At 45.8% G+C, this 115,343-nt stretch carries 116 protein-coding genes and 1 pseudogene (1 of these 117 running past the window's edge); 38 read left to right on the top strand and 79 right to left on the bottom strand.

The genetic code is table 11. The features are described 5' to 3' along the window. Window positions 1-49: 49 nt before the first annotated feature. From FKN16_RS16755 to FKN16_RS16935, 37 genes and pseudogenes are all read right to left on the bottom strand, one after another. Window positions 50-337 (bottom strand): annotated as a pseudogene (locus FKN16_RS16755) (chemotaxis protein CheW); the annotation flags it as partial. Beyond that, window positions 327-1,106, bottom strand: a complete 780-nt coding sequence (locus FKN16_RS16760; RefSeq protein ID WP_006741712.1) for a ParA family protein — start codon at window positions 1,104-1,106, stop codon at window positions 327-329. The gene FKN16_RS16760 and the pseudogene FKN16_RS16755, both read right to left, overlap by 11 nt. An 8-nt stretch (window positions 1,107-1,114) precedes the next feature. Continuing rightward, the gene (locus FKN16_RS16765) at window positions 1,115-2,227 is read right to left on the bottom strand and encodes a chemotaxis response regulator protein-glutamate methylesterase (protein WP_170903147.1); all 1,113 of its coding nucleotides are present in this window, start codon (window positions 2,225-2,227) and stop codon (window positions 1,115-1,117) included. A gap of 29 nt (window positions 2,228-2,256) precedes the next feature. Further along, window positions 2,257-4,491 (bottom strand): chemotaxis protein CheA, encoded by a 2,235-nt coding sequence (locus tag FKN16_RS16770; protein WP_170903149.1) that lies wholly within the window; start codon window positions 4,489-4,491, stop codon window positions 2,257-2,259. Between the two features lie 9 nt (window positions 4,492-4,500). Next, complete coding sequence (locus FKN16_RS16775; protein ID WP_006741709.1) at window positions 4,501-5,241, bottom strand: protein phosphatase CheZ; 741 nt, start codon at window positions 5,239-5,241, stop codon at window positions 4,501-4,503. Between the two features lie 120 nt (window positions 5,242-5,361). Beyond that, window positions 5,362-5,730 carry a chemotaxis response regulator CheY gene (cheY, locus tag FKN16_RS16780; RefSeq protein ID WP_017635949.1) on the bottom strand — a complete coding sequence of 123 codons (369 nt, stop codon included), beginning with the start codon at window positions 5,728-5,730 and terminating at the stop codon, window positions 5,362-5,364. A gap of 45 nt (window positions 5,731-5,775) precedes the next feature. Further along, window positions 5,776-6,510, bottom strand: a complete 735-nt coding sequence (locus tag FKN16_RS16785; protein ID WP_170903154.1) for an RNA polymerase sigma factor FliA — start codon at window positions 6,508-6,510, stop codon at window positions 5,776-5,778. Continuing rightward, window positions 6,503-7,390, bottom strand: coding sequence for a MinD/ParA family protein (locus FKN16_RS16790; protein WP_005380498.1), 888 nt, complete (start codon window positions 7,388-7,390; stop codon window positions 6,503-6,505). Before FKN16_RS16790 ends, FKN16_RS16785 begins: the two co-directional genes overlap by 8 nt. A 14-nt stretch (window positions 7,391-7,404) precedes the next feature. After that, window positions 7,405-8,922 (bottom strand): flagellar biosynthesis protein FlhF, encoded by a 1,518-nt coding sequence (gene flhF, locus FKN16_RS16795; protein WP_012841533.1) that lies wholly within the window; start codon window positions 8,920-8,922, stop codon window positions 7,405-7,407. Between the two features lie 28 nt (window positions 8,923-8,950). Next, window positions 8,951-11,050, bottom strand: coding sequence for a flagellar biosynthesis protein FlhA (gene flhA / locus FKN16_RS16800; RefSeq protein WP_041853026.1), 2,100 nt, complete (start codon window positions 11,048-11,050; stop codon window positions 8,951-8,953). Between the two features lie 210 nt (window positions 11,051-11,260). Next, window positions 11,261-12,391 carry a flagellar biosynthesis protein FlhB gene (gene flhB / locus FKN16_RS16805; protein ID WP_006741705.1) on the bottom strand — a complete coding sequence of 377 codons (1,131 nt, stop codon included), beginning with the start codon at window positions 12,389-12,391 and terminating at the stop codon, window positions 11,261-11,263. A gap of 3 nt (window positions 12,392-12,394) precedes the next feature. Next, complete coding sequence (gene fliR / locus FKN16_RS16810; RefSeq protein ID WP_005384463.1) at window positions 12,395-13,177, bottom strand: flagellar biosynthetic protein FliR; 783 nt, start codon at window positions 13,175-13,177, stop codon at window positions 12,395-12,397. A gap of 8 nt (window positions 13,178-13,185) precedes the next feature. After that, window positions 13,186-13,455 (bottom strand): flagellar biosynthesis protein FliQ, encoded by a 270-nt coding sequence (gene fliQ, locus FKN16_RS16815; protein ID WP_012841532.1) that lies wholly within the window; start codon window positions 13,453-13,455, stop codon window positions 13,186-13,188. 24 nt (window positions 13,456-13,479) lie between these two features. Next, window positions 13,480-14,349, bottom strand: coding sequence for a flagellar type III secretion system pore protein FliP (fliP, locus tag FKN16_RS16820; protein ID WP_170903156.1), 870 nt, complete (start codon window positions 14,347-14,349; stop codon window positions 13,480-13,482). Further along, window positions 14,336-14,749 (bottom strand): flagellar biosynthetic protein FliO, encoded by a 414-nt coding sequence (gene fliO, locus FKN16_RS16825; protein ID WP_065645193.1) that lies wholly within the window; start codon window positions 14,747-14,749, stop codon window positions 14,336-14,338. Before fliO ends, fliP begins: the two co-directional genes overlap by 14 nt. A gap of 1 nt (window position 14,750) precedes the next feature. Beyond that, window positions 14,751-15,161 carry a flagellar motor switch protein FliN gene (fliN, locus tag FKN16_RS16830; RefSeq protein WP_012841530.1) on the bottom strand — a complete coding sequence of 137 codons (411 nt, stop codon included), beginning with the start codon at window positions 15,159-15,161 and terminating at the stop codon, window positions 14,751-14,753. A 59-nt stretch (window positions 15,162-15,220) separates the two neighbouring features. Then, complete coding sequence (gene fliM, locus FKN16_RS16835; protein WP_006741703.1) at window positions 15,221-16,267, bottom strand: flagellar motor switch protein FliM; 1,047 nt, start codon at window positions 16,265-16,267, stop codon at window positions 15,221-15,223. A 7-nt stretch (window positions 16,268-16,274) separates the two neighbouring features. Continuing rightward, window positions 16,275-16,778 (bottom strand): flagellar basal body-associated protein FliL, encoded by a 504-nt coding sequence (fliL, locus tag FKN16_RS16840; RefSeq protein WP_170903158.1) that lies wholly within the window; start codon window positions 16,776-16,778, stop codon window positions 16,275-16,277. Window positions 16,779-16,863: 85 nt separating this feature from the next. Next, window positions 16,864-18,735, bottom strand: a complete 1,872-nt coding sequence (locus tag FKN16_RS16845; protein WP_170903160.1) for a flagellar hook-length control protein FliK — start codon at window positions 18,733-18,735, stop codon at window positions 16,864-16,866. A 183-nt stretch (window positions 18,736-18,918) separates the two neighbouring features. Continuing rightward, window positions 18,919-19,362, bottom strand: a complete 444-nt coding sequence (fliJ, locus tag FKN16_RS16850; RefSeq protein WP_124008403.1) for a flagellar export protein FliJ — start codon at window positions 19,360-19,362, stop codon at window positions 18,919-18,921. Between the two features lie 6 nt (window positions 19,363-19,368). Further along, window positions 19,369-20,688: a flagellar protein export ATPase FliI gene (gene fliI, locus FKN16_RS16855; RefSeq protein WP_046875538.1), complete on the bottom strand. Its 1,320-nt coding sequence runs from the start codon at window positions 20,686-20,688 to the stop codon at window positions 19,369-19,371. Between the two features lie 3 nt (window positions 20,689-20,691). Then, window positions 20,692-21,492, bottom strand: a complete 801-nt coding sequence (gene fliH, locus FKN16_RS16860) for a flagellar assembly protein FliH (protein WP_006741700.1) — start codon at window positions 21,490-21,492, stop codon at window positions 20,692-20,694. Window positions 21,493-21,563: 71 nt separating this feature from the next. Further along, window positions 21,564-22,619, bottom strand: a complete 1,056-nt coding sequence (fliG, locus tag FKN16_RS16865) for a flagellar motor switch protein FliG (protein ID WP_012841526.1) — start codon at window positions 22,617-22,619, stop codon at window positions 21,564-21,566. After that, complete coding sequence (fliF, locus tag FKN16_RS16870; RefSeq protein ID WP_006741698.1) at window positions 22,612-24,354, bottom strand: flagellar basal-body MS-ring/collar protein FliF; 1,743 nt, start codon at window positions 24,352-24,354, stop codon at window positions 22,612-22,614. Before fliF ends, fliG begins: the two co-directional genes overlap by 8 nt. 14 nt (window positions 24,355-24,368) lie before the next feature. After that, window positions 24,369-24,680 (bottom strand): flagellar hook-basal body complex protein FliE, encoded by a 312-nt coding sequence (gene fliE / locus FKN16_RS16875; RefSeq protein WP_012841525.1) that lies wholly within the window; start codon window positions 24,678-24,680, stop codon window positions 24,369-24,371. Window positions 24,681-24,802: 122 nt separating this feature from the next. Continuing rightward, a complete protein-coding gene (locus FKN16_RS16880) occupies window positions 24,803-26,212 on the bottom strand; it encodes a sigma-54 dependent transcriptional regulator (protein ID WP_046875536.1) in 1,410 nt (469 codons plus the stop codon). 36 nt (window positions 26,213-26,248) lie between these two features. Next, window positions 26,249-27,280 (bottom strand): ATP-binding protein, encoded by a 1,032-nt coding sequence (locus FKN16_RS16885; protein ID WP_006741696.1) that lies wholly within the window; start codon window positions 27,278-27,280, stop codon window positions 26,249-26,251. 196 nt (window positions 27,281-27,476) lie between these two features. Further along, the gene (locus FKN16_RS16890; protein WP_006741695.1) at window positions 27,477-28,943 is read right to left on the bottom strand and encodes a sigma-54 dependent transcriptional regulator; all 1,467 of its coding nucleotides are present in this window, start codon (window positions 28,941-28,943) and stop codon (window positions 27,477-27,479) included. Between the two features lie 289 nt (window positions 28,944-29,232). Beyond that, window positions 29,233-29,643, bottom strand: coding sequence for a flagellar export chaperone FliS (fliS, locus tag FKN16_RS16895; protein WP_012841524.1), 411 nt, complete (start codon window positions 29,641-29,643; stop codon window positions 29,233-29,235). A 12-nt stretch (window positions 29,644-29,655) separates the two neighbouring features. Continuing rightward, window positions 29,656-29,961 carry a flagellar protein FliT gene (locus FKN16_RS16900; RefSeq protein ID WP_170903162.1) on the bottom strand — a complete coding sequence of 102 codons (306 nt, stop codon included), beginning with the start codon at window positions 29,959-29,961 and terminating at the stop codon, window positions 29,656-29,658. Between the two features lie 3 nt (window positions 29,962-29,964). Then, window positions 29,965-31,956 (bottom strand): flagellar filament capping protein FliD, encoded by a 1,992-nt coding sequence (fliD, locus tag FKN16_RS16905; RefSeq protein ID WP_170903164.1) that lies wholly within the window; start codon window positions 31,954-31,956, stop codon window positions 29,965-29,967. A 21-nt stretch (window positions 31,957-31,977) separates the two neighbouring features. Next, window positions 31,978-32,412: a flagellar protein FlaG gene (gene flaG / locus FKN16_RS16910; protein WP_170903166.1), complete on the bottom strand. Its 435-nt coding sequence runs from the start codon at window positions 32,410-32,412 to the stop codon at window positions 31,978-31,980. 92 nt (window positions 32,413-32,504) lie between these two features. Beyond that, on the bottom strand, window positions 32,505-33,635 hold the full coding sequence (locus tag FKN16_RS16915) for a flagellin (RefSeq protein WP_006741693.1): 1,131 nt from the start codon (window positions 33,633-33,635) through the stop codon (window positions 32,505-32,507). Between the two features lie 288 nt (window positions 33,636-33,923). Further along, a complete protein-coding gene (locus FKN16_RS16920; protein WP_005393103.1) occupies window positions 33,924-35,057 on the bottom strand; it encodes a flagellin in 1,134 nt (377 codons plus the stop codon). A 263-nt stretch (window positions 35,058-35,320) separates the two neighbouring features. Beyond that, window positions 35,321-36,454, bottom strand: coding sequence for a flagellin (locus tag FKN16_RS16925; RefSeq protein ID WP_046875529.1), 1,134 nt, complete (start codon window positions 36,452-36,454; stop codon window positions 35,321-35,323). Between the two features lie 143 nt (window positions 36,455-36,597). Further along, window positions 36,598-37,500 carry a Dyp-type peroxidase gene (locus FKN16_RS16930; protein WP_048625862.1) on the bottom strand — a complete coding sequence of 301 codons (903 nt, stop codon included), beginning with the start codon at window positions 37,498-37,500 and terminating at the stop codon, window positions 36,598-36,600. A 45-nt stretch (window positions 37,501-37,545) separates the two neighbouring features. Further along, window positions 37,546-38,031, bottom strand: a complete 486-nt coding sequence (locus FKN16_RS16935) for a DUF2919 domain-containing protein (protein WP_012841521.1) — start codon at window positions 38,029-38,031, stop codon at window positions 37,546-37,548. A 143-nt stretch (window positions 38,032-38,174) separates the two neighbouring features. On the opposite strand from FKN16_RS16935, the gene FKN16_RS16940 reads away from it, so the two are divergent. After that, entirely contained in the window at window positions 38,175-38,528 is a 354-nt protein-coding gene (locus FKN16_RS16940) for a DUF2956 domain-containing protein (RefSeq protein WP_170903167.1), read from the top strand. Window positions 38,529-38,531: 3 nt separating this feature from the next. After that, the gene (locus FKN16_RS16945) at window positions 38,532-38,864 is read left to right on the top strand and encodes a DUF4156 domain-containing protein (protein WP_170903169.1); all 333 of its coding nucleotides are present in this window, start codon (window positions 38,532-38,534) and stop codon (window positions 38,862-38,864) included. A gap of 34 nt (window positions 38,865-38,898) precedes the next feature. Here the strand turns inward: FKN16_RS16945 and FKN16_RS16950 are convergent, their stop codons facing one another. Next, the gene (locus tag FKN16_RS16950) at window positions 38,899-39,186 is read right to left on the bottom strand and encodes a helix-turn-helix domain-containing protein (RefSeq protein ID WP_005380433.1); all 288 of its coding nucleotides are present in this window, start codon (window positions 39,184-39,186) and stop codon (window positions 38,899-38,901) included. A 292-nt stretch (window positions 39,187-39,478) separates the two neighbouring features. Here FKN16_RS16950 and FKN16_RS16955 point away from each other — a divergent pair, with 292 nt between their 5' ends. The 4 genes from FKN16_RS16955 to FKN16_RS16970 are packed head-to-tail and all read left to right on the top strand — an operon-like array spanning window position 39,479 to window position 41,897. Beyond that, entirely contained in the window at window positions 39,479-39,829 is a 351-nt protein-coding gene (locus FKN16_RS16955) for an ArsC family reductase (protein ID WP_047008853.1), read from the top strand. Window positions 39,830-39,847: 18 nt separating this feature from the next. Beyond that, window positions 39,848-40,984 carry a succinyl-diaminopimelate desuccinylase gene (gene dapE / locus FKN16_RS16960; RefSeq protein WP_170903170.1) on the top strand — a complete coding sequence of 379 codons (1,137 nt, stop codon included), beginning with the start codon at window positions 39,848-39,850 and terminating at the stop codon, window positions 40,982-40,984. Between the two features lie 14 nt (window positions 40,985-40,998). Further along, window positions 40,999-41,697: a M15 family metallopeptidase gene (locus FKN16_RS16965; protein WP_170903172.1), complete on the top strand. Its 699-nt coding sequence runs from the start codon at window positions 40,999-41,001 to the stop codon at window positions 41,695-41,697. After that, window positions 41,694-41,897: a DUF2897 family protein gene (locus FKN16_RS16970; protein WP_012841517.1), complete on the top strand. Its 204-nt coding sequence runs from the start codon at window positions 41,694-41,696 to the stop codon at window positions 41,895-41,897. The genes FKN16_RS16965 and FKN16_RS16970 overlap by 4 nt, the downstream gene beginning before the upstream one ends. 106 nt (window positions 41,898-42,003) lie before the next feature. Here the strand turns inward: FKN16_RS16970 and bamC are convergent, their stop codons facing one another. Together bamC and dapA are read right to left on the bottom strand one after the other, a co-directional pair. Continuing rightward, window positions 42,004-43,023 (bottom strand): outer membrane protein assembly factor BamC, encoded by a 1,020-nt coding sequence (gene bamC, locus FKN16_RS16975; RefSeq protein WP_006741687.1) that lies wholly within the window; start codon window positions 43,021-43,023, stop codon window positions 42,004-42,006. Between the two features lie 80 nt (window positions 43,024-43,103). After that, the gene (dapA, locus tag FKN16_RS16980; RefSeq protein ID WP_054867202.1) at window positions 43,104-43,982 is read right to left on the bottom strand and encodes a 4-hydroxy-tetrahydrodipicolinate synthase; all 879 of its coding nucleotides are present in this window, start codon (window positions 43,980-43,982) and stop codon (window positions 43,104-43,106) included. 477 nt (window positions 43,983-44,459) lie between these two features. Between dapA and FKN16_RS16985 the strand changes: the two genes are divergently transcribed. Together FKN16_RS16985 and bcp are read left to right on the top strand one after the other, a co-directional pair. Further along, a complete protein-coding gene (locus tag FKN16_RS16985) occupies window positions 44,460-45,002 on the top strand; it encodes a glycine cleavage system protein R (RefSeq protein ID WP_012841515.1) in 543 nt (180 codons plus the stop codon). A 16-nt stretch (window positions 45,003-45,018) separates the two neighbouring features. Continuing rightward, entirely contained in the window at window positions 45,019-45,489 is a 471-nt protein-coding gene (bcp, locus tag FKN16_RS16990) for a thioredoxin-dependent thiol peroxidase (RefSeq protein ID WP_005380418.1), read from the top strand. A gap of 77 nt (window positions 45,490-45,566) precedes the next feature. On the opposite strand, the gene FKN16_RS16995 is transcribed toward bcp, so the two are convergent. Both FKN16_RS16995 and FKN16_RS17000 read right to left on the bottom strand, forming a co-directional pair. Next, on the bottom strand, window positions 45,567-46,640 hold the full coding sequence (locus FKN16_RS16995) for an AI-2E family transporter (RefSeq protein ID WP_006741685.1): 1,074 nt from the start codon (window positions 46,638-46,640) through the stop codon (window positions 45,567-45,569). A gap of 1 nt (window position 46,641) precedes the next feature. Beyond that, complete coding sequence (locus FKN16_RS17000) at window positions 46,642-46,878, bottom strand: sulfurtransferase TusA family protein (protein WP_046875522.1); 237 nt, start codon at window positions 46,876-46,878, stop codon at window positions 46,642-46,644. A gap of 257 nt (window positions 46,879-47,135) precedes the next feature. On the opposite strand from FKN16_RS17000, the gene FKN16_RS17005 reads away from it, so the two are divergent. From FKN16_RS17005 to FKN16_RS17020, 4 genes are read left to right on the top strand one after another with little or no spacing between them, the layout of a single operon-like run. Next, window positions 47,136-48,587, top strand: coding sequence for a M48 family metallopeptidase (locus FKN16_RS17005; RefSeq protein ID WP_046875521.1), 1,452 nt, complete (start codon window positions 47,136-47,138; stop codon window positions 48,585-48,587). Between the two features lie 16 nt (window positions 48,588-48,603). Further along, entirely contained in the window at window positions 48,604-48,954 is a 351-nt protein-coding gene (gene arsC, locus FKN16_RS17010) for an arsenate reductase (glutaredoxin) (RefSeq protein WP_005380410.1), read from the top strand. Continuing rightward, window positions 48,955-49,524, top strand: coding sequence for an NAD(P)H:quinone oxidoreductase (gene wrbA, locus FKN16_RS17015; protein ID WP_012841512.1), 570 nt, complete (start codon window positions 48,955-48,957; stop codon window positions 49,522-49,524). It begins immediately after the preceding gene. Window positions 49,525-49,546: 22 nt separating this feature from the next. Beyond that, window positions 49,547-49,987: a DUF2069 domain-containing protein gene (locus tag FKN16_RS17020; RefSeq protein WP_012841511.1), complete on the top strand. Its 441-nt coding sequence runs from the start codon at window positions 49,547-49,549 to the stop codon at window positions 49,985-49,987. Window positions 49,988-50,127: 140 nt separating this feature from the next. Here the strand turns inward: FKN16_RS17020 and FKN16_RS17025 are convergent, their stop codons facing one another. After that, on the bottom strand, window positions 50,128-51,336 hold the full coding sequence (locus FKN16_RS17025) for a DUF2066 domain-containing protein (protein ID WP_170903174.1): 1,209 nt from the start codon (window positions 51,334-51,336) through the stop codon (window positions 50,128-50,130). A 365-nt stretch (window positions 51,337-51,701) separates the two neighbouring features. On the opposite strand from FKN16_RS17025, the gene FKN16_RS17030 reads away from it, so the two are divergent. Beyond that, on the top strand, window positions 51,702-52,955 hold the full coding sequence (locus FKN16_RS17030) for a uracil-xanthine permease family protein (RefSeq protein WP_053809782.1): 1,254 nt from the start codon (window positions 51,702-51,704) through the stop codon (window positions 52,953-52,955). A 121-nt stretch (window positions 52,956-53,076) separates the two neighbouring features. On the opposite strand, the gene upp is transcribed toward FKN16_RS17030, so the two are convergent. Next, window positions 53,077-53,703 (bottom strand): uracil phosphoribosyltransferase, encoded by a 627-nt coding sequence (gene upp / locus FKN16_RS17035; protein ID WP_041852906.1) that lies wholly within the window; start codon window positions 53,701-53,703, stop codon window positions 53,077-53,079. 179 nt (window positions 53,704-53,882) lie between these two features. Between upp and purM the strand changes: the two genes are divergently transcribed. Continuing rightward, on the top strand, window positions 53,883-54,923 hold the full coding sequence (gene purM / locus FKN16_RS17040; protein ID WP_046875517.1) for a phosphoribosylformylglycinamidine cyclo-ligase: 1,041 nt from the start codon (window positions 53,883-53,885) through the stop codon (window positions 54,921-54,923). Between the two features lie 151 nt (window positions 54,924-55,074). After that, window positions 55,075-55,731: a phosphoribosylglycinamide formyltransferase gene (purN, locus tag FKN16_RS17045; protein ID WP_170903176.1), complete on the top strand. Its 657-nt coding sequence runs from the start codon at window positions 55,075-55,077 to the stop codon at window positions 55,729-55,731. Between the two features lie 426 nt (window positions 55,732-56,157). Here the strand turns inward: purN and FKN16_RS17050 are convergent, their stop codons facing one another. Both FKN16_RS17050 and lpcA read right to left on the bottom strand, forming a co-directional pair. Further along, window positions 56,158-57,003, bottom strand: a complete 846-nt coding sequence (locus FKN16_RS17050; protein ID WP_006741678.1) for a class II glutamine amidotransferase — start codon at window positions 57,001-57,003, stop codon at window positions 56,158-56,160. 51 nt (window positions 57,004-57,054) lie between these two features. Beyond that, window positions 57,055-57,630: a D-sedoheptulose 7-phosphate isomerase gene (lpcA, locus tag FKN16_RS17055; protein WP_005380392.1), complete on the bottom strand. Its 576-nt coding sequence runs from the start codon at window positions 57,628-57,630 to the stop codon at window positions 57,055-57,057. A gap of 376 nt (window positions 57,631-58,006) precedes the next feature. On the opposite strand from lpcA, the gene fadE reads away from it, so the two are divergent. Both fadE and FKN16_RS17065 read left to right on the top strand, forming a co-directional pair. Next, the gene (gene fadE, locus FKN16_RS17060) at window positions 58,007-60,451 is read left to right on the top strand and encodes an acyl-CoA dehydrogenase FadE (RefSeq protein ID WP_170903178.1); all 2,445 of its coding nucleotides are present in this window, start codon (window positions 58,007-58,009) and stop codon (window positions 60,449-60,451) included. A gap of 211 nt (window positions 60,452-60,662) precedes the next feature. Beyond that, window positions 60,663-62,438, top strand: a complete 1,776-nt coding sequence (locus tag FKN16_RS17065) for a SulP family inorganic anion transporter (protein ID WP_170903179.1) — start codon at window positions 60,663-60,665, stop codon at window positions 62,436-62,438. Window positions 62,439-62,511: 73 nt separating this feature from the next. Here the strand turns inward: FKN16_RS17065 and FKN16_RS17070 are convergent, their stop codons facing one another. From FKN16_RS17070 to dnaQ, 5 genes are all read right to left on the bottom strand, one after another. Next, complete coding sequence (locus FKN16_RS17070; RefSeq protein WP_005391824.1) at window positions 62,512-62,922, bottom strand: GNAT family N-acetyltransferase; 411 nt, start codon at window positions 62,920-62,922, stop codon at window positions 62,512-62,514. A gap of 83 nt (window positions 62,923-63,005) precedes the next feature. Next, on the bottom strand, window positions 63,006-63,398 hold the full coding sequence (locus FKN16_RS17075) for a DUF1353 domain-containing protein (RefSeq protein WP_170903181.1): 393 nt from the start codon (window positions 63,396-63,398) through the stop codon (window positions 63,006-63,008). A 51-nt stretch (window positions 63,399-63,449) separates the two neighbouring features. Then, the gene (locus FKN16_RS17080) at window positions 63,450-64,007 is read right to left on the bottom strand and encodes a hypothetical protein (RefSeq protein WP_047102599.1); all 558 of its coding nucleotides are present in this window, start codon (window positions 64,005-64,007) and stop codon (window positions 63,450-63,452) included. Window positions 64,008-64,211: 204 nt separating this feature from the next. Next, window positions 64,212-65,471 (bottom strand): TIGR03503 family protein, encoded by a 1,260-nt coding sequence (locus FKN16_RS17085; RefSeq protein WP_170903183.1) that lies wholly within the window; start codon window positions 65,469-65,471, stop codon window positions 64,212-64,214. 8 nt (window positions 65,472-65,479) lie between these two features. Continuing rightward, entirely contained in the window at window positions 65,480-66,202 is a 723-nt protein-coding gene (gene dnaQ, locus FKN16_RS17090) for a DNA polymerase III subunit epsilon (protein WP_005380385.1), read from the bottom strand. A gap of 59 nt (window positions 66,203-66,261) precedes the next feature. Here dnaQ and rnhA point away from each other — a divergent pair, with 59 nt between their 5' ends. Then, entirely contained in the window at window positions 66,262-66,726 is a 465-nt protein-coding gene (gene rnhA / locus FKN16_RS17095) for a ribonuclease HI (RefSeq protein ID WP_170903185.1), read from the top strand. Here the strand turns inward: rnhA and FKN16_RS17100 are convergent. After that, window positions 66,723-67,469 (bottom strand): class I SAM-dependent methyltransferase, encoded by a 747-nt coding sequence (locus FKN16_RS17100; RefSeq protein WP_012841508.1) that lies wholly within the window; start codon window positions 67,467-67,469, stop codon window positions 66,723-66,725. The two genes, rnhA and FKN16_RS17100, sit on opposite strands and share 4 nt — an antisense overlap. A gap of 37 nt (window positions 67,470-67,506) precedes the next feature. On the opposite strand from FKN16_RS17100, the gene gloB reads away from it, so the two are divergent. The 3 genes from gloB to FKN16_RS17115 all read left to right on the top strand — a co-directional run bounded on the left by gloB (window position 67,507) and on the right by FKN16_RS17115 (window position 70,787). Next, window positions 67,507-68,265, top strand: a complete 759-nt coding sequence (gene gloB / locus FKN16_RS17105) for a hydroxyacylglutathione hydrolase (protein WP_006741673.1) — start codon at window positions 67,507-67,509, stop codon at window positions 68,263-68,265. A gap of 255 nt (window positions 68,266-68,520) precedes the next feature. Beyond that, a complete protein-coding gene (locus FKN16_RS17110; protein ID WP_170903187.1) occupies window positions 68,521-70,104 on the top strand; it encodes a LysM peptidoglycan-binding domain-containing protein in 1,584 nt (527 codons plus the stop codon). Continuing rightward, window positions 70,101-70,787: a YIP1 family protein gene (locus FKN16_RS17115; protein WP_170903189.1), complete on the top strand. Its 687-nt coding sequence runs from the start codon at window positions 70,101-70,103 to the stop codon at window positions 70,785-70,787. Before FKN16_RS17110 ends, FKN16_RS17115 begins: the two co-directional genes overlap by 4 nt. A gap of 1 nt (window position 70,788) precedes the next feature. Here the strand turns inward: FKN16_RS17115 and FKN16_RS17120 are convergent, their stop codons facing one another. From FKN16_RS17120 to rpsB, 21 genes are all read right to left on the bottom strand, one after another. Then, window positions 70,789-71,634: an endonuclease/exonuclease/phosphatase family protein gene (locus FKN16_RS17120; protein ID WP_170903191.1), complete on the bottom strand. Its 846-nt coding sequence runs from the start codon at window positions 71,632-71,634 to the stop codon at window positions 70,789-70,791. Between the two features lie 139 nt (window positions 71,635-71,773). Continuing rightward, window positions 71,774-72,112: a nitrogen regulatory protein P-II gene (gene glnB / locus FKN16_RS17125; RefSeq protein ID WP_005436810.1), complete on the bottom strand. Its 339-nt coding sequence runs from the start codon at window positions 72,110-72,112 to the stop codon at window positions 71,774-71,776. 187 nt (window positions 72,113-72,299) lie between these two features. After that, on the bottom strand, window positions 72,300-72,614 hold the full coding sequence (locus tag FKN16_RS17130; RefSeq protein WP_170903192.1) for a cytochrome c: 315 nt from the start codon (window positions 72,612-72,614) through the stop codon (window positions 72,300-72,302). A 70-nt stretch (window positions 72,615-72,684) separates the two neighbouring features. Next, window positions 72,685-73,995 carry a tRNA lysidine(34) synthetase TilS gene (gene tilS / locus FKN16_RS17135; protein ID WP_170903194.1) on the bottom strand — a complete coding sequence of 437 codons (1,311 nt, stop codon included), beginning with the start codon at window positions 73,993-73,995 and terminating at the stop codon, window positions 72,685-72,687. 106 nt (window positions 73,996-74,101) lie between these two features. Continuing rightward, complete coding sequence (accA, locus tag FKN16_RS17140) at window positions 74,102-75,061, bottom strand: acetyl-CoA carboxylase carboxyl transferase subunit alpha (protein WP_005380365.1); 960 nt, start codon at window positions 75,059-75,061, stop codon at window positions 74,102-74,104. 46 nt (window positions 75,062-75,107) lie between these two features. Then, complete coding sequence (gene dnaE / locus FKN16_RS17145; RefSeq protein ID WP_005385364.1) at window positions 75,108-78,587, bottom strand: DNA polymerase III subunit alpha; 3,480 nt, start codon at window positions 78,585-78,587, stop codon at window positions 75,108-75,110. A gap of 81 nt (window positions 78,588-78,668) precedes the next feature. After that, window positions 78,669-79,304 carry a ribonuclease HII gene (gene rnhB, locus FKN16_RS17150; RefSeq protein WP_170903196.1) on the bottom strand — a complete coding sequence of 212 codons (636 nt, stop codon included), beginning with the start codon at window positions 79,302-79,304 and terminating at the stop codon, window positions 78,669-78,671. A 9-nt stretch (window positions 79,305-79,313) separates the two neighbouring features. Continuing rightward, on the bottom strand, window positions 79,314-80,453 hold the full coding sequence (gene lpxB, locus FKN16_RS17155; RefSeq protein WP_170903198.1) for a lipid-A-disaccharide synthase: 1,140 nt from the start codon (window positions 80,451-80,453) through the stop codon (window positions 79,314-79,316). 119 nt (window positions 80,454-80,572) lie between these two features. Continuing rightward, window positions 80,573-81,361: an acyl-ACP--UDP-N-acetylglucosamine O-acyltransferase gene (gene lpxA, locus FKN16_RS17160; protein WP_167426314.1), complete on the bottom strand. Its 789-nt coding sequence runs from the start codon at window positions 81,359-81,361 to the stop codon at window positions 80,573-80,575. Between the two features lies 1 nt (window position 81,362). Next, window positions 81,363-81,815 (bottom strand): 3-hydroxyacyl-ACP dehydratase FabZ, encoded by a 453-nt coding sequence (gene fabZ, locus FKN16_RS17165; RefSeq protein WP_005380349.1) that lies wholly within the window; start codon window positions 81,813-81,815, stop codon window positions 81,363-81,365. A gap of 232 nt (window positions 81,816-82,047) precedes the next feature. After that, window positions 82,048-83,079, bottom strand: coding sequence for a UDP-3-O-(3-hydroxymyristoyl)glucosamine N-acyltransferase (lpxD, locus tag FKN16_RS17170; protein WP_065645509.1), 1,032 nt, complete (start codon window positions 83,077-83,079; stop codon window positions 82,048-82,050). A 6-nt stretch (window positions 83,080-83,085) separates the two neighbouring features. After that, window positions 83,086-83,595, bottom strand: a complete 510-nt coding sequence (locus FKN16_RS17175; protein WP_005391804.1) for an OmpH family outer membrane protein — start codon at window positions 83,593-83,595, stop codon at window positions 83,086-83,088. Window positions 83,596-83,608: 13 nt separating this feature from the next. After that, window positions 83,609-86,023 carry an outer membrane protein assembly factor BamA gene (bamA, locus tag FKN16_RS17180; protein ID WP_006741664.1) on the bottom strand — a complete coding sequence of 805 codons (2,415 nt, stop codon included), beginning with the start codon at window positions 86,021-86,023 and terminating at the stop codon, window positions 83,609-83,611. Between the two features lie 44 nt (window positions 86,024-86,067). Further along, window positions 86,068-87,426: a sigma E protease regulator RseP gene (gene rseP / locus FKN16_RS17185; protein WP_124008424.1), complete on the bottom strand. Its 1,359-nt coding sequence runs from the start codon at window positions 87,424-87,426 to the stop codon at window positions 86,068-86,070. After that, window positions 87,426-88,631 (bottom strand): 1-deoxy-D-xylulose-5-phosphate reductoisomerase, encoded by a 1,206-nt coding sequence (gene ispC / locus FKN16_RS17190; protein WP_170903199.1) that lies wholly within the window; start codon window positions 88,629-88,631, stop codon window positions 87,426-87,428. The genes rseP and ispC overlap by 1 nt, the downstream gene beginning before the upstream one ends. Before the next feature lie 50 nt (window positions 88,632-88,681). Next, window positions 88,682-89,524, bottom strand: a complete 843-nt coding sequence (locus FKN16_RS17195; protein WP_046875500.1) for a phosphatidate cytidylyltransferase — start codon at window positions 89,522-89,524, stop codon at window positions 88,682-88,684. Between the two features lie 12 nt (window positions 89,525-89,536). Continuing rightward, entirely contained in the window at window positions 89,537-90,292 is a 756-nt protein-coding gene (locus FKN16_RS17200) for an isoprenyl transferase (RefSeq protein ID WP_006741661.1), read from the bottom strand. A gap of 96 nt (window positions 90,293-90,388) precedes the next feature. Next, window positions 90,389-90,946: a ribosome recycling factor gene (frr, locus tag FKN16_RS17205; protein WP_005380330.1), complete on the bottom strand. Its 558-nt coding sequence runs from the start codon at window positions 90,944-90,946 to the stop codon at window positions 90,389-90,391. A gap of 99 nt (window positions 90,947-91,045) precedes the next feature. After that, the gene (gene pyrH, locus FKN16_RS17210) at window positions 91,046-91,771 is read right to left on the bottom strand and encodes a UMP kinase (protein ID WP_005380329.1); all 726 of its coding nucleotides are present in this window, start codon (window positions 91,769-91,771) and stop codon (window positions 91,046-91,048) included. Window positions 91,772-91,918: 147 nt separating this feature from the next. Continuing rightward, a complete protein-coding gene (tsf, locus tag FKN16_RS17215; protein ID WP_012841502.1) occupies window positions 91,919-92,764 on the bottom strand; it encodes a translation elongation factor Ts in 846 nt (281 codons plus the stop codon). A 132-nt stretch (window positions 92,765-92,896) separates the two neighbouring features. Beyond that, window positions 92,897-93,625: a 30S ribosomal protein S2 gene (gene rpsB, locus FKN16_RS17220; protein ID WP_012841501.1), complete on the bottom strand. Its 729-nt coding sequence runs from the start codon at window positions 93,623-93,625 to the stop codon at window positions 92,897-92,899. Window positions 93,626-94,009: 384 nt separating this feature from the next. Between rpsB and map the strand changes: the two genes are divergently transcribed. The 3 genes from map (at window position 94,010) to FKN16_RS17235 (ending at window position 98,147) form a co-directional block, all read left to right on the top strand. Beyond that, window positions 94,010-94,888: a type I methionyl aminopeptidase gene (gene map / locus FKN16_RS17225; RefSeq protein WP_005380326.1), complete on the top strand. Its 879-nt coding sequence runs from the start codon at window positions 94,010-94,012 to the stop codon at window positions 94,886-94,888. Window positions 94,889-94,996: 108 nt separating this feature from the next. Further along, entirely contained in the window at window positions 94,997-97,621 is a 2,625-nt protein-coding gene (glnD, locus tag FKN16_RS17230; protein ID WP_170903201.1) for a bifunctional uridylyltransferase/uridylyl-removing protein GlnD, read from the top strand. A gap of 142 nt (window positions 97,622-97,763) precedes the next feature. Then, window positions 97,764-98,147, top strand: coding sequence for a DUF3461 family protein (locus tag FKN16_RS17235; RefSeq protein WP_005380322.1), 384 nt, complete (start codon window positions 97,764-97,766; stop codon window positions 98,145-98,147). A gap of 131 nt (window positions 98,148-98,278) precedes the next feature. Here the strand turns inward: FKN16_RS17235 and truC are convergent, their stop codons facing one another. Then, the gene (gene truC, locus FKN16_RS17240) at window positions 98,279-99,049 is read right to left on the bottom strand and encodes a tRNA pseudouridine(65) synthase TruC (protein WP_170903202.1); all 771 of its coding nucleotides are present in this window, start codon (window positions 99,047-99,049) and stop codon (window positions 98,279-98,281) included. A 4-nt stretch (window positions 99,050-99,053) separates the two neighbouring features. After that, window positions 99,054-99,368, bottom strand: coding sequence for a YqcC family protein (locus tag FKN16_RS17245; RefSeq protein ID WP_005391784.1), 315 nt, complete (start codon window positions 99,366-99,368; stop codon window positions 99,054-99,056). A 76-nt stretch (window positions 99,369-99,444) separates the two neighbouring features. Between FKN16_RS17245 and FKN16_RS17250 the strand changes: the two genes are divergently transcribed. Together FKN16_RS17250 and FKN16_RS17255 are read left to right on the top strand one after the other, a co-directional pair. After that, window positions 99,445-100,482 carry a DUF3549 family protein gene (locus FKN16_RS17250; protein ID WP_170903204.1) on the top strand — a complete coding sequence of 346 codons (1,038 nt, stop codon included), beginning with the start codon at window positions 99,445-99,447 and terminating at the stop codon, window positions 100,480-100,482. 13 nt (window positions 100,483-100,495) lie between these two features. Then, window positions 100,496-100,795 carry a DUF3301 domain-containing protein gene (locus tag FKN16_RS17255; RefSeq protein ID WP_012841498.1) on the top strand — a complete coding sequence of 100 codons (300 nt, stop codon included), beginning with the start codon at window positions 100,496-100,498 and terminating at the stop codon, window positions 100,793-100,795. Here FKN16_RS17255 and FKN16_RS17260 read toward each other — a convergent pair. Then, the gene (locus FKN16_RS17260) at window positions 100,755-101,240 is read right to left on the bottom strand and encodes a GNAT family N-acetyltransferase (protein ID WP_170903321.1); all 486 of its coding nucleotides are present in this window, start codon (window positions 101,238-101,240) and stop codon (window positions 100,755-100,757) included. The genes FKN16_RS17255 and FKN16_RS17260 overlap by 41 nt on opposite strands. 933 nt (window positions 101,241-102,173) lie before the next feature. Here FKN16_RS17260 and FKN16_RS17265 point away from each other — a divergent pair. From FKN16_RS17265 to FKN16_RS17300, 8 genes are all read left to right on the top strand, one after another. Then, a complete protein-coding gene (locus FKN16_RS17265) occupies window positions 102,174-102,467 on the top strand; it encodes a hypothetical protein (RefSeq protein WP_012841496.1) in 294 nt (97 codons plus the stop codon). Next, window positions 102,464-102,913 carry a YaiI/YqxD family protein gene (locus FKN16_RS17270; RefSeq protein ID WP_005380310.1) on the top strand — a complete coding sequence of 150 codons (450 nt, stop codon included), beginning with the start codon at window positions 102,464-102,466 and terminating at the stop codon, window positions 102,911-102,913. The genes FKN16_RS17265 and FKN16_RS17270 overlap by 4 nt, the downstream gene beginning before the upstream one ends. A gap of 194 nt (window positions 102,914-103,107) precedes the next feature. Then, a complete protein-coding gene (locus FKN16_RS17275) occupies window positions 103,108-104,097 on the top strand; it encodes a ketoacyl-ACP synthase III (RefSeq protein WP_170903206.1) in 990 nt (329 codons plus the stop codon). Continuing rightward, the gene (locus tag FKN16_RS17280; protein ID WP_170903208.1) at window positions 104,094-105,080 is read left to right on the top strand and encodes an NAD(P)-dependent oxidoreductase; all 987 of its coding nucleotides are present in this window, start codon (window positions 104,094-104,096) and stop codon (window positions 105,078-105,080) included. Before FKN16_RS17275 ends, FKN16_RS17280 begins: the two co-directional genes overlap by 4 nt. After that, the gene (locus FKN16_RS17285; RefSeq protein ID WP_012841494.1) at window positions 105,049-105,912 is read left to right on the top strand and encodes an MBL fold metallo-hydrolase; all 864 of its coding nucleotides are present in this window, start codon (window positions 105,049-105,051) and stop codon (window positions 105,910-105,912) included. Before FKN16_RS17280 ends, FKN16_RS17285 begins: the two co-directional genes overlap by 32 nt. Further along, on the top strand, window positions 105,900-107,168 hold the full coding sequence (locus tag FKN16_RS17290) for a F390 synthetase-related protein (RefSeq protein ID WP_170903210.1): 1,269 nt from the start codon (window positions 105,900-105,902) through the stop codon (window positions 107,166-107,168). The genes FKN16_RS17285 and FKN16_RS17290 overlap by 13 nt, the downstream gene beginning before the upstream one ends. Further along, the gene (locus FKN16_RS17295) at window positions 107,156-108,268 is read left to right on the top strand and encodes an ATP-grasp domain-containing protein (protein WP_104970860.1); all 1,113 of its coding nucleotides are present in this window, start codon (window positions 107,156-107,158) and stop codon (window positions 108,266-108,268) included. Before FKN16_RS17290 ends, FKN16_RS17295 begins: the two co-directional genes overlap by 13 nt. Beyond that, entirely contained in the window at window positions 108,265-109,338 is a 1,074-nt protein-coding gene (locus tag FKN16_RS17300) for a hypothetical protein (RefSeq protein WP_170903212.1), read from the top strand. Before FKN16_RS17295 ends, FKN16_RS17300 begins: the two co-directional genes overlap by 4 nt. 106 nt (window positions 109,339-109,444) lie before the next feature. On the opposite strand, the gene FKN16_RS17305 is transcribed toward FKN16_RS17300, so the two are convergent. From FKN16_RS17305 to FKN16_RS17315, 3 genes are all read right to left on the bottom strand, one after another. Beyond that, the gene (locus FKN16_RS17305) at window positions 109,445-111,031 is read right to left on the bottom strand and encodes an AbgT family transporter (protein ID WP_006742541.1); all 1,587 of its coding nucleotides are present in this window, start codon (window positions 111,029-111,031) and stop codon (window positions 109,445-109,447) included. 230 nt (window positions 111,032-111,261) lie between these two features. Beyond that, on the bottom strand, window positions 111,262-111,387 hold the full coding sequence (gene ykgO / locus FKN16_RS17310) for a type B 50S ribosomal protein L36 (RefSeq protein ID WP_009844388.1): 126 nt from the start codon (window positions 111,385-111,387) through the stop codon (window positions 111,262-111,264). A 3-nt stretch (window positions 111,388-111,390) separates the two neighbouring features. After that, on the bottom strand, window positions 111,391-111,651 hold the full coding sequence (locus FKN16_RS17315; RefSeq protein WP_012841491.1) for a type B 50S ribosomal protein L31: 261 nt from the start codon (window positions 111,649-111,651) through the stop codon (window positions 111,391-111,393). 123 nt (window positions 111,652-111,774) lie between these two features. Here FKN16_RS17315 and tsaA point away from each other — a divergent pair, with 123 nt between their 5' ends. From tsaA to FKN16_RS17335, 4 genes are all read left to right on the top strand, one after another. After that, a complete protein-coding gene (gene tsaA, locus FKN16_RS17320) occupies window positions 111,775-112,470 on the top strand; it encodes a tRNA (N6-threonylcarbamoyladenosine(37)-N6)-methyltransferase TrmO (protein ID WP_170903214.1) in 696 nt (231 codons plus the stop codon). Window positions 112,471-112,581: 111 nt separating this feature from the next. Beyond that, window positions 112,582-114,297, top strand: a complete 1,716-nt coding sequence (locus FKN16_RS17325; RefSeq protein ID WP_046874977.1) for a proline--tRNA ligase — start codon at window positions 112,582-112,584, stop codon at window positions 114,295-114,297. Window positions 114,298-114,473: 176 nt separating this feature from the next. After that, window positions 114,474-115,142, top strand: coding sequence for a tellurite resistance TerB family protein (locus FKN16_RS17330; protein WP_046874978.1), 669 nt, complete (start codon window positions 114,474-114,476; stop codon window positions 115,140-115,142). A gap of 111 nt (window positions 115,143-115,253) precedes the next feature. Beyond that, window positions 115,254-115,343, top strand: the 5' end (the start) of a protein-coding gene (locus FKN16_RS17335) for a YaeP family protein (RefSeq protein WP_005391765.1). The gene runs 117 nt beyond the window's last position; 90 of the gene's 207 nt are visible here — the first part of the coding sequence; it begins with the start codon at window positions 115,254-115,256; the stop codon falls past the right edge of the window.

The following is a 115,343-nucleotide window of genomic DNA, read 5'->3' on the forward strand; positions in this document are numbered from 1 at the left end:
CTATTTCGGCAGGATCAGTTTGTTTATGCTGGTAAGTTTCAGGTTCCTAGGATTGAAATTGGAATTCTGGCTCTTGTTCCGGCTCTGGCTCTGGCTCTGGCTCTGGCTCTGGCTCTGGCTCTGGCTCTGGCTCTGGCTCTGGCTCTGGCTCTGGCTCTGGCTCTGGCTCTGGCTCTGGCTCTGGCTCTGGCTCTGGCTCTGGCTCTGCAGATGATATCTCTTGAGCCAGCAAGTCAAGCTCTTCCTCAAGAGTCGTTGCTTCAGCCTCATCACCCAATAGCGCATTAAAGTAGTCATCAAGCGCTTGTTCACTGGAAAGCACGTCGTTACTGCTCATCGAACGCTAACCTCTCCAGGTAAATCAGTAACTGTTTATACGCAAACACACCACGACTACCAGATGCAAAATGCGATGCTGGCAAATGCTTTAAACTAGCATCACGGAACTTGGTATCAATCGGCACCGCAGAGGTCCATACTTGATTTGGGTAATCTTTCTTCAGTTGCATCAATGTCTGCAAAGACGCTTTGGTGCGCTTGTCATACATCGTTGGAACGATAGTCACTTTGAAACCACCCGGACGAGACTTTTGCATAATGGTTAACGTGCGCATCATGCGTTCCAAGCCTTTCATCGCCAAAAACTCGGTTTGAACGGGAATCAAAATTCGGTCACTGGCGGCCAGTGCGTTCACCATCATCACACCAAGAATTGGCGGGCAGTCAATCAACACATAATCATAGTCTTGTGAGACCGCTTGTAGAGCTCGTTTTAAGATCAATCCCATCCCACTGCGATTCCCCATGACACGATCAAGCGTCGCAAGGGACATATGCGCGGGAATGATATCCATCCCTTCCAGTTTTGTCTCTAGGATTAACGGCCTCACCGTTTCACGAGAGAATGTCTTCAACTGGAATAAATCAAACAGGCTCGAAGTTACTGCGTCAGGATCATAACCAAGATAGGTAGTCAGTGATGCGTGAGGGTCAGTATCGACCATCAGTACGCGATGGCCTTTTTGACTCAGCAAACCCGCTAATGTCACTGTTGAGGTGGTTTTACCCACGCCACCTTTCTGGTTAGCTACACTCCAAACAATCATGATGAATCCTACGCTAGGCCAACTTCCACCAACATGCGTTCTGCAATGCGGTCAAGCGGTAAATCTTCTGAAGAAATGCCTGCTTTAGCAACAGCTTGGGGCATACCATAAACAACACAACTTTCTTCATCTTGAGCCCAAATAGTTGAGCCTGCAGCCTTCAACATACGAGCGCCTTCACGACCGTCTGCACCCATGCCAGTCAGCACTAAAGAGAGTACTTTGTCACCGTATACTTTGGCTGCAGAACCAAAAGTCACATCCACACATGGTTTGTAGTTCATGCGGTCGCCGCCATCAATGATACGAATACGAGCAGCCCCCGCTCGACCATCCACCATCATTTGCTTACCACCTGGAGCAAGGTATGCCACACCAGGCTGTAAGACATCGCCGTCTTGGGCTTCTTTCACTTGAATCTTACACAAGGTATTCAAACGGCTGGCAAATGCAGCAGTAAAGGTTGCTGGCATATGTTGGATCAATACGATCGGATGCGGGTAGTTCATCGGTAAACGCGTCAGAATTTTTTGCAAAGCAACCGGACCACCAGTCGACGTGCCAATTGCGGTCAGTTGATACTTCTTACCGGAGGCTCGGAACTTTGCCGCAGCCGGTCGAGCTGGAGCTGGAGTCGCTGGCGAAGCCGTTCTTGAACCTAGTGGACGAGATGCCGCATTGGTACTCGCAGCAACGCGAGTGATTGGTCGACGCATAAAAGCGCGCTTCGAAGCAATCTGAATAACTCGTTGCTGAAGCAGTGACACCGCTTCTTCGCGGTTACGTGCGATGTCTTCAAACTTTTTCGGTAAGAAATCCAATGCGCCCGCATCAAGCGCATCAAGCGTGGCTTTCGCCCCGTCATGAGTCAGGGACGAAAACATTAGGATTGGCGTTGGAGCCGCTGCCATGATTTCACGTACAGCGGTAATGCCATCCATCACTGGCATTTCAATATCCATCGTGATGACGTCCGGTTTAAGAGATTTGGCTTTCTCAACCGCCTCTCTGCCATTTACCGCAACGTCAATCACTTCTAGGCGCGATTCTGAGTTGATGATTTCGCTCACGCGACGTCGAAAAAAACTCGAATCATCAACGACTAGTACTTTAATCGCCATCTTATTCCTTTTAATAACGTCAGCTTTGCTTAAAGGCGTGAAGCCGCAGCATATCGCTTAAGTAAATCAGGCACATCTAGAATTAATGCAATATGGCCATCGCTAGTGATTGTTGCACCAGCCATGCCCGGAGTGCCTTGCAATAGATTATCGAGTGGCTTAATAACCACTTCTTCTTGACCAATAAGCGTATCCACAACAAAACCAACGCGCTGGTTACCGATCTGTACAATAACCACATGACCGTGACCAGTACGCTCTTCGACGCTTTGTGATTTGGATGCTAACCAGTTCTGTAAGTAAAATAGCGGGATAGATTTTTCACGCACAATGATCGTCAACTGACCATCTACCACGTTTGTGCGACTCAGATCCAAGTGGAAAATTTCGCTCACAGATGCCAGTGGCAGCGCAAACGGATGACCGCCAACACCAACCATCAGTGTTGGTAGGATCGCAAGCGTCAGTGGTACTTTGATCGTGATCTTAGTGCCCTTACCTAGCTCAGAATCGATATCGATTGAACCATTTAAGGTGTTGATCGCCGTCTTAACCACATCCATGCCAACGCCACGGCCAGAGATGTCAGAAATTTTATCTTTACTTGAGAAACCTGGCGCAAAGATAAGGTTGAAGCACTCTTTGTCTGTTAAACGGGCCGCTGCATCTTCGTCCATCATGCCGCGCTTAACCGCGATACCACGCAGTTTGTTCGGGTCCATACCGCCGCCATCATCTACGATGGATAGCTCAATGTGATCCCCTTCTTGCGATGCAGACAAAATCACTTTACCTGTGCGTGATTTACCTGCTTTCGCGCGATCGTCTGGCATTTCAATACCGTGGTCAACCGAGTTACGAACCAAGTGAATCAATGGATCAGCCAATGCTTCTACAAGGTTTTTATCGAGATCGGTTTCTTCACCGCGCATTTCCAGCACGATGTCTTTATTTAAGTTGCGCGCCAAGTCACGGACAACGCGTGGGAAACGGCCAAATACTTTCTTGATTGGCTGCATACGCGTTTTCATTACCGCGCCTTGCAGATCCGCCGTTACGACATCAAGGTTGGCGACCGCTTTGGACATTTCTTCATTGTCGCTGTTCAAACCAAGGCTTAATAGACGGTTTCGGACCAATACAAGCTCACCTACCATGTTCATGATGGTATCAAGCGTCGAGGTATCGACACGAACAGTTGCCTCGGCCTGAGGCTTTTTAACCGCTGGCGCTTTCGCCTCTTCTTTCACCGCGACAGGTTTAGATTCTGGTTTTGGTGCTGGAGCCGGAGTTGGAGCTGCTGGTGCTGGCTTAACCGCAGGCTCAGGTTTCGCAGGGCTTTCCTCTACGTTTGCTGATGCCGGCTTCGTTGCCATATCCAGTTCTTCCAGCGTGGGACCTTTGCCCGCACCATGTAGCTCGTCGAGTAACTTTTCGAACTCTTCGTCCGTCATTAAGTCACTATCTTGATTTGCTGACGATGCAACTGGCGCAACTGGTTCTGCCGCTTTAGGAGGTTCTGCTGGTGCAGATGCTGCAGCCTCTGCCGCTGATGGACTTTTGCCAACGCCGTGAAGTTCGTCAAGTAGACGTTCAAATTCATCGTCAGTGATATCGCCACTTTCAACTGATGGCGCACTTGATTGAGGGGGCTCTGATGGCGCTGTTGGTGTCGCAGGTTCTGAAGAGCCTGGAGCTGAGCCTTTACCATGAAGTTCATCCAGCAGCTTTTCGAATTCGTCTTGGGTAATTTCATCGACAGAGCCGACACTTGACGCTGGCGCGGCAGGTTCTTCAATAACAGGCTCAGGAATGACAGGTTCAGGAGTAACCACTGGTTCTTCAACCACGGTTACAGCGACTTCATCTTCTGATTCAGGTTTACATAGACGATGAAGTTCTTCAAGAAGGGCAGGATCCGCAGCTTCCAATGGCTCACGATCTTGAACAGCTTGGAACTGGGTATTGACCGTATCCAACGCTTTTAGCATCGTATCCATTAAGTTTTGCGTGACCGTGCGTTGGCCGTTTCGTAAAACGTCGAACACGTTCTCCGCACCATGACAAGTATCGACTAGCTCTGCCAAAGACAGGAAGCCAGCACCGCCTTTTACGGTGTGAAACCCGCGGAAAATTGCATTAAGTAAGTCTTTGTCTTCTGGGTTATTTTCCAATTCAACCAACTGCTCAGAAAGCAGTTCGAGAATTTCCCCAGCCTCAATGAGAAAGTCCTGAAGAATATCTTCGTCTAAATCGTAGCTCATACGTTACCTTTAAAATCCAAGACTGGACAACAAGTCATCGACTTCGTCCTGCGATGAAACCGCATCTTCTCTCAGTTCTGGATGAAGAATCGGGCCTTCGGCTTCGCTTGTTTGTGTATTCTTTTTATCTGCCGGTTCTGACAAAACTTGAATGTGTTCTTCAGGTTTATTTCCAGAGAATACGGTTAGGATTTCCACTAAGCGGCCTTCTACTTCATTTACCAACGTAATTACGCGGCGAATAATTTGGCCAGTTAGGTCTTGGAAGTCTTGCGCCATGAGAATTTCGGTCAATTGACCACGCAACTCAGTACTGTCACCTTCGACTTGAACTAATAGCTCGTCGATTCGGTGACAAAGTGCTTTGAATTCGCTTAATTCGATGCGCCCGTGCATGAGTTCATTCCATTGAGGACGAACTTTCTGAAGGCAATCATGCAGGTTGTCAGCGATAGGAAGGCAGCAGTCGACTGCATCCATCGTTTTGTTGGCTGCTAGCTCTGTCTTCTCGATCACATAATTAAGACGATCCCTTGCGTTAGGGATTTCGTCTTTCGCAATTTCGGTCATGCGCTGATCGAGACTGAACTGCTTGAGTGATTCGTGAAGGTCTCGAGTTAAGGCTCCAATTTCTTGCAGCATTGGATTCTCGGCACCTTCGTAGATCGAGGCAACAAGCATATTGGCTTGGTCTTGTTCCCCGTTTTCTAGCATTTGAACGAGTGACTTCGCCTGCTCTAGTGAGATCATTCTGAATAGACCCTTTTACGTTTAGTTCTTCTTATCACTTTAAAAACGCTAAACGAGTCATTTAATAGGTATTTAATAATTGGTATGAATGACTCGAATAACAAAGAGAAAAAGAGAGAGTTATAAACGCTCGAAAATTTTATCTAATTTTTCTTTTAATGTTGCAGCAGTAAATGGCTTAACAATGTAGCCGTTTACGCCTGCTTGAGCAGCTTCAATGATCTGCTCACGCTTCGCTTCAGCCGTGATCATTAGAACTGGCAAATGCTTAAGTTCTGCATCCGCGCGGATGTGTTTAAGCAAATCGATGCCTTGCATACCTGGCATGTTCCAGTCAGTTACAACAAAATCGAAGTCACCTTTTTTCAGCATTGGTAATGCGGTTAAACCATCGTCCGCTTCTTGAGTGTTATTGAAACCCAAGTCACGAAGCAGGTTTTTAACAATACGGCGCATTGTTGAGAAATCATCAACAATAAGGATCTTCATGTTTTTATTCAAAATTGCCTCCACTGAATCGTAAAATCAGTGTTTTTAGTCATTTTGTGTCCACGCACTGAGCTTGGTGCGCAAACGTTGCATCGCTTGACTCAGTATTTGACTTACGCGAGATTCGCTTACGCCTAACACATCGCCAATTTCTTTCAAATTGAGTTCTTCATCATAATAAAGCGAAAGTACCAAAGCTTCACGCTCTGGAAGCTGTTTTATTGATTCAACCAGTGCTTTTCGAAATGATTCATCGGCAACCCCTTTGAACGGGTTACTGTCATCAGTTTCATCTGCAGGTGAAATCACATCATCAGAAACGCCTAAATCTTCAATACCGACTAATTTTGAGCAGTTGATATCGGTCAGAGCACTATGATATTGATCCAGTGTCATACCGAGATGCATGGCTACTTCAGAATCAGTAGGATCTCGATTTAATTCGCCTTCCAGCTCCGCAATCGCTTGGTTAATCTCTCGATTATTTTTATGAACAGAACGCGGTACCCAATCGCCTTTGCGCATGTCATCTAACATTGCGCCACGAATACGGATACCTGCATAAGTTTCAAAGCTCGCACCTTTAGAACCATCATAATTCTGCTGAGCTTCGATAAGACCGATCATGCCGGCCTGAATTAAATCCTCTACCTGAACACTCGGCGGTAAACGGCCTAATAGGTGGTGAGCAATGCGCTTAACCAACACTGAGTAGCGCTCTATAAACGCTTGCTGGCTATTAAACTTGCCATGTTGGTCATAGGTTATCGCTTTATTCACCAAAAGGGTCCTCTGCGAATTCGGTACGATTTAGCAACCTTTCCACAAAAAATTCCAAGTGTCCACTTGGTGTTTTCGGTAGTGGCCACGTTAACGCTTTGTTTGCTAGTGAGCTAATAGCTAAAGCAGCAGGAGAGCGAGGGAACGCATCAACGACAATTTTTTGTCTTTTTACAGCCTGTCGTACTTTATCATCTAATGGAATACATGCTACGAGTTCAAGGCTGACATTCAAGAATCGCTCTGTGACTAGCGTCAACTTTGCAAACAATTCTCGCCCTTCACGGTAGCTTCTGACCATATTTGCTACAACTTTAAAGCGTTGGACCTGGTGTTCTTTACTTAACAGCTTAATTAACGCATATGCATCTGTGATTGAAGTTGGTTCATCACACACAACCACAACGACATCTTGAGCTGCTCGCGAAAAACTGATTACCATGTCAGAAATGCCTGCGGCGGTATCTATCAGCAGGACGTCCATTTCGTCTTCAAGACTACCAAATGCTCGAATGAGTCCAGCATGTTGAGCGTGAGAAAGCTCAGTCATGCTCTGTGTGCCAGAAGTTGCAGGGATTATCTTTATACCATAAGGCCCTTCGACAATCGCATCTTTTAGCTCACATTCACCCGCTAAGACATGTCCTAGATTACGTTTTGCACGAATTCCGAGCATCACGTCCACATTGGCCAGACCTAAATCAGCGTCGAGAACCATCACCTTCTTGCCTTGGCGAGCCATACAAATCGCCAGACCCAGTGTTACGTTTGATTTCCCCACACCACCTTTGCCGCCAGTAACAGCAATCACTTTGGTCAACGATGGTTGTGTTAAGCGACGGAGGCCGCTTGCTTGATCGTGTATCATATTCTCAGTCATAGTAGTCCGCCGCCTTAGAGTCCTTCACTGTCACTGTTCCAAAAGTGAGGTTCGTTCTCTGTCGACTTCTCTAACAGTTCATTTGCTTTCGCAAGCATATATTTTGGTTGCGCTATCACAATGTCTTCTGGCACGCGCTGGCCATTAGCTATGTAAGCCACTGGCATTGCGTTTTGAATCACTACACTGATGAATTCGCCTAGACTTAATGACTCATCAAGCTTCGTCATAATACAACCCGAAAGTGGTATGCGTCGGAAGTGATCCAGCGTTTCTTGTAGAACGCGACGTTGTGCGGTAGCTGGCAAAACAAGGTAGCTGTGAATCACTTCTCCGCTCTCTTGCATTAGAGTATCGAGCTGCTCAGAAAGCCTGACATCTCGTTGCCCCATCCCTGCCGTATCGACCAAAATCAGTCTTCTGTTTCTTAGCTGATATATAACATCGGCTAACTCGTTAGAATCTTTAGCAACTCTTACGGGACAACCCATGATTCTTCCGTAAATTGAGAGCTGCTCATGTGCACCTATGCGATATGTATCTGTTGTCACAAGGGCCACATTGTCGGCACCGTATTCCATGGCGGCACGTGCTGCGAGCTTCGCAACGGTGGTTGTTTTTCCCACCCCCGTCGGACCTAACAGTGCGACCACACCACCACGTTTTAAAATGTCCTGTTTAGGAATATTGATTTGATCCGCCACCAGCGACAACAGCGCTTTCCACGCTCGCGCTGGTTTTGTATCTTCCGGGATATAGCAAGCCATTTGGTCTGCTAACTCCGGAGAAACGCCCATACGCTCTAAGCGCTTAATCAGCATTGCTCTGAGCGGCTCACGACGTTCCACTTCCTGCCACATTAGGCCAGAGACTTGATGCTCTAGAAGACGACGAATTGACGTCATCTCTTCGCGCATACTCTCCAGCTCATCAGCAGACTCTTCTCGCTCATCACTTGGACGGCGGCGATCATAGCGTGTCGGATCCAACTTCGGCGTTGGACGCTCAAATCGATTATCTTGTGCGATTAACTTCGCCAAAGGTGAATCTGGTTGATATGGCGCTGGCTTTTCTTGGTTGTAGCCGTCGCGATGCTTATTCTGGCGTTGCAATAAAGCAGAAAGCGAATCTTCATTTTCCGCTACATGATCGTCAGCATCTGCTGCACCACCACTATATTGCTTAAGCATGTTAGCGAATCGCTGCGTCATCGAGCCTGTTTTTTCGTTGTTACTGTTATTACTGTTCAGGCTAATTTTATCTTCATCTAAATGACGATCTTGATAACGATCAGCAGAAGACGATGACATTTGACGATGTTCGTTATAGCGATTCGATTGAGAAGCACCGCGATTTTGTTGTGACGCTGCGCTTGCTTGAGACGGGTTAGATTCACTATCTATCGCCGCAACAATCGCCACCCCACCAGCCACTTTCTTGTTTGACATGATCACCGCTTCCGCGCCTAACTCCTCTTTCACTTGGAGCAGCGCCGTTCTCATGTCTTTGGCAAAAAATCGCTTTATTTTCAAACTATGAATCCATTAATGATGCGTGAGATCAGTTACCCACGGCTTGCACAATTCTGATCTGTTTTTCATCCGGGATTTCTTGGTAAGACAGTACCCGGAGATTAGGTATTGTGTTCTTCACAAATTTCGCCAACGTCGAGCGTAATACACCGGAAGTAAGCAGAACGGCTGGCTCGCCTTTCAATTCTTGTTCCTGTGTCGCTTGGCTTAGTGAAGACTGCAATCGTTCAGCGAGCCCCGGTTCAATCCCCGCAGATTCGCCTCCTGATGCTTGCATAGTTTGATGCAATATTTGTTCCAGTTCAGGTATCAAAGTAATCACTGGCAGCTCAGGCTCTATACCATTGATTTCTTGAACAATTAGACGTTTTAGACTAATTCGAACTGCTGCCGTCAATATGTCAGCTTCTTGACTCTTACTTGAGTACTCAGCCAAAGTTTGAACAATCGTGCGAATATCGCGGATTGGAATGGCCTCGTTTAACAAGTTTTGTAGGACTTTCACCACCACACCTAATGGTAATTGGTCAGGAACAAAGTTCTCAACCAACTTAGGCGCGCTGCGTCCTAACATTTCTAATAAATTCTCTACTTCTTCATGACCAATCAACTGCGATGCGTTGTTAGTCAATAACTGGCTCAGGTGCGTCGCTAATACCGTTGATGAATCAACAACCGTATAACCTAACGCCTGAGCATGCTCACGCTGATCTTCGCGAATCCATACGGCTTCCAGTCCAAATGCAGGGTCAATGGTTGGCTCGCCATCAATCATGCCATACACCTGACCTGGGTTAATCGCTAGCTCTTGATCCGGACGAATCTCAGCTTCGCCCACCGCAACCCCCATTAACGTAATTCGATAGCTGTTTGGCGTCAGTTCAAGGTTGTCACGTATGTGAACCGCAGGGATTAAGAACCCAAAATCTTGCGATAGCTTTTTACGCACACCTTTTACGCGCTCTAACAGCTCTCCGCCTTGGTCTCGGTCCACTAATGGAATCAAGCGGTAACCCACTTCTAGGCCAATAATATCGACTGGCTGGACGTCGTCCCAAGACAGTTCGCGTTGTGATGAAGGCTCTGCACCTTCGTCGGCTTTCGCTGGTAAAGCCGGTTCTTTCGCTTTCTGCTTTTGGCGTTTATCGATGAAATACGCCGCCGCGCCAGCCGCTACCGCCAGACTCAAAAACGCAAAGTGTGGCATGCCCGGTACGATACCCATCACACCGAGAATAGCTGCGGTAATCATCAGTGCTTTTGGGTTGTCGAACATCTGGAAGACCAGCTGTTCACCCATATCTTCATCGGTGTTTTGACGCGTCACCATCATCGCCGCAGCAATCGACAGCAATAGCGATGGAATCTGTGCAACTAGGCCGTCACCAATCGTCAGCAAAGTATAGATTTCAATTGCCTCACCGAAACCCAATCCATACTGCGCCATACCGATCGACAGACCGCCGATGATGTTGATAAACAGAATCAAAATACCGGCAATCGCGTCACCTTTTACGAACTTCGAGGCACCATCCATCGAGCCGTAGAAATCCGCTTCTTTGGTCACTTCAAAACGACGAACTCTTGCTTGTTCTTGGTCTATCAATCCGGCATTTAAGTCCGCATCAATCGCCATCTGCTTACCTGGCAACGCATCAAGGGTGAAGCGAGCACTTACCTCAGAGATACGACCCGCACCTTTGGTCACCACCATAAAGTTGATGATCATTAAGATAAGGAAAACCACTAAGCCGACCGCGTAGTTACCACCAATAACGACATTACCAAACGCTTCAATTACGTTACCTGCCGCGTTGCCGCCTTCGTGACCATGCAGTAAGACGACACGTGTCGAGGCAACGTTCAGCGCCAAACGCAACAAAGTCGCGATCAGCAGTACCGTCGGAAAAGCGGCGAAGTCCAACGGACGACGTGTGTAAACGGTCACTAACAACACCACCATCGACAACGCGATGTTAAAGGTGAAGAACATATCCAGCAAAAAGGCTGGAATAGGCAGCACCACCATCGCTAAGGTGGCCAAAACCATCACCGGTGCGCCAATAGCTGGCATTTCACGCTGAGGGATTCGTGGCAATTTATCTGCAAATGGCAGGCTTAACTTCATACTACGAGAGATCTCAATCGATTGAAGCGTCACGTTAGCTCTTACTATTAATACGCGACCGCTTTGGCCTAAAAGTTTAGGTATGGTTGATAATTAAGGCGTTTTAAGCAAGCTATGTACCATAATTAACGCCAAAATAATGACTAAACACTCAAGTAGAGTTTAATATCTGATTCAATTAGCCTTTTTAGAATTAGGCTTCTTTTAGCATTAGTGCCGGTGTTCTGGCGGGATTGGCAAATCGTAATCCTGAATTTTGGGGCGCTGACCACCTCGCTTTCGGTATTGCTTCAACTGGAATACAAATGCCAAAACCTGAGCCACCGCAGTAAATAATCCATCGGGGATCTCTTGTTCTAGCTCAGTAGTATGGTACAGCGCACGAGCAAGTGGCGGAGCAGGTACAATTGTGATGTCATGCTCTCGGGCGACTTCTCGAATCTTCATTGCCATGTGATCAGTACCTTTAGCGATCACTACCGGCGCACGGTCTGTCTTCTGTTTATAACGAAGCGCAACCGAAAAGTGCTCTGGGTTGGTAACAATAACATCAGCCTGAGGAACGTCTGCCATCATACGACGTTGAGCCGCTTCCCTTTGCAACATACGAATACGGCCTTTAACTTCCGGCTTACCCTCGGTTTCTTTATATTCGTCTTTGACTTCTTGCTTGGTCATTTTTAACTGATCGGCGTGCTGCCAGATTTGAAATGGAATATCGATGGCAACCACAATCAATAGCGAGCAACTGATCAGCAAAATAAAGTTCAGCAGAATATCTAAAGCATGGAAGATGTTTTGCGGATACACATCCATACTTAATTGAATCAGATCCGCCTGCGATGCTTGGATCAAATAGATCGCGACACCAGTAACCAAAACCACTTTAAGAATTGATTTGATCAACTCTACCCAGCTTTGCATTCCCACCATCCGCTTTAAACCGCTAAGCGGATTCATTTTCGACAGCTTTGGCATAGCCGCTTGAGCAGAAAAACTGATTCCTCCCACACCCGCAGCACCAATCATGGCGGCAGTAAACAACGTAGCTAGCACCAAAAATAGAGGGAACAACAAATCGGTCATCGCCCCTAAAGCAATGTCAAATAGCTTTGCCGTATCGAAAATCTCTTCTCGTTGAAGATCAAATAAACGGCTCATGATGGAAAACAGTGAGCGTGCTAACGCCTCGCCAAACCACATCAGTGAAATGGCACCAACGATCAGTACAGATGCTGATGCGAGTTCTTTAGATCGAGCGACCTGCCCCTTTTCTCTGGCTTGTTGTAACCGTCGGGGCGTAGCTTCTTCGGTGCGTTCCTGACCGTCTGATTCTGCCAAATCTTAGCACTCCAAGCGAATAAGCCGACAAATCTGCGCCTCACCCACTGTCCAGAACATTTCATAATGACTGTAAAGGCCAGCCAGTATGTACCAACACAGTAATAGACCCACCATCAACGCAAATGCAAAACCAAGCGAAAAGATGTTTAACTGTGGTGCAGCACGGGTCATTACACCAAACGACAAGTTAATGGTAAGTAGCGCAATAATGCCAGATAGCGACATACTCAGTGCCGTTTGGAACATAATACCAAGCCAGCCAGCCATTTCACGGAAATCAACCGCGTTGAGCGAGCCGGAACCAATCGGCAAGGTTTTAAAGCTGAACACTACCAGTTGCAGCATTTTCAAGTGCCCATCGGTGGCAAGGAAAAACATTGTCGTCAAAAACATGAATAGCTGACCAAGCAATGGCGTGTTCTGACCATTTGCGGGATCAACCATAGAAGCGAAACCCAAACTTGATTGCATACCCAATATTTGTCCCAACAAGACAAAGGTTTGAATCATAAATTGAGTGACCATCCCCATCGCAATACCGATGATCATTTGCTCGGCAATGGTCATAAAACCCCGAAACGAGAGCAACTCAATGTCTTGAGGCACTGCAGGGATCGCAGGCATGACGGCAAAAGTGATGGCTAACCCGAGGTAAAGGCGGATTCGTGGTGAGACAAATCGAGCCCCAGTTACCGTCATCACCATCAGCATGGAAGAGATACGAACGTAGGGCCAGAAATAGTTTGCGATCCAATCTAAGACAACGCTAGTGGGGTACTCCATAGGCGCCTCTAATAAAGCACCTGAGGTAAGCGCTCAATCAAGCCATAGAAATATTCCATCAACATTTGCGTCATCCAGTGACCAAATAGCATTAGAGCCAAAAGCGTGACAATCAAACGCGGCAAGAAGCTCAATGTTTGTTCGTTGATGGAAGTCGCAGCTTGGAAAATCGCAACAATAAGGCCGATAAGCAAACTTGGGATGATAATGGCGCAGACCATGATAAGCACCATCCAAAGTGCTTCACGGAAAAGCTCGACAAACATTTCTGGTGTCATGTCTTATCCTCTATCTGCGCTTATCTAAAGGGCAAAACTGCCCGCGAGTGTCGAAAGTATCAAGTTCCAGCCATCGACCAATACAAACAGCATCAACTTGAACGGCAACGAAACAATCATTGGTGACAACATCATCATACCCATTGCCATCAGTACCGACGCTACCACGAGGTCAATAATCAAAAACGGCAAGAAGAGCATAAAACCAATTTGGAATGCAGTTTTTAGCTCTGAGGTGATAAAAGCCGGAATCAACACCGCCATCGACACATCTTCTGGATTATCGACTTGCTCTCCTGACATGGTTACAAACGTCTCCAAGTCTTTGATTCGGGTCTGTTTAAGCATGAACGCTTTCATTGGCGCTTGTGCAGCATCAAATGCTTCTCGAGCCGTGACTTGCTCGTTCAAATAAGGCTGAACGGCTTTATCGTTGATTTCGTTCAGGACAGGAGACATAACAAAAAAGGTCAAAAAAAGCGCTATACCAATGATGACCTGATTAGACGGCGTTTGTTGCAAACCCATTGCCTGACGCAATATCGACATCACCACAACAATTCGAGTAAACGACGTCATTAGAATGACCATGGCAGGCAAGAAGCCAAGCATGGTCATTAACGCTAAAATTTGTAGTGTAACCGAGTAATCTTCACTGCCATCTGGGTTCGTGGTCATAGTAAACGCAGGGATGCCACCACCACTAGAAACGGACATAGCACGACTGGCGCCAGTATCACTTTGCATCGCCTGAACAGTGACGCTACTTCCATCAGCCAAGTTGTCAGGCAGAGCAGACTCCTCTGCCTCAGCAAACGAAAATGAAGAAAACAGCACGCCGACGAAAAACAACAACGTGCTCAGGAGCAAACGAATCGGGTTACCCTTTGTCATGTTTTTTGATCAGTTGGCTAAATTGAGTCGCAAAAGCATTGGTCGCCAACTCTTCCTCTTTCAGTGGCTTATCTAACTTGGCTAACGTTTGGATTGATTGGCTGGTAATTCCAACCAAAAACTGCTCTTCACCCACTTGAACTACGGCGATTCTTTCTTTGGTGCCCACTGGCAACTGACTCACAATACGCAAGCCTTTTTGTTGTCCCATCGCCGGCACTTGCATACGTTTAAGTAGCCAAGCCAACAAAAGAATCACGCCGATCACAAGCACAAGCGAGCCCAGTGTCGTCGCAAGATCCAGATTATTTGGTGCGGCAGCAAATGCATGAGGAGCACTCAGCATTAAGCTCAGTGCTCCAGTGATTTGCTTCAATCGCGTTTTGATTGAGCGGCTCATCTTAACGTAGCTTCTTAATTCGTTCAGTTTGGCTGATCACATCCGTCAAACGGATACCAAACTTATCGTTCACGACCACGACTTCGCCATGCGCAATCAGTGTACCGTTGACTAATACGTCCAATGACTCGCCCGCTAGACGATCCAACTCAACAACCGAACCTTGGTTCAACTGCAATAAGTTCCGAATGCTGATTTGTGAACGACCGACTTCCATCGAAATCGTCACCGGAATATCCATGATGGTGTCGAGTTTACGACGCTCATCTTCGGTAATTGGGCTTGAAGTGTCTTTTAGCTCTTCCAGTGGCGCGGCCAATACTTCATCTACGTCAACAGAAGGTGCAGACGGGTCTTCGCCAAGAGCGGCTGCCCATTCATCTGCTAGCTTTTGATCGTCACTTGGTTCCATTTTTCTATCCTGTGTTAAGCCTTATTTAATGCCAAAGCATGTCTGTTCAATAAGGTATCTTAATCGTCTATATCGTCTTCATTCTCAAGCTCAGACATGATGTCTTTGCCCAAGAAAGCTAAATCTGTTTTGACTACATGTGGGCGCTCAATTTCCTCAGAAATTTGCACCGCTAATTTGTCTTCCGAACGGCCCATTTTTACGCGATAGGTCGGCAGGTCTTCCACAAACATTGTCGCATGTTCTGGCATTTCAATCGGGATGATGTCACCCGGTTGCAATTCCATGAGGTCACGCAAAGAGATGTCTTTTTCAAGCAAGTTAACGCGGAAGTTAACCGGACAATCCATAATCTCTTCACGTAATGCTGAGCTCCAACGGACGTCTGTCTCCATCTTGTCGGACTGAACACCTGCATCCAACAGTTCACGGATCGGCTCAACCATGGAGTAAGGCATAACGACATGAAAATCGCCGCCGCCACCATCGACCTCAATGTGGAAAGAACTCACGACAATCACTTCTGTCGGGCTGACAATGTTAGCCATACTTGGGTTTACTTCAGAGTCGAGATATTCGAACTCCACCCCCATCACTGGCGACCACGCTTCTTTGTAGTCTTCAAATACAATCTTCAGCAGCAGCTGAATGATGCGGCGTTCCGTTGGGGTAAATTCGCGCCCTTCGATTTTGGCATGGAATCGACCATCCCCACCAAAGAAGTTTTCTACCAGAATAAAGACTAAGCGAGCCTCCATGGTGATCAACGCTGTACCTTTTAACGGACGAAAACGCACCATGTTCAAACTGGTTGGCACGTACAATGTGTTTTGGTATTCGCCAAACTTCATCATCTGCACGCCATTGATCGACACTTCTGCCGTTTTACGCAGCATATTAAACAGACTAATACGCATGTGTCGTGCAAAGCGCTCGTTGATAAGTTCGAGCGTCGGCATTCGACCACGTACAATCCTGTCTTGCGACGAGAAATCAAAATTGACGGCACCTTCGTTGTCGTTTTCTATCGGTTCATCGACGTCATCAACATCGTCAACCCCGTGCAATAGCGCATCAATTTCGTCTTGGCTTAATAGATCGGTCACGTTTTACCTATTGAATAACAAAATCTGTAAACAGTACTTTTTCAATCACTGGCTTACCGACCGCAGCGTTTAGCGCTGCTTTGATATCTTCGGAAGCACGATCGCGCAATTCCACTCGTCCCGTTGGAGAACGCAACTGATCAACCGTCGCCGAAGCAAACGTTGATAACAAAGAGCTCTCAATCAGTGGCGAATGGTACCGCGCCAACTCTTCATTCTCTGCGCCGCGAACCATTAACTGAGCTTTAATTTGTACCAGTCTGTCGCGACGGTCCCCAGTAACGTTAAATACAAATGCCTGAGGAAGATTCACGTAGGCAATCGGCGAGGCATCAGATGCCTTCGCTTGAACCTGTTGAGACGCTTCAGCCTGACCTGGTTCATCAGAGCCCATGAGAAAGAACGCTGCTGCACCACCGCCAAGTAGCAATACCACAACAGCGATTATGATGATAAGTAACTTACCTTTTCCTTTCGGCGCATCGGCCCCTTGTAGCTGTTCTTCTGCCATTGTTGTCTCTTATTGTTCTTTTAGGTTACCGAGATGCCTAAGGAAGTCGTTTGGTAACCTTGTATTATTGCCTTTAAACGGCCTGTTATGCGTAAAAGCTAATTCCATCACGCTTTGAAGCCACATTCAAATCCAGATTGACGTCAGCATCAAAGCTCTCTTCTGGTTGTCCAGAAAAACCGCTGCCTTGAGCGCTTTGACCATGTTGCTCAGCAGTATACCTACCTTGCTGCTGCCCGCTGTTTTGTTGCTGAACAGAAGAATCAGCCAATTGCATGCCCTGCTGCGCCAACATCTCTCTCAAGCGAGGAAGCGTCTGTTCAATGATGTCACGCGCTTGCGGGTTGTTCACCGTAAAATGCACATTAGCTACATCGTTGTTCATCGTCATACGAATTTGCATACGACCTAATTCTGGTGGATCAAGACGAATATCGAGGTTTTTTAGGTTCTTCGACATCATCATTTGCACTTTTTCCGCCACTTGCTCATTGGCCAACTCTTTGGTCAGTTGCAACGGAAGCTGAGCTTGCTGCGCAGCATCAATACGCGCTTGTTGCTGCACGTTTGTTCCTTGTTGACCCGCCATCGCCTGAAGCTGCCCTGCTAAACCATGTTGAAGTTCTGGTTTATCTTGCTTATCCGCTGTCGCTTTAAGTGCACCAGCAGTCAATGCGGCATTCACAACTTTCTGGTTAACCTCTCCGTCCTTTACGCCTTGAAGCGCCGTCGGCAAATGAGCTGCGGCCAACGCATCTGGCATCGGAGATAATGCGACTTTATCTGTACTCTGAACAGCTTGTGGCTGAGCTGATTGAGGCGCAAAACTAAGGGCTTGCTGAGACATCCCCATAGGTGTAGCCTGGCGAGCCAAATGATGTTGTACTTGCTGCTCGGCGAGAACCTGTTTAACGTCAGTAGGAAGCGCAACAAACTGGGCAAGATCTTGCTCTGGAATATCGGCAATGACCGTCCCTTTTTTCAACCCTTTTATGATCTCAGCTTCTTGCTGAGTCAGTGGTTTTCCCTGCGCCAGTTTGGTATCTATGAGTTCGAGTTCATCCAAAGAAACACGCTGAAGCGCATCAATTTTAGAGCCATTCAAACCTACCTCCAGTGGCGATAGTTCATTGGCAACGTCACCACTGACCATGCCCTTCTCGGTTGGGTGACTGACTTGTTTAGCCAGACCTTGCCAAGTAGCAAACTCAGACGAGAGCTTATCGACATCGATAGGTTGACCATGCTTATCTAAAATTGGCTCTAAGCCTTGCCCGGTCATTGCCTGCACTTGTTCAAGCGATTGAGCTGATGGCATGTCATTCAAAGCAAGTTCATCAATGTCTGTTGTTTGCCCGTTAAACGAGTGCTCTAAACCCGCTCGTTGAGGCAAAACTTTGCCACTATCGATGGATGCATTATTCGCTTTCAAGGTTTGATTCGCTTGTTCAATACGACCAAGCAGCTGTTGTCCTTCACCCATCGCGCTTTTTGCGCCATTAGCAGCTGAAGGGGCGCTCGAGAGTGAACCTACTTTCTCAGTGACATCAGCATCATTTTGCGAGTGCGCGCCTTGTTTGGCTTCCAGTAGGCTTACTTCATCACTTTGAATGGTGTTCGCATGCTCTGTCTGCATGTCGCCAGAGCGGTTTTGCTCTTGATGGCTTTCTTGCGCCAGAAACTCTTCGGCGTCGTTACTGCTCGCTTGAGCCACGTCTGTGACCGCTTCTTGGCTATCAGCTTTTCCAGACGAAAGCTTGTTAATCTCGGCACTGTTTTGTTCTTCACCGCTTAGTGATTTCGTTGCTACTTTTTCTGACTTTTGTGAACCTGAAAACGCATCCGTCAAGGTTTCTAAAAATCCCTTGTTCTCCGCGTTTTCTGTAGGTGCTTGTGCGGCAGAGTCAGACACTGACGTCTTGCTCGTCGCAGAAACATTGGACAAATTCACATTCATATAGAAATTCTCATTATCAGCAGCTTCGAGCGCTAGGCCGCTGCTAAATTGCACACGGTGGCAAATTTAGGTTATTGGGATGATCATCTACAAAGATATCTGCAAAAATTACGCCAATAACAAGCTCATTGCTGCAGTGACAAAACGAGCGTTATAAGTGGAAGCAATATCAACTTTTAAACATTAAAAAGGCTTCGCTCGACGGCTGTAAAGCAACGTTGAAAACTCGTCCATTTGCTTTTGTTCCCGTTTGGCTTCCGCAAGCTGTTTCTCTTTCTCACGCTTTTCGATCATCCACTCATAGGATTTGCGTTCTTTGCGTACTGTTAACCAGTATTCTTGACAGTTTTCTACCTGTTCTTTGAAATGACTTTCTGCTTGTTTCTGCTTAGATAACGTTTCGTCTAGCTGAGTGAGAAAGCGATTTAAATGCCCATATTCGCTTGCCGTTAAGCCAGCCTGCCCACGGTCGATAAGCTGTTGGCAATAATCAAGGCGATACTTTTCGATTTGCTCAACCTGACGGTAATAATCTTCAAGTTCAGAGCGCGCTTTGTTCAGCGCAAGTACGGCTTGCTCTTCACGCTCTTTAGTCTGCTCAAGTAGGAACTCCATCGCATTGTTCATGCGCTATCACCCGCCCAAAATGTTTCTAAGCATGTTGACGCACATATCGTATGGCACCGATTCTTTCATGCTCTGCTGTAAGTATTCGTCTAACTTTGGCTTCAATGTAAACGCACCATCGATAGCAGGATCGGTGCCCGGTTTGTACGCCCCAATCGAGACCAAATCTTGGTTCTTGCGGCAAATCGACAAGACCTGACGTACCGCTTTCGACATCAGAACATGTTCTTCAGTGGTGATTTGCGGCATAACACGGCTAACCGACTTTTCGACGTCAATCGCAGGATAATGACCTGCATCCGCCATTTCACGGGACAGCACAATGTGACCATCAAGAATTGCCCGCGATGCATCCGCAATCGGGTCTTGTAAATCATCGCCCTCGGTCAACACGGTAAAGAACGCCGTAATTGAGCCTTGTTCGGCGCTTCCGTTACCCGCACGCTCAACCAAAGCAGGTAGCTTGGCGAACACAGATGGCGGATAGCCTTTTGTCGCTGGCGGCTCACCAACAGAAAGGGCGATTTCACGCTGTGCTTGCGCAAAACGCGTCAAGGAATCCATCAATAACAGAACGTCCAAACCTTGATCGCGAAAGTACTCGGCAATGGTTAAAGCGGTTTGACAGCCTTTCAAACGCATCAATGGTGAAGCATCGGCAGGCGCAGCCACCACGACAGAGCGACGTCGTCCATCCTCACCTAAAATCTCTTCGATAAACTCTTTAACTTCGCGTCCACGCTCACCTATCAGACCAACTACAACAACTTGTGCGGTTGTACCTCGCGTCATCATGCCAAGCGTGACCGATTTACCCACACCAGAGCCGGCAAACAGACCGATACGCTGACCTTTACCTACCGTCAATAATCCGTTAATCGCTTTCAAGCCCACATCAAGTGGCTCTGAAATTGGCTTTCGAGCAAGCGGGTTGATTGGCTCAGCATTAAAAGAGGCGCGATGATCGGTATACAACGGGCCAAGTCCATCAAGCGGATTACCAACCCCGTCAATCACTCGACCAAGTAACTCCATGCCAACAGGCAAGCCAGCGTCACTTGTTAATGGCGTCACTCTAGCGCCAGGCAAAATGCCCGTAATTTGCTCGCTTGGCATCAAAAATAGGTTATCACCTGAAAAACCGACGACCTCGGCTTCCATCTGACCGGACATGGTTTCCACTAAGCATAAACTGCCAATTGGCGCGCGACAGCCTGTCGCTTCCAACGTTAACCCAACCACTCGAACCAGTTTGCCAGAGGCAACTGGGCGCGTCGTTAAGCCTTCAACTTTGTAGTTTTTTAAACGGTCAGCCAATGCTTGCATGGATTACTCACCCTCTTGATGACGGTTTGCACCACAAAAACTGTGCAACACGCTTTTGACGCGCTCTTCCATACGGTAGTTAATGCTTGATTCACCCGCTTCAATCTGGACGTCGCCTCGATTGAGTGATGGCTCAGCAACCAACGTCCAGTTGCGGCAATCAAGGTCTTCTTCGCCGTAGGCTGAACGAATAATCGCAACGTCTTCTGGGTTCAGGTGCAAGGTAATGGGGTGACCTGATATTGGCAGCGCTTCAACCGACTGCTTAACCGTGTCTAAAATAATTTGAGGGTTGGTTTGCACTTCGACATGCACGACTTCTTTAACTAAACAGAGCACCATGTCCACCAGCTGCTTTTCAACCTGAGCATTCATTAGCTCTAACGGCTGAGCAAACTGGTTCGCTAAGTTCATAAAGGTTTCGACTTGCTGCTGAATATATTCTTGGCCTGCGGTCACGCCTTCGGCTTTTCCAAGCTCCAGCCCTTCAGCATGGCCCGCTTGCAGGCCTTCTTCTTTGCCTTTGTCGTAACCTTGCTTAAAGCCGGCTTCTTGACCTTGATACAAACCTTCCTGATAAGCGCCTTGCTTGATCAGCTCTATCTGCTCTTCGGTTAGCTCAAGTGCTTGCTCTTCTTCTGGTTCTTCAAGATTCGGTACCCAACCCGGGTCATAGTTAAACGCGGTTTGTTTTGCTTGCTTGGCTTTGGGCTCGCCGTAATCAGGCAACCCCCAACGTTGTGGTTCGATCATCGAATCATCTTCATCAGGGCGGATAAATCCACGTTTTCTTTCGCCAGCCATGGGTTACCTATTATGTATTCGATTAAGAAGTGAGGGCGCTCCGCAATAGGATAATCGCGGAGCAATAGAGATTATAAGAATTCGTCCGCACCGCCAGACAACATGAGTTCGCCTGCATCGGCCATGCGACGAGCGATCGCTAGGATTTCTTTCTGTGCCGCTTCGACATCCGCCACGCGAACTGGCGGCATCGCTTCGATGTCATCACGCATCATCTCAGCCGCTCGTTTCGACATGTTCTTAAATACTTTTTCACGCAGAGAATCGTCGGCACCTTTAAGTGCTTTTTGCAACACGTCTTGTGGCACATCACGCAGCAATTTCTGAATACCTTGATCGTCCACTTCGACTAAGTTTTCGAAGACAAACATCAAGTCTTGAATTTGCGTCGCCATGTCTTCGTCTTGATCGCGAATCTGCTCCATCAACAAACCTTCGACGTTGTTGTCTAGATAGTTCATGATCTCCGCTGCCGCTTTCAGGCCGCCAATCTTGGCTGCTTGAGCGCCAGCTTGGCCCGCGAACTGTTTCTCCATGATTTCGTTCAGCTCTGCCAGTGCCGATGGCTGAACTTCTTCTAGGTTGGCAATACGCATCATTAGGTCCAAACGCACGCGCTCAGGGAACTGAGACAAAATCTCCGCGGATTGGTCTGCTTCTAAATAAGACAATACGATGGTTTGGATCTGCGGGTGTTCGTTAACAATGATGCTCGCCACTTGTCGTGGGTCCATCCATTTCAGCGAATCCAAGCCTTTTGAACCCGTACCAAGTAGGATCTGGTCAACCAAGTTGTTGGCTTTGTCTTCACCAAGAGCCGCTACCAGTGCATTACGCATGAAGTCTTCGCTGCCCATGCCGATGTTGGTGTATTTCTGGATGTCCTCCAAAAACGCACGGTGAACGGCTGACACCTTGTCTTGGCTGAGATCTTTCGCCTTTGCCATCGCACTACCGACACGCTGGACCTGTTTTGGCTCTAGGTGACGAATAATGCCAGCGGCATCTTGTTCATTGAGGCTCAGTAGCAAAATTGCTGCTTTTTCTTCGCCAGTAATGGTTGAGACATCCAGCTCAACTGGCATTCCCGCGGCGTTGTCATCTTGAGGTACGATATCGTTAGCCATTGTCATTCATCCAGTTTTTCACTACTTGAGCAGCCAGTTCAGGTTCATTCGCAACCAGAGCGCGAACCGCTTTCAATACATCTTCATCTTTATGAAGGTTTGGCAAATCAATACTTGAACCAAACTCAAACAGTTCGCTGCTTTCAATGTCGCTGCCAATCAGGCTAGTTTCACCATCCGCACCAATCGGCAAGCCGTCTGGTCCGTACATTTCGTCTTCGTCATCACTGGTAGGGTTAAGCAATTTCTTCATTGCTGGACGAACCAATACCAATACGACAACGATGATCACCAATGCACTTGCGAACCAACGAACCCAGTCGCTGAAGTTAGGGTGCTCCCAAATTGGTGGTTCTTCCAGCTGTTCAGCCTCAGGCTCTGCAAACTTCACACTCAGTACATTCAACAAATCACCACGGCCTTGGTCAAAACCGACCGTACCAATTAAGACTTGGCGAATAGCATTAATTTCCGATTCGGACATAGGGGTATAAGTCACTTCTCCAGTATCTGGGTTGACCTGACGACGGTCCTTAATCGCAACAGAAACTGTCTGACGAGCAACCGTCCCCGTCTGCTTACGCTCATGGCTGATGGTGGTATCAAGCTCAAAGTTACGCGTGGATTCTTTACGCACCGAACCCTGTCCCATGACAGAACCGTCTTTCATCTGAGCCACATCTTGCGGAATAGAGGCATCCGCTGGAGGCTGATTACTTAACGCCCCCGGAATACCCGCTACCATATTGCCGTTATTGTAATCCTCTAATGCGTACTCACTGCGGGTTGCAGGGGTATTGGGATCAAAGCGTTTGCGAGTTTGTTCAACCGCGCTGAAATCCATTTGGATATCGACCTGCGCCGTGTAGTTGCCATAACCTAAAATAGGTAATAGCACTGAATCAATTTTTTCACGCAGCGCCTGTTCCTGACTACGCTCTAATTCTTGCTCTTTGCGTCGCGCTGCAGAAGCAGGGTCTTGAGAGCCTGAACTGAGCAAACGGCCATGCTGATCTGTGACGGTAATTCGGGAGGTTTTCATTCCCGGAACGGCACTCGCCACCATGTCTACGATAGAATCAACTTCTTGCTGTTTGAGGTTCGTACCAGTCGACAGTGTCAAAAATACGGACGCAGATGCTTCTTGATTGTGACGTACAAACACACTGTGCTTTGGCAGCGCCAATAAGACTCGTGCTTTACGAACTTGCTTCATTTCCTCAATCGCTTGAGCCAATTGACGTTCTCGACTGAGTTTAAGGCGCTCTTGCTCTAAACGTTGTGATACGCCAAAGCCCATATCTTGCAGCAAAATATCATCGCCCGCCTCTGTGGCTTGGTTTACGCCCGAGCGAACCATGCCAAGTTTGATCGAGTTGTATTCGCTCGATTCAACAGAAATGGTATTACCATCAAGCTTGTAATTGATTTTTTGCTGGTCCAGATAATCCAAAACGGGGATCAACTCTTCGGTCTCATACGCTCCAAGCGGGCGCATCTCCGGCTCTTTGACCCAAAAGAACAGCATCACGATCAATGCAACACAGATGGAGATTGACAGCACAAGTACAACTTGACGAAGTAAATCAAGGTCACCCACTGCCATATCAAATTTTGACGCACTGCGCTCCTCTAGATCTGGATTTTGACTCTCCACATCTACGTCGGAACTTGCTACCAGTGCACCATCTGAGCCGCCTTCAGTGACGGTTAAATCTGTAGACTTGTCTGCCACACTTATTACCTAAATTACACTGGCATGTTCATGAGGTCTTTATACGCCTCAACGAGTTTATTGCGAATTTGAACCGTCGCATCAAAAGCGACACTAGACTTGTTACGAGCAATCATAACGTCAGAAAGGGAAACATCGGCATCACCACGATCAAAACGGGTTTGTAAATCACCGGATGCTTTTTGAAGTGTGTTCACGTTATTGATGGCTTTAGTTAGGAGATCATTAAAATCTGCTCCAACTTTCGCCCCACTTGCAGTAGGAGCAGTATTGGTTGCTTCTACCATCATGGCGCGCATTTCTGCCTGAATACCATCAACTTTCATTAGCACCTCTAAGCCAAAAGATTGACTATTAACAAAACTGATTATTAACACAGCAATTAACGTGCCATAAGACATTAGTTAGCGGTTTGCTTACACTTTTTGTCTTATGGCGATTGCACATGTTAATTTGGGATATCTATACCAGCATCACGCATTTTGGCAAGTTTGTAGCGCAAGGTTCGTGGGCTTATGCCCAGTTTCTCCGCCATTTCTTTGCGTCGGCCGTTACACTCCACCAAGGTTTCCAAAATAATGGCGTATTCTTGGTCACGCAGCTCGCTGCCCAAGCCTTCCCCGCCAGATACCGGACGGTTCACACTCTCAGGTTGAGCGACTGGCTTAACATTAGGTACCACCATCTCTGCATTTTGAACCACATGCTGCAAGCTGTTGGCATCTTGCCAATCCACCCCTTCTAGTAAGATGTGCTCAGCGTCGATATCACCATTCTCACTTAAGATAAGAGCTCGTTGCACCACGTTATCCAGCTCACGAACGTTACCTGGCCAAGGGTATTGCAGCAGTTTTTCTACCGCAACGGCTGAAAATTGAGGCACTGGCATCCCCATCTTGCTGCAATGACGCTCAGCAAGATGCTTGGCAAGTGGCGCAATATCGCCTTTGCGTTCGTTCAGTGCTGGCCACGCAATTGGGAACACATTCAGGCGGTAGTATAAATCTTCACGGAAGTTGCCTTCTGAGACGTACTGCTTGAGATCACGGTTACTGGTCGCGAGCACGCGTACATCCAGCTTGATGCTCTTACGACTGCCAAGGCGCTCCACTTCACGCTCTTGCAAAACACGTAATAGTTTCGCTTGCAGGTTTAAGTCCATTTCGCTGATTTCATCCAGCAAGATTGTACCGCCTTGCGCTTGTTCGAACTTTCCTGGGCATGCCTGAACAGCACCAGTAAATGCGCCCTTTTCATAGCCAAACAGTGTCGCTTCCAGCATGTTGTCTGGAATCGCCGCACAGTTGATCGCAACAAATGGACCATCTTTACGGTTTGATGCGTTGTGAATATAACGCGACATCACTTCTTTACCTGAGCCACTCGGACCTAGCACCATAACATTCGCATCTGTTCGTGCCACTTTATCGGCCAAAGCAAGTAGACGCAGACTTTTTTCATCTGCCACGACCGCGTCACCATTGTCATCGCTTTTGATCGGTGCATATCGACTGACCATATTTAGCAACACTTCTGGTGCAAATGGTTTCGCCATGTAGTCAATCGCGCCGTCTTTCATTGCCGACACGGCATCTTCAATGTTGGCGTACGCCGTCATTAACAGTACTGGTAAGTTAGGCCAATTCTGCTTGATATTTTTGAGCAGAGCCAACCCACCCATACCTGCCATTTGCACGTCAGAAACGACGATATCGACAGTATTCGATTTGAGTTTTAGTAGTGCGTCTTCCGCACAGTCAGCTTCTAACCACTCATACCCTGCCAGAGCCAGAGTATCCACTAGGGCTTCACGAAGACCTTCATCGTCTTCTACGATCAGCACTTTGCTTTGCGCCATTCTGATTCTCCAGTAATTGTTATTACCAGAAGCTGCTTATTGCGCTTCTGGTTGCACTCGCTCTAGCGGAATGCACATGGTAAAGCAGGCTCCATCACCCTGCTCTGAAATAAGTTCCAATCGACCGTCATGGGCACGGCAAACCATTTGAACAACAGCCAGCCCTAACCCGGTTCCTTGAGAACGCGTGGTAAAAAATGGCTCCATAATTTTGGCTTGTAGTTCTTCAGGTACACCCGGTCCGCTGTCTTGCACTGAAATGCGCAACTCGCCATTTACCGGGCGGAAAAAAATATCGACTTGCGACTCTTTACCAGACATCTGAATCGCATTCATGACAAGGTTACTCAACGCGGATGCAATCGCATTCGCATTGCCTAGCAACTCAGTTTGTTCTTCTTCCACTTCTAGGCAGTAATCAATACCATTATTTTTTAGCGCGGTTTCGACCATCGGCTGATATTCCGCCACCAACTGAGCAATCGTAAATGGCTTAATGACTTTATTATCACCACCTTTAGCAAAAAGCAGCATATCATTAACCTGCTTTTCCAAATCGTGCAGTCGATCCATTAATTTGGTTTGAAAGCGATCCCTTGTCGCTGGTGGAAGGTTTGGCGCTCCCAAATTGGATGCATATAGCATAGCGCTCGATAGCGGCGTTCTTACCTGATGAGCAAGCGAAGCTACCATACGCCCTAACGACGACAAGCGTTGTAAATCACTCACACGAGCTTGAAGTAAGCGAGTTTCGGTTAAATCGGTAATCAGGATCAATTGACCTGTCGTAGAAGCCGAAATGGCTAATCGAACTTTACGACCATTCCGCAGGGAAACTTCGTGACCATCATCCTCACGAGGATCAAACACCGCCTGAATAATGTTGAACCATTTTTCATTAACCAGTGGAATCTCAAGAATTCGGTGCGCCTCTGGGTTTGCTTCACGCACTATGCCGAACGTGTCGAGCAGAATCACTCCGGCAGGCATCACATCAAGCACCTGCTTATAGCGCTCAACCTGATTTTCTACGGAATCTAAATGGGATTGGTTGGTGTTGTTATCCATTACTGCCTGTCGAAATATCGCCGCTAAAACTAAAATAGCTTGGTAAGCAATTAGCGTACCAAGCTATTTTTTATATTTATCATGACGTTAAGTCATCGACAATAAGTTGACACCCTCAGATAACGGTTTTTGGTGTCAGAAAAACGATGCTAAATAGCCCAAATGATTTAGATATCGTCTTAAATCTCAACGTTGCCTAGCGTTGTAAGTTGTACTTACGCATTTTTTCCACCAACGTTGTGCGTCGCATACCCAGCATATCAGCGGCTCGTGCCACGACCCCACCTTGTGCTTCTAACGCTTGGCTGATCATATTAACTTCTAAATCAGCCAACAGCTCTTTCAGATTTACACCTTCAGGCGGCAGCGCTTGCGGAGCGTTCATGCTGTGGTCAAGATCGTCTTGATCATCAAAGCTAAAGTCTTCTGAGAAGATGTCTTGGAACACATCACGCTCTTGTTCTTCAACCGAAATAAACGGATTACTTTCTGGTTGGAACTCCGGGATATCACTGTAGCGATATTTGGTTGGTAAGTGGTTTACATCGACCAAGCTATTTGGGTACAGAATGATCATTCGCTCAACAAGGTTGGCTAACTCACGTACGTTACCCGGCCAGTTGTGCTCCATCAGTGAATTGATCGCACGAGGGGTAAAACAGATAGGCTGGCCACCCTCCGCTTCCAGACGCGTCATCAACTCTTGCAGCAGCAATGGAATATCTTGTTTGCGCTCTTTCAGCGCAGGCATCTCGATTGGAAACACGTTCAAACGATAGAACAAGTCTTCTCGGAACGTGCCTTCTTCAATCATACTTTCTAGATTACGGTGTGTTGCCGCGACAACTCGAACATTAACCTTGATGGTGCTATTGCCACCCACGCGTTCGAAACAGCGCTCTTGTAATACGCGAAGTAGCTTCACTTGCATCGACATCGGCATATCGCCAATCTCATCAAGAAAGATCGTGCCACCGTCTGCGAGCTCAAATCGACCTTTACGTGCCGTTAACGCACCAGTAAACGCGCCTTTTTCGTGGCCAAACAATTCACTTTCTAGAAGCTCCGGTGGAATGGCACCACAGTTAATGGGCACAAAGGCACCACTGCTGTACGACGAATGATAGTGAATGTTACGCGCAACGACTTCTTTACCAGTACCAGATTCACCCAAGATCAACACGTTTGCCTCAGTGTCTGAGACTTGCTCGATCAGGTGACGAACTTCTTGAATACCTCTACTTTGACCAACTAAGCTGCGAAAAAGTGTGTTTTTTCGTGCACTGGCAACGACATTGACCCCTTTTCGACCCAGAAAATCTTTGCAGTGGCGTAACGCCTCACTAAGCTGTGGGTAATTAAGAGGTAGTTCTAGCTCACCTACAAAATTTGGAAGATCATCCACGGGCAACGGAAATCGGCCCATGACTAAAAGTGGGATGTGGTAGGCGCTGTTTAAATGAGAGATAACCGTATTCGCCGCTTGACCTGCTGGAATGTTACCAACAATACAGCACGACCATACGCTAGACCAATCAACATCGCTGAGCTGATCAGAACTGACCGCTTCGCAATTTTCTCCAACAAATTCCAATATATTGCTTAAATTTAAACGACTTGATGCGTCATCATCAATTACAAGCAGCTTTGCCAAACCTTGCATAAGTAAGAATGATTGCCTTTATTTTAGGTGCGTTGCGGCCAAACCTTGATTTGCGCAATTGGGTGCTAAAAGAAGGCAGAACCACCACACTCAATTTACGATAGACAAAATAGGAAAATCAGCAACAAAAAAAGCCATTAGGGCTACTAATGGCTTCTATTTTATTTGAATATAAAAATAAGGCAACCAAGCAATAAAGAGGTGTGAGCTTGATAGAAACTTTTCTACACAACTCGTTGCGCAATTGACAAATATATTCCTCTAATATCTTAACGCGTTGTTTTGGTTATTAAATACCGACTTCAGCTGCTGTAAGATTATGAAACTCTGTAGGGATTTGGTCCCAAGCGGATTTGATCTCACGGATAATGTCGATAACGTCGTCGATCAGTTGAGGATCATTTTGATGGTTAGCAGCTGAAATTTGCGTGATCATAAACTCATAGAGTGAATCTAAGTTTGAAGCAATATCACCACCGTCATCCATCGATAGACAGCTACGTAGCGCAATGATGATGTCTAGCGCTTTACCTAAACGCTCACCTTTTGCTGGAATGTTTCCTGCTTGCATGGCCGCTTTACCTTGAATAAGGCGCTCAATCGCACCAGCCATAAGCATTTGAATGACTTTGTGCGGAGAAGCCGCGCTTAGCTGGCTGTCGACTGATACCTTTTTGTATGCTTGCAAAGAACCGCGCATAGTAATCCTCTTTTAAATAAATTTTTTGTACTGCTGAAGCGAACGCTGGCCATAACGAAACTTATGAAGTTCTTTTCCGACCTTTGACGTTTCCGATTGCATCAGCTCGACAATTCTTTTGGTACGAGTAAGCAACGCTTGCCACTCTGAATCCTGCTTAACCAAAGGATTTTGATGAATAATTGGTAACAGGTTTTGCAATAACCGTTCCCTGATATCGACCAAGCGAAGAATTTCTTCAGTACTAAAGTCGACTTTTTCCAATTCTTGCGTAATTAGTTGATCTATATCACTAATATCTATGAGTTCTTTTTGCATTTATTAACCCAACGCACTCATTAAGGCACCTAACTGACCTTGCATTTTGCCAGTCGCATCTTGCATGGCGGTAAACTTCGCGTGAGTGCGCTTTTCTAGGCTTTCCATGCGGCGATCTAATGCCGCTTGATCATCACTCAAACGATAATTTTGTTCTGTGAGACTTTTTTCTCGAGTACGAATGCTGCCTGTAATGCCTGTAATACCATGAATCGCGTCTTCGACTCGTTTAGCAAAACCTGTGTTGCCACCGAAGAACTTTTCTAGCTCGTTGAAGTTGTTGTTCAACTGACGATCCAACATGTCATAGTTGATTTCTAAGGTACCTTGACGCGTGGTAGTAATGCCAAATTCAGTTAATGACTTTAGGTTTTCAGGCGCTTTATCAATTTGAGTGGAAAATACCGATTTTAATCGTGAGTCTGCGCTGCGTACGGTACTGTCACCCGACAACGGTCCTTTTTGACCAGTGACCGGATCCACACTCGCCAACGCTTGAGACGTTTGATAAAACGAGTTATACGCAGCCACAAAGTTTTCGATGTCGTTACGCACACTCTGACGATCGTATTCGACGCCAATTTCAGCAGGTGGCTTGTTCGGTTCTGATTTGCCTTTAAGTGTTAAATCAACACCTTCTATGGCATCTTCAATCACATTGTTGTGACTAGAAAGCTTTGCTACTCCATCAAGCAGAACTTCTGAATCTTGCCCTGCTTGTACCTCTGTCATACCAAGGTATTCTTCAAAAGCAGATTGCGCTTTTGCGATTTTCGCTTCTGCTTCATCAATTTTTTCTAAACGTTCACGCTCTTGAGGATCCAGCTTAGCGCGATGAATTTGTTTCGCTTGCTCTTCGGTCAATTCACCACGTTCAACTTTTGCGTCTAGCGCTTGTTTTTCACTCGCAATTTTTTGCTCAATTTCTGCTTTTTCTTGCTCAAGAAGCTGCTTGGCCTCTTTCGTCGTAACGTAAGAGTCGGTTAATGTGCCTGATGCCGCATTACTCCAACCCGGTACATCTGGTGCCTTCTCTATTGCTTTCTCGTCGAGTTCGAGCTCTGGCTCTTCATAAGAATCCAGCAAAGTGCCTGACGCAGTTTCTGTCCACCCTGGAATTCGGTCTTCAGGGCGCAAACTCGCACGTCGGTTGGCTTCATCAATCGCTTCCTGCCCAGCTTTAGCAGCTTCTGCACCCGCAGCATAGATTGGCTCTTGGGAGCCATCATCTTGTCCATTTTCTGCCGCTTTTTGCTCTTCTGGAGGTAGAGGATTGCCGTTTGCATCCAGTTCCACTGGTTGCTCGGGGAATTGAAGAGGACCTAACACTTCTTCCGCCGCTGAACGAGCTTCTTCAAGCGCGTTAACACGGTCTTCAAGTGTTTGATATTCGAAATATTTTAGAGGGTTGCCTTTGTCGGCCTCCACACTGACTCTGATTTGATGATCCTTACCAGAGAGGTTAGAAGCAAGGATAAGGCGTGGACCTTCAACGTCGTTAATGAGAGATGCTCGAACACCGGGATTGTCTTTTGAGCCGTTGATGCCGCGTACGACATCTGCGAGCTTGGAGCTCGAACGAACGTTCACGTTGAAGGTGTCATCACCAAGCGAAATCTGCAGCTTACCAGGGCCAAACTTTGCCTCTTCTGGCAGTACGTCAGAAGCGACTTTGTGGCTCTGGGCAAGCTGCAACACATCGATAGCATATTTGCCAGCGATAGCATCTGTGGTTGCCGTAGCAGATACGATATTGTCGTCTGTCGTTTCAACAGTACGAACGGCAAACGCTTTCTCTTGACGAAAGTTCGCCATGAGATTTTTCATCGTATCCAGTGACTCTCTGAGTCGCCCATAGGCACTGATACTGGCATTAATTGTCGTGCGCTCGTTGTCAATGCGTTGCTGCTTTGGTACGCGTTCGGCATCCACAATTTTGCTGACCATGGAATTGATATCCATGCCGCCAGACATCCCCAAAGGGCCTAAACTCATCAAATCACCTCTAAAAACGACTTACACTTTTTCAGTCAACAACCCGCTGTTGGCTGTGTGCTCAGCTAGGCGACGCAATACCACTAGCATCTCTTCATCAGGAATTTGACGAATCACGTCGCCCGTTTTGGCTTCGTAAATCGTCACCACATCTCTCCCGGATTCCTCATCCACTCGAAACGCGACTCCTTTGTTTATGGACGTAACAAACTCATTCATTTGCGCGACCAATTTTTCACGTTCTTCTTTGTTCAGCTCTTGACGGCTTTCTGCCATCTCGATCGCGGCTTGAACAGAGAAGTCGTATTCGGTGTCTTTCGCTTTTTGCGGCGAAACCTCACCATTTGAATTTGCTGGGCTAGACGCGCCTATATCATTGCCATTTTTATTTGCAAACTTTGTGCCACTTGGCGTGCCGTAAGGCTGGATGTTCGATGCGTAGGAGGATATATCCATTACAATCTCCCTTCCACCTTATGGGCTAACGATAGAACCTATCGCTTTGGTGCCCCAGCACTAAGGTGTTTACCTCAGGCTGGGTCAACCACTTAGCCCAACAAGCTTAGCGCTGCAGATGGAGACTGCTTCGCTTGAGCCAGGATTGAAGTACTTGCTTGCTGAAGAATTTGCGACTTAGTCATCGCAGTGGTTTCTTTCGCGTAATCAGTATCTTTAATACGGCTGTTAGACGCATTAACGTTCTCGTTAATGTTGTCTAGGTTGCTGATTGCGTGGTTGAAGCGGTTTTGGAAAGCACCAAGTGACGCACGTTGGCTGTCTACTGACTTCAGGGCACCGTCGATAACAGCCACAGCTTCTTGAGAGCCTGCTACTGTTGTTACGTCGATGTCTTTCACTGTTACGTCTTTCGGACCGCCAAAGCCGATCTCGTCCGCTAGGTTGCCAGAGAACTCAACATCACCTTGAACTTTTTGAGAAGAAGCAAATACTTGTAGCTTGCCATCTTCACCAACAGACGCTTTTACATCATCGTTTTGACCGTTGATGTACGTTGCTAGCTGCTCAATGTCGTCGCCTTGTTTTGCGCTGATCGATAGCTCTTTCTCTTCACCTTGTTTGTTGGTGTAGCTCATTTTGAACTCAGTTTTCTCACCAACAGTCCAAGATGCATCTTTACCCTCTTCTGCTGCGTAGCTCTTGCCACCCATTGCAGAAGTGTCTGAGCGCAAGCTACCCATAGACAGCATCACTGCTTCACCTGAGTCTGCACCGATTTGGAAAGATTGCGTACCGTATGTACCGTTCAGCAACTTGTTACCACCGAAAGAGGTAGTTTCAGCAATACGGTTTAGCTCGTCATTTAGCGCTGTTACTTCTTCTTGGATCGCAACACGTTCTGCTTTTGAGTTAGAACCGTTCGCAGATTGAAGCGATAGGTCACGCATACGTTGTAGGATGTTGGTAGATTCATTCATTGCACCTTCAGCAACCTGTGCAATAGAAATACCGTCGTTTGCGTTTTTCACCGCCATGTCTAGGCCACGGCTTTGTGCATTCAAGCGGTTTGAAATCTGTAGACCTGCAGCATCGTCTTTCGCGCTATTGATTTTATAACCCGAAGACAAACGCTCCATTGATTTTTGTTGACCGTCAGCTGCCTGGTTTAGGTAACGCTGTGCAGTCATCGCAGAAACGTTAGTATTAACGTTAATCGCCATAATTGATCTCCTTAAGGTTTTAGTGAATGTACCGTCGTGTCTCTCACCTCACTTAGGTACATCTCATTTCTCTCAGTCCCTTTAACGGCGACCGATGAATATCCTTTAGAAGAAATTTTCAATTTTTTGCGATTATTTTCTTTGGCTTACTGAAATGTGATGAAGCTCTAATGTCGTGATTCGCAGAAATCCTGAGTCCCCAAAAGACAGAAAAAAACCCAGCCGAAGCTGGGTTTACTCGCTCATCTCTCACCACGAGCCAATGAGGTTCTCGTCTTAGGTTTGAAATTAACCTAGCAGACTTAGCGCTGAGTTTGGCGCCTGTTTCGCTTGCGCAAGGATTGAGCTTGATGCTTGCGATAGAATTTGTGACTTGGTCATTTGAGTCGTTTCTTTCGCGAAGTCAGTATCTTTGATACGGCTCTTCGACGCGTTCACGTTCTCGTTAATGTTGTCCAAGTTGCTGATTGCATGGTTGAAACGGTTCTGGAATGCACCCAGTTCTGCGCGGTGGCTGTCTACGTATTTCAGTGCCGCATCGATGATAGCCACAGATTCCTGTGCGCCACCAACTGAGGTTACGTCGATAGTATCTACTGTTACTTTTTTACCTTCGCCCAAACCTAGCTCGCCAGATAGGCCGCCTGAAAATTCGACTTCGCCTTCGACTTTGTTGTTGCCAGCAAAGATTTGCAGTTTACCGTCTTGGTCTACTGAGGCTTTCACTAGGTCAGTTTGACCGTTAATGTAAGTCGCAAGCTCTTCGATATCATCACCCGCTTTTGCGCTGATGTTGATTTCTTGCTCTTGGCCGTAGCTGTCCGTTAGGTTGATTTTTAGGTCGTTCTTACCTTCAGCAACGTTCCAGTCTTTACCTTTACCACTTTCAGCTTGGTAGCTCACACCGCCCATCATTTTATTGTCTGAACGCATGTCTTTTAGCTCAAGCATCACGGCTTCACCGTTATCCGCACCAATTTGGAACGATTTCGCGCCGTGTGTGCCGTTTAGTAGCTTGTTACCACCGAAAGAAGTGGTTTCTGCGATACGGTTTAGTTCGTCATTTAGCGCGGTCACTTCTTCTTGAATCGCCACACGCTCTGATTTCGAGTTTGAGCCGTTTGCTGATTGTAGAGACAAGTCACGCATACGTTGAAGAATGTTAGTGGTCTCGTTCATTGCACCTTCAGCGGTTTGTGCAATTGAGATACCGTCGTTCGCGTTGCGAACCGCCACATCCAAACCACGGCTTTGTACGTTCAAACGGTTCGAGATTTGTAGACCCGCAGCGTCATCTTTTGCGCTGTTGATTTTGAAACCCGAAGACAAACGCTCCATAGAAGTTTGTTGAGCTGAGTTTGCGTTGTTTAGGTAACGCTGAGCGGTCATCGCTGATACGTTAGTGTTTACATTCACTGCCATGGTGATTTCTCCAATTGATTTTCCGGTATAGCGGTTTCCGACGTCTCGGAAAACCAAGTAGTTCTCTCAAAGTTACTTTTATTAACGGCGCTCAAACTGATTTCTTTAGGGAGTTTTTTGGATTTTTTTGGAAAAAGTTCATTTGGAGAAGGAATCGTGATGAAGCAGATAAAAAAGCAAAAAAACGTCAAATTTTCGCTAAAGCTTCTTTTCGAGTTGTCGATACAGGCTGGTTTTGCGTTAAATTCGGGCGAGGCCGTTCATCAGCCAAGCAAGGTCAATGCTAGGTTTGGCGCTTGTTTTGCTTGTGCAAGAATAGAAGTACTGACCTGCTGCAAGATCTGCTGCTTCACCATTTGCGTGGTTTCTTTCGCGTAGTCAGTGTCTTGGATACGACTGTTGGAAGCGGCTAAGTTTTCGTGGATGTTATCCAGATTATTGATCGCGTGATTAAAGCGGTTTTGATACGCGCCTAACTCAGCACGATGGCTATCAACGTACTTCATCGCAGTATCTAGGACGGCCACGGCTTGTTGCGCACCACCGACAGACGTAATGTCGATGTTATCAACCGCATCGTAACCTTTTAGCTGTAACCCCAGTTCACTCGCTAAGTCACCTGAAAACGATAAAGTGCCTGAAGTTTCTTCTCCAGCCATAAATAGCTGTAACTGACCTTCTTCATTCACCGATGCCGTGACTTTGTCAGTTTGACCATTGATATAAGTCGCAAGCTCTTCGATATCATCGCCAGCTTTGGCATTAATTTGAATGGTTTCCGTCTCACCAAAACGATTCGTAAATGACATACTAAGATCATTCGCACCGTCTTTTACTTTCCAATCAGAGCTTGCACGTCCGTTTGCAATGTAACTAAAGCCGCCCATATCAATGCCATCACTGCGCATCGACTTTAATTCAACTTGCACAGCTTCACCTGACGCTGCACCGATTTGAAATGCCGACTTACCAAAGCTGCCATTGAGCAGTTTACGCCCACCAAAGGAGGTCGTTTCGGCAATGCGGTTTAGCTCATCGTTAAGTGCCGTCACTTCTTCTTGCAGTGCAGTGCGTTCCGCTTTGCTGTTTGAACCATTGGCTGACTGTAGCGACAAATCACGCATACGTTGCATGATATTGGTCACCTCATTCATCGCGCCTTCCGCAGTTTGCATGATGGAAATGCCGTCATTCGCGTTGCGAACCGCAACATCCAAACCACGCATTTGCGATTGCAGACGGTTGGAGATTTGCAGACCCGCAGCGTCATCCTTTGCGCTGTTAATACGCTTCCCTGAAGACAAACGCTCCATGGATTGATTCAGCATATCCGTTGCACTGGTCAAATGACGTTGTGCGACAAGTGCTGCAACATTGGTATTAACGGTGATCGCCACGAATAAAGGGTCCTAAAATTAAGGCTTTGAGTACTTATCGACCAAGTAACAGAAAAGTTTAGTGTTTTTTGAAAAGAGATTGGAATAGAAATAGAAAACAAAAGCCCTCCAATTGGAGGGCTTAAGAAATAAAGTCTGAGAACTTACTTGATGGCTAGCTCTGCGAGCATTTCTTGTGAAGGAGCGAAGAAGTACGCACCAGTTACCGCTTTTGTGAAACGAAGCATTTGGTCTGTTTTACCATCTGTCACGCCGTACATACTTTCTAGCATCACTTTAATGTTATGAAGTGTATTACAGTAAGAGATAAACAGTAGGCCATGAGGCCCTGTCACCGTCCCGTATGGCAAGCTATGACGAACAATCTTGAGACCTTTTCCTTCTTCTTTAATATCAACTCGACCAACGTGTGATGCAGCAGGAACGTCTTCTAGCTCGATAGAGTCTGGTTTGGTACGACCAATCACTTTTTCTTGCGCTTTGACATTCAAGCGATTCCAAGCGGCAAGGTTATGTTCGAAGCGTTGAGCCATGACATAACTACCTCCAGCAAATGGGCCCTCTTTTACTAGAGCCACATCAGCGCGAGCCTCCCCTTTCGGGTTTTCTGTCCCATCAATAAAGTCTGTCATATCACGCGCATCAAGGTAACGGTACCCATACGTTTCGTCCACAATGGTGACATCTTCTGCCGTCTCTTCTAGAAACTTACGCAGAACATAAAAGTGCAAGTCGTGACGAGTAGAGTGACAGTGAATCAGCACATCAACATCCGTTGCAGGCGCTACGATGTCTCCTTCGCCAAGTTGAGTAAAATCAATAAGCTCTTCTGGCGCGTCTACATTGAGGTGTTGCCAAAACGATTTTGTGAATGCGATAGAAAGGGTCAGCGCCGCGCCTGGCTGGGTAATATTTAACTCTTCCACTAACTTTGGTAGTGCTTTCAGCTTATCCAATACGTTTTCACGGTTTTGGTTCACTTTAAGTTGAGTGTACAGTGCAAATGGCCCTGCTTCTGGCACGATCGCCGTTTGAGCTTGTGACATTGAGGTTTCCTCTATACTTTGCCCCGGTGTGGGAAGTTATTGTTTTTAATTCTTCGAAGGCTGCTCTTCATTGCGCTCCAATTGTGGCACATGAAAACAGTCTTTTACCCATCTTCCATTTAGAAGATAGATCATAAACCAAGCTAATAAGGTAATGGTAAGGGCGTTTGCCCAGTTGAATACACCATGTTCCAGATACACATGATACATGGTCTGAGCCAGTTGGATACCGCACAAGATCAAAGTGATCTCTCGACCATAGCGAGTAATTCTGTTTACCCATCCTCTATCGGGGTGACGGAGCCCCATCAACCACATGAGAAGCAGGCTTGGAATGCCCATAGCCAAACCCAAATACAGCGTACTTGAGTCTGGATAAACAATAGCGAGTAGCTTACTGCCACTATCACGACTTACGCCTGCCATCGCAAACACAACCCATGAACGTACAAGAAACATCCATCCAAACCATAAAATAATCGGCGCTTTTAAAAATCCATGGGCGTCATATTGGTCAAACGAGTAGCGCACAACATCTTCTTCTTAATGTGATAAAACGCCACTTTAACCTATCATTTCAGAGTTGCAAGCCAGCAAAGATGAGAACTAAAGTTCATTTCATCATCTTACACAGGTAAACTAAACAAAGATTTACAATGACGTTGATGAGAAACATGAAAAAAAGAACTCCAGCTACCCCAGCGCCTTCTCAAGAAACTCAAGCCGAAGCGATGAGAATTGCCAAATCCACACAGAAACCGGGGCAAACCAAAGAGCAAACCAAGCTGATCGCTCAAGGTATCGAAAAAGGCATCGCTCAATATAAGAAGCAGCAAAAAGAGCGCAATCGTCAAGCCGATAAAGCAAAGAAAAAACAGCAACGTGAAAAGCAACGTCAGCATGAAGAAGCTATCGAACAAGACAACATCACCAACGATGTGCCAAACTATGCATCAAGCAAACTGCCTTGGATACTGCTCGCTCTGAGCTGGATTGGCTTTGCTGCTTACATAGTATTGGGGAAATAGCTGATGAGACGCCTGTTACTTGGACTTTTTGTCGTACTTCTCTCTGGTTGCACGATGCCTTCTCACCTTACTCATACTCAAAGCCAAGATGTTCATATTCGCATTGACGCTCAGTTCAACCCTGATCGATGCGAATACAAAGGCGAAGTCACCGGAAGCGAGGGTCATTGGTATAACTACATTTTTATGACTAATGACGCGATGATGCAAGGCGCGATGAATGATTTAAAAAACAATGCAGCGGCTATCGATGCGGATACCGTTTTTATGGTCTCCCCACAAGATTTTATCACCTCATTTAGCGTGCTGGGCTCCGCTTACCGCTGCAATGGATGACGCCTGAATATGAAAAAAGCCAGCAATTGCTGGCTTATGCACGAAATCCAAGACTGCTAGCGATATCTCTCTCCCGCTCTAGAACCCATTGGCTATCAAAAGGCCCCCAATCTGAAAGTTGATAATAGCCGTCATTATGACGTCGGCCATCTTGAACGAATATGAGTTCAATGCCGATCCCAGGTAATGCCTTGAGTACATCTTGAATTGTACGACGAGGCCACCCCGTTTTTTCGATCAACTTTGGCACATTCGGCCTTTCTAGGTTTTCCACCAACAAGGCCAAATATAGCCGCCTTGCAAAAACAGGACTCAATTCCATTGACACCTCCTAAAATTGTGCTGATTCATTATTTCGTTTTTGCTCAGCGAGATGTTGCGTTTGATCAATAACTCGACTTTTCCATTTGATTTAGACGATTTTTTATTCGATTTATAGTGCATTCATCGTAAATAAGTTACGTAACATCAGTTATCTCAATCTATCTGAAAATATTTTCCACCGCATTTTGTCAGTTTGATTGCTTCTTGATAGGATGCTATAGCAGCCCAAATCACTTAAGTGCGTCTTAACCGCACCAGTGAAAAATAGAACAAAGAAAAAAGGAAACACTATGTCGATTACCATGTTTGGTATTCCCAACTGCGATACGATCAAAAAAGCCAAAAAATGGTTAGAAGCTGAGGATATTGCTTACGACTTCCATGACTACCGTAAGCAAGGCGTTGATGTAGCTATGGTAAGCGAATTTTGTCGCGCTTTAGGTTGGGAACAGGTGCTCAACAAACGTGGCACGACCTACCGCCAACTGACACAAGAACAAAAAGACACGCTTAACGAAGAAAACGCGATCGCTCTTTTGGTAGAAAATCCGGCGATGATCAAGCGCCCAATTTTAAAAGTGAATGATCAACTTCATATCGGTTTTAAAGCTGATCAATACGCTACCATTTTCAACTCTTAAATAAAGGAATACTCAAGGATGACAGACAGTCCAGTATTGGCACTTGCTAAAGATCTGATCAGTAGACAATCTGTAACGCCGGAAGACGCAGGTTGTCAGGATTTGATGATCGAGCGCTTAAAAGCACTCGGGTTTGAAATTGAAGTGATGGTATTTGAAGACACCACGAACTTCTGGGCTCGCCGTGGTTCAGAAGCGCCACTATTTGCGTTCGCTGGCCACACCGATGTGGTACCTGCTGGCAAACTGGAGCACTGGGATACACATCCGTTTGAACCAACTATTATTGATGGTTACCTACACGGTCGCGGTGCAGCGGACATGAAAGGGTCACTAGCTGCTATGGTCGTTGCTGTCGAACGCTTCATTGCAGAAAACCCAGACCACAAAGGCTCAATCGGCTTTCTAATTACGTCGGATGAAGAAGGACCATTTATCAATGGTACCGTTCGTGTTGTAGAAACGTTGATGGCACGTGGCGAAAATATCGACATGTGTATCGTCGGTGAACCATCCAGCACCGAAGTGGTTGGCGATGTGGTGAAAAATGGACGTCGCGGTTCTATCACGGGCGATTTAACGGTAAAAGGAACACAAGGCCACGTGGCCTATCCTCACCTAGCCAATAACCCTGTGCACGAGTCTCTACTCGCGATTCATGAACTCGCAACAACAGAGTGGGACAAAGGAAATGATTATTTCCCACCAACCAGCTTCCAGATCCCGAACGTATCGGCTGGCACTGGTGCGTCTAACGTCATTCCTGGCGAGTTCCATGTTCAGTTCAACCTACGTTTTAGTACTGAGCTTAACAATGACGCAATTGTTCAGCGTGTTACCGAAGCATTGGACAAGCATGAGCTGGACTACGATCTAAAATGGACATTCAACGGCGACCCATTCCTGACCGATACAGGCGCGCTGCTAGATGCGGTTGTTGCTGCTGTTGCCGACGTGAATGATACGAAGCCAGCCCTACTTACAACTGGCGGTACGTCTGATGGTCGCTTTATCGCTCGAATGGGTGGTCAAGTCGTAGAGTTAGGCCCTGTTAATGCTACGATTCATAAAGTGAACGAATGCGTGAAAGTGGACGATCTAGAAAAGTTGACTGACATGTACGAGAACACGTTGAAACACCTGTTAGCGAAGTAATCAGCGAGAGCACCATGACACCAGAGCAACTCACCGGCACCACAGATTCTCATCTGGAATCCACTTTAGTGGGTCAAAAAGCGTTTCTACTCCACCCTGAAGTGGCTGACGATCTGCTAAAGATGATTGAAGCGGCAACAGAAGCAGGTTTTAAAATGGAAATCGCCAGTGGTTTTCGTGACTTCAACCGCCAAAAAGCGATCTGGAACGGGAAGTTTTCTGGTGAGTTGCCAATTCTCGACGTCAACTCCCGCCCTTTAAACAAAGCAGAGTTAAATGACGAAGAGAAGTTGATGGCCATTTTGCGCTGGTCGGCACTGCCTGGAGGAAGTCGTCATCATTGGGGTTGCGATTTTGATGTCTATGCGCGCAATTTATTGCCTACTGACACCAAACTCAAGCTGGAGCCTTGGGAGTACCTTGAAGGCCACCAGCAAGCGTTCTACCAATGGTTAAAAGCCAACCTTGGTCGATTCGGCTTCTTCTTCCCTTATCAGCAAGATTTAGGTGGCGTTTCGATTGAGCCTTGGCACATCAGCCACCGCACTGTCGGGCAACAGTGCCTCGCGCAATTGACGCCTGATGTGCTCAGAAACCAGCTGATTCAGCAAAATCAGACCGACAACATTGCAGGGATTGACATCATACTGAATAATTTGGATAACGTCGTTGCCAAATTTATTCACAATATCACGCCGCCGGAGGCTCTATGATAGAAATACTCACCAATCCTTGGGTCATTATCATTGTAGTGTTGAGCGTGGTCATTGGTAACATTGCCGCACTCAAATACACCGCAAAAATGAAGTTTGGTCAGATGGATAAAAGCCGTAAGAACGATTTAGATAAGCTGAACACGTTGGATAAACAGCGCTCCGCTGACGAGGAGAGCAACAAAGACGAGCCTCGTTAGTTAAACACCTACTTTATCCCGACACGCCGAATATAAGCATCAAAAAAGGGACCACTAGGTCCCTTTTCAATTATTGTGTAAACGTATCGCGTTAAGTTCGCTTTGGTTACTGCTTCACCGTCGCAGCCAATACAGGCGCTAGTGATTTCAAAAACTCTTCTTCTACTGGCTTACCAGAGGAATCCGTAATATTGATAGACGTACGGTTGCCTAAATCACCAAGTAAGAATGTGTACTTACCAGCGTCTAACTCCACTGGTTTAACGCCGATATCATTCCAGAATTCATCATCCGGAGACGCATATTTCGCAGTGATTGTGCCCTGAGACTGGCTACGCTCTTCAATCTTAAAGCCCATCTTAGGTAGAATATTAGGCAGACGTTGCCAAAGCATGTTGTATTGCGCACGCGCGACAATCACAGGAAGCCCGCTGCGGTCTTTACCCATTGTAATTGGGATCTGTTTAACCAACTCTTGCGCTTTACGTTGTGCTTCTTCACGTACTTCTTGATCGTAGCGAGCGGTTACCAAGTTCGTCATGAACACATTGTAGCGCTCACGGTTGGTCGCCGTTACTTCTTTCACTTGATTGCCTTCACGCCAGTCAATAAGACTCACTTTAAAGCCGTGTCGACCATTTGCTTCAGCACGTACGATCTCATATCGGCTACCAATTTCTAGCTCTTCGTCTGGCGAATCCCACGTCACCCAACCTGTCTCGATACGAGAATCTGTTTGGCTTTCAACTGGTATTTCGTTGGCCGCGACCATGTTTTGTACCGTTTGCCAAACCTTGTCTAGTTCATCTTTACGAAGTAGCCAAAGGGTCACTTCACCATCACTACTGCGGTCCAGACGTGCACCAGGAATAAGCTCTAGGACTTGTTGAGGTGGACGAATGTCGACATCTTTACCTACACCACCAGCGTAGTTACCCTGAGGGATCTCATAGTTCGGGTAAAACTGTGGCTGTGCGCCTTGTGGGACATTCCACTCACCCAAATTGGGGGAGTTCAAATACTCGAAGTCATCTTTTGCTTGACGACGTTGATTGGCACCACCTGAACAGGCAGTCAATACGAATACAGCTAATGAACTTAACACTAACTGGCTTGAAAGCTTCATCTATACTCCTAAAACACCGAGGGCGCTTTGGCCCCCAGTATGAACTTCAATCCTAGTAACTCAATCTTAATAGCTCAATCTTAATAAATATGGGCATCGGTTAACGCCTGTTCGACGATCGGCTGCGATTTTTCAGAAAGTGTGGTTAAAGGAAGACGCAAACCACCTTCTTCAATCAAACCAAGCTTTTGCGCTGCCCATTTTACTGGGATAGGGCTTGCTTCAATGAAAAGGTTTTTGTGTAGAGTCATCAAGCGTTGGTTAATCGCTTCTGCTTCTTCATACTTACCTTCACTTGCCAAATGGAACATGTCTGCCATGTCTTTAGCTGCAATATTGTTTGTTACCGAGATAACACCATTGCCGCCAAGTTTCACAAAATCGAGCCCCGTCGCATCATCGCCACTTAGTAAGATAAAATCTTCGCCACAAAGTTCACGGTGAATTGCAATTCGGTCCAAATCGCCCGTTGCATCTTTTAAAGCCACGATATTATCAAGCTTTGACAAGCGTGCCACTGTTTCTGGCTGCATATCAACAGCAGTACGGCCTGGTACGTTGTATAAAATTAGAGGCACATCACTCGCTTCAGCAATTGCCTTGTAGTGCAAGAACAAACCTTCTTGAGTTGGTTTGTTGTAATACGGTGTCACACTCAGGAAGCCAGCAATACCAGAATCAGCCAGTAATTTGCTAAATGTTACTGCCTCGTGGGTTGCATTTGCACCCGTGCCAGCAATCACAGGGATGCGACCGTCGGCAAACTCAACAGTTTTATTAACGACCTTTACATGCTCTTCAATGGTCAGTGTCGCTGACTCACCTGTTGTGCCTACCGCCACAATACCGTCTGTACCCGCTTCAACGTGGTACTCTACTAGCTTTTGCAGACTGTCAAAGTCTACTTCGCCATCTGCTTTGAATGGCGTAATCAGCGCTACGATACTTCCTGAAAACATGTTTATCTCCCTCATTTAACTCTTTCTGCATGGTACTGTAATGCGATTGAAAAACACAAGAGCGTAAACTCGCTTACAAAGTACAAATGAATGAATAATTATCAGTTGTTAGAGGTCTAGCAACTTAATTGCTCTATTTGGTTTGATTAGCGGCAATATTGATAATCGTGTTGGGCTTTCGAGTGACTTTAGAATCTATCAGTGATTTGGAAAATACTGAAGTGCACAAGCCAGGAAAATATACTCTTTGGTCGTGCTCACCAAGTCAGACCTGAGTGAATAAAAAGACCAAACAACACGCAAGCACATCATGCAAACGTTTTATTCCCTCAACTCCCTCGTTTACTGCTTGCCTCCAATCGTTCACCTCAAGAGCCAACCTGCTTTTTTGTAAACTAAAAAAAGAACTGACTCGATATTTCTCCGCAATATCTGTGCTAACATCTCTCTATTGAAGAAAGGACAAGAAGCTCATTTATGAAGCAACATCTGGTACTTACAGCAGTTGGAACGGACCGTCCAGGCATTTGTAACCAAGTCGTACACCTCGTTACTCAAGCCGGTTGTAACATAGTCGATAGCCGTATCGCTATCTTTGGAAGTGAATTTACGCTGATCATGCTCCTAACTGGGAACGCCAGTAGCGTGACTCGAGTAGAAACGCAATTGCCTCTACTTGGCCAAGAGCATGACCTGATTACGATTATGAAGCGTACGTCGGCGCACGAATTGCTCGACAACAGCTACACAATGGAAGTGTTTATTGAGTCTGAAGACCGCCCAGGTCTGACTGAAAAGTTTACTAAGTTCTTCGCGGATCAACAGATTGGTTTGGACTCTCTTAGCGCCCAAACTATCAGTAAGTCGAAAATTCAACTTGATGCGGACCAATTCCACATTGCGATTACCGCATCAGTAAGTGCGGATTGTAACTTAATGCAATTACAAGAAGATTTCGATGAACTTTGTCAGTCGCTCAACGTACAAGGTTCTCTGAATTTCATTAAAAACACACTATAAAGTAAAGGAAATCACCATGAATACGCTGACAGCAGGCTCGCCAGCGCCAGCCTTCTCTTTGCTCGACCAAGACGGAAATACCGTTTCTCTTGAAGACTTTAAAGGCAAGAAAGTACTTTTCTACTTTTACCCTAAGGCGATGACTCCGGGTTGTACTACACAAGCAAAAGGTCTTCGTGACATCAAAGCTGAACTCGATGCACACAACGTGGTGGTACTTGGCGTAAGCATCGACCCTGTAAAACGCCTAGGCAAATTCATCGAGCGTGATGATTTAAACTTCACCCTGCTTTCAGACGAAGATCATGCCGTTGCAGACCAATTTGGCGTTTGGGGCGAAAAGAAATTCATGGGTAAAGTATACGATGGTCTTCACCGCATTAGCTTCCTGATCAATGAAGAAGGCGTGATCGAACACGTGTTCAACAAGTTCAAAACCAAAGATCACCACGAAGTCGTATTAAATTACCTCAACGAAAACGCATAAGCGCGATCCGTTCTTCAAATAACAAAAAGCCCAGCAAACTGCTGGGCTTTCTTTTGAGCATTGTACTTTGGTAACGCCTACTCTTGTTCGACTGGTTCGTTTTCTTCCGTACTTGGTAAAGCATGCCATACGGCTTTAACTAGTGTCGCCAACGGAATGGCGAAGAATACGCCCCAAAAACCCCACAAGCCACCGAAGACTAACACTGCCACAATGATGGCAACTGGGTGTAGATTTACCGCCTCAGAAAACAGAACAGGAACCAACACATTACCATCCAGCGCTTGGATAATACCGTAGGCAAGCAGCAACCAATAAAACGGAGGCGCAAGACCCCATTGGAACAGACCAACGATGGCGACAGGCACAGTTACAGCTGCCGCGCCGATATAAGGAATTAACACAGATAGACCGACAGCTACGGCAAGCAGCGCCGAATAGCGAAGATCTAAAATGGCAAAAGTCACATAACTCACGCCACCCACGATTAAAATCTCGAGCACTTTACCGCGAATGTAATTGGAGATCTGCTCGTTCATTTCATGCCAAACTTTATTCGCGAGTTTACGGTTTTTCGGCAAAACACCACTCGCGATTCTTAGCATCTCTTCTTTGTCTTTCAGTAAGAAGAAGATAAGTAGTGGCACTAAAATCAGGTATACCGCTAGCGTCGCAATACTGACTAATGACGCAAGTGAGCCTTTTACTACACTCTCACCAAGTCCCAACGCTTGGTTTTTGGCATTTGTCACCACGGTTTCTACAATTTCTAAGTTTGCTAACTCAGGATGACGCTCTGGTAGCGTGACAATAAACTTTTGTAACCCGTTGTACATGTTTGGAATATCGTTAATTAGATTACCGACCTGAGTCCAAATCGTCGGAACCAAACCAAACAAAGCGATCAACATCAACCCGACGAACATTAAGATCACGATGATGACCGACAAAGTGCGCGGCACGCCCATGCGGCACATTTTTACGACTGGCCATTCAAGTAAATAAGCCAAAACGATCGCGACAAGCAATGGCGCAATCAAATGCCCAAAGAAGTAAATGGTGATAAAACCAAACAGCAAGATCGCGACGAGACTTACTGCATGAGGGTCTGAGAAACGTCGTTTATACCAACGACTAACCATTTCAAACATCTTATGCGGATTCCTTATTGAATACAGTCAATGTGTAGTGCTCTGATGTAGATTGGCAATCAACTGAGTACCCTTGGGCACTGAGATAGTTCACAATGTCTCGTTTAGAGCTGTTATCCACCACTTGAATAACAAGTTGATGATACTGCTGCGTTTCTCCTTGAAAGACTTCAGCAGCGTGACGCTTTGCAAGTAACAGTGCCATAGGGCAACGTTGTTCACGCAAATCAAGTAACATGGATTCCATTGTATTGCTCTGCACTTATGATAGGGTTGTATTGTAACGGCTTTTTGAGCTGGTGCTAGCACTTCTGACATGATTTAACCACATGCTGAAATGACTCGAATATAAAATAATTTACGAAACCAATTCATTTATTTCCGGTCTTATTGCTAGCTTATATCCTCGCGGATAACCAAAACGCATGTGACGCTGTTGAGAGGTTCTCAGCCTCTAACCACATGCTTATGTATTTTGGAGAACCTTTTAAACGTATGTTAAAACGCACTCGCTCGCTAGTTTGCTTATGTCTTGCAGCTGCAATCAGTTCGCCGACAACTTATGCCAATAGCATTGACTTGCCAGACATTGGCACGGCTGCTGGTGGCACGCTCTCAATAGACCAAGAGTTGATTTACGGCGACGCCTATATGCGTATGCTCAGAGCCAGTAAACCTATCGTTAATGATCCTGTTATCAATGAGTATATTGACGCTCTCGGGCACAGATTAGTAGCCAATGCGAACGATGTAAAAACGCCGTTTCACTTCTTTATGATTCGCGACCGCAATATTAACGCGTTCGCGTTTTTTGGTGGTTACGTAGCGTTGCACTCTGGGTTGTTTCTTCATGCACGTTCAGAAAGCGAGTTAGCCTCTGTTGTTGCTCACGAGATTGCGCACGTCACACAACGCCACCTTGCGCGCAGCATGGAAGAGCAAGCACGTCGCTCTCCGGCCACATTAGCTGCACTCGCTGGCGCATTACTGCTTTCGATTGCCTCACCAGAAGCGGGAATGGCTGCAATTACGGCGGCAACCGCAGGTAACATGCAAAGCCAAATCAACTACACTCGCGCGAATGAAAAAGAAGCGGATCGCTTTGGTATTTCAACACTGGCAAAAGCTGGTTTTGATGTTCAAGCAATGCCACGTTTTTTTGGCCGTCTTGCAGATGAATATCGTTATGCGAGTAAACCGCCGCCAATGCTACTGACTCACCCACTACCTGAAGATCGAATTACCGATAGCCGTGCGCGAGCAAGGACCTATCCACCAATGCGAGTTGTGCCTTCAATAGACTATCACCTAGCGCGTGCGCGCATTGTGGCGCGGTACGCCGGCATTGATGGACAAGCTGCTTTAGGCTGGTTTGAGCGAACTCAAAAGAAAGCCTCTGCGGACATCACACCTGCTTTTGACTATGGGCGAGCACTCGTACATTTAGACAGCAAACGCTTGTCTCAAGCGGAACCTATTTTGAAAAAGTTGCTGGAGCAGGACCCAAGTAACCCGTTCTACCTGGATGCTATGACGGATTTATATATCGAGAAGAAGCAGCCAGAAAAAGCAACCGATATGCTCCGTAAAGCGTTATCTCGGAACCCTCAAAATAAAGTATTGACCATTAACTATGCCAATGCGCTACTTGAGGACAATAAAAACGATCAAGCCACGCGAGTTCTTCAGCGATACACTCATGATTATCCTGAAGATACAAATGGCTGGCACCTAATATCGAAGAGCTACCACGCGCTAGGACGTAGTGATGAAGAGTTAGCTGCGCGAGCGGAAATTTTGGCGTTGCGAGCAAACTGGAATAAAGCGATTCAATATTATAGTGAAGCAAGTAAAATGGCCAAGTTGGGCAGCTTAGAGCAAGCTCGATACGATGCCCGTATTGACCAACTCATGATCCAAAGAGATCGATTCATGGCATTACAATAACGAAATGGAGAAAACCATGTCAGTCGTGATTTATCACAACCCTCGTTGCTCAAAGAGCCGTCAAACACTTGAACTGCTTGAGCAAAATGGTGTTACACCGGAAGTCGTCAAATACCTAGACACACCACTTAACGTAGATGAGCTAAAAGCGCTGTACGCACAACTTGGCTTTTCATCTGTACGTGAAATGATGCGCACCAAAGAAAGCGAATACAAAGAACTTGGCCTAGGCGAAGACTCTGTTAGCGATGAGCAATTGTTCGAAGCAATGGCGAAAAATCCAAAATTATTTGAGCGTCCGGTGGTAGTTGCCAACGGCAAAGCGAAAATTGGTCGACCACCAGAGCAAGTGTTGGATATTCTATAAATGGATTGCCAGATCCTTATTTTGTATTTCAGCCGTCACGGCTCGACAAAACAACTGGCAAGACAGATAGCAAGAGGAGTCGAATCGACTCCTCAATGCCAAGCAATTTTGCGTACAGTTGAAGAATTGTCACCTCACTCACACTCCCCTTCTGATCCAATTGTTACTCTAGAGGAACTGAAAACGTGCGACGGTCTAGCGTTTGGCAGTCCCGTCTGGTTTGGCAACATGGCTGCGCCTTTAAAGCACTTCTGGGATCAGACTACATCTTTATGGGTCAGTGGTGACTTAATCGATAAGCCAGCTTGTGTCTTTACCTCTTCCTCTTCGATGCATGGTGGTCAAGAAACAACGTTACAAAGCATGATGACCCCTTTATTGCATCACGGGATGATGGTTTTGGGCATTCCTTATGCCGAACCAGAGCTACACACTACGCAGTCCGGAGGCACTCCGTATGGCGCCAGCAGTGTAGGCCATGAGGCAACCCTCAGCAGTGAAGAGATTCGTCTGGCACAACAATTAGGCAAAAGGCTGGCAACTGCAGCGTTAAAACTAAAAGTCTGTTAGTAAAATCAAGGATAGTTAATCGATGTCTGACTCTTTAGACCAAACACCACTCGGTACACAGGCTAAAACCTATCGTTACCTAGCTTTATTTGGCAACTTAGCCTTATTAGCCTGGGTCGCAATTTGGCAGCTTGCGTTGTCCCCTCACCCTCACCTTAGCAGCACAACACTTGCTATTGCTTGGTGTATTCCGCTATTACTTCCGTTGCCTGGTATTTTGGCTGGTAAGCCTTACACTCATGCTTGGGCTAACTTTGTTCTTATGCTGTATTTCTTGCATGCGCTGACCATCCTTTATGTGGATGGTGGAGAACGTTGGCTTGCGGCAGTAGAGTTGCTCCTGACTTCACTCGGTTTCGCTGGCAATATTTTGTTTGCTAGAGCGAGAGGCAAAGAGCTAGGTCTTAAGTTGAAGCGCCTCTCTCAAGTAGAAAAAGAAGAAAAAGCGAAATTCAATAAATAACGCCAATCGCAATCAATCACTGAGCATTGGTTCGAATACGAATTTAGAAAACAAAAAGAGTCGCTATTGCGACTCTTTTTTACGCTTACCACATTGGTGTTTGATCCTTGCGCTTGACGCCTGGAACGCTATCAACGCAATTACGATGCCGAGCGCCACTCGTAGATCAAGTCATACTGTTCTCGGGCAGGCTCCACAATCATCGGCTGAGTTGGGTGCGTTTCGTCCTTTGCTTCCGCCGCGATATCCGCAGGCACTTCAGACTGCACTTTTTCTACCATAGCTGTATCTTTAGCTTCATTCATCGGAGCAATTGGCTCTGCTTCTTGAGTTAAAGCTGGGGCATCAACTTCACCCAAAGGATCTTCAAAAACCATTAATTGAGAAATAGAAGAAGCTTCTTTCTCAAAAGCTTGTTGAGATGCCAAAAGATGGATGTTGAGCGTCAGCTCATCACCTTGGACACGCTTAATTTCCGTACCCGCAACCGAATTAAGTTGTTTTAACGCATTCTCTAAACGGAAGAAGTCCGTGGCAGACGTTACATTAAGGACTTTCACCGCCAACGCTTTTGAAGATTTTCCAGATACTACCACTGCGCTCTTACTCGCGTAGTAGTCAGCGATGCCATCAACCATCTCAGCAATGGCATTGGCGCCTGATGCGGAACCGTTACGCGGAGAGCGCTGTGCTTCAACAATTCTCATTGGTGATTGATCGTATAACGTCCAGCGAATTTGTTCACCTTGAGCGCGCACAACTAAAACGGCATCCGCTGGGTAGCGCTGGCTCGCTTGGCCAATTGGCTCAATAAAGCCGCCCCAAAGATCAGAAACATTAACACCAGTTACATCATCAAAATCACCAACCGGGATCGTGATCGGCAAGCCTCTCGATTTCGCAGCACTGCGAAGTGCTACAGCGTTTGAAGAGTCGGAATGCTCCCAAGCAATATTACGATCGTATCCCTGTTCTTCCACCATCCAAACCAAAATATTGGCACGATTTGGCGACCAAGATGGCAATTGAGCTTGTGTTAAAAGCGAGCTGATTTGGTCGCTGTTAAACAACATTTTTAAGCTCGCTTTTCCATCAACCTGCCCATAGCTCAGTTGGGAAATGTAACGCGCACTTGAACCAAGTGCCTTTTTTATCACTGGATTGCTTAAAGAGGATTGAGAACCGGTCGCTCGAACAATCACATCCTGCATACCTTGTTGACGAGCCAGAGACTCACCGTCGTTCTGCTCACTGTCGATAACCACTTCGGCACGATAGATATCCACCTGAGTTAATGCATATACTGGTAGGGACAACCAACCTATCAGTAAGAGAGCTAAATAGCGCATAGTTTTTATAATCCTCTGAACAAGAACCCGAATAATAAGCAACTATCAAATCTTGAGCAAGGCAAGTACTGAGTAAATTGTCTGTATTATGACCAGCTTTGTTAACTCGGGTCTCAATGAGCACTCTAGTGTTGTTTTTCATAATAAACTCATTGCTTATCCAGCTATCTCAACAAGTTAGACAGTTCGTTTTTCATCGTCACGCAAGACTCGTAAAAGAGGCCAATTTGCAAGCAACTAACTCTCAAAAACGCTATTTATGGGAAAGATTCAATCGAAAGTTTGATCCATGCAACGTTGCAAACGATTGCAGGATGATAGTATTCGCCGGATTTGTCTGCGTATCTTGAAAATAGGGAATTATTATGAAAAACGCGTTACAAGGCGCTCAAATGCTCTTTGTCGCTTTTGGTGCTTTGGTGCTTGTGCCGCTGCTAACTGGCCTTGATCCAAATGTCGCCCTCTTTGGTGCCGGTGTCGGTACTCTCCTCTTCCAATTAATGACTAAACGTTCTGTTCCCATCTTCCTTGCCTCTTCTTTTGCGTTTATTGCTCCTATTATGTTCGGTATCCAAACTTGGGGTATCGGCGCAACGATGGGCGGCTTAATGGCAGCGGGCCTGGTTTATGTGGCTCTAGGGGCGATGATCAAAGTGCGTGGTGTTGGATTTATCCATAAAATTCTCCCGCCTGTTGTCGTTGGCCCTGTGATCATGGTGATTGGTCTTGGCCTTGCTCCAACAGCAGTGAACATGGCGGTAGGTAAAACCGGTGATGGTGCTGCACAGCTTGTTAATGGTGATGCTGCGATCATCATCTCGGCGGTCTCACTGCTCACAACCATTGTACTAAGCGTGTTTGCAAAAGGCTTTTTGAAGCTCGTTCCAATTGTCGGTGGTATTCTTGCAGGTTACTCTGTTTCTCTATTCTACGGGGTGGTTGATTTCACTCCAGTAGCACAAGCGGCTTGGCTAGCTATGCCAAACTTCACCGCGCCAGAGTTCAACATAAACGCAATCTTGTTCATGATTCCTGTCGCTATCGCACCTGCGGTAGAGCACGTAGGTGACATGCTTGCTATCTCAAACGTTACAGGTAAAAACTACCTGAAAAAACCTGGCCTTCATCGCACAATCGCAGGTGACGGGGTGGCAACTATCGCAGCCTCGATGGTGGGTGCTCCACCAAACACCACTTACAGTGAAGTTACAGGAGCGGTAATGCTAACCAAAGCATTTAACCCTGTGATCATGACTTGGGCTGCGATCACTGCAATCGTACTTGCATTGGTAGGTAAGCTAGGCGCGGTTCTTCAAACGATTCCAGTACCTGTCATGGGCGGTATCATGATTCTGTTGTTCGGCTCTATCGCCACAGTAGGCCTCAACACACTGATCAAGAATAACGTTGATTTACATAAGTCTCGTAACCTAGTGATCGTTGCCGTAACACTTGTATTTGGTATTGGCGGTATGGCTTTCGGTATTGGTGAGTTCAGCCTACAAGGTGTGAGCCTATGCGGTATCGTGGCAATTATTCTTAACCTTGTGCTACCAAACGATTTAGGTGAAAACCACGTTGTAGATAACGCACAAATGGAAGAAGAGAACGCGAAATAGTGCGTCTGCGCTGCTTTACTGAGTGGCGCATTTTATTCTTCTCGTATTATAGATATAAAAAAGGCTTGGTTTTCACCAAGCCTTTGTTTTTTCTGTTCAGTCGTAGTAATACATTAAAGAATTACTTAGTACCGAAGATCTTATCACCTGCATCACCTAGACCCGGTACGATGTAGCCTTTGTCATTTAGCTTCTCATCGATTGCCGCAGTGTATAGCTCCACATCTGGGTGTGCTTTTTCTAGCGCTTCAATACCTTCTGGTGCAGCAACAAGTACCAACACTTTGATTTGGTTACAACCTTTCTCTTTTAGAAGATCAATCGTAGCAATCATAGAACCACCCGTTGCAAGCATTGGGTCAACAACAAGCGCAATACGCTCATCGATGTTAGAAGCAAGCTTGTTGAAGTAAGGAACTGGCTCAAGTGTTTCTTCATCACGGTAAATACCAACAACACTGATACGTGCGCTTGGCATGTGCTCAAGAACACCGTCCATCATGCCTAGACCTGCACGTAGGATTGGTACTACGGTTACTTTTTTACCTTTAATTTGGTCTACTTCTACCGGACCGTTCCAACCATCAATGGTCACTTTTTCTGTTTCAAAGTCTGACGTTGCTTCGTAAGTAAGTAGGCTACCGACCTCAGTCGCTAACTCACGAAAACGTTTTGTGCTGATGTCACCTTCTCTCATTAGACCAATTTTATGTTTTACTAGAGGGTGCTTTACTTCAACAACTTTCATGTCCATCTCCGGCTATAGTTGGCAATATTTAAACAAACCTTCAGATTATACATGATTTTTACAGGGATATCAGGATAAATCACTAAAGAAAAAAACAGACGCAAACGTTTGCTATCTATGTTTAAGCACTGTTAGAATAGCGCCGTTTTCATATCCAACTTAATACCGAGGACTTCCCTGTGAGTGGTAACAACTCTTCTCTTAGCTATAAAGACGCTGGTGTAGATATTGATGCAGGCAACGCGCTTGTGGATCGTATTAAGGGTGCGGTAAAACGTACTCGTCGCCCTGAAGTTATGGGTGGTATCGGTGGTTTTGGCGCGCTATGCGAATTGCCAACCAAATACAAACAACCTGTACTGGTTTCTGGTACTGATGGCGTAGGTACTAAGCTTCGCCTAGCACTGGATATGAACAAGCACGACACTATCGGCATCGACCTTGTTGCGATGTGTGTAAATGATCTTATCGTGCAAGGCGCAGAGCCACTGTTCTTCCTAGATTATTACGCAACTGGCAAGCTAGACGTTGATACCGCTGCGGATGTTGTTTCAGGTATCGCGGAAGGCTGTATTCAAGCAGGTTGTGCCCTAATTGGTGGCGAAACTGCGGAGATGCCTGGCATGTATGAAGGCGAAGACTACGACGTAGCTGGTTTCTGTGTTGGCGTAGTCGAAAAAGAAGACGTGATCGACGGCACGAAAGTCGCTGCTGGTGATGCACTTATCGCTGTTGGCTCAAGCGGCCCACACTCAAACGGTTACTCCCTTATCCGTAAAATCCTAGAAGTATCAGGTGCAGATAAGAACGAAGAACTAGCAGGTCGCACTATCGGTGAGCACCTACTAGAACCAACTAAGATTTACATCAAATCAGCACTTAAGATGATTGAGAAACACGACATCCATGCGATTTCTCATATCACTGGTGGTGGTTTTTGGGAAAACATCCCACGTGTGCTGCCTGAAGGTACAAAAGCAGTTATCGATGGTAGCAGCTGGGAATGGCCAGTGATCTTCAAGTGGCTACAAGAGAAAGGCAACGTCGACACACACGAAATGTACCGTACGTTCAACTGTGGTGTGGGTCTAATCGTTGCACTACCTAAAGACCAAGCGGAAGCCGCGGTTGCTCTTCTTCAAGAAGAAGGTGAAAACGCATGGGTGATTGGTCAAATCGCGCAAGCTGAAGCGAATGAAGAGCAAGTTGAAATCCAATAATTTGCAAATCGAGCTCACAAGATAAAAAGAATGAGGACACTAGATGACTAGGTCCTCATTTTGCTATCTAGAACAATAAAAACCATTCTATTAGTAGGTAGTTTAGAAGCTACATAACTCTAACCTACAATACCAAGGCACTCTCGACATCATGAAAAACCATACCCTAAAAAACATTGTGGTCCTCATCTCGGGTAACGGAAGTAACCTGCAAGCTATCTTGGAAGCTTGCGAAAACAGCATGCCAAACGCACGAGTGGCAGCCGTGTTCTCTAACAAAGCAGATGCTTTTGGTTTAGAACGTGCAAAAAAATTTGATGTAGACGGTCACTTTGTCGACCCTAAAGCATTCGACTCGCGTGAAAGCTTTGATGCAGAGCTAATGAGTCAAATCGATGAATACCAACCAGACGTGATTATTCTGGCGGGCTACATGCGTATTCTGAGCAGCGAGTTTGTTTCTCATTACATGGGTAAGATGATCAATATCCACCCTTCTCTTCTACCAAAATATCCTGGGCTACACACACACCAGAGAGCAATAGATGCTGGCGACAAAGAACATGGTACGAGTGTGCACTTTGTAACTGAAGAGCTTGATGGTGGCCCTGTCATACTGCAAGCAAAAGTTCCGGTATTCGAAGACGATAATGCTAGTGTACTTGCAGCGCGTGTTCAGGCTCAGGAACACCGAATCTACCCTATGGTGGCTAAGTGGTTAGTAGATGAGCGCTTAATCATGAAGGATGGTAAAGCCTATTTAGATGGCGCAGAGCTTGGCACACACGGCTACGCCTCCGATGAGTAGTCCTGAACACCAAACTCCAAACACAAAAGAGCAGCCTGAGAGCTGCCTTTTGTTATTTTGAAACATATAAACTTGATTCAAGAAAGCCGTAGTGAGACTAGAAACCTAAAACCCAACATTCTAAAAAATCCCATAACCACTTGAGTAACACGACACTCGGAAAGTAGATTCTGAATCTGGTTCGTTCCTCACCGTTCAGAATGACGTGGTGTTTTATGAGAAATTTCTATCAGTTCCATCTTTCCGGCAAGCCTTAGCAAGACTAGGAGGCTAGGAGGCTAGGAGGCTAGGAGGCTAGGAGGCTAGGAGGCTAGGAGGCTAGGAGGCTAGAAAGTATGAGAGTTCACCAGTATCCGCCCTCGGTTTAAACGCATAAAAATAAAGCTCGCGATTAAGCGAGCTTTACGAGTTGTTCCGAATGAACCGCTATTCTAACGGCTCAGTTGGCGCCTGATTGCCCGGTTTCGCCGCTGCAAACGGCACATTCACCAGTTCAGAGGCATTGTTTTTCACAAGTTCACCTAGGTGAAACAAGCCGTATTCGCCAGGCTTCATCCGCTGCCAAGCTTCATTGCCCGTTAAAGGTTGAGTCGCGATCACAGACACAATGTCATGTGGCGTTGTTTCTTCTTGGAAGTTAATTTCCACATCTTCATCAAGCAAAGCGGCTTTTCCAAACGGTGCGCGTCTTGTGATCCAATACAAATGATTGGTGCAATACGTCATTACATACTCACCATCACTCAGAAGCATGTTAAATACACCCTTCTCTCTTAGCTCATCACAACATTTAGCAACATATAAGAATACCGACTCCATATCCTTTGGCGGCTCAGGATATCGATCTTCCATTTGCTTCAACAACCAGCAAAATGCCAGTTCGCTATCTGTCTCGCCGACAGGTCGGTGTCGACCCGTATGTAAGTCTTGATAGCCTGAGAGCTGACCGTTGTGCGCAAACGTCCAATACCTACCCCATAACTCACGTGTAAAGGGATGAGTATTTTCTAAATTAACACCACCACGATTCGCCTGTCGGATATGACTAACGACAGCACGACTCTTGATAGGATAATTTTGCACTAACTCTGCAATTTGCGACTCACAACTTGGCTTGGGATCTTTGAAAGTTCGAAAACCTTTCCCTTCGTAGAAGGTAATTCCCCATCCGTCACGGTGTGGGCCAGTTCGACCTCCACGCTGCATGAGCCCGGTAAAACTGAAACAAATATCCGTCGGAACATTAGCGCTCATACCGAGCAATTCACACATGATTTAAAAAACTCCCTAACAACACAGCTCGAAAAGGTGGCTGTGAAACGACTATTCCATCTCTTTTTCAATCAACTGAATGATGATATGAATAATCTTAATATGAATTTCCTGAATGCGGTCCGCATAACCAAAGTGTGGCACGCGGATTTCAATATCGGCAAGCCCTGCCATTTTGCCGCCATCTTTGCCTGTTAGCGCAATCGTCTTCATGCCTTTCGCTTGCGCCGCTTCAATCGCTTTCAGGATGTTACCTGAGTTACCTGAAGTCGACAGACCAAACAGTACGTCACCTTTTCGGCCTACCGCTTCTACATAACGGGAAAACACGAAGTCATAACCAAAGTCATTACTCACGCAAGAAAGGTGGCTTGGATCTGAAATAGCAATACCAGCATAGCCAGGACGGTTTTCTCGGTAACGGCCTGTTAACTCTTCGGCAAAGTGCATCGAATCACAGTGAGAACCACCGTTACCACATGACAGTACTTTACCATCTTGCTTGAATGAGTCAGCAATCATTTTCGCCGCTGCTTCGATTTGCGCAATGTTATGGTCATCGCTTAAAAATTTGTTGAGCACTTCAGCAGCTTCGTTTAATTCACTTCTAATCAGATCATGGTACATAAGACGTTCTCTTTATTATTTCGGCTTCAGTCAGTCCTAGATTCACTGAGCAAATTGTTCTGATACCAATTTGGTATCGGACATTTCATAAACCTGAACTCGGGTTTGATTACTCTGAGTTTACCCACAAACGAGAATTAGTGTCGATAGTGAACCAACAGATTTAGATTGGTGATGGTAATAAACTTGTCAACTTGCTCATGAAACCATCACTCAAATCGCAACTTTAGAACTTTAACTCTACTTAGATCACTTTTTATCCAATCTTATGTTTTACATTTCCTTAATATTTTGATTACACTTAAACCAACTGGTTAGACCTCTTACCTAACATACAGACGTACAACACTTATAAAGTCTGAAAAGGAAAATACATATGGACATCTTGCTCTCAATCATCACGATGACGGTCGTGCTAGGCATTACGCTCTACCACCGCATGTCTCTCGTGAAATCTATTAGTTTACTCACAGCAGCTATGTTAGCGCTCACAGTAATAGGCACGGTTGGCGTTACTGGTTGGGCTATTTACGTTCTTGCTGCCGCTGTATTCGCGGTCCCTGGCGTACGTCAGTCTTTGGTAAGCCGCAAAGCATTAGCGCTTTTCAAGAAAGTGCTGCCAGCTATGTCTCAAACCGAAAAAGAAGCGTTAGACGCAGGTACCGTCTGGTGGGAAGCCGAGCTATTTAAAGGCAAACCAGAGTGGCAAAAGCTTCACGCAATTCAAGCACCTAAATTAAGTGCAGAAGAACAAGCCTTTTTAGACGGTCCAGTGAATGAAGTGTGTGCCATGGTGAGCGATTTCCAAGTGACTCACGAACTCGCGGACTTACCGCCAGAAGTATGGCAATACCTGAAAGATCACAAATTCTTCGCCATGATCATTAAGAAAAAGTACGGTGGTCTTGAGTTCTCAGCATACGCGCAATCACTAGTACTACAAAAACTAACGGGTGTTTCTGGCGTTCTATCGTCTACCGTTGGTGTTCCTAACTCTTTGGGCCCTGGTGAGCTACTGCAACACTACGGTACTGAAGATCAGAAAAATCATTACTTACCGCGCCTAGCTGAAGGTAAGGAAATCCCTTGTTTCGCCCTAACGAGTCCAGAAGCAGGCTCTGACGCTGGCTCTATTCCAGATTACGGTGTGGTTTGTAAAGGCGAATGGGAAGGAAAAGAAGTACTGGGTATGCGCCTGACTTGGAACAAGCGCTACATCACCCTAGCGCCAGTCGCAACGGTACTAGGCTTAGCATTTAAACTTCGCGATCCTGAAGGTTTGCTAGGCGACAAAGAAGATCTTGGCATCACTTGTGCGCTTATCCCAACTGATGTCAAAGGTGTTGAGATTGGTAACCGACACTTCCCGCTCAATGTGCCATTCCAAAATGGTCCAACGCGCGGTAAAGACATCTTTGTTCCTATCGATTTCATTATCGGTGGTGAAAAAATGGCGGGCCAAGGTTGGCGTATGCTGGTTGAGTGTCTGTCGGTTGGACGTGGTATCACACTACCTTCAAACTCAACAGGTGGCATCAAAACTGCCGCAATGGCCACAGGTGCTTACTCACGCATTCGTCGCCAGTTCAAACAACCTATCGGTCACATGGAAGGCGTAGAAGAGCCATTGGCACGTCTTGGTGGTAATGCTTACGTGATGGATGCAGCAAGCAACTTAACCGTGGCAGGTATCGACTTAGGTGAAAAGCCATCAGTAATCTCAGCTATCGTGAAGTACCACTGTACTCATCGCGGTCAGCAAAGCATCATCGACGCAATGGACATCGTAGGCGGTAAAGGTATCTGTATGGGACCTTCTAACTTCCTAGCGCGTGGTTACCAAGGTGCGCCAATCGCGGTAACGGTTGAGGGTGCAAACATTTTAACACGCTCAATGATCATCTTTGGTCAAGGTGCGATTCGCTGTCATCCATACGTTCTTGAAGAAATGAACGCCGCGTACTCTGATGCCAGTGATGCTGTAGAGAAGTTTGATAAAGCGCTTGCTGGTCACGTGAGCTTTACCATGAGTAACCTCGTGCGCAGCATCTGGTTTGGTTTGAGCGACGGTTTAGGTTCTTCATCACCAACCAAAGACGCAACCAAGCGTTACTACCAACAATTGAACCGTTACAGTGCAAACCTTGCTCTGCTATCGGATATCTCAATGGCAGTGCTAGGTGGCTCTTTGAAGCGTAAAGAGCGTCTATCAGCGCGTCTTGGTGACATTCTAAGCCAGCTATATTTAAGCTCTGCGGCGTTGAAACGTTTTGAGCAAGATGGCCGCCCAGTCGAAGATTTACCATTAGTACACTGGGGTCTACAAGACAGTTTGAAACAAGCGGAAGTGGCGGTAGACGAATTCTTAGCAAACTTCCCGAACAAAGTGATTGGTCGTGCACTGCGCGTGTTAATCATGCCATTCGGTCGTGTACGCAAAGCGCCAAGCGATAAACTAGACAGCAAAGTGGCGCGCATTCTACAAACGCCTAGTGCAACGCGCTCACGCATTGGTCGCGGTCAGTACCTTGAACCAACCGAGCACAACGCAGCAGGTAAGATTGAGCTTGCCCTGTCAGTCATTCTTCAAGCTGAGCCAGTGTTCGACAAAGTATGTAAAGCGCAAGGCAAACGTCGTCCATTCCTACGTTTGGATATGATTGCTCAGGAAGGGCTAGAACAAGGCTTTATCACGCAAGAAGAAGCCGACCTACTAAGAGAAGCGGAACAGCATCGTCTGGATACAATCAACGTTGATGACTTTGAGCCGGAATTGCTAGCCGCAAAGCCGCTATACCCTCAGATGGATAGCGTTGCTTAACTCTCTAATCTGAAACCATACAACGGGAGTGACAACTCCCGTTTTTTATTGCTACCAGAATAGTGTTCATAACACCTCACACCACGAAGAACCTCTGCGCAAGCGCAATAAAATCCACGCACTCCGACCCTTCCCCCCGATTTCCAGTGATAACTAACTCACAGACGTTCCAAGCAAGCGGTGTATACTTTTAAGTAACTCACTCACATATATGGTAAATCCGTTGGCTAAAATATTATTCGCACAGTGGTTCCCTGGGCTTGTTCAGCTTAAGCATTATCAAAAAGAATGGTTTGTTAACGACTTTAGAGCCGCCTTTTCTGTTGTCGCGGTTGCCCTGCCAGTTGCCATAGCTTATGCACAGCTAACCGGTGTATCTGCAATTGTCGGTCTGTACTCGTGTGTACTGCCAATGTTGGTGTACGCCATGATGGGCACATCTCGACAACTCATTGTCGGACCCGATGCAGCAACCTGTGCAGTGATCGCTGCTGTTGTGACACCACTTGCCGCAGGTGACCCCACAAAACATTGGCAGTTAGTCATGACCATGACGGCGATGACTGGTATTTGGTGTGTACTGGCAAGTCGTTTCAAGTTAGGGGTGTTTGCAGACTTCCTTTCTCGCCCGATTCTTTTGGGTCTACTCAACGGTGTCGCTCTCACGATTATCGTTGGTCAGTTTGCCAAAGTGGTCGGTTTGAAATACGAACAACGTTATTTGCTGGAACGCTTATGGGAGGCTCCACAACGATTAACCGAGCTTCATTGGCCTACCGTAACTCTGAGTATCGTGACGGTTGTCGTTTATTTACTCACCAAACGCTACCGACCAACGTGGCCTGCTGCCATGCTGGCGATACTCGTGACTACCGCGTCAGTTTGGTTTTTCCATTTACAAGAGATGGGCGTATCCGTAGTTGGGGTCACTCAAGGTGGTTTCCCTCAGTTTCAAACGCCAGAGTTTGAGCTAGGTGAAGTTCGTGAGCTAGTGGTCCCGGCGCTCAACCTTGCGATTGTCAGCTTTGTTAGCATGATGCTCACCGCGCGCAGTTTCGCCGCTAAAAACGGTTATGATATTGATGCAAATAAAGAGTTTCAGGCGTTGGGCTTTGCCAACATTGCCTCAGCGTTTTCGCAAGGTTTCGCGATAAGCGGAGCTGACTCACGCACAGCGGTAAATGATGCAAACGGCGGTAAATCTCAATTAGTTTCGATTGTCGCCGCAATCACCATTGCCATTATTGCGATATTTATTTATGAGCCTTTACAGTTTATTCCCATCGCATCACTTGGTGTCGTGTTGATCATCGCATCCTTGTCGCTGCTCGATCTCAAAGCCATTTGGAAATTAAAATCTCGTGACAAAGATGCGTTCTATCTAGCAATCATCACTTTTATTTCTGTTTTGATCGTAGGCGTAATACCGGGGATCACTTTGGCGGTACTGCTAGGGCTGTTTCAATTTTTACGTATTGTCATGCGACCGAGTGATCAGCTACTTGGCTTAGATGAAAAAGGCACCATTCGGACCATCGACGACTCAGGAAAAGCTTCGCCTATTCCAGGAATGGTGATTTACCGCTTTAACTCGCCGCTGACTTACTTCAACGCACCTTACTTTAAACGCCGAGTGTTAGAGCAAGTAGAACATCACAAAGACGCAAGTTGCGTTGTCATCGACGCCGTATCGAGCTTTACTCACTTGGATCTCAGTGTGATGGCAACACTGGCAGATATTCACAATACTTTAAAAAAGAGAGGCGTACGCTTAATCCTCGCAGGAAGGAAACGACGCTTACGTCAATGGTGTGAGCTTACTGGTATCAGCACCAGTGAAGGAGGCATCTTACTGCGAGCCGATATGTACCTTGCCATTAAACTTAGTGGCTGTTACATCAGTGCTGTGGGTGAGGGACAAATTCCTACTGTTCAAAAAGAGCCTGATTTAGAGCAGCCACCCAAACCAATTCCAGAAGTGGCTTAAGTAGAAATTTAATATAGAAAACAGGAAATTAAACTCCTGTTTTCTAGTGCTTATCTTCACAGCTGAATACGTGTTACGCCTTTGGCTTAAACTTTTTTGTCATCCCTTGGCTTTTAGGAGCCACCAGCCTATAACCAAGCTTTTCGTAAAAAACTGGTTCATCAGCAATCATAGAAACGTAAGAGCCTTCAAGTGCAACAGAAGAAAGATAACCGTCGATGTATTCCATGACTTTTCTACCTAAACCGTTACCTTGATAATCAGAATCAACGGCAACGTCGACAATTTCGAAGTTACACGCCCCGTCACCAACAACCCGACCCATTGCAATGAGCTTTCCTTCATCCCGAACAGATACGCCATATAACGAATTGGGTAGGCCAATTTCAGCAGCTTTCAACGATTTGGGTGATAGCCCGGCTTTGATACGCATATCACAGTATTCTTTCGGGCTTGGCACATGCTCTTCATATCTTATTGTCATTATGTACTACTCCTTTGTATCACCTTGGAGCTTACATAACTAAACTGTGTAATAAACAGTTAAACGTTGGAAAGATGTTCCCATTAAGCACACAAAGTATCGGGTCTAGAAAAGAAGCCGCCGACAACTCTGACGCCATAATAGATATAAGTTGCTCTGAAGCTAGACATTCCTTTTTCTAAGCATGTTTCTCTCAACAACGTATCCGCATGCTTTCGAGCACTTTGTGGCAACACCTCTTCCCTCATGAGTTGGTAAAGAGCATCATGCACTAAAGAAGCTTTCATAATGTTTTTTGTGTCTAACGCTGGCCCACTCGCTCCATCCCATGCATAGCCCTTTTTAATCGTTAACACGCCTTGTTTGGACAAACTAAGAAAAGGGCTGTCATACGCGTTACTCACTGAAATGCGAGTCTCAATCTTTTCTTCAGAATGGAGAGTGTATTTATACTTCTGACGCTTTTTATATTTCATAACCTAACCGCCTAACTAACTTCAGTGGGAGGAACGAAGATGACTCTCAAATTAGAGTTTCTCAGAGAGTTTTTTCAAGTAGGACTTAGCAAGCTCATGGTTATCTCTGCTCAACCACTTAATACAATCAAAGAGTTCCCAGATCAGGCCTTGATCACCACTGGTATAAACTGGGAAATCTTCATGCTTTGGCGCAGGTTCATCAGTAACCATGCCCGCAATCACATCAGCTTTATCAAATAAAGTCTTAAATGGCTTAGAAAGTTTGAAGGGGTCACAGAGATCTAAACAATGAATCTCTGCACTGGTTAGGTCATTAAAAATGTATTTTTTGAAACACGCATTTTCGTTGTGCTCTCCCTCAAGGCGATAAAAAATGTCTTTATTAGCTTCAAACTGGGTAAAGCAAGGCTCTGAGGCTTTATGGAAGTTGTTTTGAGTAAATACAACAACATCAGCGTCCGAAATACGGTCACCTTGTCCTGATGACAAGGAGCCAAGCAATACCGCGGCAACAACGTCTTTTTCAGAATAAAAGGCATCATAAGCTGACTCAACCAAGGCCTTTTGTCGTGGTAAATGTTCTAGTCCTAACTCTCCAATTGTCATAACTCACTCCGTCTATACGCACTAAAATCAAGTCGAAACGTAAAGAGTATCATGCGAGCTTTATTATGATTAATCAACGTTAAATCATGGTGTTACTTTAAAATAAAATGATTAATGACCATGAGAAATATCAAATTCTGTCTCAAACTTAAACTGAAAAAAAACGGAGCCGATTGGCTCCGTTTCTCGCTTCATGTGTTACTACTATTTCTTTGGCACCTCTAACTGCATCTCTGGCATGGCATCGCGTTTCGCTTTAATTTTGCGCCAGACTATCCATGCAAGGATCACAATCAGCAGCATTATCACATTACCCACCGCGATAATAATCATGCTGCGCTTACGCTCAGCCTCCCGCTCAGCGATAATTTGCTTTTCCATTTCAATACGGCGCTGCTCGGCTAATTCAGCTTCTTTTGCAATTCGAGCGGCTTCTAGATCAACGTCATCAACAACACTGAAGGTTTGCTCTGGAATAGGAAACACTAGTGGACGTTGAGTCGCAAAATCAGTGGCAAAGATCTCGCCGCGCCATGCGTATTTACCAAGCTCAGCGTCGTTATTGAGGTTCAGCGTGGTTCTCATTCCATCTTTAGAAACCTGGCCTTGGCTGTAGCTAACAAAGCCATCGGGTGCATCTTGTTCCACCGTGACTGCGATTGAGCCTGGCGCGATCATACCTTGCTCACCACTCACCACCAATTGGTGTGGTTTGTCAGGATTGCGCGCCTGAATAAAAGTACGAGAAATTGGGTTCGGATAAACCAAGATGACTTGCTCTTGCGCTCGTAAGAATATGCCATTACCAGAGGTGATTCGCGCACGGTACTTACCGGGCTCAACGTCTATTGGTAGTTGGACAGTGAACACACCATCCCCTGCTTTTTCATCCAAGCCGCGGCCATCATCAGCAAACTCACCCACAACCATCGGCACTGGACGTGCTTCTTTGATCAACTCATCTTCATTTTCGACAAACTTGGTAAATGTCACGCGTAGATTCACGCGGTCAAGGAAGTCGCGCAGTACAAGAGGTTTGTCGTCGGAGGTTAGGCGAGCTGTAAACTTAAGCGCTTCCCCATTATATAATCGGTTTGGGAACACATCCGTGCTGAGCTTTAAGTGAGAAATTAAGCGGATGTTATTTTTAGGAGTAACTTTCCCCACAGCCTGCCATGGACCTGGCATAGGGTTATCAACGGAAATAATATCGAGTGAGGCTTCTTGATACCAACGTACATTGTCGTAAGAGCCCCAGGCATAGTATTTTTTACCGTCAGGACGGACTAAAACAACTGGCTGAGAACTTTGCTCACGATAAACTAAAAAAGTGATCTGCTCGATGGTTGGATCCACTCGAAAGCGATTGTCTAACAAAGACATAGCAGATTCACTCGATGCACTCGATGCACTCGAGAGACTACTCCATATCGCTAAAAACGCGACCAACAAAGCCCTCAGCATAGCTTCTCCTATTGATGCCAAATACAGTCGTTCACCAACTCTAATCTTTTTTGGTGAGCTTCTAGTTCATCGGCACTTGCGCGCAAAACCTTTAGCGCTTTTCTTCCTTCAATACGGCGAATGGTTTCTACCCCACCCTCTTGTTTATTCGCGTTAAATTCTAGACTCGTTTGACCACCCGTCATAAAGAGGTAAACGTCGGCTAGAATCTCAGCATCGAGCAAAGCTCCGTGGAGTGTACGGTGCGAGTTATCAATACCGTAGCGTTCACATAAGATATCAAGGTTGTTTCGCTTGCCAGGGAAGATTTTCTTCGCCATAGCAAGGGTATCTGTTACCTTGCAGTAGTCGTCCGTTTTGCCGATGTTAGGATCGAGCATACCAAACTCGTAATCCATAAAGCCCGTATCGAAGGGCGCATTGTGGGCAACAAGTTCGGCGCCTTTAATAAACTCAAGAAACTCTTGGTGCACGCTCGCGTATTCCGGCTTATCAACCAAGAATTCATCCGTAATACCGTGAACTTCAACCGCTTCAGGTTGGATTTCACGATCTGGTTTTAAATAAACGTGGAAGTGACGACCAGTCAGCTTACGGTTGATGATCTCCACGGCACCGATTTCAATAATGCGGTGTCCCATGTAGTGAGGACCACCCTCGCGGTTCATACCTGTGGTTTCGGTATCGAGAACGACAATGCGGTTATATTCAGAATTGCTGCTGGTATTCATAAGGTTATGTATGTCAGACTATGCTTTATTAAATGTTTCGGCTAATAGTACCAAAAAATATGACCAAACACGTTGAGATTTTCACTGACGGTTCTTGTTTAGGTAACCCAGGACCAGGTGGTTACGGCATTGTATTGCGTTACAAAGACGTAGAAAAGACGCTTTCCAAAGGCTACACGTTAACCACCAACAACCGCATGGAAATGTTGGCGGCTGTCGTCGCGCTGCAGACGTTAAAACAACCTTGCAAAGTCACTTTAACGACTGACAGCCAATATGTGCGCCAAGGTATTACTCAGTGGATCCATAACTGGAAGAAGCGTGGCTGGAAAACAGCGGATAAAAAACCCGTGAAGAATGCCGATCTATGGCAAGCTCTAGACAAAGAAACCGCACGCCATCAAGTTGAATGGCACTGGGTAAAAGGCCACGCGGGCCATCGTGAGAATGAAATTTGTGATGAGTTAGCCCGTGCCGCCGCAGAAAACCCAACCGAGGAAGATACTGGTTACCAACCCTCTTAACGAGATTCTTTCCTCATAGTATTACCCTCTCGATTCATCACCCCTAGTGGTGTGAGCTTTTTCTTCAAACGCCAATGCGGTTTGATAGGCTTGAGAGGGTATGTTCGTTTCCGTGCCACAATGTAATACAAACTCCCTGCAGGTGACGCCCAATCACCGAGACTGTTTTCCAACCATGTCCACATCGTGCGGTAGCGCTTCATCGGAAACAGCGCGTAACGGTCGCAATGAATCACTTGATAATTAAGTAACCCTAACCAGTCGTTGATGCGGTTCGACGTAAACATTCGTCCACTCCAAGGCAAATTATGTTTACGCCATGGAAGCAAACTCGCTAATCCAGTCAAACTTAGTGGGTTAAATCCAGTGATTATCAAATAACCATCATCCATCATCACTCTATCGACTTCCCGTAGCAAACGGTGTGGATCGCTTGCATAGTCGAGCTGATGAGCGAGTATCACAACATCAAAGCTTTTTTCCAAAAAGGGCAATTCGTAACCATCTGCAATCACATTATGCAACGGGTTCTGGATATCTACGTTGACTTGGTGTTGAATGTTACAATTACAGCTGGTTAGCTCACAGCTCAACCCGCCCAGTTTGAGCATATGGTAGCCGAAGAGTTTCGGGCACCATTCATCAAGTCGGGTCTGGATTGACTCAAGCACCCACGGACCGTTGTTCATTGCTGACCAAGTCGACGGGTGTGGTATAGTTTTGTTGCTGAGTGCTGGTTTCATTAACCACCTGACTAAAATGGGTGACGGAGAACGAATCGTGTTAGAGATCAAAAGCATACCCGCATTTAATGATAATTACATCTGGCTGATACAAAATAGCGATAAACGTTGCGCAGTCGTTGATCCGGGCGATGCGAAGCCAGTGTTAGAATACTTGCAGGCTAACGAATTAACTTTAGAAGCGATTTTAATTACGCACCACCACAACGATCACATTGGTGGCGTTCCAGACTTAGTGCGTGCCTTTCCTGAAGTCGCCGTTGTGGGCCCGAAATCTGAGCCAATTCCAACCCTAACCACCCCCATGGAAGAAGGCGACAAACTGGAGTTATTTGGCGAAATCTTTTTGGTGCTGGGTTTACCAGGCCATACCTTAGGTCATATCGGTTACGTTGGAGACGGAAAACTGTTTTGCGGTGACGTGTTGTTTTCCGCAGGCTGCGGTCGTATTTTTGAGGGTACGCCAGAGCAAATGTTTGAGTCACTAAACAAGCTAACGTCTCTACCAGAAGAAACTCAAGTCTTCTGCGCGCATGAATACACCGCGAGTAACGTGGCGTTTGCTTTAGCGGTTGAGCCCGATAATGAGCAGCTCCGTCAATATCGCGATGATGTAAACCGACTGCGAGCCCTCAACATTCCGACACTTCCAACAACAATACGCAAAGAAAAGTGGATTAATCCGTTCTTGCGAACCACCAACCCTGACGTGGTTCAATCTGTTGCTAGTCGTATTAAAAATAGCGATCCATGCTCGGTTTTTACTGCTTTGCGTGAGTGGAAGAACGAATTTTAACCATTTTCTGCTTGTAAGTTTGCAAGACCCCAGTATTATCAGGGGCTGATTTTTCGAGAAGCGCCACTGGCGCTTCTCTTACGTTTGGGGTTGATATAAATCTATTTGAATTTCTCCCCATTGCATAATTTAGAAGCTCTTTGCCTCTATTAATTAGTTAGTGTTTAAAAGATGTCTATTATCTTGCGACTGCCACGCACATTGTGTTGCGCGACAGGCAGGTGAAGATAAAAAGGCCCTAAATAGGCTGAATCCATGCGTTTGAAGTATACCTGGGCGTTGGCGTTGTTATTATCTGGCTGTCAATTGACTCAGTCAGACTCAACGTCTTCTACACCAGAAACCAATAAATCTGAGCAGACTGCAAAACAAAATGCAGCGAAGGCTCAACCGGACAACACATCGTCTTTAGCAAAAAAATCCGCTAACGACGCGCCTAAAGTTCTTTCCACTCAGGAACAAGAAGATGTATGGCAACGTATCGCCATGCAACTTGAAATGGATATCCCAAACCATAAGAAAGTGGACTACTACCGTACGTGGTATCTAAAGCACCCGAATCACCTTTACACGGTGTCTAAGCGTGCGACTCCTTTTCTATACATGATCACAAAACGTATCGAAGAGCGTGGACTTCCAATGGAGCTTGCTTTGCTTCCTGTGGTGGAAAGCTCATTCGATGCCTTTGCCTACTCACATGGTAGTGCAGCTGGATTGTGGCAGTTTGTCCCTGGCACCGGAAAGATGATGGGACTAGAACAAAACTACTGGTATGACGGTCGCCGAGATGTGGCAGCAGCAACGGATGCAGCACTGGACTACCTTGTACAACTAAACGAGCGTTTTGATGGTAGCTGGGAGCATGCAATTGCCGCTTACAATAGTGGTGGTGGACGTGTTTCTAGCGCAATTCGTAAGAATAAAAAGCTCGGTAAACCTATCGATTTCTTCTCATTGGACTTACCAAAAGAGACCAGCAGTTACGTACCTAAGCTGCTAGCCTTGGCTGACGTCATCGCAAACCAAGACAAGTACGGACTTAATATTCCTGCGATTCCAAACAAACCTGTTCTAACGCTTGTCGATCCGAAAGAACAGCTTGATCTGGCCATTGCAGCAGATTATGCCGGCATTGGTGTGAAAGAGTTACAAAGTTACAACCCTGCATACAACCAATGGTCGACTGCGCCTGAAGGTCCGCACCAACTTTTGATTCCGGTAGAGAAAAAAGAGACTTTTCTCACTAAGGTGGAGAAAAACCGTGGTAAAGGGATGAAGGTCGCTCGCTACAAGGTGAAGTCTGGTGACTCTTTAAGTGTGCTAGCTAAGAAATACGGCACAACCACAAAAGTGATTCGACGTGCAAACGGCCTGTCGAATAACAATATTCGTATTGGCCAATACCTACTGATTCCGACGTCAACAAAAGACGATGCGAAATACGCACTAACGGCACAAAATCGATTAAGCAAGACTCAATCACGTGCTCGTGGACAACTCAAGCTCACTCATGTCGTTCAGTCTGGAGAAAGTTTGTGGTCAATCGCACGTGAAAATAAAGTGTCGTATAAATCGTTAGCAAAATGGAATGGCATGGGCCCTAAAGATCCATTGCGCGTTGGTCAAAAGCTCGTGATTTGGAAGGACTCAGACAAAGGTGCTGTGATTCGTACCGTTTTCTACTACGTTCGCTCCGGTGACACCGTTAGCGGCATTGCAAGCAAGTTCAAAGTAAAAACAAACGACATCGTGAAATGGAACTCGCTACACAAGAAAAAATACTTACAACCAGGTCAAAAACTTAAGTTGTACGTTGACGTAACGAAGGTAAGTGTATGAACCCATCAAGCAACCCACTTGTGATGCTGTTGGACATTTTTCGTTCTCCAACATCTTGCTTTCTAGCGCTTTACCAACGCGGCGGATGGGGATGGCAACCGTTCATCTTCTTGATGCTTAGTCCGTTTTTATTCTGGGGCGCTTACTTTTCGAATGTCGATTTCACGTGGCTTAGTGACCAACTAGCCGCGCAGTTTCAACAAATCGACCCAAAGCAGATTGAGCTATTAGAGCCAAACACGCTAATGGCAAGTACGATCATCAATGATGTATTCAACCGCTTTGCCACCTTACTGTTGCTTGCGCTTTGGTTCTTTCTTGCAACGAAGGCAAGCAAGCAACAATATGGTTACTGGAAGTGGTTTGCCGCGTCGTGTGCAATCTTATTCCCAGCAGTACTAGGCGATATAGCAAGCTACGCGAGCCTGTTACTCAAGCATGGTCAGGTGATGACTTACGCAGCAGATTTAAACAGCCTCAATGGTCTATTAAAACTGCCGCTTACCAGCGAGTGGTCGCATTTTGCCAGCTCACTACCACTACTGCTGCCTTGGTACATTGTATTGGGCTACGGTGTTGTGCTTACTTGGACTGAGTTTGAACGTGGGCAAGCCTTAGTGATTGCAAGCCTGCCATGGGTATTCTTCTACGTTATTTGGGCGCTTTATATTGTAGTGACCTAAGCTAGTCATCTAACGTAAATGACAGTAACAATGGGTTATGATCGGAAGCGTCGCTCTGCGGCGCTTTCGCGTATTTGAGGGTCAGTCCTCGGTAAAATACGTGATCCAACGGTAATCCCGTTATAAATTGGACTCGATGATCAGGCGAGAACGTCACTTCTTGCAAGTCCGCGGCTTTTAAGGCCTGTCGCATCGCATTAACGCGAGATTCACTCCAACTATTGAAGTCTCCAGCGAATAGGATCGGCCCTGTATGATGCTTTAAAAGCATTTCAAGAGCCGTTAACTGAGAGACATACTCTTGCGTGCCAACCGTGAAGTTAATCGCATGTACATTCACCACAGCGAGTCTCTCGCCATTGCTTAATTGATATTGGCTGTATAGTGCAGACTTGGGTAAACGCAGCCAAGGCTCTTTAGACGTATAAGCACAGGCTTTTTCTGGTTGCCCTTGAGCGATACTAATCACACCCGCACCGCTGCCCAGCGCCTTAAAGGCACTCACTTGGTTGCTGACCCAGTTGCCATCCACCAACCATTGCTTAAAAGATGGTGTCATGCTGGCTTCTTGCAATAACAGCAGCTGCTTATCAGTAGAGAATTCATTGAGTGCGCTTTGCCAATTCGTCCGGTTCTGTTTGTAGATATTCCAGACAAGTACATTGATTTCACCGCCCTGATCCAGAGCTTTTGAGCCGCTAAATTCGATACACCTAATATCCTGCGTCAGCTCTGAACCTGTTTGAGTAATGATTTGCGGCTGATCTGGTACGGTGAAAATAACCTGGAAGCCGACCAATACCGCCATAATAAGAAAAGCTAACGCCAGAAAAAAACGCTTAAACATACGACAAACCTGAATATACGCACCCTAAAACTGGAACAACCAACCTCGGGTTATTTGATTTCACTGAAAGTAAAAAACAAAAAAGGAGCCACTTGGCTCCCTTTTAGCATAATAAATACGAGACAGGTAACAAGAAACCTTAGATCGCGTCTTCGTCTTCTTCACCAGTACGGATACGAACCACACGCTCAACATCAGTAACAAAGATTTTACCATCACCAATTTTGCCGGTTTGCGCGGTTTCAATGATCGTCTCTACGCATTTATCAGCCACATCTTCCGTTACAACGATTTCGAGCTTCACTTTAGGCAGAAAGTCCACCATGTACTCTGCACCACGGTAAAGCTCGGTGTGACCTTTTTGGCGACCAAAGCCTTTCACTTCAGAGACGGTCATCCCTGTAATGCCAACTTCAGCTAGCGCTTCTCGAACATCATCCAATTTAAATGGCTTGATAATCGCTTCAATTTTTTTCATGTTCATCCCTTAAGCTTCAATCGATTGCGCTTATTATCGTTTAGCGTTTCGCAACATTCAATGTTTGTCTATGATCCACCAGCGAAAATCCAGATTGAGCAAATTAACATAGCGAATATCGTGAGTTGATAAAAACCCAGTAAGGACTGCTCAATGCCCAATCGTCCAAGCTTTTTCAGACGCCCGTTTACTTCAAACTTGCGTAGTAAGCCGCTAGATTAGCGATGTCTTCATCAGACAACAGTAAAGCTTGAGCTTGCATAACAGCAGCAAGACCACCTGTTCGCTCTTTGTTTTTATAGGCTTTAATTGAACTGATAATATATTGCTCATTTTGCCCTTTCAGGTTTGGGTAACCCGGAATGACAGCAATACCGTCGGCACCATGACATGCTGCGCATACTCCTGCCTTTGCTTGACCTGCTGTGGCATCTCCCGCAGCTAGAGCCTGCCCACTGAGCATGGTTAGCGCCACCATTGCGCCCATGATTGTTTTCTTCATTGCTTCACCTAATCAATTATTATTTAAGGATTTTTATATTTTATAATCGACATTGTGGCATGAATTTTCATTACCTGCGCCAAATAAGTTCACAATCTTGACCATTAAACGCTTGATCAACGAACAGATCTGCCACAGCAACGACTCGGTCTTGATACATCAAAATCGGAATTTGACGACGCAGCCAGCTTGGCACATTGTATTCTTGGAACAACTTCTTCAGTTTTCGGCTGTGATTACGCGTGGTTGGATGCGCTGATAAGCCTTCCGGATTGAAGGTCACGCGAAGCAATTCTGGCTGACTCGGAAGCGCAATCGTTGCGTTGCTAGAACTCGTCGTTAAGATCAGCTCCCCTAGCTGCTCTGGAAGCAATAAAACGGTATCGACTTGAATCGTACTTTGCCACTCAGTGACGTCAGCTATTTCCGTTACCCAATAGAGACGATTTCGAAAACGGCGCACTTCACCGTGTTTAAGTTGTAGTTTGGGGTTGGCATCTTGCTGAGCTAATGCGACTTCATTCCAGATGAGATTGAGTTGTACCTGAGTCGGCATACTAGTATTAAGCTTAGCCAGCCACATACGAATCAAGCGCGCACGCGCTAATTCACTGTGCTTAGCCAGTTCTTCAATACTTAAACTTAGATCCGTTTGTAAAGCGTGTTCAAACACCGCGCTCAATAGTTCATCCAATAGCGCTTCTTGTTGAGCACATAAGCTTGCACTGCGCTGAACCGCTTGATGGATACTCGGCCAGCGACCAGACAATTCAGGAATAACACAATGACGAAGAAAGTTACGATCATAACGGGTATCTTGGTTGCTTTCGTCTTCCACCCACTCCAAGCCTAATTTAGTAGCCGCGTCTTCGATGGTCTTCCGCTTGATAGTAAGCAATGGTCGAACTAGGGATCCGCCAGAAAACGGCATACTCTCCGCCATCGAAGATAACCCTTTTGGCCCGCTGCCTCGCTTAAGAGCAAGGAGAAAAGTCTCTAGTTGATCATCAGCATGTTGGCCGGTCAACAGTATATCGCCTTCTTGAATGTACTTAGTTAAGGCTTGATAGCGAGCTTCACGAGCAAGAAGTTCAATACTTTCACCATTGCTGATGTCTAAGCTCACTCGCTCAATCGAGCATGATATGCCCACTTGTTTTGCCCAAAGTAAGCATTTATCAGCCCAATCATCGGCATTCGAGCTTAAACCATGGTGCACATATACGGCGTGGCACTCTATCGAATGCGCTTGTTGGTAGCGACTGAGTAATTCGAGTAAAAGACGTGAATCCACTCCTCCGCTAAACGCCAAGACAACCTTAGTGCCTGATTGATAGTAGCGGCCGAGAACTTGAGCAAAATGCGGGTAAAGCGATTCCATAAGCGATCCGATAGGTACAAAAAAGGGCTGGACTCTCATCCAACCCTTTCTATTTTAACTGTTATCACTTGAGATATCAGCTAACGCTTAATAGCAATCACCGGAATTAACAGTAACCGTAGCTCATTAGGCGCTGGTAACGACGTTCACGCAGCGTCTCTTCATCCAATTGCTCTAGATCTTCTAGTTGACGAAGTAGTGTCGCTTTCATATTCGCTGCCATTTGAACATGATCGCGATGAGCGCCGCCTAGTGGCTCTTCAATGATTTCGTCGATCAGTTCAAGCTCTTTAAGACGAGGAGCAGTTAGACCCATCGCTTCTGCCGCTTGCGGCGCTTTGTCAGAATCACGCCATAGGATTGAAGCACAACCTTCAGGAGAGATTACTGAGTACGTAGAGTACTGAAGCATGTTCACGTAGTCGCCTACACCAATTGCTAGTGCGCCGCCTGAACCACCTTCACCAACAACGTTACAGATTACTGGCACTTTAAGACCAGACATCACTTTTAGGTTTTTCGCGATAGCTTCAGATTGACCACGTTCTTCTGCGCCCACACCTGGATACGCGCCAGCCGTGTCGATAAATGTGATGATTGGCATATTGAAACGCTCTGCCATTTCCATCAAGCGTAGCGCTTTGCGATAGCCTTCTGGTTTTGGCATACCAAAGTTACGTTTCACTTTCTCTTTGGTTTCACGACCTTTTTGATGACCGATGATCATCACAGGACGGCCTTCAAGGCGAGCCATACCACCCACAATCGCTTTGTCATCTGCAAACGCGCGGTCACCCGCTAATTCATCAAATTCCTCAAAAGCATGTTGGATGTAATCCAGTGTGTACGGACGTAATGGGTGACGAGCCAGTTGAGCTGTTTCCCATGCGCCTAGGTCGCTGAAGGTTTTTTTCTTCAGCTCTAAGCTTTTCTTCTCAAGCTGTTCGATTTCTTTATCCAGGTCAATTGCAGAATCACCACCGTGACGAGAGACATCACGTAATGCTTCAATTTTCGCTTCTAGTTCTGCAATTGGCTTTTCAAATTCAAGAAAGTTTAGGCTCATCTATGAATCCTTGTTTACTCAGCGTCTAACATATTGCGCTGAATTTTTAGTTAAATTCGAGTTCTACCTGGCTTTTGCCAAGCAACTGTTTTAAATCATCGAGTAATGTATCACTTGGCGTTACTCGCCACTCGGTGCCCAATGTTAACCGCGCTCTGGCGTCGGCACGCTGGTAGTATACATTGACGGGTACGGTTCCGGCTTTGTGCGGTTCTAAAATACGGCTGAACTGCTCAAAAAACTGATCGTTGATCTGATTTGCATCTATCGATACCGACAAACCACGAGCGTATTTCTCGCGCGCACTGCCGAGATCCATAACTTCACGCGCCGACATTTTAAGGCCACCGTTGAAGTCATCAAAGCTGACCTGTCCAGAAACGACCAAAATTCTGTCTTTTTCGAGAAGTTCAGCATATCGATCCAGCGCATCGGAGAACAACATCACTTCCATACGACCACTTCGGTCATCCAGTGTCATAATACCAATTCGTGTACCACGCTTGGTCGTCATTACACGAGCGGCAATAACCAGGCCGGCTACCGTGACAGATTGATCGCGGCGAGTGGGCGTTGCGTCTTTTAGTCGACAACTGGTGTATTTGTTTAGTTCCTTTACGTAGGCGTTAATTGGGTGCCCTGTCAAATATAGACCTAGGGTATCACGCTCGCCCTCTAACCACACTTTTTCTGGCCAAGGCGGAACCTGCGTATACTTATGCTCTACTTCTTCAGGCGCATCCGTTAACACACCAAACATATCCGTTTGACCAAACGCCTCAGCTTGGTGATGTTGACTTGCTGCTTTTACCGCATCATTGAGTGACGCCATCATCGCCGCACGGTGTGGGCCCAGTCGATCCAACGCGCCCGCGTAAATCAGCTTCTCTATCACTCGTTTATTGACGCGTTTTAGATCAACTCGAGCACAGAAATCAAATAGGTCTTTAAAGTGACCACCTTTATTTCTCGCCTCAAGAATCGCATCGATAGGACCTTCACCTACCCCTTTTATCGCACCAATACCGTAAACAATTGCGCCATTTTCATCAACATTAAAGCGATATAGGCCAGAGTTGATGTCTGGTGGCAGCACGGTGAGCTTCATACGGAAACACTCATCGACCAAGCCAACGACTTTTTCCGTGTTATCCATATCAGCTGTCATTACCGCGGCCATAAATTCGGCAGGATAATGGGTTTTCAGCCAAAGAGTCTGATAAGAAACCAATGCATAAGCAGCAGAGTGCGATTTGTTAAAACCATAACCTGCGAACTTCTCTACCAAGTCGAAGATTTTCATCGCCAACTCGCCATCGATACCGTTCTTTATCGCACCTTCTTCAAAGATAGCACGTTGTTTTGCCATCTCTTCTGGCTTTTTCTTACCCATTGCACGACGGAGCATGTCCGCACCACCTAGCGTGTAACCCGCTAAGATCTGCGCAATCTGCATTACCTGCTCTTGGTACAGGATGATGCCGTAGGTTGGATCAAGCGTCTCTTTTAGCGACTCGTGTTGCCACTTTTCATCTGGATAAGAGATCGCTTCTCGACCATGTTTACGGTCGATAAAGTTATCTACCATGCCCGATTGCAAAGGACCCGGACGGAAGAGTGCTACCAATGCGATAATGTCTTCGAAACAGTCTGGTTGAAGTCGTTTGATCAGCTCTTTCATGCCCCGAGATTCAAGCTGGAATACTGCTGTCGTTTCAGAGTTTTGCAACAAACGGAAAGAGGCAGGATCTTCTAACGGTATGGATTCAATTTGAACCGGTTCTTTACCTTCTCGCTCTAGACGTGGGTTAATCAGCCCTAACGCCCAGTCAATAATGGTTAAGGTACGTAAACCCAAGAAGTCAAACTTAACTAGGCCAGCGGTCTCAACATCGTTTTTATCAAATTGAGTAACCGGAAAGTGACCTTCAGCGTCTGCATAAATTGGCGCAAAATCGGTAATTGTTGTAGGTGAAATTACAACGCCACCAGCGTGTTTACCGGCGTTTCGCGTACAACCTTCCAAAATATGACACATGTCGATGAGTTCTTTAACTTCCTCGTCGGCCTCATACAATTCAGGTAGTGCAGGTTCAGCTTTAAACGCCTTATCTAGCGTCATGCCTGGATCGGGCGGGATCAGCTTTGAAATACGATCAACAAAACCAAATGGATGACCCAATACGCGGCCAACGTCACGGATTACCGCTTTTGCCGCCATGGTACCAAACGTGATGATCTGAGACACCGCGTCACGACCGTACATTTCCGCAACGTGGTCAATAACTTGGTCACGTTTATCCATACAGAAGTCGACGTCGAAATCGGGCATCGAAACACGTTCTGGGTTCAAGAAACGTTCGAACAGCAAGTCGTATTCTAGTGGATCCAGATCGGTGATTTTTAGTGCGTAAGCCACCAAAGAGCCGGCACCTGAACCACGTCCAGGACCTACAGGAATTCCATTATCTTTTGACCACTGGATGAACTCCATTACGATCAAGAAGTAACCAGGGAATCCCATTTGGTTGATAACATCTAGCTCTATCTGAAGACGTTCATCATATTCAGGGCGACGACGTTTCCTCTCTTCCTCATCTGGAAATAGGAACTCTAAACGCTCTTCCAAGCCCTCTCGGGATTTCATGACTAAGAACTCAGTCTCTTTCATCCCTTCAGTTGGGAAGGCTGGTAGGAAGTACTCCCCTAAGCGCACAGTCACGTTACAACGCTTCGCTATCTCGACACTGTTTTCTAACGCTTCAGGAATATCAGCAAACAGCTCGCACATTTCTTCTTCTGTACGAAGATATTGCTGCGGACTGTAGTTTTTTGGCCTACGCGGATCTTCTAATGTGTAACCATCGTGAATCGCTACGCGTATTTCATGAGCATCAAATAGGTCTGGACTCAGGAATACAACTTCATTGGTCGCCACTACTGGCAAGTCTTGCTGCTCTGCCAATTCAACTGCAAAGTGAAGATAAGTTTCTTCATCTGGACGACCGGTACGAAGTAACTCAAGATAAAAGCGATCTGGAAAATGCTGTTTATAAAAATCAACACACCCTTGCACTATTTGACGGTTGCCTTTCAAAAGGCCGCGACCAATTTCCCCGCTTTTACCGCCGGATAATACAATCAAGCCTTCAGACATTTCTGCCAACCAGGCTTTATCAATCACTGGATGGTGTTGAACATGTCCGCGTAAGTACGCTTTTGATATCAATAACGTCAGGTTCTTATAACCCACATTATCCGCCGCAAGCAAAGTCACTTGTGTCAGCTCTTCACCAAACTCGTCCGACTGCATTTTAAAGTCAGCACCGATGATCGGTTTAACACCACTGCCATGTGCCGTACCGTAAAACTTCACCAAACCACATAGGTTGGTAAAGTCGGTCAACGCCATTGCGGGCATGCCGAGTTCAGCAACTTTCTTTACGATTGGCGGAACTTTGTTGAGGCCATCCACCATCGAGAAGTCACTATGAACACGCAGGTGGATGAATTTGGGATCTGACATTAACAGGTACCGTGTAACTCTATTTTGTTGGGGATTCTAACCTAAAGAGGTTGGGTTTATAACACCAATTAGATCGTTTGATTATTCTATGCCTAAAGCTTTTTTTACTGGCTTGAAACTCTTTCGGTGTTCACTGATCACTCCGTGTTGCTCAATCGCTTCAAAGTGCGCTTTAGTTGGATAACCTTTGTGCTTGGCGAAGCCAAATTGTGGATGAAGTTTATCCAACTCTTCCATCTCTTGGTCACGCACGACTTTGGCAATAATGGAAGCCGCACTTATTTCGGCAACGCGTAGATCGCCTTTTACTACAGCTTGAGCATCCATTGGCAGCTCTGGACAACGGTTACCATCAATCAACACCAAATCAGGTTGAACCTTTAACCCCGCCACTGCACGCTGCATCGCAACCATAGTCGCCTGTAAAATATTCAGTTGATCGATTTCTTCAGGAGAACAACGCCCGACCGCCCACGCCAATGCTTTTTCTTTGATTTCAGGAAGCAGCGCCATGCGTTTCTTTTCGGTCAATTTTTTCGAATCGTTCAAACCTTCAATAGGATTGTTAGGATCAAGGATAACCGCAGCGGTGACGACGTCTCCCACCAAAGGGCCACGTCCTACCTCGTCGACTCCGGCCACAAGCTGATAACCTTGCGGATATTCAAACGGAGGGAGTTCAATTTTGGTTTTGGTCGCTTTTGGTTTAACAGCCATGATAAATCTCTATTTTTCAATCAGTTTTAGAACCGCGTTTGCGGCTTGTTGATCCGCATCTTTACGGATCCAATGATGCATTTCCGTAAACTTATCTAACATCGGTTTATTATCGCTTTCCAATAAACGAGAAACCTCAGTAAACAAGTTGTCTGGTGTGCACTCATCTTGTAGATATTCTTTGACAAGCTCATCATCCGCCAAGATATTCGGCAATGACACATACTTCGTTTTCAATAGACGTTTAGCTAAGAAAGCGGTAAATGCATTCACACGATAACCCACCACCATTGGACGCTTGAGAAGCATACACTCCAACGCTACGGTACCAGAGGCCAGCATCACTGCATCGGATGCGGTGATGACGTTACGTGCGGTGTCATCAACTAACTTGAAGTCCAACTCTGGTGCGAGCGCTTTCCATGCTTGTTCAAACTGCTCACGGCGTTTTTGATTAACAAGTGCGACAACAAACCCCAGTTCTGGAAATTTTTTATGGAGTAACTTGCAGGTTTCAATAAATGGCTCAGAGAGCATTTTTAACTCGCTACCACGACTGCCTGGCAGGACAGCAAGCCACTTTTTATCTTGTTCTAAACCAAGCAACTCACGTGCAGGCGCTTGTTCTGATTCAAGTGGGATGGAATCAGCCAAGGTATGACCAATGAACTCGCAAGGTACATTAAATTTGTCGTAGAACGCTTTCTCAAACGGAAGAAATGCTAGCACCAAGTTCGTTGCCGCTTCTATTTTAAAGATTCGCTTCTGACGCCAAGCCCAAACAGACGGACTCACGTAATGAACGGTTTTAATGCCCGCTTGCTTGAGGTCAAGTTCCAGACGTAAGTTGAAGTCAGGAGCATCGATCCCGATGAAAACATCAGGCGGATTCTGAGTAAAATACTGAACGAGCTCAGCTTTCACTTTAAGAAGTCTCGGTAAGCGACCTAAAACCTCGACTAACCCCATCACCGCAAGCTCTTCCATATCAAACAGAGACTCGCAACCTTGGGCTATCATTTTCGGACCGCCAATGCCTACGAACTCTGCGTCTGGATATTGCTGCTTTACTGCTTTGATAAAGCCTTCACCTAGCGTATCGCCAGACAATTCTCCGGCAATGATGCCAATACGTAATGGTCTTTCCATATCTACTTCGCTATTTTTCCTGCGCGCTATGGATAACGGTTTGCCTTATCCATAAAACACAAAAAGATCGTAACCTCAAATTCGGTCACGATCTTTTTATTTATTGGTTCATTCGCCAATTAACGAATAATGCCACGTTCCGTCGTTTCCAGAATATCTGAGAAACGCTTCACAGCCGGCCAATCTTGAGCCATTTCAGCTAGAATAGGCTTCACTTCTTCTAGAGTCTTACCTGAACGGTAGATTTCTTTATACGCTTTTTGCAGCGCACGAATCTCTGGTTTCTCAAAGCCATTACGCTTCAAGCCAACAAGGTTCAAGCCGAAAGGTGTTGCGTGGTTACCTTGCGCGAGTACGTAAGCTGGGACATCTTGCACCACTGCTGAGCAGCCGCCAATGTACGCGTAAGCGCCCACTGTACAAAACGGGTGAATCGCAGACAGTGCCATCACACCAGCATAATCATCAACAGTAACGTGACCACCAAGAATCGAGTTATTACCGATATGAGTGTGGTTACCAATAACAACATCATGCGCAACGTGTGCATTCACACACAATAAGTTATCATCACCAATGATCGTGGTTGCTTTGTCCTGCACTGTGCCGCGGTGAACTTGGACCGCTTCACGAATGACGTTACGATCACCGATAACCACAGTTGTGTCTTCACCACCGTATTTTTTGTCTTGGTTTTCTTCGCCAATGACAGCATGCGGGAAAATACGGTTATCTTTGCCAATAGTCGTGTGACCTTTGATCACAACGTGAGACATCACTTCTGTGCCTTCACCAATTTCAACCGTAGAGGTGATGTACGTAAAAGGACCTACTGTTACGTTAGCACCAATTTTGGCGCCCTCTTCTACCACCGCTGCCGGGTGGATTTTAGCGGTTTCATGAATCATATTAAAACTCTCGACGAGCACACTTCAGTTCTGCAGAACATACCACTTCGCCGTCAACTTTTGCCACACCGCTAAATGCAGCAATGCCGCGACGTTCTTTCAGAAATTCTACCTCAATAACCAATTGGTCGCCCGGAACCACTGGTTTACGGAATTTCGCGCCGTCTACGCTTGCAAAGTAGTACAGTTCATTTTCTGTTGGTGCACCAAATGATTTAAATGCAAGTAAGCCTGTTGCCTGAGCCATTGCTTCTAAAATCAAAACACCTGGGAATACTGGTAGTTGAGGAAAGTGACCTGTGAACTGAGGTTCGTTAACCGACACGTTTTTAATCGCGTGAAGGTACTTCTCTTCTTGGAAGTCTATCACTCGGTCGATCAATAAGAATGGGTAGCGATGAGGTAGTAGCTCTTGAATTTCAGAGATGTTCATCGTTTTCTTTTCAGTAGTCAAAGTCGTCTTCCTATATCAATTTTTTGCCGCCAAGATGGCAAACGTGGCAACAGGTCGTAAAGCCGAATCGCTTTGCAATATACTAGCAAAATACGCACCATCTTGGAGTTAAATCTACTTAGAGCGCGTCATTATAGAAGAAAAAGACCCGCATTTCGCGAGTCTTCGTACAGAATATGGAACTAGAGCCTGTTAGCTTTCACGTTAAATACAGAGCGAAAGATAACTTGTTCTAAATTTCTTCTTTCTGTTCCAGCTGTTTTTCAACCGCTTTCAGGCGCTTATTCATCTCATCAATACGGTGAACTCGAGTTGCAGTTTTACGCCACTCTCTGTTCGTTTGTAGTGGAATACCTGATGAGTAAAGGCCTTTTTCTTCGATACTGCGCATTACCATGCCCATACCTGTAATCGCCACACCATCTGCGATAGTGATATGGCCATTCAGAACAGACGCGCCGCCAATCTGGCAGTACTTACCAATTTTTGTACTGCCCGCGACAATAGTACCACCAGGCATCACGGTACCATATCCGATCTGCACGTTGTGCGCGATTTGAAGTTGGTTATCCAGAATGACATTGTCTTCAATGATAGTATCTTCGAGTGCACCGCGGTCAATCGTAGTACAAGCACCAATCTCAACGCGGTTACCGATACGCACTGAACCAAGCTGAGGAATTTTAATCCACTCGCCTTTGTCATTCGCATAACCGAAGCCATCAGAGCCAATGACGGTGCCCGATTGAACAAGACAGTCATCACCCAATGACACTTCATGATAGATAGTGACATTAGCCCAAAGCTTGGTGTTATTCCCTAGCTTGGCGTTCTTACCGATAAAACAACCAGCGCCAACGCTTACGTTGTCGCCGAGTTCCACGCCCGTTTCAATCACGGCGTTAGCGCCGATTGTAACGTTCTCACCCATCTTAACGTCAGCGGCAATCACAGCACTTGGTGCAATATCGTCTGCCGGTTTTGGTGTGGTATCCATCGCTTGGACCACACGAGCAAATGCGACATAAGGGTCCGAAACCACTAGCGCGTTTCCAACGCATTGCTCTTTATGCTCAGCCTTTACCATAACAACGGTAGCTTGGCACTCAGAAAGGTGTTTTGCGTATTTTGGGTTAGACAAGAAGGTTACATCACCTTCTTGTGCTTTATCCATTGGGGCAACACGGCTTACAACGAGAGACTCGTCACCAAACAGCTCACCCCCGGTAATTGTCGCCAATTCGGCTAATGTTAATGTCTTCATAACTTCTTATTTTAGAGCTTTAATTACGTCTTCAGAGATATTGTATTCTGGCTTGCCGTACTGTAAAGCAGAGATATCAATCACAAGATCGTAACCATTTTTGTCTGCGACTTTCTTAACTGCATCTTGAATCGTTTTGAAAAGCTTCGCTTTTTCTTCAGCTTCACGACGCGCACTTGCTTTTTCAAGTGCTTGTGCTTTCACTTTGTACTCGCTGTCTAGCTTCGCGATATCGATACGTAGCTTTTCAACTTCGTCTTGACCCAAAAGCTCGCCGTCACGTTGTAGCTTCTCAATCTTTGTTTTAGCTTGTGCTTGGATTGACTTCAGTTCATCAGCTTTGCTTTTGAAGTCTTTCTGCATTTTTTGTAGTACAACTTCACGTTGAGGAAGAGCTTGAAAAACTTGAGCTGTATTTACGTAAGCAATTTTCTGTGCAGCTTCTGCCGCATTTGCAAACATTGAAGAGCTCAGTACAAGAAGGCCAATCCCAGCCGCTTTGATCATTTTATTCAAAATATTTTCCTCTTTAGAAAGTTCTACCGATAGTGAATGTGAAGAACTCTTCATCATCGCCATCAAATTTCTTAATTGGTTTCGCTAGTGAGAATACTAGTGGCCCCATTGGAGACATCCACTGCAACGCCGCACCGTAAGAAGAGCGGTAGTTGGTTGGATCTGAGTAATCGTAGTAGTAACGGTCACCATATTCCGCACCTGAATCGCGGTAGTCAAACTCCGTATCCCAAACACTTGCCATATCAAAGAAGATACTGGTACGAATTTGGTTTTGTACTTCTTCTGATGCAAATGGTGTTGGGACAATCAACTCAACACTTGCTAGCGCTACGGCGTTACCACCAACAGAGTCATCTGTTGCTGTATCTGCGCCATTGTTTGAACCAGATGTATCACGGTAAACCGCTTTAGGACCAACAGAGTTTGAGCCAAAGCCACGAAGCGATGTAAAGCCACCTGCGTAGTAGTTTTCGTAGAATGGGAACAAGTTATCGTTACCATCTGTTTGACCGTAACCATTACCGTAACCTAAGCGGCCACGGAACAAGAGGGTAAACTCGTGCTTTTTAGTCAATGGCACATACTGACGAACATCGTACTGCATTTTGAAGTATTGAACGTCAGAGCCAGGTACGGTCATTTTATAGAATGCACGCTGATGGTTACCTGCCGTAGGGAAGTAGCCACGGTTTAAGTTATTACGTGTCCAAGAGATATTGAAATCGAAGTCGTTCGTGTTCAACGCTCCACTAGAATCAATGTTGTCTGCTTGTGCTCGTAAGAACTGCTCTACCTGCAAGTAAGGCGATAAGTTACCGATCTTGTTGTGCGTATAACCGACACCGAATTCAAAACGGTTCAGCTCATCGAATGGGAAGCCCCACGTTAAGCTCGCACCATAGCTTTCGTTGGTATAGTCAACGATATTAGCTTCTTTCGCTTCAAATTCGTTGTAGAAGACCTTACCACCTAAGCTAACACCGTCTAAGTTCCAGTACGGGTCTCGGTAATCTAGACTGATGTTTTTCTGGTAGTCATTCATCATCGCGTTGATACCAACACGGTTACCGCTACCAATAAAGTTATCTTGTTGCAGGCCAACCTGGAAGCTCACACCCGATTCTGTACCGTAGCCAACACCGAAGTTAACGCTACCAGAGTTCGCTTCTTTGACAGAGTAAACTAGGTCAACTTGATCATCACTACCAGGAACTCGAACCGTCTGTACTTCAACATTTTCAAAGTAGCCCAAACGGTTTAGACGAGTTTTACCCGTTTCAATCGATTTCGAGTTTAACCAACTGCCTTCCATCTGACGCATTTCACGACGAAGGACTTCATCTTTGGTTGAGTTGTTACCCGTGAAGCGGATATCACGAACGTAAATTCGGTTACCTGGATCGACGTTAACGACCAAAGATACTTCTTGATTCTCATCGTCAAACTCAGGAATGGTATTCACTTGAGGATAAGCGTAGCCGGACTCACCAAGCACACGTTTAATACCCTCTTCCATTGAAGTGACCAACGAGCCGTTGTACGTCTCATTGTCTTCAAATGGTACAAGTCGTTCGAACGTCGCTTCCTCACCAATCAAATCACCACGGAACTTTACGTCCTTGACGGTATAAACCTCTCCCTCTTCTAAGCCAAGAGTAATGTATACCCCTTTCTTGTCAGGAGAGATTGCAACTTGTGTCGAATCAACGTTAAATTTTAAGTAACCGCGGTCCAGATAGAATGATTTGAGCGCTTCAATATCACCTGCAAGCACTTGTTTTTGGTACTTTTCGTCAGACAGGAAATTCCACCACGGCACATCAACATTCAAGTTAAAACGAGAAAGAAGGTCCTCATCGCTGAAAACTTCATTGCCGATAAAATTGATTTGCTGAATTTTTGCCGACACGCCTTCAGTAAAGACAAACTTTAGGTCAGAACGATTACGTGGCAGTGGAGTCACCACCGCTTTTACTGTGGCGTTGTATTTACCTACGCTGTAATAAAAGTCTTCTAAGCCTTTTTCAATGTTGCTTAGCGTGGTGCGGTCAAGCGCTTCACCTTCACGAACGCCAGATGCGTTCAGGTTTTCCTGTAGCTGCTCGTCCTTGATTGCTTTGTTACCAGAAAATGAGATGCTGGCAATAGTAGGACGCTCTTTGACTTGAACCATCAGAACGCCGCCGTCACGTAACACTTTCACATCTTCAAAGTTACCAGATGCATACAGTGCACGGATAATCTCTGCAACATCGCCTTGGCCAATGGTATCACCGACACGTACAGGCATTTTCAACAACGCAGCACCCAGTGCTACACGCTGCAATCCATCGATTTCAATATCTTGAACTACGAAGTTCTCTGCTCCATTTGCAGATACACTGGTCGCCAGTAAACTTGCAAATAGAATTCGCTTAATCGCCATACTTGTTCTAATTATTCCTTGCTACTGCTTTTGTCTCTGAACTATCACAGACGAGTAAAATCATTAAATAGCGCTAACGCCATGAGCGAGAAGATGATCGCACCACCAATTCTAAAGCCCATTTCCTGCACTCTCTCAGGAACGGGACGTCGAATGACTGCTTCAATTGCAAAAAACAACAAATGACCGCCATCCAACATTGGTAAAGGAACGAGATTAATAATACCTAGGTTAACACTAATTAGAGCGAGAAAACCTAAAAAGTAGACCAAGCCATAATCAGCCGTCGCACCTGCGCCTTTGGCTATTGATATTGGACCACTCAGATTATTCAGACCAACGTCACCAACAATCAGTTTCTTAAGCATGCTGATTGTCAAGCCAATGACTTGGCCGGTTTTGTCTACCGCCTTACCTACTGACTCGAATACACCAAACTGAAGGTCGAAGCGATAACTTTCTGGCCATTCTGCGACTTTAGGTGCAATACCTGCAAAACCAACGACTTCTTTGTTAGCTAGCTCACGGCTACCAGGCGTCAGCGTTAATGTTTGCTCATAGCCCTGACGCAATACCGTTAATTCAATCGGTGTATCAGGATTAGAGCGAACCGCTTCAACAACCTGCTTCCACTCCGTGACGCGTTGTTCACCAATAGCGACAATCTCATCACCTGGAAGCACACCTGCTTTTTCCGCCGCTCCACCTTGCGAAACCTGTTCGATAACGCGATACACCTCCGGTGTATACGGCGCAAAACCTAAGGACTGCATCGCAGACTGAGTTTCAGGGTCGAACTCCCATTCGCGCAGATCGAGCGTTTTCGTTACTTCTGAACCAACTTCATTCGCTGACGTCAGTGTTACTGTCATCAAATCATCGCCAATATGAGAAATCAATCCCATATTTACCGATTCCCAATCCGGAGTTTTGATACCAGATATCGATTTAAGTTCCATTCCTGATTCAATTCCGGCTTCTGCGACGATCGAATTGGGCGTAACTTCACCAATTACTGGCTTAACTGCTGGGATACCAATAAGAAATACGAGCCAATAGGCGAAAATTGCGAAAAGGAAGTTAAAGATAGGGCCTGCCGCAACAATAGAGGTTCGCTTCCATAGCGGCTTCTTATCAAACGCTAAGTGCTTCTCATGTTCTGGCACCTCATCGACACGGCTATCAACCATTTTTACATAGCCGCCGAGAGGGATCATTGAGATGCTGTACTCCGTTCCGTCTTTGCCTACCTTACTCCAGATAGACTTGCCGAAACCGATTGAAAACTTTTCAACTTTCACGCCGCAACGGCGAGCAACCCAAAAGTGCCCAAACTCGTGCACAGCGACAAGAATGCCCAGTGCGACGATAAAAGAAATGAGATTCCACAATATACCAGTCATCAGCTACGCTCGCGTATGGTTTCTAGGGCAATAGTTCGTGCCATTCTATCTAGCTCTAACAAGCTTTCCAAGCTATTCGCATTCTCAGCTTTGCAGCTTGCATTGATTTTATTCAACACAGACTCATTGATGCGAGCGATATCCGTAAAACCTAGGCTGTTATTTAAAAATGCATCAACAGCGACTTCATTCGCTGCATTCAGTGCCGTTGTTGCATGTTGACCTTCATAACAAGCGTCAATTGCTAGTTTTAAACATGGGTAACGAGCAAAATCAGGTTGCAAAAACGTCAATTCGCCAATTTTCGTGAAGTCTAGTGGCTTAACCCCAGCTTCAACTCTTGATGGGTATGACATAGTCAGTGCAATAGGAGTCGCCATATCCGGCTCACCCATTTGTGCCAAAACCGAACCATCGCGGTATTGAACCATTGAATGAATAACAGACTGCGGATGAATAATAACCTTTAGCTGCTCGCGAGCCGCATTAAACAACCATTTAGCTTCGATATACTCCAAGCCTTTGTTCATCATCGTGGCTGAGTCAACGGAAATCTTTGGTCCCATCGACCAGTTCGGATGGGCGATCGCCTGTTCAGGAGTCACCTTTTCCAGTTCTGCGATATCAGTGTAACGGAAAGGACCACCAGAACCAGTCAGCAAAATATGAGAAATGCCATGTTCTTGTAAATTACAACGACCTAAATTGGTTTGTACTTGCTGTGGTAAGCATTGGAAAATAGCATTGTGTTCACTATCGACGGGAAGTAGCTCCGCACCAAACTCTTCTACGGCATCAATAAATAACTGGCCTGACATGACCAGTGCTTCTTTATTTGCCAACAATACTCGCTTACCAGCTTTCACAGCAGCCATGGTAGGCAGTAGACCAGCCGCTCCGACAATAGCAGCCATCACACTGTCAACTTCGTCCAATGAAGCAATATGGCATAGAGCATCCACACCACCTAATACTTCGGTGTTTGGCGAAACCAAATGTAACTCAGATTGGAGTTGAATCGCTGCGGCTTTGTCCGCCATGACCGCGTATTTAGGTTGCCACTGACGACATAGCCCGATCATCTTTTCAACGTTGGTGCTTGCCGCTAAGGCAACGACAGAAAACAGCTCTGGGTTTTGTTCGACCACTTTAAGCGTGCTTGCACCAATGGATCCAGTAGCACCAAGAATCGTTAACTTTTGCATGTTGTAAGACCGTTAGAAAGCTCAGGAGCGACAATGCCGCTCCTGATAAATTAGAATACGTAGTAAAGAAGAGCAAAAACTGGGAATGCTGCGGTTAGGCTGTCAATACGATCGAGCACACCGCCATGTCCTGGGATAATGTTGCTGCTGTCTTTAATGCCTGAGACACGCTTGAACATACTTTCCACCAGATCGCCGAGCACTGATATAACAACAGTAACCAACGTAATCAACACCATATGGACAGGACTGGTGAACTGAATATCAAACCAATCAGCAAATGCCCACGCCACGATCAATGCCGTGATAATGCCGCCAATAAGCCCTTCAATGGTTTTATTCGGACTGACATGTGGCGCCATTTTACGTTTGCCTAAGCTTTTGCCTGCAAAGTAAGCACCGCTATCTGCAGCCCATACCAAGAAACAAACGTATAACACGAGCTTTGCTCCGTGGTATGGATCTACCGTAATGTCATGAGCTCTAAGAATAACTACACTCCAAAGGAATGGAATTAATGTCAGAAAACCAAACACATGGCGTAAAACAAAATTATTTTGCCAAGATTTCGTCGTTTTGGGATAAGTAATCGCCATTAAGCTAGCAATAATCCACCAAACAAAACCAAGGCCCAGCACAACATAATGAGGCGTTGCTAAATGGTTGAGGCTATGTGCGTCAGGCGAAATATATAGAAAACTAAGTCCGGTAACAATGACTGCCGGAACGAGGGCAGCAAAGCGAGAGTTGCTTCCTGTAAATTGAGTCCACTCCCAAAAACCTAATAGGGTAATTGCAGTTAAAGCGGCAATAAAGCCCATTAGGGGTAATTTAAAAATGCCTAAAATAACCAGGGGAGCTAAGATTAGTGCTGTTATTATTCTCTGTTTCAAACTAACTAGTCCTTATTGAGCTGCCATCAATGCCTTTATTTGTTCACCTGTACAGCCAAAACGACGTTCTCGATTGATAAACCAAGTTACAGCTTCAACTAAGCTGTCTTCGTCGAATTCCGGCCAATACTCGGGTGTAAAGTACATTTCTGCATAAGCCATTTGCCACAACATAAAGTTGCTGATGCGACACTCTCCACTGGTACGAATCAAAAGATCTACTTCAGGTAAGTCTGCCATGGTCAAATGCTCAGTGATTAGCTGCTCATTGATATCCTCTACACGAATCTCACCGTTACGTGCTTTTAACGCTAACGTTTTGGCCGCTTCTGTGATGTCCCACTTACCGCCATAATTGGCTGCAATGTTTATCACCATCCCCGTGTTACCTGCCGTTAGATTTTCAGCTTCTACAATCTTCTTTTGTAGACGCTCACTAAATCGACTGGTATCACCGATCACGCGCAACCGTAAATTATTTTTGTGTAGTTTTTTTACTTCACTAGACAGGACCGTGATAAACAGTTCCATCAAAAGACCCACTTCTTCCTCCGGACGACGCCAGTTTTCACTACTAAAAGCAAATAGCGTCATGGCTTTAATGCCAAGCTTTGAAGCAGCAGCCACGGTCTTACGAACGGCATTAACGCCTTTTTTGTGACCAAATACGCGAGGTTTTCCTTTGGACTTAGCCCAACGGCCATTACCGTCCATAATGATGGCAATATGCTTAGGAAGGGAATCAGAGAAGGCTTGAGAATTTTGCATAGGGAGTTAATTGAGTTCCATCAGTTGGATAGACTAACATAAAAAAACGCTGAGCTGTGAGCACAGCGTTTTCCAACAGTGATGTGTGTGGGAGTATTAAACTTCCATCAACTCTTTTTCTTTTGCAGCAAGAACTTCATCGATCTTCTTAACTGCAACGTCAGTTAGTTTTTGAATTTCGTCTTGTGCTTTACGATCTTCATCTTCAGAGATTTCTTTATCTTTTAGAAGCGCTTTTAGATCGTTGTTTGCGTCACGACGGATGTTACGAACAGCAACACGACCACCTTCAGCTTCACCACGAACGATCTTAACTAGGTCTTTACGACGTTCTTCCGTTAGCGGTGGAAGTGGAACGCGGATGATAGTGCCAGCTGACATAGGGTTTAGACCAAGGTCAGACGTCATGATCGCTTTTTCTACTTTCGGCGTCAGCTCTTTATCGAAAACCGTGATTGCAAGTGTACGCGCATCTTCAGCAATAACGTTTGCTACTTGGTTTAGAGGTGTTGCTGCACCGTAGTATTCTACAGAAATACCAGATAGTAGGCTTGGGTGTGCACGACCTGTACGAATTTTAGAAAGGTTGTTCTTAAGCGCTTCAACGCTTTTATCCATGCGCTCTTGCGCGTCTTTTTTGATTTCGTTAATCACAGTTTCACCTTAAAAATGTCATCTTTCCTGAAGAAAGCCTAAAACGGTTGAGCAAAGCAAACGCCACCCTAACGCTTTGGGTGGCACCTTGGGACAAGCTTATTCGTTGATTAGCGTGCCTTCTGCTTCGCCCATAACCACGCGACGTAGTGCGCCTGGCTTGTTCATGTTAAATACGCGGATTGGCATTTTGTGGTCACGAGCTAGCGTAAACGCCGCCAAGTCCATCACTTTCAGCTCTTTATCCAGAACTTCTGCGTAAGATAGCTTATCATACAGCTCTGCGTCTGGGTTTGCTACAGGGTCAGCAGTAAATACACCATCAACTTTTGTCGCTTTTAGTACAACATCCGCTTCGATTTCAATACCACGTAGGCAAGCAGCAGAATCCGTTGTAAAGAACGGGTTACCCGTACCAGCAGAGAAGATGACAACACGGCCTTGGCGAAGCTCACGGATCGCATCAGCCCAATTATAGTCGTCACATACGCCTTTTAGAGGAATGGCAGACATAACGCGCGCATTCACGTATGCACGGTGAAGAGCATCGCGCATCGCTAGGCCATTCATTACTGTAGCAAGCATACCCATGTGGTCACCAACTACGCGGTTCATACCAGCTTCAGCAAGGCCTGCACCACGGAACAAGTTACCGCCACCGATAACTACACCAACCTGAACACCCAGTTCAACCAGTTCTTTAACTTCTTGTGCCATGCGATCAAGGACCGCAGGATCAATACCAAAACCGTCTTCACCTTGAAGAGCTTCACCACTCAGTTTTAATAGAATACGTTGATACGCTGGTTTAGGGTTCGTAGTCATGGAGTTTACCTTCCAAAGAGAGTTGTTGATTAACAGTCATGAATAGACACAAATTCAGTTATGGCTATTCATCACGGCTAATCGTTCACTGCTCATAAAAAGACCGCAGCCAAGGCTACGGTCTAATCTTTATACAGTCTCTAAGGATTAACCTTTTTGAGCTGCAGCAACTTCTTCAGCGAAGCTCATTTCTTCTTTCTTCTCGATACCTTCACCTACTTCTAGGCGAACGAATGTAGAAACTGAAGCGCCTTTTTCTTTCAGCATTTCACCTACAGTTTTCTTAGGTTCCATGATGAAAGCTTGACCTGTTAGAGAGATCTCGCCAGTGAATTTCTTCATGCGGCCAACAACCATCTTCTCAGCGATTTCAGCAGGCTTGCCTTCGTTCATTGCGATTTCAACTTGAACCGCTTTCTCTTTTTCTACTACGTCAGCTGGTACGTCTTCTGGGTTAACGAACTCAGGCTTAGAAGCAGCAACGTGCATTGCAACGTGCTTAAGAGTTTCTGCGTCGCCTTCACCAGCAACAACAACACCGATTTTCTCACCGTGACGGTAAGAAGCAATTGCAGTACCTTGAACGTATTCTACGCGACGGATAGTGATGTTTTCACCGATTTTAGCTACAAGAGCTACACGTGCGTCTTCGAATTGTGCTTGTAGCTCTTCAACAGTCGCTTTTGAAGCTAGAGCTGCAGCTGCAACTTCTTCTGCGAATGCAGTGAAGTTACCGTCTTTAGCAACGAAGTCAGTTTGGCAGTTAACTTCAAGAAGAACAGCAACGCCGTTTTCTTCTTTGATGATGATTGCGCCTTCAGCTGCAACGTTACCAGCTTTCTTAGCTGCTTTCGCTGCGCCAGATTTACGCATGTTTTCAATTGCTAGTTCGATGTCAGCGTTTGCTTCTACAAGCGCTTTCTTACATTCCATCATGCCAGCGCCAGTACGCTCGCGAAGTTCTTTAACTAGAGCAGCAGTTACAGTTGCCATTCTGTATTCCTCGTTTGATTCGAAATAAGGTAAAAAACAGGGGCCTAACATTGTCGGCCCCCATTGCTAACTATAACTTAGTTTATGCTACACAAAGGTTTCACATAGACCAAGTGTGACACAGAGCCGCTATTATTCAGCTTCTACGAAACCGTCTTTTTCAGCAACTGCAGCTACGTCTTTGTTACGACCTTCAGACACTGCTGAAGCAGCAGCGTTCAGGTATAGCTGTACAGCGCGGATCGCGTCGTCGTTACCTGGGATTACGTAGTCAACGCCGTCTGGGTTAGAGTTAGTATCTACCACAGCGTATACTGGAATACCTAGGTTGTTAGCTTCTTTAATTGCAATGTGTTCGTGATCAGCGTCGATTACGAATAGAGCGTCTGGTAGGCCGCCCATGTCTTTGATACCACCAAGAGATTTCTCTAGCTTCTCCATTTCGCGAGTACGCATTAGAGCTTCTTTCTTAGTTAGTTTGTCAAAAGTACCGTCTTGAGATTGAGTCTCTAGATCTTTTAGACGCTTGATAGACTGACGAACTGTTTTGTAGTTTGTAAGCATACCGCCTAACCAGCGGTTGTTTACGTAAAACTGGTTGCTTGCGATTGCAGCTTCTTTAACAGCTTCAGATGCAGCGCGCTTAGTACCTACGAATAGAACTTTACCTTTCTTCTCGCCAACTTTAGCTAGTTCAGCTAGAGCGTCGTTGAACATTGGTACAGTTTTTTCTAGGTTGATGATATGAACTTTGTTACGAGCGCCAAAGATGAATGGCTTCATTTTTGGGTTCCAGTAACGAGTCTGGTGACCGAAGTGAACACCAGCTTTTAGCATATCGCGCATTGATACAGTTGCCATTTTAAATTCCTCTATGGGGTTAGGCCTCCACATTCCCCATAACTCCGACCAAGCTTCTGCTCAGCACCCCGGAATATGTGACGGAATGTGTGTGATTTAAAGATAAAAGGTTATTCGGATGAAGCTTGCTTCGCCGCTTAGCTTTGCTAAACGAAGAGAACAGTCCTCTATTCCGGCGCGCTTTATACCATATTTTAGCTCACTGTGGCTAGTAAAAATTATTTCTTCACCGTGCCACTTTCTCCTATTTATAAGCAAAACTTTAAACATACGATCGAATTAAGAATGATGCATATTCCTATCTAACTTGGGTTAACGCCCCGATGTCTGATAGAATGCGGCCATTCGCACGTTTACGTGCTTAGGAATAAGTAGAGAAAGCCAATGTCAATCAAGATTAAAACTGCTGAAGAAATAGAACGCATGCGCATTGCGGGCAAGCTGGCCGCAGAGATTCTAGAAATGATCGAACCACACATCAAAGTTGGTGTGACGACAGAAGAGTTGAACAAAATCTGTCATGAGTACGCTCTAGAAAAAGGCGCATACTCTGCTCCGCTTGATTACCATGGTTTCCCTAAGTCGATTTGTACTTCAATCAACCATATCGTATGCCACGGTATTCCAGCAGAAAAAGACGAAATCGGTAGCAACGGTCAAATGAAGCCAGCGGTACTAAAAGATGGCGACATCTTAAACGTTGATATTACCGTAATCGTTCCAAATGACGAAAATGCGGATCTGAGCGTGCGTCCTCAAGGTTACCATGGTGACACTTCTAAGATGTTCCTAGTCGGTGATGTTTCACCTGCAAACAAACGTCTATGCATGGTTGCTCAAGAAGCACTGTATGTTGGTATGCGTACCGTAAAGCCAGGTTCAACGGTTGGTGACATCGGCACAGCTATCGAGAAGTACATCAAAGAGAACAACAAGAACAATCCTCGCAACAAGTTTTCTATTGTGAAAGACTTCTGTGGCCACGGTATCGGCGATGAGTTCCATGAAGAACCACAAGTGGTTCATTACAAGAACAAAGACCGCCGCGTACTAAAAGAAGGCATGTGCTTTACTATTGAGCCGATGATTAACGCAGGTAAATTTGGTTGCTCTGTTGACGCTCAAGACGATTGGACCGTTTACACAGGCGACGGCAAGAACTCTGCGCAATGGGAACATACCATTGTTGTAACAAAAGAAGGTTGTGAAGTACTGACGCTTCGTAGCGACGATACGATTCCTCGCCTAATGAAAAACGCGTAAAGCTGACGACCACTCGTTGTTTACTATATCCCTGCTTCAGCGGGGATATTTTTTATCTGCCACAAATTTGTTAGATTGTAACTAGATTAGCTTGCACGGATGGCAAATATGACACTTCAGTCCCCTCTTACCTTTTCCGATGAACAAATCAATATCGGAGAACTAAAACAAGAGTTAGAGAAATTTAGCTCCGATCAAAGCCAAGAGTTTCTCAATCATCATCCGGTAACAAGCTTGGTTTTAGCCAGGGCAGAATACATGGATCTGCTTCTGAATCGTTTGTGGCAACATTTTGGCTTCAAAGATATTTACAACATTTCCCTAGTTGCCGTGGGTGGCTATGGGCGTGGCGAGCTACATCCGCTCTCCGATATCGATATTTTGATTCTGTCGAACAATAAGCTGCCGACCGCGCTAGAAGCAAAAATCAGCGAATTCATTACGCTGTTGTGGGATTTAAAACTCGAGGTCGGACACGCTGTTCGCACCGTTAACGAATGTGCGGAAATTGGTAAAGCCGATCTGACCGTCGCGACAAACCTTCAAGAAGCGCGTCTACTGTGTGGCAGCGAGGATACCTTTCAGGCACTGAAGAAAGTCGTATTATCAGACTCCTTTTGGCCAAGTGAAACGTTTTACCGCGCGAAAATTCAAGAGCAGCGCGAACGCCATGCCCGTTACCACGATACGACCTACAACTTAGAACCAGACATTAAGTCGACCCCTGGCGGGCTGCGCGATATTCATACATTAAGCTGGGTCGCACGACGTCACTTTGGTGCCACGTCATTGCTGGAAATGAGCCGATACGGATTTTTAACTGACGCAGAATACCGAGAATTGGTTGAATGTCAGGACTTCCTTTGGCGAGTGCGTTTCGCTCTGCACATGGAGCTTCGCCGCTATGACAACCGCTTGACCTTTGCCCATCAAGCACAAGTTGCGGAAAACCTAGGCTACGTCGGTGAAGGCAACCGAGGCGTAGAAATGATGATGAAAGAGTTCTATCGCACACTTCGTCGTGTGGCAGAGCTTAATAAAATGCTACTCAAACTTTTTGATCAAGCGATCATTAATGGTGGTGCGACAGAAAGTGCCGAGATTCTCGATGCCGACTTCCAACGTCGTGGCTCTTTGATTGAAGCGCGGAAACCCGCATTGTTTCAAGCTCGCCCAGAAACTATTCTGGATATGTTCTTACATATCGCGAACGACTCAACCATTGAAGGGGTGAGCCCACCAACACTACGTCAGCTGCGCACCGCGCGCCGTCGACTCAACAAATTTTTGCACACCATTCCTGCTGCGCGTGAAAAGTTCATGGCGTTATGTCGTCACCCTAATGCTCTGCATAAAGCATTCAGCCTAATGCACCGATTAGGGGTTATGGCGGCCTATTTACCGCAATGGAGCCAAATTGTTGGTCAAATGCAGTTTGACTTATTCCACGCCTACACGGTTGATGAGCACAGTATTCGCTTACTGAAACACATTAATACCTTTAGTGACCCAGACAATCATGCGAAACACCCTATTTGTTGTGACGTCTACCCACGGATGCAAAAGAAAGAACTGCTGATTATTGCCGCTATTTTCCACGATATCGGTAAAGGACGTGGCGGCGATCACTCTGTTATAGGCGAAGGTGAGGCTTACGACTTCTGTATTGAGCATGGCTTATCAAAGCCCGAGGCCAAACTTGTCGCTTGGTTGGTAAGGCATCATCTATTAATGTCCGTCACCGCACAGCGCCGAGACATTTATGATCCCGATGTGATTACCGAATTTGCCAAAAAAGTCAGAGACGAAGAATCTCTCGATTATCTTGTGTGCCTGACAGTTGCAGATATTTGTGCAACCAACCCAGAACTTTGGAATGCTTGGAAACGAACCTTACTGGCAGAGCTGTATTACTCCACACAACGTGCTTTACGTAGAGGGTTAGAGAATCCTGTCGATGTGCGTGAGCGAATTCGCCACAATCAACAAATGGCCTCCGCAATGCTACGCAAAGAGGGCTTTGCCGCGCGCGAAATTGAAGTATTGTGGCAGCGCTTTAAAGCTGACTATTTCCTTCGTCATACCCATACGCAAATCGCGTGGCACTGCGAACACTTACTTCGCATGGAAGATCCAACTAAGCCTTTGGTCTTGATCAGCAAAAAAGCCACTCGCGGCGGCACTGAGGTGTTTGTATACACGAAAGATCAGCCCGCCTTATTTGCGACGGTCGTGGCGGAGTTAGATAGGCGTAATTTTAATGTACACGACGCGCAAATCATGACCAGCAAAGATGGGCATGTGATTGATACCTTTATGGTTCTAGATCAACATGGAGAAGCGATTGATGAGTCTCGTCACGCCGCGGTGATTAAGCACCTCACCCATGTACTGGAGGCGGGCCGACCAACCAAGATTAAAACGCGCCGTACTCCGAACAAACTTCAGCACTTTAACGTGAAAACCAAAGTCGACTTCTTACCAACCAAAGGTAAAAAGCACACTTTAATGGAGTTTGTCGCGCTAGACACACCAGGGCTGTTGGCCAAAGTAGGCCGTACGTTTGCTGATTTAAATATCAACCTTCATGGTGCAAAAATCACCACCATTGGTGAGCGAGCAGAAGACTTGTTTATTTTAACCAGTGATGCAGGGGGAAGATTAAGTGAAGAACAGCAAGATGAGCTAAGAGAGAGATTGATCGAAAAGTTATCTGATGAGGTCGCTGCTTAGATCAAACCTGCCAATCTTTTCGGTTCAGGGCGAGAGCGATCTTGCCCACAAGTTAAGCATTTTGGCTAAATATCAGCTATCTAGCTCATACATAGGCTGCTACAGTTATATCAATATCAATTCGATGTAATAGAGGTAGCCTATGTATCCCCACCTCACTGGTTTGGGTATTCACGACCCTAAGCAGATTGAACGTTATTCCCTACGCCAAGAAGCACACAAAGACGTGCTCAAGATCTATTTCCACAAGCAAAAAGGCGAGCTGTTCGCCAAAAGCGTTAAATTCAAATACCCGCGCCAAATCAAAAATGTTCTTGTGGACAGTGGCAGTCACAAATATAAAGAAGTAACGGAAATCAACCGTAACCTCACATTGGTCATTGATGAACTGAATAAAATCACTAAGCCAACGAAACAACCTGAGGTTGATGTCAAAGAGAAAATTCTCTCAGACCTTCGTCATTTAGAAAAAGTTGTTTCGAGCAAGATCGCAGAGATCGAAGCAGATCTCGAAAAACTAAAGTAAAACGTTAAGTCTTAAATATTAAAACGGAACCCCCAGCCTAGCTGGGGGTTTTCTCTATACAAAAAAGGGTTAGCATTGATGCTAACCCTTTTTATTTGTACTCAATCATTATCTAGATCTAACTGCGCCGATTATCGGTTGATCATCGGTTCATCCCACTCAAATCGAGTAAACAATTGCAGCCAAGTTTCATCAATATTGGCCGTCATGACAATCTCTTGATCGGTAAATGGATGGACGAACCGTAACTCTGAAGCATGCAGTAGCAAACGATGAGAATCAAACTCTGTGCGATACAGCTTGTTGTGCTTTCCATCCCCGTGCGTTGTATCACCCACGATCGGATGGCGTAGATGTGCCATATGACGACGAAGTTGGTGCTTACGCCCCGTTTTAGGTTTCATCTCAACTAAGCAATAACGCGTTGTAGGAAATTTCCCCGTCGAATAGGGAACTTCCACTTTAGCCAACGGTTTATATTCCGTCACCGCTTCTTGCGCTTCTTTTTCTTGTGAAGCGAACTTATCCGCAATCTTGTCTAACTCGACTTTGAGCGCGTAATCCAAGACGCCCTCTTCCTCAATCCAACCGCGTACTATCGCGTGGTATGTCTTTTCCATTTTATGTTCAGCAAACATCGGCATGACTTGTGATGCGACTTCACTCGACAACGCAAACACGAGCACACCAGATGTTGGACGATCCAGACGATGCAATGGGAACACATGCTGACCAATTTGGTCGCGCAAAGTTTGCATGACAAACTGAGTTTCGTGTTTATCTAACCAACTGCGATGCACTAACATGCCTGCAGGCTTGTTGACCGCTACAAAATATTCATCCTGATAAACGATCTCCAGCTCAACTGGTGCTGAAGATCGCGCTATTTCTTGTTCTAGCATTCGTTTACTTACACAGTTCGTCAATGGTTCGGATTGTAACAAGCAGCTCTGCGAACTGCGGTTCCTGCTTCCACGCTTCTGAAAAATAGGGCTCGAGAGAAAACCCTCTTGGCAATGGTTGGTTGTTTTCCACTAGCACGTGCATTCTGTCTATAAAGATCCACTGCAACCACTCATGAGGATGCAACGTATCAATCGCAAATGGCTCCACGCTTTGTAAGGCTTGCTCTGAAGGCCTAGTGTGTTGCCACAACTTATGTTCTTTAAGCTGCGTTTCAAGTTGGTGAAGTAAGTCGACCAATTGAGTATTTGTTACCATTAATTCTATCTCGAACCTTGAATTAGCCGAGAATGATACCATTTCTTGTGAAAAGAACGTTAGGACGTCGTATTTAATGGAAAACATTCAAACCCTCACTCAACTGTTGAACAACAGCCGCTGTGATTATCAAATCTTCGATCTTGGTCGTCGTATCAAAACCATCGCTAAGAAAGAGTTTGCCGATGTAGAAAAAGGTCAAGCACCGTACCCATTCCCAATGCAGCGTAAAGCACACCTTGCCATCGCTTATTGGAATGAACAAAAGCAACCTTGGATTTGGTTTCTAAAGTTTGAATTGGACGAGCGCGGTTTGTTAAAGCAATCAGATATCGGCAATTTCATTAAATACGTAGTGGAAGCCATGGGAACACGCCTCAATGATGATATCTCTGAAGAGCAACAGCAAAAGCTGTCTAATAACCCATATACGTTCAAACCTTCCGAAGACAAAATGGCCGTGTTTCATAGCCAGGTCCGCGCGAACCTCGATCTTCCTACCAGCCAATATTATGAGCACACTCAGCATTACTTTTCAGGTGGTTTAGGCTGGGATAATTGGCAAACCGTAGGTCTGCAAGGAATCACCGACATGGCCGCTCGTTTGGACAAAGAGCAAAACGGGGTAATGATACGCAAAGCGTTGAACCACCTACCGAATGAACCACTTTATGCTCTATTGGGTGCGCTTGAGCATGTAGAGTTACAAGAGCGTTTAGCTGAGCGTATCGCCGAAAAAGCACAACAAGAAATCGCAAGTAGCGAGCCTGATCTCTTCCTACTTTCAGCGCTTATCCGAGCTTTGGCTGGCGCACCAACAGCCATTGCCTCTCCAGTGTTAGAAGCGATATTACAAAGCTCTCGTTTAAGCCATCAGGAAGTACTGATTGGCGTGGCTGGCCGAGCTTGGCACTTACTAGCCAATGAAAAGGTAGCAGAACAGTTTTTGCTGCGTTTAGCTCAAACCGGTAATCAAGCCCTATTTAATCAGTTATTTGCCGATTTAGTGATGCTACCAGAGTTAAGAATGGTGCTATTGCCCTTGCTACATTCAAATCCATCTGAAGAACTAGCAAACGCGCTAGTAAGCTTACAACAAGCAACAAAGGGATAATAAAGGTTCAGGGATGATTGGTGATCTTTTAGCAATTTTAGGGCTATGCTTTTTCTGTTATCTGTTTTGGCAACAACGTCGTCAAGCCGAACTCGCAAAAGTGGCAATCACGCGTAAATGTGAGCAATTGGATCTCCAATTAATCAGCATCGCCTTTGGTGCCCATAAACTAAAAACGCCAGACGGAGTCTGGCGTTGGCATACGGTGTATCAATTTGAGTTTTCATCTCTTGGTGACGATTGCTACCAAGGGGAGTTAACCATGGTCGGTTTCAGGCCGCAGAACTTTCACCTACCACCGCATCGCTTGTAAACTCCATTTCAAAGTAAGGGCCATATAGATCCTTACTTTCTTTTGTTTCAACAAATCCCAGTTTTTTCAGCACCGCCATAGAAGCTTGATGGTTGCTATTCACGTTAGCTTTAACCTTATGTAGCCCCTGCTCACGGCACGCCTTGGGGAAAAATGCTTTTAGAGCTTCTGTCGCTAACCCTTTACCCCAATAAGATTTATCAAAAATAAACCCTAACTCAGGCTCGGAATCAAGATGGGAAATGAACACGTGCCCCATATAGTCACGACTGGTGCTTTCTAGCACCGCCATACTATAAATATTTTCATCATCCAGTATTTTCTCAAACATCTGTTTGGCAGACGCGACAGTATACGGACCGTTCATTTCAGCACGGTTTTTCGCACAGCAATTCAGCATGACGAACTCTAGTTGCAACGACTCATTGTAGGGTAGAAGAAGCATTCTTCTGGTTACTATGGCCACATCTGTTCCTTGATTACAACAAACTTTATTTATCCGCAGATCGCAAACTGATGAGCTTGAATATGCTCAATAACTGCGGGGCATAACACCTTGTAGAGAAGCCGAAAGTTAAACCAACTGATTGGAAAGGATATTGATCTGGATTGTTTTTTATTAAGTGTTATTAGGAATTTATAAATTTTGTGATATTGATATACCCAAGTCACCTCGAGGTGCTTAATTCAACGAGAACGACTAGGTATCTTTTTATATAAGAAAGACCCCGACACATAAGTATCGGGGTCATGGTCTTACTCGCAGCAGTCCGGCTACTAAAAGTGCTCCATGCATCATCCATAATAGTGGCTGATTCCGTCAGCTTATTCCTTACGTCGCCGTCCTAGCGGTGTCCTTATCATCCTGATAGCTAACATTCCCCGTTAGCACACATCACTTGTTCCTTGAGCGGTGTCCCTTGCATCTTCCTGACGCTATCCATAACCTCTATCCTAGAGGGGTCCATTGTCTATCCTTAGTCATCAACATCCTATTGATGATAGTGTCCTTACAATGTCCTACGCTCCATGCTTGATTAATCATCCTGACCAACCAAATCGTCTTCCTGACGATAACCAAATCCTTGGTGCTTTCCTGTTCCATGTCTGCTTCCTGCTGACAACTCTCAATTTACGCCTTTCCTAAAAATTGACAATCTACCCTAGATAAATATTTATACGCCACATTGGTTAAATAGTTGTTAAATCATTATTTATCAATAACTTGATGTTTGTAATTTCTATTTTTCCGCTCACGAAATCGTTTTCTCTCACAACCCATGTAAGAGATCTCTCACACCACACATTCCAAATTGCTATTCGCCAAATTAGGGGACTCAACGTATGATGATAGATATATCGTTGTTAAGGATTAAAAATGTTAACTCAAGACGTTACTAAAGAATTAGAAGCGGTAATGGAACAACTGCAACAACAAGGAAAAGAACCAACCGTAGCGTTAGTGAAAGCACGCTTGAAAACGCCCGTCCCAATGCCTGCATTAATCACCGCAATAAAAAGTTGGAAAAGCGCTCAGCGTGTTCCCAAGGTTGAAGTCGCAGCGCAAGCGCATACCGATAATGATCGTCTTGCAGCGCTAGAAAGCACGGTGAAAAAACTAGTCGCTCGCATTGAAGAGCTAGAAGCCAAGCTAAGTGAGAAGTCATCATGAAGTTATGGGTAGATGCAGACGCATGTCCGAAAGTCATCCGCGAAACCATTGTGCGTGCCGCCGAACGCACGGGGATTGAATGTACGTTTGTCGCCAACCACGTTGTCCCGGTGCCCAAAAGAGACAACATCCACTCGCTGCAAGTTCCAGCTGGATTTGACATCGCTGACAACGAAATCGTTAAGCGTGTGGAGGCCAACGATTTGGTGATCACATCAGACATTCCGCTTGCAGATGAGGTCATCTCTAAAGGTGCTCAAGCCCTCAGTTCACGTGGCGAGCTTTATACGAAAGACACCATCAAAGCACGTCTAAATATCCGCGACTTCATGGAAACCATGCGTTCAAGCGGAATTCAGACTGGTGGTCCCGCTGCGCTTTCCCAAACCGATCGTCGCGAATTTGCGAACCATTTAGATCGTATTTTGGCTAAATTTAAGAAGTAATCCTCACTCTATTCATATTGAGCCAGCAAATCAAAGCCTGGCTCATTCCTGAAAATTCATTTTCAGCATTGCACCCAAAGCGTGCTCTTACTCCCATTTGTTTTGTTCTGTTTATTTTTCATCTCGCTCGCCATAGCTTCAATATGCAACGTGGTTTATTTTGAACGACGTTTTTAATAAATGTATAGAGAATAATGGGCTTTAACATCGTTTCTAGTGGAAGCTACCTGCCAACGAATCAATGGTCAGATCGAGAGATGGATCGCTTCCTAAAATTGGCGCCAGGGACCTGCCGAAATAAATTCGACGTTGAATATCGTCATGTAGCCAATACAAAAGAGACCGCTATTTACATGGCGGTGCAGGCGATAAAGCAGTGTTTAGGAAACATACATACCCTGAGCTCCGTTGATCTCCTTATCTACGCCAGTGGCACTCACCACCAGTCTCTGCCCTACGACGCCTCAGCGGTTCTCGCCGCGTTAGACGCTCCAACATGGCTAGAAAGTTTTGATTTGAACAGCACCTGTTTATCATTTCTTTCTGCGCTTGATCTTGCTCAGAGTCTATTCTTCGCAAAACGATACCGTCGGATTCTCATTGTTACCAGTGAGCTCGCCACTGGCATCACACTGAATCGAAATTTTACGCTCAAACCAGAAGTTGCAACCTTATTCGCCGACGGTGCCGCCGCGTTTTTGCTCGAAGAACAAAACGGTGATGGATTACTCACCAGTCACTTTGAAACGCATCATACCGGGTATTCATTTTGTCAAATTAAGGGCGGAGGTAGTCATGTCAACCCTCACACCTCAGAGCATCAAGCTTATTTAAAAAGCTGCCAGTTTGAGATGGAGGGCAAAGCACTCTTTAAACATGTGCGTAAAACCTTACCGGCGTTTCTAAAAAAAGGCTTTGACGCCTCTCCGGTAACACTCAGCGATATTGATTATTTTCTTCCGCATCAAGCCAGTGCGCACGGGTTAAAAAAACTGCCATCACTCACCGGGTTACCAACCGAGAAAACCGTTAATCACTTTTCGACTTTGGGAAACCAAGTCGCCGCCTCACTCCCAATTAACTTACACTGGCTGCGTAATCAGCCAGAAACAGCAGGAAAACATGTGTTATTAGCTGGCACCGCCGCAGGGTTGTCACTAGGGATGGGAGTGCTAAAACTATGAAAATATTAGTCACTGGCGGCAGTGGGATGTTGGGTAGCGCAATTCTAAGAATGTTTCACCAGCAACATGAACTGCATTTTACAGCACGAAATACAGTCATCGCCAAACAACTCGCTGAGCAATTCGATGTAATCCCACATTTAGTCGATTTGAGAGACCACTCTGCTGTTCATGCGGTATGCCAAGGCATGGATGCAATCATCCATTGTGCCGCTCTCTCAAGCCCATGGGGCAAGTGGGAAGCGTTTTATCAAGCCAATGTAGATGCCACCAAAAACCTCGTCAGTGCGGCTAATTCGCATCAAATCTCGCGCTTTATCCATATTTCCTCCACCAGCGTCTATTTTGACCATCAAGACCGTTGGAATATTCGAGAAACCGACGCCATTGCTTCACACTGGTGTAATGATTACGCACACACCAAATACCTATCTGAACTTGAAGCCGTAAAAGGCCAAAGCAAAGCGATCATTTTAAGACCGCGTGGCATTTTTGGCCCCAACGATCGCGCGATTATCCCAAGAGTGCTTAAGGCGATCAAAAACAACACTCTGCTTCTGCCATCGGGTAGAAACCCAGTGGTTGATCTAACTTATGTCGACAACGTTGCCCATGCGGCGATGCTCGCTTGCACTCAGGCAGACCGGCTTCAGCATGGTGATGTCTTCAATATTTCCAACAACGAACCAATGCCAATTGAGACTGTTCTACAAGCTTTATGTGTGGGGTTGAACCTAAAAGTAACGTTACAATCATTACCATACGGTGTGGTATCACCATTATTAAAGCTCAGTGAGCAAATACGAAGGCGCTTACCACATCAGCCAGAGCCAAGGCTCACTTCATACAGCGCAGGATTGTTTAACTATCATCAAACTCTGGATATCAGCAAGGCGATAAAAAACCTGAATTACCAACCGCTTTTTTCAATTCAAGAAGGAATACAGCAGTATGCAAACTGGTCTAAAAATAAAAATCTTTGAGGCTGGACACTGCGTACACCCAGGCTTTGTTGTCAAACCAGGCTCTGGTATCAAGCCTAGAGCATTTCCTGCAGCCGTTGCGTTAATTCAGCACCCGACACAAGGCAACATCCTGTTTGATACGGGATATCACGAGCATTTTTTTAGCGCGACTCGTCCCTTCCCTGAACGTTTTTATGCTTGGACAACACCTTGCCGCTATCAACAAGAACATGGGATTGTTGCGCAGTTGGCAAAAGAAAATCTCAAACCTCATGATATTGAGCATTTAGTGCTCTCCCACTTCCATGCCGATCACATTGCTGCCGTGTCTGAGTTTTCCCACTCTCAATTGCATTGTCAACAAAAAGGGGTGGATGCAATTACTAAAAGTGGTCGAATTGGAGGCGTAAGAAAAGGCTACCTAAAAGCTCTACTCCCTCCACAGCTTGAATCTAACTTCATCATTCATGGTGATTTTTCTGTGCCAATCAGCCAAATTCTTCCTCAGTGCCAAGGGGTTAACTTGCTCTGTAAAGACATGTTCGACGATGGACTTATTTATATGGTTAGCTTGCCAGGCCATGCAGCTGGCCAAGTGGGCTTGCTGGTTAAAAGAGACCAAAGTTGGCTGTTCTTACTCGCCGATGCATGCTGGTTAATCGAGAGCTTGAGTGAAAATATCGATCAGCATTGGCTGGCGAACATGCTTTGCGATGACACAAAAGCCTATAAAAACACCCTCTCCGAGTTGAGAAGTTGCTACCAACGAACCCACCACGTTGTTCGCTTCGTACCTTCACACTGTCAGGAAACTATCCAGCAGCTAATCAAAGAAGGATGGATGAAGTGAGAACGCTTATCTCAGAATTCTGGCGAACCCGCTACCGCCCTTTCGGCTCAAGGGAACAAGTCGAAACATGGCAGCAACAACACTTAACGCAACACTTGGATTGGGTATGCCGTCATTCACCGTATTACCGCTCTTTTCAAGGTGCACCACTCAGTGATTTCCCTATCATGAATAAGCAAACCATGATGGAGAACCTTTCAGAGTTAAATACGAAGGGCTTAGATGCTGAACAGTTAATGCAGCAGGCACTCAAAGCAGAGCAGTCACGCAACTTTGCCGCTTCGAAAGTTGGTGATGTTACGGTTGGGCTTTCTTCGGGCACATCAGGCATGCGCGGGCTGTTTCTTGCTGACAAGCAGGAAACACAACTGTGGGCCGGCAATATATTGGCTCGCCTTTTGCCCAACCTATGGCAAAAGCACCGAATTGCACTAGCCTTGCGAGCCAACAGCCCACTGTATAAATCCGTCGCGAAAGGGCCTGTCACATTCTTTTATGCCGATTTAACCAAACCTTACCAAGAATGGATAAAAGAGCTGGATGAGTTCCAACCCACGCTTTTGGTTGGTAGTGCGCAAGCTCTTCAGCTCTGCGCCCAGTTCAGCGGTCAATTTGGTCAACCCGCAATTCAACCACAGCGGATCATTTCTGGGGCAGAGGTTCTAACCGAGAGTGACCGTCACTATATTTCTCAACGGTTCGACAGCGAACTCCATGAAGTCTATCAATGTACTGAAGGTTTTCTTGCATGTACTGATCAGCATGGACAAATGCGCTGGAATCAAGATGTTGTTTACATCGAAAAACATTGGCTGAATACCGAACGTACTCATTACAGCCCAATCATTACCGATTTTCGTCGTAAAACTCAGCCAATTATTCGTTATCAGCTCGACGATATTATTGAGAATAAACAGGATAATGGCGTATTTGAACCTCTTGGCGCAATTGCCGGACGATGTGGTGATCGCCTCACGCTAAACTCAAACCACGTCCCAGTGACGGTGTTACCAGATCTCATCTACCGCGCTATAACACTATCTGCCCAAGGTCGCGTGGATTACCGAATCACCCAAACAGGGTCACAAACCATTCAAATTGAAGCGGATGTTCACCACCATAGGGTAATACATCAAGCCTTGATAAAGTTGTTTGACCAATTACGGCTTGATCCTGTCAGATTTAGTTACCGCCCTGCGCCTATTTGGACGCCAATGAATAAACAACGACGTGTGGTGAACATATGCGGGTCTTAATCACCGGAGCCCGAGCACCAGTTGCACTAGAGTGGGCAACCATGTGTATGCATCATGGCCATGAAGTAATTCTCACCGATTCGCTAAAAAAGCCTCTGGGATCATTTTTGCGAGGCATCGAGTCTTATATACCCACCGCTTCACCTCGATTTGCGTTTCCCACCTATCAACAGCAGATCCTAAAAATCATTACTCAGATGCGTATTGATATGGTGATACCCACTTGTGAAGAAGTGTATTACTTGGCTCATGTTGCCAAACAATGTCCAGAAGTAGATTTTTTTCTTCCCGATGTGGCGCTGCTCAATGCCCTACACAACAAGTTGACCGTCTTTGAACAACTTAAAGGCTTGCCAGAAATTACACTTCCAAAAACTCGTTTGGTCGCTGATAAAAGTGAGATTGAAATTAATAAGAGAACCGTTCTAAAGCCAGTTTACTCTCGGTTTGGCGGGCAAGTAATAAGAGATGTGACAACTCAGTCTATTTCTGCCGCCACGATATCACCCCTTTTCCCTTGGGTTCAGCAACAAAAAATCCATGGGACTCCGGTGTGTAACTATGCGATTTTTGAACATGGTGACCTTAAAGCACACCAAGCTTATGTGCCAAAATACTGTGTAAACGGCTCGGCCGCCAGTGCTTTTCAGCCACTCTCATGCGAACGACTAGATACATTTATCGCAGCTTTTGGTAAACGTCATACTTATCATGGGCAAGTGTCGTTTGACTTCATCAAATCACAAGATGAACTCTACGTGATTGAATGTAACCCAAGAGCCACCAGTGGTTTGCACCTACTCTCGTCTCGATGCAATCAACTGCTTCCTTATATGGAGTTTACCAGTCCTTCCAAACAGCGATTGCATCATTTAGGGCCAATAACACTCATCGCTGAAGGTGGGTTATCCCTGTTCAAGGCTCGAACTTGGCAAGATTGGTGGTCTGGAGTGAATGTGATGCAACAGCATAACTTACCGGTCGGGAGCCAAATCCGGAGTGTGTTTGAATTACTCCGGTTAGCTAGGCAGAACAAGGCAAAGTGGAGTGCCGCTTCTACTGTTGATATTGAGTGGAATGGAGAAGCGTTGCGATCATGACACTTTCCTCTCAAGAATGGCATCAAACCTTTATCACTCTTATGCAGTCGAATCCTATTGATGAATGCACAGCAAGCTTTGGTTGCTACTATATCGATGATGTTGCCATTCCCTACTCCGTAACACCAAAAATACCAAACAACTGTTATGCCGTGTCCCCTATGACACTGCTTAGTGGCTACGCCGAAGAAGAGCTTCACAAAGTCAAAAATGTGGCTGTTCGATGGGTATGTAAGCTACTTATTAATATGACTAAACCAATCTTATCATTGGCTGGATTGGATCAAGTCCAAACACTCAACAATCAGTGCTTGTCCTCCAATATGTATAGCGAACAATGGGAATCCTTAAACCTTGATGAACTGCGTCGCATGGCACTCGATCAATACCCCACCTTTCCCTTGGTGCTTCGCTCCCTCAACCAACTTCAGCACTCACACTTAATTCAGCGATTAGAACAGCAACAATGGCAAAGCTTGGTAACACGACAAGTGTATTTACTTGAGGATTGGCAAGCATTCAGCTTCAACCGAGATTTAACGAAAGACTTCAAGCTGTTTAATGATAAAGATTGGCAGTTTAAGCCACTGGCTACTGATGAAGAGTTTCAGCGCGCCAAAGTGTTATATGACATGCTTTACCTTGATAAATACAGCCGGAATAACATCCAGTTTTCAACCCAATATTTAAAGCAGGCTAGCCAGAATAACTTAGTGCATTTAGTGGGACTATTTTATCAAGGAGAGATGCTGGCTACGTTAGGCATAGTAGAAATTGATAACGACATGACTTGCCCAATTTTTGGCTACGATACCAATAAGCCGCAGAGTTTTGCGCTGTATAGAAGAATATCTGCTTATACCATCCGCCACGCAATGATATGCCAGCGTCGCTTTAATATGAGCTCAGGGGCTCCAGCTTTTAAACGCAACCGAAAAGCCCGGCCAGAAATTGAATTTAGCTATGTTTATATTGCGCACTTACCTTGGTACAAACGCATAATTTGGCAAAGCTTGTGCTGGCTCACTCAGCACTTTTATCGCCCTTTGTTGATGCGTTTTCAGCTATAAATCGACATCTATAATCAGGCAAGCCTGCGTGCACAGTCTCAATCGATAAAAAAGCCTGCGACGTTCGCAGGCTTTTTTTAATGGAGCTGTGTGAGGTAACCGTTTTTTACGGTGTGTAGTATGTTGCTGCGCCAGGGCCTACTGGTAAACCAAATACGAATACCCATAGATAGAACAACACACTCCAACCGACAATGAAGCAGATTGAGTAAGGTAGCATGGTCGCGATCAGCGTACCGATACCTAAGTTCTTCATGTAACGAGTTGCTACCGCTAGGATCAAACCAAAGTAGCTCATCATTGGAGTAATAATGTTTGTCGTCGAGTCACCAATTCGGTAAGCAGCCTGAATCGTTTCCGGTGCATAACCAACAAGCATCAACATAGGAACAAAAATCGGTGCCGTCACTGCCCACTGTGCCGATGCCGAACCAATCATTAGGTTGATAAAGCCACACATGAGGATGAAGGCAAAGAACAACATTGGGCCAGTTAAGCCAATTTCTTGCAAGAAGCTAGCGCCAGCAACCGCGAATACCTGACCGAAGTTAGTCCATTTAAAGAAAGCAACGAACTGAGCCGCAAAGAAAACTAATACAATGTACATGCCCATAGAAGACATAGATTTCGCCATTGCATCAATTACATCGCGATCCGTCTTCATCGTGCCAACAACTTTACCAAACACAAAGCCTGGGATAGCAAAGAACACAAAGATGAATGCCACGATACTTTTCAGGAATGGAGAACCTGCAATTGTACCTGCATCAGAACGTAAGATGCCGTCAGCTGGAACAACCGTCCAAGCAAGCAACGCGGAAACAACCAGTACAGCAACACCTGCTAGTTTTAGACCTTTCTTCTCAATGTCTGTCAAGCCGCCCATTTTGTCGTTCGACAAATCTTCTGAGGCTTCTTCTTCACTGTATTTGCCAAGCTTTGGCTCAACAATTTTTTCAGTAACAAACGCACCAGTGATTGCAATGAAGAACGTCGAAACAAACATGAAGTACCAGTTAACTTCTGGACCAACAGTGTAAGTTGGGTCAATCATTTGCGCTGCAGTTTCAGTAATACCTGACAGTAGCGGGTCAACCGTACCGATAAGTAGGTTTGCTGAATAACCACCGGATACACCAGCGAATGCCGCAGCGAGGCCTGCAAGTGGGTGACGACCTAGAGAATGGAACAGCATTGCTGCCAGTGGAATAAGTACCACATACCCCAGCTCTGATGCCGTATTTGAAATGATACCAGCGAAAACAACAGTCACTGTTACCATGCGTTGAGATGCGCCCATGACCAAGCCACGCATAGCTGCAGATAGCAAACCAGAGTACTCAGCAATAGCAACACCCAACATCGCAACCAAAACCGTGCCTAAAGGCGCAAAGCCAACAAAGTTTTTCACTAAGTTAGTAACGATAAGTTCGAGTCCATCAGCGTTAAGTAAGCTGACGACATGAATCATGCCATCTGCGGCACGACCTTTTGCGCCCTCAGGACGAGGGTCCACAACGGAAACTTCGAAGTATCCTGCAATGCCCGACATCACCAGAATGGCTAAACAGAAAATGGCAAATAGTGTGATCGGGTGAGGTAATAAGTTCCCCAAATATTCGACAGTATCCAAAAAGCGCGTAAACAGCGGCTTCTTAGGCGAGTTTTGTTTAATTGAATCAGATGAACTCATCTGTTCCCTCCTTGTTTTTATTCCTGTGCAAATGTGACAAAAATGTCAAAAAAGCGAGCGAAGGGTACTTGAGTAGAAGGTTAAAGAAAAGCCCTAAATGTTACAAACTGTGACCATTAGAGAGTTTTATAACCAATAATAAACAAAAATGTAGACATTTCATCCATGTAAAACAGTTAAGTCAAAATTATCAATTAAACAAAACCGTAAGCCAGAAATATGCAGAACGATTACTTCTGCACTGCTTTAAACCTCGGATTCGCCTTACAAATGACATATAGACGCCCTCTTCGTTTTACGATCTGGCAATCCGGATGACGACTTTTTGCACTTTTTAATGATTTCACTACCTTCATGATTTATTCCTTTTCGCTCTTAAATTGACCAAAACGACGGTTGAAGTTCGCAATACGACCTTCTGTTTGAACCACTCGCTGTTTACCGGTGTAGTACGGATGGGATGCTGACGACACATCTAACGTAAAATAAGGGTAGGTTTTGCCATCTTTCCATTCGATGGTTCTCTCTGTTTTCAACGTAGAACCAACAACGAAGTATTCATCTACGCTGGTGTCGTGGAACACCACTGGACGATATTCAGGGTGGATTCCTGGTTTCATAATACTTTTCCTCTCAATTAAAATGTTATGTTATAACGTTATAATTAATAATCATTATCAACAAGAAAAGCAAGAGAAATTTGTGATACTTTTCATCTCAATGAATTCTTAAAGATGTCCACCATGTATTCCATTGAACCCATCGGTGTCATTGAGACACCGTACAAAGAAAAGTTTGCAGTACCGCGCCAGCCTCGCTTAGTACCAACTGCGAAAGCACGCGTAAAACTGTTAGGTGCAGCGAATAGCCCTGAAGCAGTACGCGGGCTAGAACAGTTCTCTCACGTTTGGCTGTTATTTTTGTTTGATCAGAATTTGGAAGCAGGTTGGAAGCCAACCGTCCGTCCGCCACGACTAGGCGGCAATGAACGAATAGGTGTCTTTGCCTCACGCTCGACTTTCCGCCCAAACGGAATCGGAATGTCAGCCGTTGAAGTGAAAGGAGTCACTAAGCAAGGCGATCAAATCTATCTTGATTTAGGCAGCGTTGATCTCGTTGATGGGACACCGATTGTAGATATTAAGCCTTATATCCCCTATTCGGATTCTATTTCGGAAGCACAAGGCGGATACGCAGACCAAGAACCAGAAAAGTCACAAGTCACCTTTTCTGCTCAAGCATTAGCAACGATAGAAAATCGATCCGATACTGACTATGTAAGATCAGTCATTGAACAAGTTCTGGCACAAGATCCTCGTCCTGCATACAAGAAAAGCAAGCCGGACGACAAAGAATATGCGGTAAATTTGTTCGACTTGAACGTAAAGTTCACAGCAACAAGCAACTTAATAACGGTTACCGCTATTGAAAGCTTTTGACAAACGCAATTGGCTGATATTATAGACGGCTAATAAATTTCCCTTTCGGGAACTCCCATACTCCAGCTTATTCAAGCTTGAGTATCTAACTTAAATAAACGGATAAATTTAATGCGTACCAGTAATTATCTTCTTTCTACTCTGAAGGAGACTCCAAACGACGCAGAAGTAGTGAGCCACCAGCTCATGCTACGTGCAGGTATGATCCGTAAGCTGGCTTCAGGTCTATACACCTGGCTACCTACTGGTCTACGTGTACTGCGTAAAGTCGAAAACATCGTTCGTCAAGAAATCGACAATGCAGGCGCAGTCGAAACTTTGATGCCCGTTGTTCAGCCGTTTGAACTATGGGAAGAGACAGGCCGCAGCGAAAAGATGGGTCCTGAGCTACTTCGCTTTACTGACCGTCATGTTCGTCCGTTTGTACTTAGCCCAACCGCTGAAGAAGTGATCACTAGCCTTGTTCGCAATGAAGTGAGCTCTTACAAACAGCTTCCGCTAAACCTGTACCAAATCCAAACCAAATTCCGTGACGAACGTCGTCCACGCTTTGGTGTAATGCGTTCACGTGAATTCTCAATGATGGATGCGTACAGCTTTGACATTGATAAAGACGGCCTACAAAAGTCATACGACGCAATGCACGATGCTTACTGCAAAGCATTCGATCGCATGGGTCTGGATTACCGTCCTGTACTAGCAGATAGCGGTGCTATCGGTGGTAGCGGCTCTCAAGAGTTCCACGTACTGGCTGAAAGTGGCGAAGACATCATCGCATTCTCTACCGAGTCAGATTACGCGGCAAACATCGAAAAAGCAGAAGCACTAGCTCCAGCCTCTGAAGCAGCGGCACCAACGCAAGAAATGACGTTGGTAGATACGCCAAACGCAAAAACAATCGCTGAATTGGTTGAGCAGTTCGAGCTGCCAATTGAAAAAACAGTGAAAACTTTGTTTGTGAAAGCGTCTGACGAGGTTGATGCACCAATCATCGCGCTTATCATTCGTGGCGATCATGAACTGAACGAAGTGAAAGCAGAGAACCTTCCTCAAGTTGCAGCTCCACTGGAAATGGCATCTGAAGAAGAAATTCGTGAGCTTATCGGTGCTGGTCCTGGTTCTCTAGGCCCTGTTGGCCTTAAACTGCCGTTCATCGTTGACCGCAGCGTAGCGGTAATGAGTGATTTCGGTGCGGGTGCGAACATCGATGGCAAACACTACTTCGGCATTAACTGGGGTCGTGACGCAGAGCTTGGTCAAGTTGAAGACCTACGCAACGTGGTTGAAGGCGATCCAAGCCCATGTGGTAAAGGCACTATCCAGCTTAAGCGTGGTATCGAAGTTGGCCATATCTTCCAACTTGGCAACGCTTACTCCGCAGCGATGAACTGTGGTGTACTTGGTCCTGATGGTAAGAACGTCATCCTAGAAATGGGCTGTTACGGTATCGGTATCACTCGCGTCGTAGCGGCTGCTATTGAGCAAAACCATGACAAATACGGCATCATCTGGCCAGATGCAATCGCACCATTCCAGGTTGCGATCGTTCCAATGAACATGCACAAGTCAGAAGAAGTAAAAGAAGCCGCTGAGAAGTTGTACGCTGAGCTAACGGCAATGGGCATCGAAGTACTATTTGATGATCGTAAAGAACGCCCAGGTGTAATGTTCTCTGATATGGAGCTTATTGGTGTACCGCATACCATTATTATCGGTGACCGCTCGATGAAAGAAGGCAACTTCGAATACAAGAACCGTGCTACTGGTGAGAAAACGCCAGTCGCAATGACTGATATTATCGAGCACGTAAAAGCTCAACTAAAGTAAGCGCTCGACGAGTTCGCATTTGAAGTAATTTCAAATAATTAGAAAGGGTTGGCTTCGGTCAGCCCTTTTTTATTACTGGGCAACCTTACTACTCCCCTTTAGATCTATTCACTTTGTTAATCTTTGGTTCAGCTTCTTGCTATTAAACTGATTTCATCATCTAAAGGAGGTCAGTTATGGATTTAAAAAGTCTTCTAAACCAAGCACTCAAATCAGACTTACTCAAGCAAGGGGCTGATGCGTTAGGTAAACAAACTAACAACATCAAATCCTCATCAAACTCAAGTAGCCTGAAAACGCTAGGAGCAGGTGCCGTTGGCGGAGGCCTTATCGGCATGCTGATGGGCTCGAAGAAAAGTAAAAAAATGACTAAGAAAATAGGCTCGGGCGCATTAAAAGTCGGTGGCGCTGCTGCGCTTGGAGCATTAGCCTACAAAGTTTATAACGACTGGCAAGCCAAACAGTCCGGTCAAGGTGTTCATGAGACCTTTGACCCCGATGACAGCAAACACAGTGTACTAATTTTAAAAGCAATGATTGGAGCCGCAAAAGCCGATGGCCATGTCGATGAAGAGGAAATGGCCCGCATCGAGCAAGCTCTCGCGGATATGGGCGCAGATGAGCATGTACGTCAGCTCGTTCAGCAAGAACTAAACAAACCGCTCGATCCTGCTGAAATTGCTAATCAGGCGACTTCTCCTCAACAAGCGTCAGAAATTTATCTCGCGTCTTTGATTGTTGCTGATGAGCAAAACTTCATGGAAAAAGCGTATTTGCAAGAACTGGCAAAACAACTTCAGCTTTCACCAGAAGTCACTCAGCAGTTAGAAGTACAAATGCAGTGATTAAATCTCGCTCAAGCAACTCCTCAACTTGAGCCAAAACAACTCTGCACTTTGAGTTTCAAATCTGCTGTGTGTATATTGAGATAAGTTATCATTTAGTGGAAAGAAAACATGCAAGTATACGGCTGTTGTGAACTGGTTCGTGAGCTTTATGCTCAAATTGGTAGTGGCGATCAAGCTTACATTCCTCAGGCAATTTCA

It is taken from the genome of Vibrio sp. 11-4(1) (assembly GCF_013048625.1).
In the GTDB taxonomy this organism is placed as follows: Bacteria; Pseudomonadota; Gammaproteobacteria; order Enterobacterales; family Vibrionaceae; genus Vibrio; species Vibrio diabolicus.

Bases quoted from the DNA above. Each gene is read 5' to 3' on its own strand.
- FKN16_RS17330 (WP_046874978.1), top strand. From the start codon at position 114,474: ATGGATTTAAAAAGTCTTCTAAACCAAGCACTCAAATCAGACTTACTC.
- purN (WP_170903176.1), top strand. From the start codon at position 55,075: ATGAAAAACCATACCCTAAAAAACATTGTGGTCCTCATCTCGGGTAAC.
- FKN16_RS17115 (WP_170903189.1), top strand. From the start codon at position 70,101: ATGAACCCATCAAGCAACCCACTTGTGATGCTGTTGGACATTTTTCGT.
- flaG (WP_170903166.1), bottom strand. From the start codon at position 32,412: ATGGATATATCCTCCTACGCATCGAACATCCAGCCTTACGGCACGCCA.
- FKN16_RS17275 (WP_170903206.1), top strand. From the start codon at position 103,108: ATGGGCTTTAACATCGTTTCTAGTGGAAGCTACCTGCCAACGAATCAA.
- FKN16_RS17270 (WP_005380310.1), top strand. From the start codon at position 102,464: ATGAAGTTATGGGTAGATGCAGACGCATGTCCGAAAGTCATCCGCGAA.
- fliL (WP_170903158.1), bottom strand. From the start codon at position 16,778: ATGGCAGAAGAACAGCTACAAGGGGCCGATGCGCCGAAAGGAAAAGGT.
- FKN16_RS16770 (WP_170903149.1), bottom strand. From the start codon at position 4,491: ATGAGCTACGATTTAGACGAAGATATTCTTCAGGACTTTCTCATTGAG.
- wrbA (WP_012841512.1), top strand. From the start codon at position 48,955: ATGGATTGCCAGATCCTTATTTTGTATTTCAGCCGTCACGGCTCGACA.
- FKN16_RS16775 (WP_006741709.1), bottom strand. From the start codon at position 5,241: ATGATCTCACTAGAGCAGGCGAAGTCACTCGTTCAAATGCTAGAAAAC.
- dnaE (WP_005385364.1), bottom strand. From the start codon at position 78,587: ATGTCAGATCCCAAATTCATCCACCTGCGTGTTCATAGTGACTTCTCG.
- FKN16_RS17255 (WP_012841498.1), top strand. From the start codon at position 100,496: ATGATTGGTGATCTTTTAGCAATTTTAGGGCTATGCTTTTTCTGTTAT.
- fliO (WP_065645193.1), bottom strand. From the start codon at position 14,749: ATGAGCCGCTCAATCAAAACGCGATTGAAGCAAATCACTGGAGCACTG.
- FKN16_RS16940 (WP_170903167.1), top strand. From the start codon at position 38,175: ATGAAAAAAAGAACTCCAGCTACCCCAGCGCCTTCTCAAGAAACTCAA.
- FKN16_RS16915 (WP_006741693.1), bottom strand. From the start codon at position 33,635: ATGGCGATTAACGTTAATACTAACGTTTCTGCGATGACTGCACAGCGT.
- lpcA (WP_005380392.1), bottom strand. From the start codon at position 57,630: ATGTACCATGATCTGATTAGAAGTGAATTAAACGAAGCTGCTGAAGTG.
- FKN16_RS16900 (WP_170903162.1), bottom strand. From the start codon at position 29,961: ATGCAAAAAGAACTCATAGATATTAGTGATATAGATCAACTAATTACG.
- arsC (WP_005380410.1), top strand. From the start codon at position 48,604: ATGTCAGTCGTGATTTATCACAACCCTCGTTGCTCAAAGAGCCGTCAA.
- FKN16_RS17280 (WP_170903208.1), top strand. From the start codon at position 104,094: ATGAAAATATTAGTCACTGGCGGCAGTGGGATGTTGGGTAGCGCAATT.
- fliR (WP_005384463.1), bottom strand. From the start codon at position 13,177: ATGGAGTACCCCACTAGCGTTGTCTTAGATTGGATCGCAAACTATTTC.
- fliH (WP_006741700.1), bottom strand. From the start codon at position 21,492: ATGGCTGGCGAAAGAAAACGTGGATTTATCCGCCCTGATGAAGATGAT.
- flhA (WP_041853026.1), bottom strand. From the start codon at position 11,050: ATGAAGTTAAGCCTGCCATTTGCAGATAAATTGCCACGAATCCCTCAG.
- tilS (WP_170903194.1), bottom strand. From the start codon at position 73,995: ATGGAATCGCTTTACCCGCATTTTGCTCAAGTTCTCGGCCGCTACTAT.
- FKN16_RS17065 (WP_170903179.1), top strand. From the start codon at position 60,663: ATGGTAAATCCGTTGGCTAAAATATTATTCGCACAGTGGTTCCCTGGG.
- map (WP_005380326.1), top strand. From the start codon at position 94,010: ATGTCAATCAAGATTAAAACTGCTGAAGAAATAGAACGCATGCGCATT.
- FKN16_RS16945 (WP_170903169.1), top strand. From the start codon at position 38,532: ATGAGACGCCTGTTACTTGGACTTTTTGTCGTACTTCTCTCTGGTTGC.
- FKN16_RS17085 (WP_170903183.1), bottom strand. From the start codon at position 65,471: ATGCTGAGGGCTTTGTTGGTCGCGTTTTTAGCGATATGGAGTAGTCTC.
- rseP (WP_124008424.1), bottom strand. From the start codon at position 87,426: ATGACTGGTATATTGTGGAATCTCATTTCTTTTATCGTCGCACTGGGC.
- fliG (WP_012841526.1), bottom strand. From the start codon at position 22,619: ATGGCTAACGATATCGTACCTCAAGATGACAACGCCGCGGGAATGCCA.
- fadE (WP_170903178.1), top strand. From the start codon at position 58,007: ATGGACATCTTGCTCTCAATCATCACGATGACGGTCGTGCTAGGCATT.
- fliJ (WP_124008403.1), bottom strand. From the start codon at position 19,362: ATGAACAATGCGATGGAGTTCCTACTTGAGCAGACTAAAGAGCGTGAA.
- rpsB (WP_012841501.1), bottom strand. From the start codon at position 93,625: ATGGCAACTGTATCAATGCGCGATATGCTAAAAGCTGGTGTTCACTTC.
- dnaQ (WP_005380385.1), bottom strand. From the start codon at position 66,202: ATGAATACCAGCAGCAATTCTGAATATAACCGCATTGTCGTTCTCGAT.
- FKN16_RS17080 (WP_047102599.1), bottom strand. From the start codon at position 64,007: ATGACAATTGGAGAGTTAGGACTAGAACATTTACCACGACAAAAGGCC.
- fliE (WP_012841525.1), bottom strand. From the start codon at position 24,680: ATGAAAGTTGATGGTATTCAGGCAGAAATGCGCGCCATGATGGTAGAA.
- truC (WP_170903202.1), bottom strand. From the start codon at position 99,049: ATGCTAGAACAAGAAATAGCGCGATCTTCAGCACCAGTTGAGCTGGAG.
- FKN16_RS17050 (WP_006741678.1), bottom strand. From the start codon at position 57,003: ATGTGTGAATTGCTCGGTATGAGCGCTAATGTTCCGACGGATATTTGT.
- FKN16_RS17000 (WP_046875522.1), bottom strand. From the start codon at position 46,878: ATGTTACTTGATTTGCGTGAACAACGTTGCCCTATGGCACTGTTACTT.
- FKN16_RS17235 (WP_005380322.1), top strand. From the start codon at position 97,764: ATGTATCCCCACCTCACTGGTTTGGGTATTCACGACCCTAAGCAGATT.
- cheY (WP_017635949.1), bottom strand. From the start codon at position 5,730: ATGAAGATCCTTATTGTTGATGATTTCTCAACAATGCGCCGTATTGTT.
- bamC (WP_006741687.1), bottom strand. From the start codon at position 43,023: ATGAAGCTTTCAAGCCAGTTAGTGTTAAGTTCATTAGCTGTATTCGTA.
- FKN16_RS16765 (WP_170903147.1), bottom strand. From the start codon at position 2,227: ATGGCGATTAAAGTACTAGTCGTTGATGATTCGAGTTTTTTTCGACGT.
- lpxB (WP_170903198.1), bottom strand. From the start codon at position 80,453: ATGGAAAGACCATTACGTATTGGCATCATTGCCGGAGAATTGTCTGGC.
- FKN16_RS17305 (WP_006742541.1), bottom strand. From the start codon at position 111,031: ATGAGTTCATCTGATTCAATTAAACAAAACTCGCCTAAGAAGCCGCTG.
- FKN16_RS17200 (WP_006741661.1), bottom strand. From the start codon at position 90,292: ATGCAAAATTCTCAAGCCTTCTCTGATTCCCTTCCTAAGCATATTGCC.
- FKN16_RS17285 (WP_012841494.1), top strand. From the start codon at position 105,049: ATGCAAACTGGTCTAAAAATAAAAATCTTTGAGGCTGGACACTGCGTA.
- dapE (WP_170903170.1), top strand. From the start codon at position 39,848: ATGACAGACAGTCCAGTATTGGCACTTGCTAAAGATCTGATCAGTAGA.
- FKN16_RS17325 (WP_046874977.1), top strand. From the start codon at position 112,582: ATGCGTACCAGTAATTATCTTCTTTCTACTCTGAAGGAGACTCCAAAC.
- FKN16_RS17315 (WP_012841491.1), bottom strand. From the start codon at position 111,651: ATGAAACCAGGAATCCACCCTGAATATCGTCCAGTGGTGTTCCACGAC.
- rnhA (WP_170903185.1), top strand. From the start codon at position 66,262: ATGACCAAACACGTTGAGATTTTCACTGACGGTTCTTGTTTAGGTAAC.
- FKN16_RS17075 (WP_170903181.1), bottom strand. From the start codon at position 63,398: ATGAAATATAAAAAGCGTCAGAAGTATAAATACACTCTCCATTCTGAA.
- bcp (WP_005380418.1), top strand. From the start codon at position 45,019: ATGAATACGCTGACAGCAGGCTCGCCAGCGCCAGCCTTCTCTTTGCTC.
- FKN16_RS17130 (WP_170903192.1), bottom strand. From the start codon at position 72,614: ATGAAGAAAACAATCATGGGCGCAATGGTGGCGCTAACCATGCTCAGT.
- FKN16_RS16970 (WP_012841517.1), top strand. From the start codon at position 41,694: ATGATAGAAATACTCACCAATCCTTGGGTCATTATCATTGTAGTGTTG.
- fliD (WP_170903164.1), bottom strand. From the start codon at position 31,956: ATGAGTTTAGGCCCTTTGGGGATGTCTGGCGGCATGGATATCAATTCC.
- FKN16_RS17290 (WP_170903210.1), top strand. From the start codon at position 105,900: ATGGATGAAGTGAGAACGCTTATCTCAGAATTCTGGCGAACCCGCTAC.
- lpxA (WP_167426314.1), bottom strand. From the start codon at position 81,361: ATGATTCATGAAACCGCTAAAATCCACCCGGCAGCGGTGGTAGAAGAG.
- FKN16_RS16985 (WP_012841515.1), top strand. From the start codon at position 44,460: ATGAAGCAACATCTGGTACTTACAGCAGTTGGAACGGACCGTCCAGGC.
- FKN16_RS16955 (WP_047008853.1), top strand. From the start codon at position 39,479: ATGTCGATTACCATGTTTGGTATTCCCAACTGCGATACGATCAAAAAA.
- FKN16_RS17110 (WP_170903187.1), top strand. From the start codon at position 68,521: ATGCGTTTGAAGTATACCTGGGCGTTGGCGTTGTTATTATCTGGCTGT.
- FKN16_RS17250 (WP_170903204.1), top strand. From the start codon at position 99,445: ATGGAAAACATTCAAACCCTCACTCAACTGTTGAACAACAGCCGCTGT.
- FKN16_RS17300 (WP_170903212.1), top strand. From the start codon at position 108,265: ATGACACTTTCCTCTCAAGAATGGCATCAAACCTTTATCACTCTTATG.
- bamA (WP_006741664.1), bottom strand. From the start codon at position 86,023: ATGGCGATTAAGCGAATTCTATTTGCAAGTTTACTGGCGACCAGTGTA.
- FKN16_RS16965 (WP_170903172.1), top strand. From the start codon at position 40,999: ATGACACCAGAGCAACTCACCGGCACCACAGATTCTCATCTGGAATCC.
- FKN16_RS17005 (WP_046875521.1), top strand. From the start codon at position 47,136: ATGTTAAAACGCACTCGCTCGCTAGTTTGCTTATGTCTTGCAGCTGCA.
- tsf (WP_012841502.1), bottom strand. From the start codon at position 92,764: ATGGCAACTGTAACTGCTGCTCTAGTTAAAGAACTTCGCGAGCGTACT.
- FKN16_RS16885 (WP_006741696.1), bottom strand. From the start codon at position 27,280: ATGGATAACAACACCAACCAATCCCATTTAGATTCCGTAGAAAATCAG.
- glnB (WP_005436810.1), bottom strand. From the start codon at position 72,112: ATGAAAAAAATTGAAGCGATTATCAAGCCATTTAAATTGGATGATGTT.
- FKN16_RS16920 (WP_005393103.1), bottom strand. From the start codon at position 35,057: ATGGCAGTGAATGTAAACACTAACGTATCAGCGATGACCGCTCAGCGT.
- FKN16_RS16995 (WP_006741685.1), bottom strand. From the start codon at position 46,640: ATGTTTGAAATGGTTAGTCGTTGGTATAAACGACGTTTCTCAGACCCT.
- fliS (WP_012841524.1), bottom strand. From the start codon at position 29,643: ATGCGCGGTTCTTTGCAAGCATACAAAAAGGTATCAGTCGACAGCCAG.
- FKN16_RS17120 (WP_170903191.1), bottom strand. From the start codon at position 71,634: ATGTTTAAGCGTTTTTTTCTGGCGTTAGCTTTTCTTATTATGGCGGTA.
- FKN16_RS16890 (WP_006741695.1), bottom strand. From the start codon at position 28,943: ATGCAAGGTTTGGCAAAGCTGCTTGTAATTGATGATGACGCATCAAGT.
- upp (WP_041852906.1), bottom strand. From the start codon at position 53,703: ATGAAAGTTGTTGAAGTAAAGCACCCTCTAGTAAAACATAAAATTGGT.
- FKN16_RS17260 (WP_170903321.1), bottom strand. From the start codon at position 101,240: ATGCTTCTTCTACCCTACAATGAGTCGTTGCAACTAGAGTTCGTCATG.
- FKN16_RS16760 (WP_006741712.1), bottom strand. From the start codon at position 1,106: ATGATTGTTTGGAGTGTAGCTAACCAGAAAGGTGGCGTGGGTAAAACC.
- FKN16_RS17070 (WP_005391824.1), bottom strand. From the start codon at position 62,922: ATGACAATAAGATATGAAGAGCATGTGCCAAGCCCGAAAGAATACTGT.
- FKN16_RS17245 (WP_005391784.1), bottom strand. From the start codon at position 99,368: ATGGTAACAAATACTCAATTGGTCGACTTACTTCACCAACTTGAAACG.
- ykgO (WP_009844388.1), bottom strand. From the start codon at position 111,387: ATGAAGGTAGTGAAATCATTAAAAAGTGCAAAAAGTCGTCATCCGGAT.
- FKN16_RS17030 (WP_053809782.1), top strand. From the start codon at position 51,702: ATGAAAAACGCGTTACAAGGCGCTCAAATGCTCTTTGTCGCTTTTGGT.
- FKN16_RS16790 (WP_005380498.1), bottom strand. From the start codon at position 7,390: ATGACTGAGAATATGATACACGATCAAGCAAGCGGCCTCCGTCGCTTA.
- fliI (WP_046875538.1), bottom strand. From the start codon at position 20,688: ATGCAAGCATTGGCTGACCGTTTAAAAAACTACAAAGTTGAAGGCTTA.
- rnhB (WP_170903196.1), bottom strand. From the start codon at position 79,304: ATGGCTGTTAAACCAAAAGCGACCAAAACCAAAATTGAACTCCCTCCG.
- pyrH (WP_005380329.1), bottom strand. From the start codon at position 91,771: ATGACTACGAACCCTAAACCAGCGTATCAACGTATTCTATTAAAACTG.
- FKN16_RS16880 (WP_046875536.1), bottom strand. From the start codon at position 26,212: ATGGCGCAAAGCAAAGTGCTGATCGTAGAAGACGATGAAGGTCTTCGT.
- FKN16_RS17025 (WP_170903174.1), bottom strand. From the start codon at position 51,336: ATGCGCTATTTAGCTCTCTTACTGATAGGTTGGTTGTCCCTACCAGTA.
- FKN16_RS17295 (WP_104970860.1), top strand. From the start codon at position 107,156: ATGCGGGTCTTAATCACCGGAGCCCGAGCACCAGTTGCACTAGAGTGG.
- FKN16_RS17265 (WP_012841496.1), top strand. From the start codon at position 102,174: ATGTTAACTCAAGACGTTACTAAAGAATTAGAAGCGGTAATGGAACAA.
- tsaA (WP_170903214.1), top strand. From the start codon at position 111,775: ATGTATTCCATTGAACCCATCGGTGTCATTGAGACACCGTACAAAGAA.
- accA (WP_005380365.1), bottom strand. From the start codon at position 75,061: ATGAGCCTAAACTTTCTTGAATTTGAAAAGCCAATTGCAGAACTAGAA.
- fliN (WP_012841530.1), bottom strand. From the start codon at position 15,161: ATGGAACCAAGTGACGATCAAAAGCTAGCAGATGAATGGGCAGCCGCT.
- FKN16_RS16950 (WP_005380433.1), bottom strand. From the start codon at position 39,186: ATGGAATTGAGTCCTGTTTTTGCAAGGCGGCTATATTTGGCCTTGTTG.
- ispC (WP_170903199.1), bottom strand. From the start codon at position 88,631: ATGCAAAAGTTAACGATTCTTGGTGCTACTGGATCCATTGGTGCAAGC.
- glnD (WP_170903201.1), top strand. From the start codon at position 94,997: ATGACACTTCAGTCCCCTCTTACCTTTTCCGATGAACAAATCAATATC.
- FKN16_RS17100 (WP_012841508.1), bottom strand. From the start codon at position 67,469: ATGAAACCAGCACTCAGCAACAAAACTATACCACACCCGTCGACTTGG.
- FKN16_RS16930 (WP_048625862.1), bottom strand. From the start codon at position 37,500: ATGTCACAAGCTCAAACGGCGATCGTGCCAGAAGCAGGGCCATTTGCA.
- lpxD (WP_065645509.1), bottom strand. From the start codon at position 83,079: ATGAAGACATTAACATTAGCCGAATTGGCGACAATTACCGGGGGTGAG.
- FKN16_RS17020 (WP_012841511.1), top strand. From the start codon at position 49,547: ATGTCTGACTCTTTAGACCAAACACCACTCGGTACACAGGCTAAAACC.
- FKN16_RS16845 (WP_170903160.1), bottom strand. From the start codon at position 18,735: ATGAATGTGAATTTGTCCAATGTTTCTGCGACGAGCAAGACGTCAGTG.
- dapA (WP_054867202.1), bottom strand. From the start codon at position 43,982: ATGTTTTCAGGAAGTATCGTAGCGCTGATTACGCCATTCAAAGCAGAT.
- fliP (WP_170903156.1), bottom strand. From the start codon at position 14,349: ATGACAAAGGGTAACCCGATTCGTTTGCTCCTGAGCACGTTGTTGTTT.
- fliQ (WP_012841532.1), bottom strand. From the start codon at position 13,455: ATGACACCAGAAATGTTTGTCGAGCTTTTCCGTGAAGCACTTTGGATG.